Origin of the sequence: Nocardioides sp. HDW12B (assembly GCF_011299595.1) — a bacterium.
Taxonomy (GTDB): domain Bacteria; phylum Actinomycetota; class Actinomycetes; order Propionibacteriales; family Nocardioidaceae; genus Marmoricola_A.
Window position 1 is genome coordinate 3,026,568 of sequence record NZ_CP049867.1, and the last position, 115,343, is coordinate 3,141,910.

Annotated in this window: 100 protein-coding genes, 1 tRNA gene and 2 pseudogenes (1 of these 103 only partly in view); 37 read left to right on the top strand and 66 right to left on the bottom strand. The window is 70.0% G+C overall.

Going from position 1 to position 115,343, the window contains the following annotated elements; translation table 11 throughout:
• On the top strand, window positions 1–173 hold the end of the coding sequence (locus tag G7072_RS14080) for an MMPL family transporter (protein WP_166087403.1). 2,134 nt of this gene lie to the left of the window's left edge; only the last 173 of its 2,307 coding nucleotides appear in the window; the start codon falls outside the window, past its left edge; its stop codon occupies window positions 171–173.
• A gap of 24 nt (window positions 174–197) precedes the next feature.
• Here the strand turns inward: G7072_RS14080 and G7072_RS14085 are convergent, their stop codons facing one another.
• Entirely contained in the window at window positions 198–833 is a 636-nt protein-coding gene (locus G7072_RS14085; RefSeq protein ID WP_166087405.1) for a hypothetical protein, read from the bottom strand.
• Between the two features lie 165 nt (window positions 834–998).
• Here G7072_RS14085 and G7072_RS14090 point away from each other — a divergent pair, with 165 nt between their 5' ends.
• Window positions 999–1,235 (top strand): hypothetical protein, encoded by a 237-nt coding sequence (locus G7072_RS14090; RefSeq protein WP_166087408.1) that lies wholly within the window; start codon window positions 999–1,001, stop codon window positions 1,233–1,235.
• A 53-nt stretch (window positions 1,236–1,288) separates the two neighbouring features.
• On the opposite strand, the gene G7072_RS14095 is transcribed toward G7072_RS14090, so the two are convergent.
• The 6 genes from G7072_RS14095 to G7072_RS14120 all read right to left on the bottom strand — a co-directional run bounded on the left by G7072_RS14095 (window position 1,289) and on the right by G7072_RS14120 (window position 10,096).
• Window positions 1,289–1,621 (bottom strand): cupin domain-containing protein, encoded by a 333-nt coding sequence (locus G7072_RS14095; protein ID WP_166087410.1) that lies wholly within the window; start codon window positions 1,619–1,621, stop codon window positions 1,289–1,291.
• Between the two features lie 83 nt (window positions 1,622–1,704).
• Entirely contained in the window at window positions 1,705–2,421 is a 717-nt protein-coding gene (gene narI / locus G7072_RS14100; RefSeq protein ID WP_166087412.1) for a respiratory nitrate reductase subunit gamma, read from the bottom strand.
• A 2-nt stretch (window positions 2,422–2,423) separates the two neighbouring features.
• Window positions 2,424–3,185: a nitrate reductase molybdenum cofactor assembly chaperone gene (gene narJ, locus G7072_RS14105; protein WP_240916957.1), complete on the bottom strand. Its 762-nt coding sequence runs from the start codon at window positions 3,183–3,185 to the stop codon at window positions 2,424–2,426.
• Window positions 3,182–4,840, bottom strand: a complete 1,659-nt coding sequence (gene narH, locus G7072_RS14110; protein ID WP_166087415.1) for a nitrate reductase subunit beta — start codon at window positions 4,838–4,840, stop codon at window positions 3,182–3,184. The genes narJ and narH overlap by 4 nt, the downstream gene beginning before the upstream one ends.
• A 178-nt stretch (window positions 4,841–5,018) precedes the next feature.
• The gene (locus G7072_RS14115) at window positions 5,019–8,816 is read right to left on the bottom strand and encodes a nitrate reductase subunit alpha (RefSeq protein ID WP_166087417.1); all 3,798 of its coding nucleotides are present in this window, start codon (window positions 8,814–8,816) and stop codon (window positions 5,019–5,021) included.
• Complete coding sequence (locus tag G7072_RS14120; protein ID WP_206063132.1) at window positions 8,813–10,096, bottom strand: MFS transporter; 1,284 nt, start codon at window positions 10,094–10,096, stop codon at window positions 8,813–8,815. The genes G7072_RS14115 and G7072_RS14120 overlap by 4 nt, the downstream gene beginning before the upstream one ends.
• 234 nt (window positions 10,097–10,330) lie before the next feature.
• Between G7072_RS14120 and nhaA (G7072_RS14125) the strand changes: the two genes are divergently transcribed.
• Window positions 10,331–11,635: a Na+/H+ antiporter NhaA gene (gene nhaA, locus G7072_RS14125; protein ID WP_206063133.1), complete on the top strand. Its 1,305-nt coding sequence runs from the start codon at window positions 10,331–10,333 to the stop codon at window positions 11,633–11,635.
• A 21-nt stretch (window positions 11,636–11,656) separates the two neighbouring features.
• Here the strand turns inward: nhaA (G7072_RS14125) and G7072_RS14130 are convergent, their stop codons facing one another.
• From G7072_RS14130 to G7072_RS14160, 7 genes are read right to left on the bottom strand one after another with little or no spacing between them, the layout of a single operon-like run.
• The gene (locus tag G7072_RS14130; RefSeq protein ID WP_166087419.1) at window positions 11,657–12,493 is read right to left on the bottom strand and encodes a calcium-binding protein; all 837 of its coding nucleotides are present in this window, start codon (window positions 12,491–12,493) and stop codon (window positions 11,657–11,659) included.
• Between the two features lie 2 nt (window positions 12,494–12,495).
• Entirely contained in the window at window positions 12,496–14,214 is a 1,719-nt protein-coding gene (locus tag G7072_RS14135) for an L-lactate permease (RefSeq protein WP_166087422.1), read from the bottom strand.
• A 48-nt stretch (window positions 14,215–14,262) separates the two neighbouring features.
• Window positions 14,263–15,642, bottom strand: a complete 1,380-nt coding sequence (glcF, locus tag G7072_RS14140) for a glycolate oxidase subunit GlcF (RefSeq protein ID WP_240916958.1) — start codon at window positions 15,640–15,642, stop codon at window positions 14,263–14,265.
• 1 nt (window position 15,643) lies between these two features.
• On the bottom strand, window positions 15,644–16,912 hold the full coding sequence (locus tag G7072_RS14145; RefSeq protein WP_166087423.1) for an FAD-binding oxidoreductase: 1,269 nt from the start codon (window positions 16,910–16,912) through the stop codon (window positions 15,644–15,646).
• Window positions 16,912–18,408, bottom strand: coding sequence for an FAD-linked oxidase C-terminal domain-containing protein (locus G7072_RS14150; protein ID WP_166087426.1), 1,497 nt, complete (start codon window positions 18,406–18,408; stop codon window positions 16,912–16,914). The genes G7072_RS14145 and G7072_RS14150 overlap by 1 nt, the downstream gene beginning before the upstream one ends.
• Before the next feature lie 9 nt (window positions 18,409–18,417).
• Entirely contained in the window at window positions 18,418–18,846 is a 429-nt protein-coding gene (locus G7072_RS14155; RefSeq protein WP_166087428.1) for a heme-binding protein, read from the bottom strand.
• Complete coding sequence (locus G7072_RS14160) at window positions 18,843–21,014, bottom strand: malate synthase G (protein WP_166087430.1); 2,172 nt, start codon at window positions 21,012–21,014, stop codon at window positions 18,843–18,845. The genes G7072_RS14155 and G7072_RS14160 overlap by 4 nt, the downstream gene beginning before the upstream one ends.
• Window positions 21,015–21,146: 132 nt before the next feature.
• On the opposite strand from G7072_RS14160, the gene G7072_RS14165 reads away from it, so the two are divergent.
• A complete protein-coding gene (locus G7072_RS14165) occupies window positions 21,147–21,965 on the top strand; it encodes an IclR family transcriptional regulator (RefSeq protein ID WP_166087432.1) in 819 nt (272 codons plus the stop codon).
• Between the two features lie 756 nt (window positions 21,966–22,721).
• Here G7072_RS14165 and G7072_RS14170 read toward each other — a convergent pair.
• The 11 genes from G7072_RS14170 to G7072_RS14220 form a co-directional block, all read right to left on the bottom strand.
• The gene (locus G7072_RS14170) at window positions 22,722–23,777 is read right to left on the bottom strand and encodes a M4 family metallopeptidase (RefSeq protein WP_166087434.1); all 1,056 of its coding nucleotides are present in this window, start codon (window positions 23,775–23,777) and stop codon (window positions 22,722–22,724) included.
• A gap of 113 nt (window positions 23,778–23,890) precedes the next feature.
• Window positions 23,891–24,940, bottom strand: a complete 1,050-nt coding sequence (locus G7072_RS14175) for an LLM class flavin-dependent oxidoreductase (protein ID WP_166087437.1) — start codon at window positions 24,938–24,940, stop codon at window positions 23,891–23,893.
• Window positions 24,937–26,424, bottom strand: a complete 1,488-nt coding sequence (locus G7072_RS14180; protein ID WP_240916959.1) for an amino acid permease — start codon at window positions 26,422–26,424, stop codon at window positions 24,937–24,939. Before G7072_RS14180 ends, G7072_RS14175 begins: the two co-directional genes overlap by 4 nt.
• Entirely contained in the window at window positions 26,421–26,732 is a 312-nt protein-coding gene (locus G7072_RS14185) for a hypothetical protein (protein WP_166087438.1), read from the bottom strand. The genes G7072_RS14180 and G7072_RS14185 overlap by 4 nt, the downstream gene beginning before the upstream one ends.
• Window positions 26,729–28,240 carry an FAD-binding oxidoreductase gene (locus tag G7072_RS14190; protein ID WP_166087440.1) on the bottom strand — a complete coding sequence of 504 codons (1,512 nt, stop codon included), beginning with the start codon at window positions 28,238–28,240 and terminating at the stop codon, window positions 26,729–26,731. The genes G7072_RS14185 and G7072_RS14190 overlap by 4 nt, the downstream gene beginning before the upstream one ends.
• Window positions 28,237–29,598, bottom strand: a complete 1,362-nt coding sequence (locus G7072_RS14195; protein WP_206063135.1) for a (Fe-S)-binding protein — start codon at window positions 29,596–29,598, stop codon at window positions 28,237–28,239. Before G7072_RS14195 ends, G7072_RS14190 begins: the two co-directional genes overlap by 4 nt.
• A 212-nt stretch (window positions 29,599–29,810) precedes the next feature.
• Complete coding sequence (locus G7072_RS14200) at window positions 29,811–30,344, bottom strand: RNase H family protein (RefSeq protein ID WP_166087442.1); 534 nt, start codon at window positions 30,342–30,344, stop codon at window positions 29,811–29,813.
• 101 nt (window positions 30,345–30,445) lie between these two features.
• On the bottom strand, window positions 30,446–32,152 hold the full coding sequence (locus G7072_RS14205; RefSeq protein WP_166087446.1) for an alkaline phosphatase D family protein: 1,707 nt from the start codon (window positions 32,150–32,152) through the stop codon (window positions 30,446–30,448).
• A gap of 107 nt (window positions 32,153–32,259) precedes the next feature.
• Window positions 32,260–33,714 (bottom strand): MDR family MFS transporter, encoded by a 1,455-nt coding sequence (locus G7072_RS14210; RefSeq protein ID WP_240916960.1) that lies wholly within the window; start codon window positions 33,712–33,714, stop codon window positions 32,260–32,262.
• Window positions 33,715–33,886: 172 nt separating this feature from the next.
• Window positions 33,887–34,840: a succinylglutamate desuccinylase/aspartoacylase family protein gene (locus G7072_RS14215; RefSeq protein ID WP_166087448.1), complete on the bottom strand. Its 954-nt coding sequence runs from the start codon at window positions 34,838–34,840 to the stop codon at window positions 33,887–33,889.
• Complete coding sequence (locus G7072_RS14220) at window positions 34,840–35,313, bottom strand: ATP-dependent zinc protease (protein ID WP_166087450.1); 474 nt, start codon at window positions 35,311–35,313, stop codon at window positions 34,840–34,842. The genes G7072_RS14215 and G7072_RS14220 overlap by 1 nt, the downstream gene beginning before the upstream one ends.
• 27 nt (window positions 35,314–35,340) lie before the next feature.
• Here G7072_RS14220 and G7072_RS14225 point away from each other — a divergent pair.
• A pseudogene (locus tag G7072_RS14225) lies at window positions 35,341–36,198 on the top strand (RimK family alpha-L-glutamate ligase); the annotation flags it as partial.
• Between the two features lie 66 nt (window positions 36,199–36,264).
• A complete protein-coding gene (locus G7072_RS20265; RefSeq protein WP_346766232.1) occupies window positions 36,265–36,540 on the top strand; it encodes a TrkA C-terminal domain-containing protein in 276 nt (91 codons plus the stop codon).
• Window positions 36,541–36,549: 9 nt separating this feature from the next.
• Here G7072_RS20265 and G7072_RS14230 read toward each other — a convergent pair whose 3' ends face one another.
• The 4 genes from G7072_RS14230 to G7072_RS14245 form a co-directional block, all read right to left on the bottom strand.
• Window positions 36,550–37,221 carry a trimeric intracellular cation channel family protein gene (locus G7072_RS14230; RefSeq protein WP_240916961.1) on the bottom strand — a complete coding sequence of 224 codons (672 nt, stop codon included), beginning with the start codon at window positions 37,219–37,221 and terminating at the stop codon, window positions 36,550–36,552.
• A gap of 41 nt (window positions 37,222–37,262) precedes the next feature.
• Window positions 37,263–39,116: a Na+/H+ antiporter NhaA gene (gene nhaA / locus G7072_RS14235; protein WP_166087454.1), complete on the bottom strand. Its 1,854-nt coding sequence runs from the start codon at window positions 39,114–39,116 to the stop codon at window positions 37,263–37,265.
• 115 nt (window positions 39,117–39,231) lie between these two features.
• A complete protein-coding gene (locus G7072_RS14240; RefSeq protein ID WP_166087457.1) occupies window positions 39,232–40,626 on the bottom strand; it encodes an MFS transporter in 1,395 nt (464 codons plus the stop codon).
• A 99-nt stretch (window positions 40,627–40,725) separates the two neighbouring features.
• On the bottom strand, window positions 40,726–41,154 hold the full coding sequence (locus G7072_RS14245; protein WP_206063136.1) for a tetratricopeptide repeat protein: 429 nt from the start codon (window positions 41,152–41,154) through the stop codon (window positions 40,726–40,728).
• Between the two features lie 85 nt (window positions 41,155–41,239).
• Here G7072_RS14245 and G7072_RS14250 point away from each other — a divergent pair, with 85 nt between their 5' ends.
• From G7072_RS14250 to G7072_RS14275, 6 genes are all read left to right on the top strand, one after another.
• Window positions 41,240–42,706 (top strand): protein adenylyltransferase SelO, encoded by a 1,467-nt coding sequence (locus G7072_RS14250; RefSeq protein ID WP_166087459.1) that lies wholly within the window; start codon window positions 41,240–41,242, stop codon window positions 42,704–42,706.
• Window positions 42,707–42,812: 106 nt separating this feature from the next.
• Entirely contained in the window at window positions 42,813–43,826 is a 1,014-nt protein-coding gene (locus tag G7072_RS14255; RefSeq protein ID WP_166087461.1) for a sugar-binding domain-containing protein, read from the top strand.
• A 183-nt stretch (window positions 43,827–44,009) separates the two neighbouring features.
• Window positions 44,010–44,813: a nucleoside/nucleotide kinase family protein gene (locus G7072_RS14260; RefSeq protein WP_166087463.1), complete on the top strand. Its 804-nt coding sequence runs from the start codon at window positions 44,010–44,012 to the stop codon at window positions 44,811–44,813.
• Window positions 44,810–46,375, top strand: a complete 1,566-nt coding sequence (locus tag G7072_RS14265; RefSeq protein WP_277343372.1) for a PTS mannitol transporter subunit IICB — start codon at window positions 44,810–44,812, stop codon at window positions 46,373–46,375. Before G7072_RS14260 ends, G7072_RS14265 begins: the two co-directional genes overlap by 4 nt.
• On the top strand, window positions 46,365–47,693 hold the full coding sequence (locus tag G7072_RS14270; protein WP_166087465.1) for a zinc-binding dehydrogenase: 1,329 nt from the start codon (window positions 46,365–46,367) through the stop codon (window positions 47,691–47,693). Before G7072_RS14265 ends, G7072_RS14270 begins: the two co-directional genes overlap by 11 nt.
• Window positions 47,690–48,130 (top strand): PTS sugar transporter subunit IIA, encoded by a 441-nt coding sequence (locus G7072_RS14275; RefSeq protein ID WP_346766207.1) that lies wholly within the window; start codon window positions 47,690–47,692, stop codon window positions 48,128–48,130. The genes G7072_RS14270 and G7072_RS14275 overlap by 4 nt, the downstream gene beginning before the upstream one ends.
• A gap of 49 nt (window positions 48,131–48,179) precedes the next feature.
• On the opposite strand, the gene G7072_RS14280 is transcribed toward G7072_RS14275, so the two are convergent.
• Complete coding sequence (locus G7072_RS14280) at window positions 48,180–48,650, bottom strand: MarR family transcriptional regulator (RefSeq protein ID WP_166087468.1); 471 nt, start codon at window positions 48,648–48,650, stop codon at window positions 48,180–48,182.
• Between the two features lie 149 nt (window positions 48,651–48,799).
• On the opposite strand from G7072_RS14280, the gene G7072_RS14285 reads away from it, so the two are divergent.
• The 4 genes from G7072_RS14285 to G7072_RS14300 all read left to right on the top strand — a co-directional run bounded on the left by G7072_RS14285 (window position 48,800) and on the right by G7072_RS14300 (window position 53,228).
• Window positions 48,800–49,411, top strand: coding sequence for a tripartite tricarboxylate transporter TctB family protein (locus G7072_RS14285; RefSeq protein WP_166087470.1), 612 nt, complete (start codon window positions 48,800–48,802; stop codon window positions 49,409–49,411).
• A 96-nt stretch (window positions 49,412–49,507) separates the two neighbouring features.
• Window positions 49,508–51,076 (top strand): tripartite tricarboxylate transporter permease, encoded by a 1,569-nt coding sequence (locus G7072_RS14290; RefSeq protein WP_166087472.1) that lies wholly within the window; start codon window positions 49,508–49,510, stop codon window positions 51,074–51,076.
• On the top strand, window positions 51,069–52,061 hold the full coding sequence (locus tag G7072_RS14295) for a tripartite tricarboxylate transporter substrate binding protein (RefSeq protein ID WP_166087474.1): 993 nt from the start codon (window positions 51,069–51,071) through the stop codon (window positions 52,059–52,061). The genes G7072_RS14290 and G7072_RS14295 overlap by 8 nt, the downstream gene beginning before the upstream one ends.
• Window positions 52,062–52,082: 21 nt before the next feature.
• Window positions 52,083–53,228, top strand: a complete 1,146-nt coding sequence (locus tag G7072_RS14300) for an LLM class flavin-dependent oxidoreductase (protein WP_166087476.1) — start codon at window positions 52,083–52,085, stop codon at window positions 53,226–53,228.
• Window positions 53,229–53,262: 34 nt separating this feature from the next.
• Here the strand turns inward: G7072_RS14300 and G7072_RS14305 are convergent, their stop codons facing one another.
• Entirely contained in the window at window positions 53,263–54,387 is a 1,125-nt protein-coding gene (locus tag G7072_RS14305; RefSeq protein ID WP_166087478.1) for a crosslink repair DNA glycosylase YcaQ family protein, read from the bottom strand.
• 38 nt (window positions 54,388–54,425) lie between these two features.
• Window positions 54,426–55,076 (bottom strand): TetR/AcrR family transcriptional regulator, encoded by a 651-nt coding sequence (locus G7072_RS14310; RefSeq protein WP_166087480.1) that lies wholly within the window; start codon window positions 55,074–55,076, stop codon window positions 54,426–54,428.
• Between the two features lie 74 nt (window positions 55,077–55,150).
• Between G7072_RS14310 and G7072_RS14315 the strand changes: the two genes are divergently transcribed.
• Together G7072_RS14315 and G7072_RS14320 are read left to right on the top strand one after the other, a co-directional pair.
• Window positions 55,151–56,479, top strand: a complete 1,329-nt coding sequence (locus tag G7072_RS14315) for an FAD-dependent monooxygenase (RefSeq protein WP_166087482.1) — start codon at window positions 55,151–55,153, stop codon at window positions 56,477–56,479.
• A gap of 7 nt (window positions 56,480–56,486) precedes the next feature.
• Complete coding sequence (locus tag G7072_RS14320; protein ID WP_166087485.1) at window positions 56,487–57,209, top strand: hypothetical protein; 723 nt, start codon at window positions 56,487–56,489, stop codon at window positions 57,207–57,209.
• Here G7072_RS14320 and G7072_RS14325 read toward each other — a convergent pair.
• On the bottom strand, window positions 57,160–57,588 hold the full coding sequence (locus G7072_RS14325) for a VOC family protein (RefSeq protein ID WP_206063137.1): 429 nt from the start codon (window positions 57,586–57,588) through the stop codon (window positions 57,160–57,162). The two genes, G7072_RS14320 and G7072_RS14325, sit on opposite strands and share 50 nt — an antisense overlap.
• A gap of 306 nt (window positions 57,589–57,894) precedes the next feature.
• On the opposite strand from G7072_RS14325, the gene G7072_RS14330 reads away from it, so the two are divergent.
• The 3 genes from G7072_RS14330 (at window position 57,895) to G7072_RS14340 (ending at window position 61,337) form a co-directional block, all read left to right on the top strand.
• A complete protein-coding gene (locus G7072_RS14330) occupies window positions 57,895–59,619 on the top strand; it encodes a BCCT family transporter (protein ID WP_166087489.1) in 1,725 nt (574 codons plus the stop codon).
• A 65-nt stretch (window positions 59,620–59,684) separates the two neighbouring features.
• Window positions 59,685–60,908 (top strand): FAD-binding domain-containing protein, encoded by a 1,224-nt coding sequence (locus tag G7072_RS14335; protein ID WP_166087492.1) that lies wholly within the window; start codon window positions 59,685–59,687, stop codon window positions 60,906–60,908.
• Window positions 60,909–60,962: 54 nt separating this feature from the next.
• Window positions 60,963–61,337, top strand: coding sequence for a YccF domain-containing protein (locus tag G7072_RS14340; RefSeq protein ID WP_166087494.1), 375 nt, complete (start codon window positions 60,963–60,965; stop codon window positions 61,335–61,337).
• 94 nt (window positions 61,338–61,431) lie between these two features.
• Here G7072_RS14340 and G7072_RS14345 read toward each other — a convergent pair whose 3' ends face one another.
• A complete protein-coding gene (locus G7072_RS14345) occupies window positions 61,432–62,808 on the bottom strand; it encodes an LLM class flavin-dependent oxidoreductase (RefSeq protein ID WP_166087497.1) in 1,377 nt (458 codons plus the stop codon).
• 106 nt (window positions 62,809–62,914) lie between these two features.
• On the opposite strand from G7072_RS14345, the gene G7072_RS14350 reads away from it, so the two are divergent.
• Complete coding sequence (locus G7072_RS14350; protein WP_166087500.1) at window positions 62,915–64,285, top strand: MFS transporter; 1,371 nt, start codon at window positions 62,915–62,917, stop codon at window positions 64,283–64,285.
• 85 nt (window positions 64,286–64,370) lie between these two features.
• Here G7072_RS14350 and G7072_RS14355 read toward each other — a convergent pair whose 3' ends face one another.
• On the bottom strand, window positions 64,371–65,222 hold the full coding sequence (locus G7072_RS14355) for an SDR family oxidoreductase (protein WP_166087502.1): 852 nt from the start codon (window positions 65,220–65,222) through the stop codon (window positions 64,371–64,373).
• 118 nt (window positions 65,223–65,340) lie between these two features.
• Between G7072_RS14355 and G7072_RS14360 the strand changes: the two genes are divergently transcribed.
• Window positions 65,341–65,739: a helix-turn-helix domain-containing protein gene (locus G7072_RS14360; RefSeq protein ID WP_166090203.1), complete on the top strand. Its 399-nt coding sequence runs from the start codon at window positions 65,341–65,343 to the stop codon at window positions 65,737–65,739.
• An 89-nt stretch (window positions 65,740–65,828) separates the two neighbouring features.
• Here the strand turns inward: G7072_RS14360 and G7072_RS14365 are convergent, their stop codons facing one another.
• Together G7072_RS14365 and G7072_RS14370 are read right to left on the bottom strand one after the other, a co-directional pair.
• Window positions 65,829–66,911, bottom strand: a complete 1,083-nt coding sequence (locus G7072_RS14365; RefSeq protein ID WP_240916962.1) for an FAD-dependent oxidoreductase — start codon at window positions 66,909–66,911, stop codon at window positions 65,829–65,831.
• Between the two features lie 28 nt (window positions 66,912–66,939).
• Window positions 66,940–67,263 carry a cupin domain-containing protein gene (locus G7072_RS14370; protein ID WP_166090207.1) on the bottom strand — a complete coding sequence of 108 codons (324 nt, stop codon included), beginning with the start codon at window positions 67,261–67,263 and terminating at the stop codon, window positions 66,940–66,942.
• Between the two features lie 1,474 nt (window positions 67,264–68,737).
• Between G7072_RS14370 and G7072_RS14375 the strand changes: the two genes are divergently transcribed.
• Window positions 68,738–69,043: a hypothetical protein gene (locus G7072_RS14375; protein ID WP_166087504.1), complete on the top strand. Its 306-nt coding sequence runs from the start codon at window positions 68,738–68,740 to the stop codon at window positions 69,041–69,043.
• A gap of 50 nt (window positions 69,044–69,093) precedes the next feature.
• Here the strand turns inward: G7072_RS14375 and G7072_RS14380 are convergent, their stop codons facing one another.
• The 12 genes from G7072_RS14380 to grpE all read right to left on the bottom strand — a co-directional run bounded on the left by G7072_RS14380 (window position 69,094) and on the right by grpE (window position 86,137).
• Window positions 69,094–69,780, bottom strand: coding sequence for a hypothetical protein (locus tag G7072_RS14380; RefSeq protein ID WP_166087506.1), 687 nt, complete (start codon window positions 69,778–69,780; stop codon window positions 69,094–69,096).
• Window positions 69,781–69,800: 20 nt separating this feature from the next.
• Window positions 69,801–70,496, bottom strand: a complete 696-nt coding sequence (locus G7072_RS14385; RefSeq protein WP_166087509.1) for a DedA family protein — start codon at window positions 70,494–70,496, stop codon at window positions 69,801–69,803.
• Between the two features lie 38 nt (window positions 70,497–70,534).
• The gene (locus G7072_RS14390) at window positions 70,535–71,041 is read right to left on the bottom strand and encodes a vWA domain-containing protein (RefSeq protein ID WP_166087511.1); all 507 of its coding nucleotides are present in this window, start codon (window positions 71,039–71,041) and stop codon (window positions 70,535–70,537) included.
• 116 nt (window positions 71,042–71,157) lie between these two features.
• Entirely contained in the window at window positions 71,158–72,729 is a 1,572-nt protein-coding gene (locus G7072_RS14395; protein WP_166087513.1) for an Hsp70 family protein, read from the bottom strand.
• Window positions 72,720–73,259 (bottom strand): hypothetical protein, encoded by a 540-nt coding sequence (locus G7072_RS19810; RefSeq protein WP_206063138.1) that lies wholly within the window; start codon window positions 73,257–73,259, stop codon window positions 72,720–72,722. Before G7072_RS19810 ends, G7072_RS14395 begins: the two co-directional genes overlap by 10 nt.
• A complete protein-coding gene (locus G7072_RS14405) occupies window positions 73,256–74,890 on the bottom strand; it encodes a hypothetical protein (protein WP_166087515.1) in 1,635 nt (544 codons plus the stop codon). Before G7072_RS14405 ends, G7072_RS19810 begins: the two co-directional genes overlap by 4 nt.
• Before the next feature lie 2 nt (window positions 74,891–74,892).
• Window positions 74,893–77,265: a hypothetical protein gene (locus G7072_RS14410; RefSeq protein ID WP_166087517.1), complete on the bottom strand. Its 2,373-nt coding sequence runs from the start codon at window positions 77,263–77,265 to the stop codon at window positions 74,893–74,895.
• A gap of 1 nt (window position 77,266) precedes the next feature.
• On the bottom strand, window positions 77,267–78,445 hold the full coding sequence (locus tag G7072_RS14415; RefSeq protein ID WP_166087519.1) for a zinc ribbon domain-containing protein: 1,179 nt from the start codon (window positions 78,443–78,445) through the stop codon (window positions 77,267–77,269).
• The gene (locus G7072_RS14420; protein ID WP_166087521.1) at window positions 78,445–81,132 is read right to left on the bottom strand and encodes a fibronectin type III domain-containing protein; all 2,688 of its coding nucleotides are present in this window, start codon (window positions 81,130–81,132) and stop codon (window positions 78,445–78,447) included. Before G7072_RS14420 ends, G7072_RS14415 begins: the two co-directional genes overlap by 1 nt.
• Window positions 81,129–83,792, bottom strand: a complete 2,664-nt coding sequence (locus G7072_RS14425; protein WP_166087523.1) for an Hsp70 family protein — start codon at window positions 83,790–83,792, stop codon at window positions 81,129–81,131. The genes G7072_RS14420 and G7072_RS14425 overlap by 4 nt, the downstream gene beginning before the upstream one ends.
• Window positions 83,793–83,814: 22 nt before the next feature.
• Complete coding sequence (locus tag G7072_RS14430) at window positions 83,815–85,398, bottom strand: Hsp70 family protein (protein ID WP_166087525.1); 1,584 nt, start codon at window positions 85,396–85,398, stop codon at window positions 83,815–83,817.
• Window positions 85,391–86,137, bottom strand: a complete 747-nt coding sequence (gene grpE / locus G7072_RS14435) for a nucleotide exchange factor GrpE (RefSeq protein WP_166087528.1) — start codon at window positions 86,135–86,137, stop codon at window positions 85,391–85,393. Before grpE ends, G7072_RS14430 begins: the two co-directional genes overlap by 8 nt.
• A 549-nt stretch (window positions 86,138–86,686) precedes the next feature.
• Here grpE and G7072_RS14440 point away from each other — a divergent pair.
• The 8 genes and pseudogenes from G7072_RS14440 (at window position 86,687) to G7072_RS14475 (ending at window position 96,479) form a co-directional block, all read left to right on the top strand.
• Entirely contained in the window at window positions 86,687–88,147 is a 1,461-nt protein-coding gene (locus tag G7072_RS14440) for a type IV secretion system DNA-binding domain-containing protein (RefSeq protein ID WP_166087530.1), read from the top strand.
• A gap of 469 nt (window positions 88,148–88,616) precedes the next feature.
• Window positions 88,617–89,222: pseudogene (locus G7072_RS14445) on the top strand (leucine zipper domain-containing protein); the annotation flags it as partial.
• A gap of 345 nt (window positions 89,223–89,567) precedes the next feature.
• On the top strand, window positions 89,568–91,343 hold the full coding sequence (locus G7072_RS14450; RefSeq protein ID WP_206063140.1) for a DUF262 domain-containing protein: 1,776 nt from the start codon (window positions 89,568–89,570) through the stop codon (window positions 91,341–91,343).
• Window positions 91,340–93,640: a DUF262 domain-containing protein gene (locus tag G7072_RS14455; protein WP_166087534.1), complete on the top strand. Its 2,301-nt coding sequence runs from the start codon at window positions 91,340–91,342 to the stop codon at window positions 93,638–93,640. The genes G7072_RS14450 and G7072_RS14455 overlap by 4 nt, the downstream gene beginning before the upstream one ends.
• A gap of 81 nt (window positions 93,641–93,721) precedes the next feature.
• A complete protein-coding gene (locus G7072_RS14460; RefSeq protein WP_166087537.1) occupies window positions 93,722–94,150 on the top strand; it encodes a single-stranded DNA-binding protein in 429 nt (142 codons plus the stop codon).
• A gap of 13 nt (window positions 94,151–94,163) precedes the next feature.
• Entirely contained in the window at window positions 94,164–94,760 is a 597-nt protein-coding gene (locus tag G7072_RS14465) for a hypothetical protein (RefSeq protein ID WP_240916963.1), read from the top strand.
• 115 nt (window positions 94,761–94,875) lie between these two features.
• The gene (locus G7072_RS14470; protein ID WP_166087539.1) at window positions 94,876–95,172 is read left to right on the top strand and encodes a hypothetical protein; all 297 of its coding nucleotides are present in this window, start codon (window positions 94,876–94,878) and stop codon (window positions 95,170–95,172) included.
• Window positions 95,172–96,479, top strand: coding sequence for a hypothetical protein (locus G7072_RS14475; RefSeq protein ID WP_166087541.1), 1,308 nt, complete (start codon window positions 95,172–95,174; stop codon window positions 96,477–96,479). Before G7072_RS14470 ends, G7072_RS14475 begins: the two co-directional genes overlap by 1 nt.
• A 31-nt stretch (window positions 96,480–96,510) precedes the next feature.
• On the opposite strand, the gene G7072_RS19815 is transcribed toward G7072_RS14475, so the two are convergent.
• The 9 genes from G7072_RS19815 to G7072_RS14515 form a co-directional block, all read right to left on the bottom strand.
• On the bottom strand, window positions 96,511–96,678 hold the full coding sequence (locus tag G7072_RS19815) for a hypothetical protein (RefSeq protein ID WP_240916964.1): 168 nt from the start codon (window positions 96,676–96,678) through the stop codon (window positions 96,511–96,513).
• A 32-nt stretch (window positions 96,679–96,710) separates the two neighbouring features.
• A complete protein-coding gene (locus tag G7072_RS20075) occupies window positions 96,711–97,070 on the bottom strand; it encodes a tyrosine-type recombinase/integrase (RefSeq protein ID WP_240916965.1) in 360 nt (119 codons plus the stop codon).
• Between the two features lie 644 nt (window positions 97,071–97,714).
• Window positions 97,715–97,945 carry a helix-turn-helix domain-containing protein gene (locus G7072_RS14485; protein ID WP_166087543.1) on the bottom strand — a complete coding sequence of 77 codons (231 nt, stop codon included), beginning with the start codon at window positions 97,943–97,945 and terminating at the stop codon, window positions 97,715–97,717.
• Between the two features lie 179 nt (window positions 97,946–98,124).
• Window positions 98,125–98,201: transfer RNA gene (locus tag G7072_RS14490), tRNA-Met, on the bottom strand.
• Window positions 98,202–98,351: 150 nt separating this feature from the next.
• The gene (locus G7072_RS14495) at window positions 98,352–101,363 is read right to left on the bottom strand and encodes a UPF0182 family protein (protein WP_166087545.1); all 3,012 of its coding nucleotides are present in this window, start codon (window positions 101,361–101,363) and stop codon (window positions 98,352–98,354) included.
• Window positions 101,360–101,983, bottom strand: coding sequence for a PPA1309 family protein (locus tag G7072_RS14500; RefSeq protein WP_240916966.1), 624 nt, complete (start codon window positions 101,981–101,983; stop codon window positions 101,360–101,362). Before G7072_RS14500 ends, G7072_RS14495 begins: the two co-directional genes overlap by 4 nt.
• Window positions 101,980–103,038 carry a PDZ domain-containing protein gene (locus G7072_RS14505; RefSeq protein WP_166087547.1) on the bottom strand — a complete coding sequence of 353 codons (1,059 nt, stop codon included), beginning with the start codon at window positions 103,036–103,038 and terminating at the stop codon, window positions 101,980–101,982. Before G7072_RS14505 ends, G7072_RS14500 begins: the two co-directional genes overlap by 4 nt.
• Window positions 103,039–103,172: 134 nt before the next feature.
• Window positions 103,173–103,400: a hypothetical protein gene (locus G7072_RS14510; RefSeq protein WP_166083601.1), complete on the bottom strand. Its 228-nt coding sequence runs from the start codon at window positions 103,398–103,400 to the stop codon at window positions 103,173–103,175.
• Between the two features lie 45 nt (window positions 103,401–103,445).
• Window positions 103,446–103,913, bottom strand: coding sequence for a molybdenum cofactor biosynthesis protein MoaE (locus G7072_RS14515; RefSeq protein WP_166087549.1), 468 nt, complete (start codon window positions 103,911–103,913; stop codon window positions 103,446–103,448).
• A 52-nt stretch (window positions 103,914–103,965) separates the two neighbouring features.
• Between G7072_RS14515 and G7072_RS14520 the strand changes: the two genes are divergently transcribed.
• Both G7072_RS14520 and G7072_RS14525 read left to right on the top strand, forming a co-directional pair.
• Complete coding sequence (locus G7072_RS14520) at window positions 103,966–105,456, top strand: zinc-dependent metalloprotease (RefSeq protein WP_166087551.1); 1,491 nt, start codon at window positions 103,966–103,968, stop codon at window positions 105,454–105,456.
• A complete protein-coding gene (locus G7072_RS14525; RefSeq protein ID WP_166087553.1) occupies window positions 105,453–106,019 on the top strand; it encodes an NUDIX hydrolase in 567 nt (188 codons plus the stop codon). The genes G7072_RS14520 and G7072_RS14525 overlap by 4 nt, the downstream gene beginning before the upstream one ends.
• Here the strand turns inward: G7072_RS14525 and G7072_RS14530 are convergent.
• From G7072_RS14530 to G7072_RS14540, 3 genes are all read right to left on the bottom strand, one after another.
• Window positions 105,972–106,613 (bottom strand): M48 family metallopeptidase, encoded by a 642-nt coding sequence (locus G7072_RS14530; protein WP_346766208.1) that lies wholly within the window; start codon window positions 106,611–106,613, stop codon window positions 105,972–105,974. The genes G7072_RS14525 and G7072_RS14530 overlap by 48 nt on opposite strands.
• Window positions 106,614–106,659: 46 nt before the next feature.
• Window positions 106,660–107,706, bottom strand: coding sequence for a PHP domain-containing protein (locus tag G7072_RS14535; RefSeq protein ID WP_166087555.1), 1,047 nt, complete (start codon window positions 107,704–107,706; stop codon window positions 106,660–106,662).
• A 322-nt stretch (window positions 107,707–108,028) separates the two neighbouring features.
• Window positions 108,029–108,847, bottom strand: coding sequence for an enoyl-CoA hydratase-related protein (locus tag G7072_RS14540; RefSeq protein WP_166087557.1), 819 nt, complete (start codon window positions 108,845–108,847; stop codon window positions 108,029–108,031).
• 176 nt (window positions 108,848–109,023) lie between these two features.
• Here G7072_RS14540 and G7072_RS14545 point away from each other — a divergent pair, with 176 nt between their 5' ends.
• The 3 genes from G7072_RS14545 (at window position 109,024) to G7072_RS14555 (ending at window position 111,668) form a co-directional block, all read left to right on the top strand.
• Window positions 109,024–109,182, top strand: a complete 159-nt coding sequence (locus tag G7072_RS14545) for a DUF5679 domain-containing protein (RefSeq protein WP_166087559.1) — start codon at window positions 109,024–109,026, stop codon at window positions 109,180–109,182.
• A 136-nt stretch (window positions 109,183–109,318) separates the two neighbouring features.
• On the top strand, window positions 109,319–110,287 hold the full coding sequence (locus G7072_RS14550; protein ID WP_166087563.1) for a TOMM precursor leader peptide-binding protein: 969 nt from the start codon (window positions 109,319–109,321) through the stop codon (window positions 110,285–110,287).
• Between the two features lie 43 nt (window positions 110,288–110,330).
• Entirely contained in the window at window positions 110,331–111,668 is a 1,338-nt protein-coding gene (locus tag G7072_RS14555; protein ID WP_166087565.1) for an AarF/ABC1/UbiB kinase family protein, read from the top strand.
• Here G7072_RS14555 and G7072_RS14560 read toward each other — a convergent pair whose 3' ends face one another.
• The 5 genes from G7072_RS14560 to G7072_RS14580 all read right to left on the bottom strand — a co-directional run bounded on the left by G7072_RS14560 (window position 111,669) and on the right by G7072_RS14580 (window position 115,336).
• Window positions 111,669–111,842, bottom strand: a complete 174-nt coding sequence (locus tag G7072_RS14560) for a hypothetical protein (protein WP_166087567.1) — start codon at window positions 111,840–111,842, stop codon at window positions 111,669–111,671.
• A gap of 157 nt (window positions 111,843–111,999) precedes the next feature.
• Window positions 112,000–112,167 (bottom strand): hypothetical protein, encoded by a 168-nt coding sequence (locus tag G7072_RS14565; protein ID WP_166087569.1) that lies wholly within the window; start codon window positions 112,165–112,167, stop codon window positions 112,000–112,002.
• Between the two features lie 88 nt (window positions 112,168–112,255).
• Complete coding sequence (locus G7072_RS14570; protein WP_166087572.1) at window positions 112,256–112,543, bottom strand: WhiB family transcriptional regulator; 288 nt, start codon at window positions 112,541–112,543, stop codon at window positions 112,256–112,258.
• 110 nt (window positions 112,544–112,653) lie between these two features.
• Window positions 112,654–112,875, bottom strand: a complete 222-nt coding sequence (locus tag G7072_RS14575) for a hypothetical protein (protein WP_166087574.1) — start codon at window positions 112,873–112,875, stop codon at window positions 112,654–112,656.
• A 244-nt stretch (window positions 112,876–113,119) separates the two neighbouring features.
• Entirely contained in the window at window positions 113,120–115,336 is a 2,217-nt protein-coding gene (locus tag G7072_RS14580; protein ID WP_240916967.1) for an ATP-dependent helicase, read from the bottom strand.
• Window positions 115,337–115,343 lie beyond the last annotated feature (7 nt).

Sequence of the window (115,343 nt, forward strand, 5' to 3'; positions counted from 1 at the left end):
TGGTCCGCATGACGCTGATCCCGGCCCTGATGTACGTCCTGGGCGAGAAGGCCTGGTGGCTGCCCCGCTGGCTCGACCGCCTGCTGCCGGACGTGGACGTCGAGGGCGACTCGCTGCGCAAGCACATCGCCGCGCAGGCCGAGACCCGCGACCGCGAGCTCGTCGGCGCCTGAGGGCTCTCGGAGGGCGGTCCGAGGTCAGCGACCGGTGCGGGCGGCGAGAGCCGCCCGCATCTCGGTCGCGACCCGACGACCCCAGGCGTAGGCCCGCTCCTCCTCACCGGGCAGGAGCGGTCCAGGCGTCCCGGTGACGTAGAAGCTCTCGTGCTCGACGGTGCGGTAGCCGTGACGCCCGAGCTGCTTCAGCGCGGACGTCGCCGCCGAGCCGGGCAGGTGCCGCATCAGCTCGACGCGGGTGTCGAAGGTGGCCGCCATCGCGTCGCGGCTGCGCACCGGCAGGGTGCCGATCCACTCCCGCACCCCGGACATCACCGGCCCGGTCGCCCCCTGGCGTACGGCGTCCTCCCGCGTCGACTGGCGCGGGAGGGCGAAGGCGTGGGTGGGCGCGCCGACGAGCAGCATCCGCACCGACTGCGTCATCTCGGGCTCGACGCGGTTCGCCGCTGCGAGCGCCACCGAGGCGTCCCCCTCGAGCGCGGCCGCCACCCCCTCGGCGACCGCCATCGCGATCGTCCTGGTGTTGCCGAACGACGACTCGTGGACGACGAGCGCGGAGACGCGCCCCTCGGCTGCTCCGAGGTCGGCGAGGTCGAGGTCGGCGTAGACGGGGCCCTGCTGGACGGGCACCCGGAGCGGGTGGTTCGGGGTGGTCATGGGTGGGGTCCTCCGGTGACAGGCGACGGTCGGGCCACGGTCGGGCTTCGTCACCTCCACACTCCTCGCCTCGGGGACCCCTGGCTAGGGCTGCCCGTCAGCGGTACGGATGACTATGGTCAGACGACTGTCCGACAACGTGCCCGATCACAGGAAGGAGCTGCCGTGGAGCCCGGGACCGACCCCGACGACACCCGGAAGTCGGAGGACGCCGAGGCGCTCGTCGCCGACCTGCAGCGCTGGGAGGACTCCGGGGCGGTGTGGCGCGTCGTCCACCGCGCCCCCGGCGAGGTCACCGTCGCGCTGCTGCGCTGCGACGGCGGCGAGGAGGTGGGCCGGCTGAGCGGCGGCGGGTCGGCCTGGCTGGGCCTCCTCGAGGGCCGCGAGGGCAGCGACGACTGAACGGCGCCTCTGCGGCGACCGTGCCGTCGACGTGCGGCCACCGAAGGCCCGGCTCAGCGGCGCTTGGCCACCGTCAGCAGCACAACCGAGTCCTCGACGGCCTCGAGCGAGTGGCGCGCGTCGGGGATCGTGAGCAGGTCGCCCGGGGAGCCGTTCCAGCGGTCCTCCCCCGCGACGAGCGTGACGCGCCCGTGCAGCACCTGCAGGGTGGCCTCCCCCGGGCTCTCGTGCTCGTCGAGCTGCGACTCCCCGCGCAGCGCGATGACGGTCTGGCTGAGCGCGTGCTCGTGACCGCCGTACACGGTGTGGGCGCTGCGGCCGCTGGTCGCGTGGCGGGCCTTGTCGAGGTGGTGGCGCTGCAGGGCGGTGAGTGATTCCTTCTGCACGGGGAGCTCCTGGGTCGAGGTGACACCGATCGGGGTGAGGGCCGGGGTGAGGTTCGGGGGGCGGTGCGGTCGGGCGGGGGCGCTCAGCCCACGCGGTCCCACCCCCGCCGGGGGCGGTGGCTGCCGAGCCGGTCGTCGCGGCTGCGGTAGACGATGTAGGGCCGCGTCAGGTAGCCCAGCGGGGCGCTGAAGACGTGCACCAGCCGGGTGAAGGGCCACAGCGCGAAGAGGACCATCGCGGCCAGCCCGTGCAGCTGGAAGCCGATCGGTGCCGCCCCCATCAGCTCGGGATGCAGGGAGAAGCGGAAGATGCCGCGGAACCAGATCGACACCCCCTCGCGGTAGTCGTAGTGGCCGAACACGTTGGCGATCACGGTGTTGGCCAGCCCGAGGACGATCACGGTCGCCAGCACGGCGTACATCGCCTTGTCCATGCGGGTGGTGGCCGAGAAGACCGGCCCCACCGTGCGCCGGCGGTAGATCAGGATCGTCATGCCGACGACGGTGCCGAAGCCGGCCACGGCCCCGACCGAGACGGCGAGGACGTGGTAGAGCCCCTCGGAGACCCCGACGGCCTCGGTCCACGACTTCGGCACGCCGAGCCCCATCACGTGGCCGAGGAACACGGCCAGGATCCCGAAGTGGAACAGCGGGCTGCCCCAGCGCAGCAGCCGGTCCTCGTAGAGCTGCGAGGACCGGGTGGTCCAGCCGAACTTGTCGTAGCGGTAGCGCCACACGTGACCGACGACGAAGGTCGTCAGGCAGACGTAGGGCACGACCACCCACAGGAAGGTGTCCATCCTCAGCCCCCTGCCCGGAACGTCGGCATCGGCAGGAGGGTGGGTCCGCTCGGCCCCGGCGGGCCGGGCGGCGCCGGCCCCGGGTCGAAGCCGGGCGTCGCGTACGGCGTCAGCCCGACCTCCTCGGCCGGTGGGCCCTCGGCGGCCAGCCGTCGCACCGCCTCGACCTCTTCGCCGCGCAGGGGCGGGAAGGTGGCCGTCACGGCCTCGACCGCCCCCGCCCAGCGCGAGCCCTTCTCGGCCAGCGACATCCGGAGCAGCTCGAGACCGGCCCGGTGGTCGAGCAGCAGCTGGAGGCCCTGCTCCTGGTCGACGGTGGCGGCGTACTCCAGGACCACGGAGAGGTGGTCGGGCAGCTCGGCGCCGACCGGTGTGGTCTCGTCGACCGCGACGCCGGACGCCTGGTAGGCCTGCTTGAAGCGCAGCAGCGCGAGGCCGCGCTTGCGGGTGTCCCCGTGGGCGAAGTAGGTCAGGAAGAGGTTGTGGCGGCGCCGGCTGTCGAAGGTTTCGACGTAGTCGGCCTCGAGGTCGGGCAGCGGCAGCTCCGCGAGCGCGGTCGCGCTGCGGCGCAGCGGCTCGCCGACCGCCTCCGGCAGGGTCCGGCTCCCCTCCGCCACGAGAGCCAGGTGGTCGAGCAGGTGCTGGTCGGGGTAGCCCAGCAGCAGCGAGGCCGACTGCCAGGCGACGAGGCGCTGCTCGCGGGCCAGGTGCGAGCCCCGCTCCCCTGACGACCGGCGTGAGGCGCGCTCCCGGAGCCGGCTCACGGCTCGTCCGTCCCGTCCGAGCGCGGCGGGAACAGCCCGCCCGGGCTGCCCTTGCCGTCCCAGCTGAGCAGGTTGACCCGCGACCGCTTGTCCTCCGGCGACGCCAGGGTGTCGGACGTCTGGCGCTCCTGGAGCATCTGGAAGTTCTCCACCGCGATCGGGGTGAGCCCGCCCGAGCCCTCGCCGAAGATCTCCGGGTTTCCGCCGCCGTACTCCGAGACCGAGCACTCGGTGGCGATCTCCTCCAGCGAGTGGGCCTGCTCGGCGTGGGCAGTGGGGATGACGTAGCGCTCGTCGTACTTCGCGATCGCCAGCAGGCGGTACATGTCGTACATCTCCTCCTCGGTCATGCCGACCGCGGCGGGGATGGAGGGGTCCGCCTCCCGCCCGAGGTTGAGGTCGCGCATGTAGCACCGCATCGCGGCGAGCTTCTTCAGCACGCCGTCCACCGGCGCGACGTCGCCGGCGGTGAAGAGCTCGGCGAGGTACTCCACCGGGATCCGCAGCGCGTCGATGGCGGCGAAGAGGTTGCCGCTGTCCTCGGCGTCCTCACCGGTGTCGCGGACCACGTCGACGACCGGCGACAGCGGCGGGATGTACCAGACCATCGGCATCGTGCGGTACTCCGGGTGCAGCGGCAGGGCGACCTTGAACCGGTTGATCAACGCGTGGATCGGGGAGCGCTGCGCGGCCAGGACCCAGTCGCGCGGGATGCCGTCACGCTCGGCGGCGCGCACCACCTCGGGGTCGTTCGGGTCCAGCAGCACCGAGCGCTGCGCCTCGTAGAGGTCGTGCTCGTCGGGGGTGGACGCCGCCTCCTGGACCCGGTCGACGTCGTACAGGACGAGCCCGATGTAGCGCAGCCGACCGACGCAGGTCTCCGCGCACACCGTCGGCAGCCCGACCTCGACCCGCGGGAAGCAGAACGTGCACTTCTCGGCCTTGCCGGTGCGGTGGTTGAAGTAGACCTTCTTGTAGGGGCAGCCCGAGACGCACATCCGCCAGCCGCGGCAGCGGTCCTGGTCGACCAGCACGATGCCGTCCTCCGCGCGCTTGTAGATCGCGCCGCTGGGGCACGACGCCGCGCAGGACGGGTTGAGGCAGTGCTCGCAGATCCGCGGCAGGTAGAACATGAAGGTCTGCTCGAACTCGAACGTCACCTTGTCGGCGATCTTCGCGAGCATCGGGTCGAGCTTCTCCGTGGCCTTCGAACCACCCAGGTCGTCGTCCCAGTTCGACGACCACTCGATCTTCATGTCCTTGCCGGTCAGCAGCGACTTCGGCCGCGCCACCGGGGTGTGCTCCTGCGCGGGAGCGTCGGTCAGCGTGGCGTAGTCGTAGGTCCACGGCTCGTAGTAGTCGTGGATCGACGGCATCTTGGGGTTGGAGAAGATCGTGGCGAGCTTCTTCAGGCGCCCGCCCGCCTTCAGCTTCAGCCGACCGCGACGGTTCAGCTCCCAGCCGCCCTTCCACTCCTCCTGGTCCTCGTAGCGACGTGGGTAGCCCTGCCCGGGCCGCGTCTCCACGTTGTTGAACCAGACGTACTCCGTGCCGGTGCGGTTGGTCCACGCCTGCTTGCACGTGACCGAGCACGTGTGGCAGCCGATGCACTTGTCGAGGTTCATCACCATCGCCATCTGCGCCATGACCTTCATCAGCGGGTCACCTCGGTCGCCGTGGAGGTCGAGCCTGTCGAGACCATCAGTAGGTCACCTCTGTCCTGGCGGTCGAGCCTGTCGAGACCATCAGTAGGTCACCTCTGTCCTGGCGGTCGAGCCTGTCGAGACCATCAGTAGGGCACCTCTGTCCTGGCGGTCGAGCCTGTCGAGACCATCAGTAGGTCACCTCTTGCGAACGTCGGCGGATCACGGTGACCTCGTCGCGCTGGTTCCCGGTGGGACCGAGGTAGTTGAAGGCGAAGGCGAGCTGCGCGTAGCCGCCGATGAGGTGGCTGGGCTTGACCAGGATGCGGGTCAGCGAGTTGTGGATGCCGCCGCGCTTGCCGGAGGTCTCCGCGATCGGTACGTCGATCAGCCGGTCCTGGGCGTGGTGCATGTAGACCGTGCCCTCGGGCATCCGGTGCGAGACGATCGCGCGGGCCACCACGACGCCGTTGCGGTTGACCGCCTCGATCCAGTCGTTGTCCTCGATGCCGACCTTGGCGGCGTCGCGGTCGCTCATCCAGATCGTCTGGCCGCCGCGCGAGAGCGACAGCATGAACAGGTTGTCCTGGTACTCCGAGTGGATCGACCACTTGTTGTGCGGCGTCAGGTAACGCACCGTCACCCCCAGCTCGCCGGTGCTCCCGATGTCCGGCTCCCCGAAGAGGGCGCCCATGTTCAGCGGTGGTCGGTAGACCGGCAGCCCCTCCCCGAGCTCGCTCATCCAGTCGTGGTCGAGGTAGAAGTGCTGCCGCCCGGTGAGGGTGTGCCAGGGCTTGAGGCGCTCGACGTTGATCGTGAAGGGCGAGTAGCGGCGCCCCCCGGTCTCCGAGCCCGACCACTCCGGCGAGGTGATCACCGGCACCGGCGCGGCCTGGGTGTCGGCGAAGGTGATCTGCTTGCCCTCGTGCTCGGCGGCCAGGTCGTGCAGCAGCCGGCCGGTCCGCTTCTCCAGGGTCCTGAAGCCCTGCGTCGCGAGGTGGCCGTTGGTGGTGCCCGACAGCGCCAGGATCGCCTCGCAGGCGTGCACGTCGCGCACCAGCGAGGGTCGCCCGTCGCCGGCCCCGCCGCGGATCGCGCCGTTCTTCGCGCGCAGGTAGTCGATGGAGGCGGTGACGTCGTAGGTGACGCCCTTCGTCGTCGTCCCCAGCTTCTCCAGCAGTGGCCCGAGCGCCTGCATCTGCGCCCCGACGGCCGGGTAGTCGCGGGTGACCTCGACGATCTTCGGCATGGTCACGCCCGGGACCGGCGCGCACTCGCCGTGCTTCCAGTCGCGGACCACGCCGTGCGGGTTGGCCATCGCGTCCGGGGTGTCGTGCAGCAGCGGTACGGCGACCACGTCGGTGCGGGTGTCGAGCCGCCCGACGGCGAGCTCGCTGAACTTCGTGGCGATCGTCTGCCAGGCGTCCCAGTCGGTCCGGGTCTGCCAGGGCGGGGCGATGGCGGGGTTGAACGAGTGGATGAAGGGGTGCATGTCGGTGGTGTTGAGGTCGTGCTTCTCGTACCACGTGGCCGCCGGCAGCACGATGTCGGAGAAGATCGTCGTGCTGGTCTGGCGGAAGTCGAGGGTGAGCAGCAGGTCGAGCTTCCCCTCGGGCGCGGTCTCGTGCCAGTCCACCTCCTGCGGCCGGTGGGCCTCCCCTGCCTCGGTGGCGCGCAGCGAGCTGTCGGTGCCGAGCAGGTGCTTGAGGAAGTACTCGTTGCCCTTGCCCGACGAGCCCAGCAGGTTGGCTCGCCAGATCGCGAGGATGCGCGGGAAGTTCTCCGGCGCGTCGGGGTCCTCGGCCGCGAAGCGCAGGTCGCCGCTCTGCAGCTGCTCGACGACGTGCTCGGCGACCGGCGTGCCGGCGGCCGCGGCCTCGTCGGCGAGCTCGAGCGGGTTGCGGTCGAAGGTCGGGTAGGACGGCATCCAGCCCATCCGCGCGCTCTTGGCGATGACGTCGGCCGTGCTCAGCCCCGCCAGCTGCCCGGTGCCGGTGGCCGCCGCGACGGTGTCGGCGCCGAAGGTGTCGTAGCGGAACTGGTCGGTGTGGAGGTACCAGTAGGCGGTGTGGATCATCTGCCGCGGCGGACGGACCCAGTCGAGGCCGAAGGCGAGCTGGGCCCAGCCGGTGACCGGCCGGCACTTCTCCTGGCCGACGTAGTGCGCCCAGCCGCCGCCGTTGACGCCCTGGCAGCCCGTCAACGTCGTCAGGGCCAGGAAGCCGCGGTAGATCGTGTCGGAGTGGAACCAGTGGTTCGTCCCGGCCCCCATGAGGATCATCGAGCGGCCCTTCGACTCCTCGGCGTTGGCCGCGAACTCGCGCGCGATCCGGGCCGCGGCCGCCGCGGGCACGCCGGTGATCGCCTCCTGCCAGGCCGGGGTGTACGGCGCGGTGGCGTCGTCGTACCCGGTGGGCCAGTGGCCCGGCAGCCCGTCGCGGGCGACGCCGTACTGGGCGAGCATGAGGTCGAGGACGGTCGTCACCAGGTGGCCGTCGATGCGGCGCACCGGCACCCCGCGCGTCAGCGAGTCGGCGGTGCCGTCGACGTCGTCGAAGCGGGGCAGCTCGACGAGCGCGGAGTCGTGGGTGGTGCCGAGCAGGGTCAGCCGGGGGTCGACGCCGTCCAGGTCGAGGTTCCAGGACCCGACGCCGCTGTCGCCGAAGCGGTGGCCGAGCGCGCCGTTGGGCACCACCGGCTCGTCGCTGCGGGCGTCGACGACGACGGTCTTGAAGTGCGCGTTCTCGACGTGGCGGTGCGCGGCCAGGTCGGCCGCGGTCAGGAACTTGCCGGGCCGGTAGGTCGAGCCCCCGGTGGTCGAGCCCCCGGTGGTCGAGCCCCCGGTGGTCGAGCCCCCGGTGGTCGAGCCCCCGGTGGTCGAGCCCCCGGTGGTCGAGCCCCCGGTGGTCGAGCCTGTCGAGACCTCCACCTCGTCGAGCACCACGAGGTGGGGCAGGTCGGTGTACTTCTTCGTGTAGTCGGCGAAGTACGGCGTCGTCCGGTCGACGAAGAACTCCTTGAGCACGACGTGGCCCATCGACATGGCCAGCGCACCGTCGGTGCCCGGCGCGATCGCCAGCCACTCGTCGGCGAACTTCACGTTGTCGGCGTAGTCGGGCGCGACCACGACCACCTTCTGACCGCGGTAGCGCGCCTCGGTCATCCAGTGCGCGTCGGGGGTGCGCGTGACCGGCACGTTGGAGCCCCACATGACGAGGTAGCCGGCGTCCCACCAGTCCCCCGACTCCGGCACGTCGGTCTGGTCGCCGAACACCTGCGGGGAGGCGACGGGCAGGTCGGCGTACCAGTCGTAGAAGGAGAGCATCGAGCCGCCGACCAGCGAGGTGAAGCGGGCGCCGGAGGCGTGGGAGACCATCGACATGGCGGGGATCGGGGAGAAGCCGGCGACCCTGTCGGGGCCCCACGTCATGATCGTGTGGACGTAGGCGGCGGCGATCATCTCGGTCGCCTCGTCCCAGCTCGCCCGGACCAGGCCGCCCTTGCCGCGGGCGGCCTTGTAGGCCTTCGCGCGCTGGGGGTGGTCGACGACGTGGGCCCACGCCTTCACCGGGTCGCCGTCGTGCTGCGTCTTCGCCTCGCGGTACATCTGCAGCAGCACGCCGCGGACGTAGGGGTAGCGCACCCGGGTCGGCGAGTAGGTGTACCAGGAGAAGGCGGCGCCGCGCGGGCAGCCGCGGGGCTCGTACTCCGGGCTGTCGGGTCCCACCGACGGGTAGTCGGTCTGCTGGGTCTCCCAGGTGATGATCCCGTCCTTGACGTAGACCTTCCAGGAGCACGAGCCGGTGCAGTTCACCCCGTGCGTCGACCGCACCACTGTGTCGTGGCTCCACCGGTCGCGGTAGAAGTCGTCGGCCTCCCGTCCGCCCTGGTGGGTCAGCGTCCTCAGGTCCTCGGACACCGTGCCCTGGGTGAAGAACCGTCGGCTGCGCAGCAGCGCGTCGCCGACGCGGTCGGAGGGTGACGTCATGCGAGGACCTCTCGTCGGGTGGAGCCGAGCTCGGTGCGTCGTACGACGGTGAGGGTGAGGACCAGCGTCAGGGCGGCGGTGACCGACAGCAGCCACAGCCCGATGGCGTAGGAGTCGGTGCGGCCGTAGACGTAGCCCATGACGAGCGGGGGCACGAAGCCGCCGAGCCCGCCCGCGGCGCCGACCAGGCCGGTCACGCCGCCGACCCGCGACGGGTCGGTCACCTTGGCCACCAGCGCGAAGGTCGCGCCGCTGCCCGAGCCGAGGGCCGCGGCCATGGCCAGGAACGCCACCGTGCCGATGTGCTCGAGGAGCGGGTGGGTCGCGGCCACCCCGGCCCCCACGACGACCACGGCGTAGCCGGAGGCGAGGACGGGGACGGCACCGAAGCGGTCCGAGAGCCAGCCCCCGACCGGGCGCATCAGCACCGCCACCACCACGAAGCCGGCCATCCGGTTGGCGGCGTCCGCCGGGGTGAGGTCGTAGTCGGTCTTGAGGTAGGACGGCAGGTAGACCGAGAACGCGACGTAGCCGCCGAACGCGACGGCGTAGAGCAGGCAGGCCTGCCAGGTGATCGGCAGACGCGCGTTGGCCGACAGCCGGGCGGCCAGGGACGTCGTGGGGACGGAACGTCCCGGGGCGTCACGCAGGACCAGCCACGCCACCACGGCGTACACCGCCAGCGCGACGGCGGTGATGAGGAACGGAGCCTTCTCCCCCGCGTCGGTGAAGAGTCGGACCGTGGTCAGGGCGCTGACGGCGGTGCCGCCCATGCCCGCCCCGAAGATGCCGACCGCCAGGCCCCGACGCTCCGGGGGGAACCACGCGTTGACGAAGGGGACGCCGACGGCGAAGGCGGTGCCGCCGATCCCGAGGAAGAACCCGCCCACCAGGACGAGCGCGTAGGAGTCCAGCGCGAAGAAGGCGAGGAACAGGATCGGCACCGTGGTCGCCGCCGAGACGAGCGGGAACATCACGCGCCCGCCGAAGCGGTCGGTCAGCGCACCCACCAGGATGCGGCCGAGCGACCCCACCACCACCGGCACCGCGACCATCAGCGCGACGTCGGACTCGCTGAGGGCTCCGAGTGACCCGCTCTCGCGGAACAGCGGGCCCAGCGGGCTGAGCAGCGCCCAGGCCCAGAAGTTCACGGCGAAGCCGATCGTGGCCACCACGAGCATCACCCACGGGGAGCCGTGGGTCCCGGTGCCACCATCGCTGTGGGCAGCGGTGTCGGCGCCGTCGGACCTCGTGGTGCTGTGCTGTGTCGTCCGGGCCATCAGGTGCCCTTCCCGCGCAGTCGTCCCTCACCATGGCAGCAGCGGGTGTGCCCCGGCTACCTCTCGCGCCCCACCTTGTCGGTGCGGGGCAGCCGGGGTGAGGGCCGCTCGTCAACGACCCGAGTGACCAACGTCGTCCGCGGGGGTTGAGGCCACAACCTGTGGGAAGGTTGGTCGTGGTGCGCCGGGAAGTCTGGTCGGCAACGGATCCGTCGACCCTGGAGGTTCTCCCCCGTGTCCCGTGAGCAGCGCCACGCCCGCCGTACCTTCCTCGGACGGGGGTCCTGGGCCGAGACCGCCCGCATCGCCGAGGTGCTCCGCCAGGAGACCGTCGGAGGGGCGCTGCTGCTGCTCGGCACGGTGGTCGCCCTGGTGTGGATCAACTCCCCGGCCGGGGACTCCTACGTCGCGCTGCGCGACCTCACCGTCGGACCGTCGGCCCTGCACCTCGACCTCACGCTGGGCACCTGGGCGGCGGACGGGCTGCTGGCGGTCTTCTTCTTCGTCGTCGGCCTGGAGCTCAAGCGGGAGTTCGTGGCCGGCGACCTGCGCGACCCCAAGCGTGCCGCGCTGCCGATCCTGGCCGCGGTCGGCGGTGTGGTCGTGCCGGCGGTGGTCTACGCCCTGGTCACCTTCCGCACCGACGGGGCGCTGCAGGGCTGGGCCATCCCGACCGCCACCGACATCGCCTTCGCGCTCGCGGTGCTGGCCATCATCAGCACCCACCTGCCGAGCGGCATGCGGACCTTCCTGCTCACGCTGGCGGTGGTCGACGACCTGATCGCGGTCACGATCATCGCGGTGTTCTACACCTCCGACCTGGCGTTGCTGCCGCTGGCCGCGGCGCTGCTGCCGCTCGGGCTCTTCGCCCTCCTGGTCCAGAAGCGGGTCCGGTCCTGGTGGCTGCTGCTCCCGCTGGCGCTCGTCACGTGGGTGCTCATGCACGAGTCCGGCGTGCACGCCACCGTCGCGGGCGTGCTGCTCGGCTTCACGGTGCCGGTGATCCGCTCCCGGGCCGCGGGCGGCCCCGACGCCGGCCCGGGCCTGGCCGAGCACTTCGAGCACCGGATCCGCCCGTTGTCGGCCGGCGTCGCCGTCCCGGTCTTCGCGTTCTTCGCCGCCGGTGTCGAGATCGGCGGCCTCGAGGGCCTGGGCGACTCGCTGGCCGACCCGGTCGCGCTGGGCATCGTGCTGGCGCTGGTGCTCGGCAAGCCGATCGGCATCGTCGGCACGACGTACGTCGTCGCCCGCTTCACCCGGGCGAGCCTCGACGAGGAGCTGAGCTGGCTCGACGTGGTCGGGCTCGGCCTGCTCGCCGGCATCGGCTTCACCGTGTCGCTGCTGATCGGCGACCTGGCGTTCGGAGGCGGCGGCGACACCGACGACCACGTCAAGGTCGGCATCCTGCTCGGCTCGCTGGTCGCCGCCCTGCTCGCGAGCGTCCTCGTCAAGACCCGCGACCGGGTCTACCGCCGCATCTGGGAGGCCGAGAACGTCGACGACGACCAGGACGGCGTCCCCGACGTCTACCAGCGCTGAGGCGGCCCCGCTCGTGCTCGGTCAGCGGTGGAGGCGCTCGCAGTCGCGTCGGGTGTCCCCGCGCTCGGTCCAGGCGTGGTCGCGCCCGTCACCGCAGGAGATCGCGTCGGCCCCGTCGCCGCCGTAGAGGCGGTCCCGACCGGGCCCGCCGCCGACCTGGTCGCGGCCCGCGCCGCCGCGGACGACGTCGTCGTCCTCGACACCGACGAGCCGGTCACCACCGCGACCGCCCTTGATGACGTCGTCCCCGATGCCCGTGCGGATCCAGTCGCTGCCCCGGCCGCCGAAGACCCGGTCGACCCCGGTGTAGCCGTTGACGAAGTCGTCGCCGTCACCGAGGCGTACGACGTCGTGCCCGGCGTCGGCGAGCACCGAGAGGTTGTAGCGGGCCGGCAGCGAACGGGCGTCGACGAGGTCGTTGCCGAGCCGGGGCACGACGCCGAGCCGCATCGGGTGGCGCTTGGTGACGCGGTCGGAGACCCGGCAGAGCGCGCCGATGCCGACGCGGACCCGGACGCGCTCGCAGGAGCGCAGCCTCTCGCGCAGCTCGGCCGTGCCGGGGTCGACGATCCGCAGGCCGTTGCGGGTCTCGGTGATCCGCATCCGGCTGTGCTGGAGACCGGCGGTGACGAGGTAGCCCCGCCGGGTGCGCTCGATCTGCAGCCACCGCTGGGGAGCAGGAGCCTTCCGTGCCGCGGCGGGGGCGAGCGCGACCTGCGAGACGGCCGCGGAGGACGGGGCCGCGACGGGCGAGGCGCCGGCGGACACGGGCACGACCGTGCCCAGGACGAGGAGAAAGGCCGCCCCCGCCGCCGGGACGAGCCCGGCGGCGGTGGACGGCCTCAGCCGTGCCTTCACGATCAGGGCACCATCCAGGACAGGACCGGGGTGGCCTGCAGCGCGACGAGCGCGCACATGAACACCAGCAGCAGCAGGCTCCATCCCACGACCTTGCGGAAGATGTCGCCCTCCTTGCCGGCCATGCCGACCGCCGCCGCCGCGATGGCGAGGTTCTGCGGGCTGATCATCTTGCCGAGCACGCCGCCGGAGGTGTTGGCCGCCGCCATCAGGACGGGGTCGAGCCCGGCCTGCGCCGCGGTCTGCACCTGAAGGGCGCCGAAGAGCGCGTTGGCGGAGGTGTCCGAGCCGGTGACGGCCACGCCGAGCCAGCCGAGGATCGGCGAGAGGATCGCGAACGCCGTACCGGCACCGGCGAGCCACGCGCCCAGCGCCGCGGTCTGGCCCGAGAGGTTCATGACGTAGGCCAGGGCGAGCACCGCCATGACGGTGAGGATGGCCGACTTCAGCTCGACGTAGGTCTCGCCGTAGGTCTTGAGGGCGGTGCCCGGCGAGACCTTGAGGATCGCCGCGGTGATGATGCCGGCGAAGATCATGAGCGTGCCGGCGGCCGGGAACCAGTTGAAGTTGTAGATGGTGGCCACCGGGTCCCCGGACGGGTTGAGGATGTCCAGCCCCGGCCACGTGAAGGCGAAGGTCCACGGCTCGGCGGCGAAGAACTCCTTGACCGCCGGGATGTTGATGACGGAGAAGATCGCCACGATCACCAGGTAGGGCGCGTAGGCCTTGACGACGTCGGCCCGGCTGTCGGCGTGGGCCGGCTCGGTCTTGGTCGCGGTGGCACCCGGGCCACCGGCGCCACCAGGACGGCCGGCTCCGACCGCGCTGCCACCGGACTCACCGGCGGACTCGTCGGAGTCGCGCATGTCGGCCGCGGTGATGGTCTGCGACGGGCTCCACACCCGCACCAGCGCCACGATGGCGAGGGCGGAGACGAGGGCGGCGATGATGTCGGCCAGCGGGACCGAGATGTAGTTGGCCGCGATGAACTGGCCGATGCCGAAGGCGAGACCACCGACGATGGCCGGCAGCCAGGTCTGCTTGACGCCGCGCTTGCCGTCGACGACGAAGACCAGGACGAGCGGCACGAAGATCGCGAGGATCGGGGTCTGGCGACCGACCATGGCGCCGAGGTTCTCGACGGTGAGGCCCGGGTCGTCGTTCACGGTGGAGGTGACGGAGGCCAGCGTGACGATCGGGGTGGCCAGGGCGCCGTAGGCGACCGGGGCGGTGTTGGCGATCAGGGCCACCGCGGCGGCCTTGAGGGGCTGGAAGCCCAGCGCCATCAGCATCACGACCGTGATGGCGACGGGGGTGCCGAAGCCGGCCAGCGCCTCGAGCAGGGCTCCGAAGCAGAAGGCGATGATGATCGCCTGGATCCGCTGGTCGGGGCTGACCTTCTCGAAGGAGCGCCGCAGCACGTCGAAGTGGCCCGACTTCACCGTCAGGTTGTAGACCCAGATCGCGTTGATCACGATCCACAGGATCGGGAAGAAGCCGAACGCCGCACCCTCGGCCGTGGCCGAGAAGGTCTGGCTCACGGGCATGCCGAAGAGCACGATCGCGATGACGATCGACACCCCGAGCGAGATGAGTCCCGCCAGCCACGCCTTCATGCGGAGGCCGCCGAGGAGGATGAACAGGGTCAGCAGCGGTACGGCGGCACACAGCGCGCTGAGCGCGAGCGAGTCACCTACTGCCTCGGGATTCTGCTGGAACATGACGGCCTCTCGAGGATGCGGTCTTGACAGGGACGGTGCGTGATCTTGTCAGTTTGACGTGAAATTCGCGGCAGCCACGCCGCGGATCGAGGCGTCGAGCACCTCGACGGTGTGGGCCATCGACATCGGGTGACCCGACCGCTCGATCGCGGAGGTGACCTGCATGAGGCACCCCGGGTTGGCGGTGACCAGCACCTGCGCGCCGGTCTTCACGATGTTGGCGGCCTTGCGGTCGCCGAGCTGCTGGGCGGGCTCGGGGTTGATGATGTTGTAGATGCCGGCCGAGCCGCAGCAGATCTCCGCCTCGGGGATCTCCTTGAGCTCCAGCCCGGGGATGGCGCGCAGCAGGTCGCGCGGTTGCGCGCGGATGCCCTGGGCGTGACCGAGGTGGCAGGCGTCGTGGTAGGCCACGGTCATCTCGAGCGGGTGGCGCGGGGCCACGGGCCCGAGCTCGTGGAGGATCTCCGCGACGTCGCGGACCCGGTCGGCGAAGGCCTTCGCCTTGTCGGCGTACGTCGGGTCGTCGGCCAGCAGCTCGGCGTACTCCTTCATCGTCGACCCGCAGCCGGCCGAGTTGACGACGACGTACTCGACCCCGGAGGACTCGAAGGTGTCGATGAGCTTGCGGGCGAAGCCCTGGCCCTCCGGCTCACGGCCGTTGTGGACCGACAGCGCGCCGCAGCAGCCCTGCGACTTCGGGATGACGATGTCGCAGCCCTCGGCCTGGAGCACGCGCGCGGTGGCGGCGTTCACGCCGGGGAAGAAGGCGCCCTGCACGCAGCCGACGAGCATGCCCACGGTGGCGCGCCGCTCGCCGGTGGCCTCGATGCGCTCGGGCAGCGGGATCGGCTTGCCCAGCGGGGGCGCGAGACGCTCCATGGCGGCCAGCTGGGGCGCCATGCGGTCCAGCAGCCCGGTGCGGCGCATCGCCTTGTCGAGACCGGTCTTCTGCATCACGCGCAGCGGGCCGCGCATGACCTTGAGCCGCTTGGGATAGGGGAACAGCGAGAAGATCAGTCCGCGCAACGCCTTGTCGGGCGCGGTGCGGTCGTGGTTGCGCTCCACCTGGGCGCGGGTCTGCTCGATGAGGCGGTCGTACTGCACCCCGGACGGGCAGGCCGTCACGCAGGCCATGCAGCCCAGGCAGGCGTCGAAGTGGCCGACCATCTCGTCGGTCATCGGCTCGCCCTCGAGGCCCTCCTTCATGAGGTAGATCCGCCCACGCGGGGAGTCCATCTCCTCGCCCCACAGCAGGTAGGTGGGACAGGTGGGCAGGCAGAAGCCGCAGTGGACGCAGTCGCCGATGAGCGCGGCGTCCGGGGGGTGGTGCTCGTCGAAGGCGCCGCCCGGGGCGGGCATGCCGAGGTCGACGACCGCTCCGGTCTTGCCGAGCTCGTCGCCGTCGGGCCTGTCGTCGGTGCTGGTCATGTCAGATGCCTCCCACGAAGCGGCCCGGCGCGAGCCGGTGGTCGGGGTCGAACTGGTCCTTGACGCGGCGCATCAGGTCGAGCGCGGGGATCGGCCCCCACGCGTCGAGACCGGCCTTCACCTCGGCCGGTGCGTCGACGACGACGGCGGCCCCGCCGTGCCGGCCGCAGGTCTCGCGGACCCGCGTGAGCGCGGCCTGCGCCGCCTCGACGCCCGCGCCTGCCGGGAGGGCGGCGTAGGCCACCCCGACGCCGCCGGAGCCGCGGACGTGGAGCCCGGACTCGCGCGCGGCGGTGAGCACGTCACCGAGCCCGGACAGCGCGAAGGTCAGCTTGAACGCCGTCGCGCGCTCGTCGCCGCGGGCGTCCGTGTCCCAGGGGTACGTCGCACCGCCCGCGGGAGGCTCCTCGCGGGACGACACGTCGAGGGCACCCCGGGCGAGCACCGCCTCGATGGTGGTCGAGCGCCCGGCCACCCCGTCCTCGCGCCCCTCCAAGAGCACGTGGACGAGTCCCTCGCCGAAGGTGGGCCACTCCACCTCCACCGCGGCCGGGACGGCTTGGGAGTGCACCACCGCCTGCACGGCGTCGTGGACGCCGGTGGCGTCGGCGACGCGGGCGGTGACCCAGCGGCGCGTCTCCGGCAGCGGGTGCAGCCGGAAGACGGCCTCGGTCATGACGCCGAGGGTGCCGAAGGAGCCGATGAGCAGCTTGCCGAGGTCGTAGCCGGCGACGTTCTTGACCACGCGGCCGCCGGACTTGGCGACCACGCCGTCGGCACGCACGATCGTCAGGCCGATGAGCAGGTCGCGGGCGGTGCCGACCGCGACGCGTCGCGGGCCGCTGGTGTCGGCCGCCAGGGTGCCGCCGATGCTGGAGCCGGGCACGGTCTCGTCGAGGGCGAGGCGCTGGCCGCCCTCGGCCACCGTCTGCTGCAGGTCGGCGACGAGCGTGCCGGTCCGAGCGACGGTGATCAGGTCGCCGGCGGCGTGGTCGAGCACCTCGTCGAGGCCGCTGAGGTCGAGCAGCACGTCGGCGCTGCTCGGGGGCGTGCCCCACGACAGCTTGGTGCCGCGACCGCGCGGGACGACGCTCAGGCCGTGCGCCGCGGTGGCCTTCATGACCTCGGCGACCTGGGCGGTGTCGGCGGGACGGGCGACGAGGCCGGGCGTGACGCCGTCGACGGCGTCCGTCTCCGAGCCGTCGCGCACGTCGGCGCAGGCCGAGGCCACGGCCTCGCGGGCGGTCGGGGTGAGGGTCTCGGTCGTCATCAGAACGCGTCCGCCAGCCCGGCCTGCACCAGCGGGTGGGCCTCCTTGCGCTTGCCGGGGACCTCGCCGCACAGCCGGGGGGTCGGGAAGACCTTGCCGGGGTTGGAGATCGACTGGGGGTCGAAGGCGCAGCGAACCAGCTGCATGGTGTCGAGGTCCTCGTCGTTGTACATGCGCGGCATGTACTTCGACTTGTCCATGCCGACCCCGTGCTCGCCCGTGATGGACCCGCGGTGCTCGATGCACAGGTCGAGGATCGCGCCGCTGACCTTCTCGGCGGCCTCGGCGGCCCCCTCCTTGGCGTCGTCGAAGAGCACCAACGGGTGGAGGTTGCCGTCGCCGGCGTGGAAGACGTTGGCCACCCGGACCCCGGACTCCTCCGACAGCTCGGCGATGCGGTGCAGCACCTCCGGCAGCGCGGTGCGCGGGATGACGCCGTCCTGGACGATGTAGTCCGGGCTGATGCGTCCGACGGCGGCGAAGGCCGACTTGCGTCCGCGCCAGATCAGCGCCCGCTCGGCCGGGTCGACGGCGAGCCGCTGCTCGAAGGAGCCGTTCTCCCGGCAGAGGCGCTCGACCTCGACGTACTCCTGCTCGACCTCGACGGACGCGCCGTCGAGCTCGATGACGAGGACCGCGCCGGCGCCGTCGGGGTAGTTGCACTGCACCGCGGCCTCGGCGGCCTCGATGGCCAGCGCGTCCATCATCTCGATGGCGGCCGGGACGATGCCCGCGGCGATGATCGCCGAGGTGGCCGCGCCCGCCTGGTCGGTGGTCTCGAATCCGACGAGGATCGTGCGCACCTCCTCGGGCAGGCGGACCAGCCGGACCGTGGTGGAGGTGACGATGCCGAGCGTGCCCTCGGAGCCGACCACGGCGCCGAGCAGGTCGTAGCCGGGGCTGTCGGGCGCGAGCCCGCCCAGCGGCACCGTGTCCCCCTCGGCCGTGACGAAGTCCGCGCCGAGGACGTGGTTGGTGGTGAAGCCGTACTTCAGGCAGTGCGCGCCGCCGGAGTTCTCCGCGACGTTGCCGCCGATGGAGCAGATCTGCTGGCTCGACGGGTCGGGGGCGTAGTAGTAGCCCTCCGGGGTGGCCGCCTTGGTGACGTCGAGGTTGATGACGCCGGGCTCCACGACCGCACGCTGGTCGGCGCGCCGGATCTCGGTGATCGCCCGCATCCGCGAGGTCACCACGAGCACGCCCTCGGCGTGCGGCAGTGCGCCGCCCGACAGCCCGGTGCCCGAGCCGCGGGCGACGTAGGGCACGCCGTGCGCGGCGCACGCCCGGATGACGGTCGCCAGCTGGGCGGCGTCCTCGGGGATGACGACCAGGGCCGGGGTGACCCGGTAGTGGGCCAGCCCGTCGCACTCGTAGGTGCGCAGCCGGGTGCGGTCGGTGATGATGCCGGCCGCGGGGATCACCCCGCGCACGGCGTCGGTCACCGCGGCGATCTCCGGGGAGACCTCCACGCCCGTCGGCTCCTGCGTGGTCGTCATCGGGGCTCCTCAGTCCGCCTGGGCGGTGAGGCCGGCACCCTCGATGCCGGCCACGGCCGCAGCCTCGTCGTTGTCGCTCGTGTCGCCGGTCACGCCGACGGCGCCGAGCAGGTCGCCGCCCTCGTCGCGCACCAGCACCCCGCCGGGCACCGGCACGAGCGCCCCGCCGACGGCGGAGGTCACGGCGGCGATGAAGTAGGCCTGCTGCTCGGCGCGGCCCATGATCGAGCGCGAGCCCATGCCGAGCGAGAGCGCGCCATACGCCTTGCCGAAGCCGATCTCGAAGCGGCTCATCGACGCCCCGTCCTCGCGCTCGACGGCCACGACGTGGCCGCCCGAGTCGAGGACGACGACGGTCAGCGGCTTGAAGCCGGCCTGGCTGCCGTGCGCGCGGGCGCCGGCGATGATGCTGCGGGCGGTGTCCAGGGTGAGGCTCATGCGGACTGCTCCTTCTTCGACGCACGACGGCGGTGCAGGATCGGCTCGGTGTAGCCGCTGGGCTGGGTCAGGCCCTCGAAGACCAGGTCGTGCGCCGCGGCGAACGCCTGCCCGTCGAAGTCCGGCGCCATCGGGGTGTACGTCGAGTCGCCCGCGTTCTGCTCGTCGACGACCTTCGCCATGCGGCGCAGCGTCTCCTCGACCTGCTCCGACGTCACGACGCCGTGGTGCAGCCAGTTGGCGACGTGCTGGGCGGAGATCCGGCAGGTGGCGCGGTCCTCCATGAGGTTCTCACCGGTGATGTCGGGCACCTTGGAGCAGCCGATGCCCGCGTCGACCCAGCGGACGACGTAGCCGAGCAGGCTCTGGAGGTTGTTGTCGATCTCCTCCTGTCGGTCCTGCTCCGACCAGTCGTCGGGGTTGCCGAGCGGGATCTGCAGCAGGTCGTCGCGTTCGCGGCGGCGACCTCCGGCGGCGAGCTCCTCCTGGCGGGCGCGGACGTCGACCTGGTGGTAGTGCAGCGCGTGCACCGTGGCGGCGGTCGGCGAGGGCACCCAGGCGCAGCTGGCGCCGGACTGCGGGTGGCCGATCTTGGCCTCCAGCATGTCGGCGAGGCTGTCGGGCGCGGCCCACATGCCCTTGCCGATCTGGGCGCGGCCAAGCAGGCCGCACTCGAGGCCGATGTCGACGTTGAGGTCCTCGTAGGCCTTGATCCAGGTCTCGCCCTTCATGGCGGCCTTGCGGACCACCGGGCCGGCCTGCATCGAGGTGTGGATCTCGTCGCCGGTGCGGTCGAGGAAGCCGGTGTTGATGAACACCACGCGCTCGCGGGCCTCGTTGATGCAGGCCTTGAGGTTGAGCGTGGTGCGGCGCTCCTCGTCCATGATCCCGACCTTGATGGTCAGCCGCGGCAGGCCGAGCAGCTCCTCGACGCGGCCGAACAGCTCGACGGCGAAGGCCACCTCCTCGGGACCGTGCATCTTGGGCTTGACGACGTACATCGAGCCCTCGCGGGAGTTGGCCAGCTCGGCCTCGCCGCGCAGCGCCTTGAGGCTGCCGAGGCCGGTCATGATCGCGTCGAGGATGCCCTCGGGCACCTCGTTGCCGTCCTCGTCGCGCACGGCGCCGGTGGTCATGAGGTGACCGACCTGGCGGATGAAGAGCAGCGAGCGGCCCCGCAGGGTGACGTCCTCGCCCGTCGTCGTGGAGTAGACGCGGTCGGGGTTCATCGAGCGGGTGAAGGTCTTGCCGCCCTTGGTGACCTCCTCGGCGAGGGTGCCCTGCATGAGGTGCATCCAGTTGCGGTAGCCGAGGGCCTTGTCCTCGCCGTCGACGGCGGCGACCGAGTCCTCGAGGTCCATGATCGTGGAGACCGCGGACTCGAGCAGCAGGTCCTTGACGCCGGCCTTGTCGGTCTCGCCGATCTGGTCGGACGGGTCGATCTGGATCTCGACGTGCAGGCGGTGGTGGACCAGCAGCACGGCGTCGGGCGTCGCAGCCTCGCCGCGGAAGCCGACGAGCTGCGCCGGGTCGGCGAGCCGGACCGTGTCGTCGCCGACGGTCACCGCGAGGCCGTCGTCGTCGACGGTGTAGGCCGTGGCGTCGGCGTGCGAGCCCGAGGCGAGGGCGAAGTGCTCGTCGAGGAAGGCGCGCCCGCGGCGGATGACCTCGTCGCCACGGGTCTTGTTGTAGCCGTCGTCGCCGGGAGCCAGGTCGCCGTCGTGCGGGACGACGTCGGTGCCGTAGAGGGCGTCGTACAGCGAGCCCCAGCGGGCGTTGACCGCGTTGGTGGCGAATCGCGCGTTCAGCAGCGGCACGACGAGCTGCGGGCCGGCGATGGTGGCGACCTCGTCGTCGACGCCGGAGGTGGAGACCGCGACGTCGGCCGGCTCGTCGAGCAGGTAGCCGATCTCGCGCAGGAACGCGGTGTACTCCCCCGCGTCCGGCGTGCCGGGGTGCTCGCGGTGCCAGGTGTCGAGACGACCCTGGATGTCCTCGCGCTTGGCGAGGAGCTCGGCGTTGCGGGGCGCGAGATCGTTGATGACGGCGGCGACGCCGTCCCAGAACATCGCGGACTCGAGGCCCGTCCCGGGCAGTGCTTCCTCCTCCACGAACCGGTGAAGGGGGGCGGCGACGTCGAGTCCACCGGTCTGCACGCGCTCTGCCATGCCACTCCTTGCCGATCTTTCCGTATGGTGGAAAGATCACTCGTTGATAATGGAAACTAGGCAACGAGTACCCGAGGTGTCAACCATCACACCTCATGAGCAGGGCTTCTTCGACCACTTCGGGGGGATCCGATGACGACGGCAGAGCCGAACGAGCAGCCGGCCGGACGGACGGGCTCCGGCCCGGGCGCCCGCGAGGGCGGGGGCGGGGGCGTGCAGTCGGTGCACCGTGCCTTCGACCTGCTCGAGGTCGTGGTGGCGCGTGGCGGCTCGGCCACGATCGGCGAGATCGCCGCTGCGGCCGACGTCCCGCTGGCCACGGCGCACCGGCTGCTGCGCACGCTCGTGGAGCGCGGCTACATGCGTCAGTCGCCGGACCGTCGCTACGCGCTCGGGTTCCGGCTCGTGCCGCTGGGAGCGGCCGCCAGCTCGATGGCCGGCGCCGGCACCGAGCACCTGCTCAGCGGGCTGGTCGACGCGCTGGGCGAGACCGCCAACCTCGCCATGCTCGAGGGCTCGTCGGTCACCTACGTCGCCCAGGTGCCCGGGCGGCACTCGATGCGGATGTTCACCGAGGTCGGCCGCCGGGTGCAGCCCCACTGCACCGCGGTCGGCAAGGCGATGCTGGCCGAGGTCTCGGACGCCGAGGCCGCGGCGGTGCTGGGGCGGATCCGGCTCGCCCGCCACACGTCCGCGACCGTCACCGACCTCGACGCCGTGGTCGCCGGGCTGGCCGAGGTCCGACGGCTCGGCTACGCGATGGACGAGGGCGAGCAGGAGGTCGGGGTCCGCTGCGTGGCCGTCGCCGTGCCGCCCGCACCCGGGAGCACCCTGCGGCTGGCGGTGTCGGTCTCCGGGCCCGAGCCCCGGATGACCGACGACGTCGTCGCCCGCGCGGTGCCGCTGCTCCAACGGACCGCCGCCTCGTTGTCCCGCGCCATCGCCGGCTGACCCCCGGCGGTCGAGCAGACCCCCGCTGGTCGAGCAGACCCCGGTGGTCGATCTCGACAAGCTCGATCCAAGGAGCAGCGAGCGCCAGCGAGCGTCGTCGAGACCCGGTGAGCCAGGCAGGGACCTGACCCTCCAGGGTCACCAGGTCTCGACAACGGTTGCTACGCAACCCGCTCGACCACCGGGATGCGCTCGAGCACCCCATCCGGTGGTCGATCTCGACAAGCTCGATCCAAGGAGCAGCGAGCCCCAGCGAGCGTCGTCGAGACCCGGTGAGCCAGGCAGGGACCCCACCCCGGTGGTCGAGCAGCGAGCGCCAGCGAGCGTCGTCGAGACCGGTGAGCCAGACAGGGAGCCAACCCCGGTGGTCGAGCAGCGAGCGCCAGCGAGCGTCGTCGAGACCTCGCGAGCCAGGCGGGATCCCGACCACCCGGGGTCACCAGGTCTCGACAACGGTTGCTACGCAACCTGCTCGACCACCGGGATGCGCTCGAGCAACCCCATCCGGTGGTCGAGCAGCGAGCGCCAGCGAGCGTCGTCGAGACCTCGCGAGCCAGGCGGGATCCCGACCACCCGGGGTCACCAGGTCTCGACAACGGTTGCTACGCAACCTGCTCGACCACCGGGTGCGCGCGACCACCCGGGAGTCACCAGGTCTCGACAACGGTTGCTGCGCAACCTGCTCGACCACCGGGTGCGCGCGACCACCGGGCCTCACCCCTGCTCGACCACCGGGTGTGGTCGACCAGGGCGCCGTCAGACGCCGACGGCGTTCCAGGCTCCGCGGACGACCTGCGCCGCGCCCTTGGGCACGGCCCCTGCCTTGACGAGGATGCGGGCCGACTCCGCCACCTGGGTGGCGGCCTGCGCGAAGGTCGCCCGGGGGGCGAGGAAGTGCAGCGCGTGGTACCAGATCCGGCTGGTCAGCACGGTGTCTCCCATCTCGGTCGCGGCGAGGTAGAAGGCCCGGTTGGGGATGCCGGAGTTGATGTGCACCCCGCCGTTGTCGGCGGTGCCGGTGTAGCGGTCGGCGTAGTGCGCGGGCTGCGGGTCCTGGCCCAGGATCGGGTTGTCGTACGCCGTGCCCGGGTGGCGCATGGACCGCAGCGCCTCACCGAACAGGTCGGGGCCCATGATCTCGTCCCCGATCAGCCAGTCGGCCTCGGCCGGCGACTCCTTCGCCGCCCACTGCGTGATGGCGGTGCCGAACACGTCGGAGAAGTGCTCGTTGAGGGCGCCGGACTCGTCCTCGTAGACGAGCCCCGAGGTGAACTGGGTGACACCGTGCGCGAGCTCGTGGGCCACGACATCGAGGGACCGCGAGAAACCTGTGAAGATCACGCCGTCGCCATCCCCGAAGGTCATCTCGTCGCCGTCCCAGAACGCGTTGTTGTACGCCGTACCAAAATGCACGTTGAGCACGAGGTCGAGGCCGCGGTCGTCGATCGAGTTGCGGTTGAGGACCTTGCCGAAGAAGGCCCGCACGATCCCGGCGTTGTCGTAGGCGTTGATGACGTCGACGTCCTTGGTCTCGGGCGAGCCCTCGTAGCGGACCAGCGTCACCCGCTGGTCGGTGGTGCCCGCGCTGTCGTAGACCTCGCGCCGGCCGGTGCCGGTGGGGGCGGGCGCGAGCGCGGCCCCCGGCGCGGGTGCGGCCGCCGGGCCGGCGGCGGCGGCGTCGCGTCTCTCCCGGGCGGCGTCGGACAGAGCCGACTGGCTGGTGTCGGCGGCAGCGCCGCCGGCGTTCCTGCTCACCTCCGACTGCACGTAGGGCGGCACGAAGTAGCAACGGGCGTCGTGGTTCACGGACATGGCCCCTCCAAAGGCTCGTGAGAAGTTCAGTTCACTCCTCAGGAGCCCCTGGCGGCAGGAGGTGATACCCAGCTGACTGGTCCACCCGGGTCAGCGGGTGGACCGTCAGATGCTCAGGCGAAGGCGGGCATCACCCGGTCGTGGATCAGCTGGAGCTGGGTGTCGACGTCCGGGACGCCCTCGATCTCGCGGCCCATGAGGGCCTTGACCAGGGACGCGTCGGTGATGGCCAGGATCATGTGGTTCACCCCGGCGGCCGCGATCTGGGTCTGCATCTTCTCGACGCACTCCTCCGGCGTGCCGGCCACCGACAGCCGCTCGGCGAGGTCGGGGGTGGTGAGCTCGATGCCCTTGGCCATGTCGCCGGCCCCGATGGCCTCGATGATGGGCGCGACCTCCTCGGGCTCGACGCCGTTGCGCCGCAGCTGGTCGTGGGGCATCGACGAGGCGTAGAGGCCGACCATGCTGCGGGCGGCGTCCTTGGCCTTCGCCGAGTCCTCGGCCACGGAGAAGACGATCCACGCCCCCAGGTCGAGGTCCTGCACGTTCTTGCCCGCACGCTCGGCGCCGATGGTGCAGTGCTCGATCATGTAGTCGTAGGCCTCGCGGGTGTAGCTGAGCGCGTGGTGGCAGCCGTCGGAGAACTCCGCGGACACCTGGAACGACTTGGGCCCCTTCATCGCGCCCATCTTCACGGGCAGCCGCTCCTGCACCGGGCGCGCGAAGGTGAAGAGCCCGGTGTAGTTGAAGAACTCGCCCTCGTGGGTGATGACGCCGTCGTCGAGCAGGGTGCGGATGACCTCGACGCCCTCCTTCACCCGCGACAGGGGCTTGGTCTTCGACCAGTCGATGCCGTACTGCGCCAGCAGACCGAAGTTGCCGCTGGAGAGCACCACCTCGGCGCGACCGCCGGTCAGCTCGTCGAGCGTCGCCGCCGCCTGCGCGATGAGGGTCGGCTCGCGCAGCACCACGCCGGAGACGCTGGGCCCCATCCGGATCTGGCTGGTGTCGGCCGCGGCCGCGGCGAAGAGCAGCCACAGGTCCTTGTGCCAGGTCTCGTCGGCGGCGTACACCGCGTGGAAGCCGAGCTCGTCGGCCTTCCTGATCGACGCCAACGACTCCGTGAGGGGGTAGTCGGGGAGCATCACGTAGCTGAACTTCATCGTTCCTCCTTGGTGGGGATGGCGTCGCCGGACGTCGCCTCGCTGCGCAGGTAGGGCTTGGCGACGAGCATGTAGACCAGGCCGACCCCGATGCCGACGAGGGCGGAGAGGGCCACGACCCAGTTGTCGTACCAGGGCACGTCGGGGGTCCGCGGCCAGGCCACGTTGATCATCGTGAGCACGCCGTAGGCGAGCGCGGCGACCGTGACCGGCAGCCCCCAGACCCCGAGCGTGAACGGACCCGACGGCACCCAGCCCTTGAGTCGGGCGCGCAGCGCGGCGAGCACGACCATCTGGAAGGCGAGGTAGATGCCGAGGATCGCGAAGGACACGATCGAGGTCAGCGCCTTGGTCGACACCACCGAGCCGAGAACGACGACGGCGGGCACGCTGGCGGCCACGATCATCGCGTACGGCGGCACGTGGCGGACCCGGTCGAAGTGGCGCAGCAGGTGCGAGGCGAAGATCATGTCGTCGCGCGCGTAGGAGTACATCAGCCGGCTGGCGGCGGCCATGAGGCTCAGCGTGCAGGACAGGAACGAGATCATCACGACGACAAGGACGAGCTTGGTGCCGACGGTGCCGAAGACGTCGTTGAGGATCGTCATCACCGGGTCGGGGTCCTCGCCGTTGATGATGGCGCCGAAGTCCTTGACCGCCAGCAGCAGCGACAGGCAGACCAGGGTCGAGGCCGCGCCGCCGATGTAGATCGTCAGCCGCATCGCCTTGGGGATCTCGCGGGTCGGGTCGGGCACCTCCTCGGCGACGTCGCCGCACGCCTCGAAGCCGTAGTACTGGTAAACGCCGATGATGGCGGCGGCGAAGAACGCCGCGAGGTAGCCGCCCCCCTCGCCCGTCACGCCCTGGGTGTCGAAGAGGATCGAGAGGTCCTGGTTGCGCTCGGTCAGCAGCAGCCAGCCGCCGACGGCCAACGCCCCCAGCAGCTCGCCGGTGAAGCCGACGACCGCGGCGAAGGCCAGCACCCGGGTGCCGAGCATGTTCAGGGCCAGCGCGACCGCGAGCATGATGAGCGCGCACACGATCGTCGACCCGGTGCCGGCGGTGAAGCCGAGCAGCGCGGCGAGGTAGGGACCGGCACCGTAGACCACGCTGGCGATGGTGACCAGCAGCGCGAGGATGTAGACCCAGCCCGTCATCCAGGCCCAGCGTCTCCCCCACAGCCGGCGGGCCCAGGGGTAGACCCCGCCGGCGACCGGGTACTGCGAGACGACCTCGCCGAAGACCAGCGCCACGAGGAACTGGCCGACGCCGACGATCACGAGCCACCAGATCATCGGCGGCCCGCCGGCGACGATCGCGATGCCGAAGAGCGTGTACGTCGCCACCACGGGCGAGAGGTAGGTGAAGCCGAGCGAGAAGTTCGCCCACATGCTCATCTCACGGCGGAACTCCGAGGTGTAGCCGAGCGCTTCGAGCCGGGCGCTCTCGTCGTCGTGCGCCGGAGGCGTGTCGGCCCGGCTCACCGGTCGGCCCCGTCCGTGCCGGCGCCCTCGGCGTCGACCTCGGCCAGCAGCTCCGAGCCCGTGACCACCGTGTGGGCGAAGTGCCGGTGCATCCACTCCAGGTGGTCGCCCCGGCTGTTCATGATCCGCAGGCTGTCCCAGTTGGGGAACTGCTGCTGCAGCACCCAGCGCTCCATCAGGCGCGGGTCGACCTCGTAGACGTGCTCGTGGGTCGTGATCGCCACGTCGGAGACGCGCTGCGGCTCGGGCGGGGTGACCTGCTCGGCGTACCTGTAGCCGATGGGGGTGCGGTCGTGCGCGTCGCTCATGCGTGGGGTCCCGTCTCGTAGGCGCGGTCGAGCAGGTACTTCCCGGGATTCATGATGTTGTTCGGGTCGAGGGTGCGCTTGAGGTCGAGCATGACGTCGAAGCCGCGACCGAGCTCCTGCGGCACGAGGTCGACCTCGCCCTCCCGGCAGGAGCCGTGACACGCGCTGATCGAGCCGTTGTGGGCCAGCGCGACGGCAGCGATGTCGCGCTTGGCCTTCACCCACATCTCCCAGGCACGGTCGTCGAGCTGCTGCTCCCAGATGCCGACGTCGATCTCGGTCAGGTAGTCCACGCCGGTGCTGCCGGAGGTGTAGGTGAACATCCCCCAGTCGTCGAAGACGTCGGTGCGGCGCCGCAGGTCGGCGACGATCTCGTGCCAGGCCCTCGAGACCGACGGCAGGTTGGTGTAGTTGACCGCGGCGTCCTCGCAGTGCCAGCTCATCGGCACGACCTGGCCGGCCTTGGTGCGCCCGTGCAGCGGTGTGGCGTAGCGGTCGTGGCGCGCGGCCCAGTCGCCCTCGGAGATCTCGTCACCGAGGTAGCGGGCGCCGTGATCCTTGGCGATGCGGAACAGTCGCTTGCCGGCCGGGCGGACCTCGTCCTCGTAGCCGTACATGACGGCGCAGACGAGGGCTCGTACGTCGTTGGGTTGCGGGATGTAGGCCTCGTCGTCGCGGCGGAGGTAGGCGACCTTCCACTCGTCGAAGAGCACCGCCCCGGCGAAGGTGGCGACCCCGGCGCGGGCGAGAGCGCCGACGCAGCGGTAGGCGTCGTCGTAGTTGTCGAAGGCCCAGAACGGCGAGAGCTCCGCCTCGGGCTTGGGGAAGAGCTTGAGCGTGGCCTCGGTGGCGATGCCGAGGGTGCCCTGGTGGCCCATGAAGAGGTGCTTGAGCTGGTAGCCGCTCGACGACTTGCTGATCTTGTGGCCGATGCCGTCACCGACGTGCATGACCTCGCCGGTGGGCAGCACGTGGTCGAAGCTGAGGACGAGGTCGCGGCTGTGGCCGTAGCGCGAGCCGATCAGCGACCAGCCGCTGGTGCCGATCCGGCCGCCCACCAGGGAGCACGGGTACGACGCCGGGTCGTCGGGGTAGAACAGGTCGTGCTTGGCCAGCTGCTCGTTGAGCTTGAGCATGCTGATGCCGGTGCCGACGGTGACGGTGCGGTTCTCCAGGTCGAGCTCCTTGACCTGGTTCATCCGCTTGACGTCGACGACGATGCCGCCGCGCAGCGGGACGGCTCCGTCGGTCAGGCCGGTGCCGCCGTCGCGCGGCACCACCGGGACCCGCAGCTCGTTGGCGATGCGCACGACGCCGGCCACCTGCTCGGTGCTGGTGGGCAGCACCGCGAGGTCGGGCAGCCGCTCGCTCCAGCGGTGCACCGGGAAGGGCGCCGGCACGCGGGCGCGGTTGTAGCGATCGGTCTTCGAGGTCAGGATCTGGTCGTCGGCCAGCACGGTGCGCAGCGCGGTGACGAGCTCGTCGAGCGCCTCCACGGTGACGGTCATCGCGCCGACCCGTTCGCCGAGCCGTTCGTCGTACCGCCGACCTCGATGCCGAGGGACGCGGCGAGCAGCTCGTGGATGTCGACGACGTCGATGTCGACCGCCTCGCCGGCCGCGCTGAGCGGTCGCTCCGACCAGGGGCAGGCGCTGACGAGGGTGTCCACCTCGAGGGCGGCCGCCTTCTCCAGCCGGCTGGCCGAGATGGCCGCGGTGAGCTCCGGCTTCTCGACCGGGAGACCACCGCCGCCGCCGGAGCAGTAGGACCACTGGGTCACCCGGTCGACGTCGGAGAAGTCGAGGCCGGGGATCGACCGCAGGATCTCGCGCGGCTCCTTCCAGACGCCCTTGCGCTTGTTGAGCCGACAGGGGTCGTGGTAGGTGATCGCCCGCTCGACCGGCACCGACGGGGTCAGCCGTCCCTCGCGGATGAGCTCGGCGAAGAGCTCCACGACGAGCACGACCTCGAGGTCGAACTCCTCGCCGAAGTACTTCGGGTAGTCCTCGGTGAAGGAGATGTAGTCGTGCGGGTCGAGCACGAGGATGCGCTTGGTGCCGGTGGAGCGCCAGTTGTCCAGGTTGTGCCGGGCGAACCGCTGGGCCTGGTCGACGTACCCCATCTCGGCGGCGGGGCCGCCGCAGCACCACTGCTCGCCCATCAGGCCGAACTCGTAGCCGGCCAGCTGGAGGATCTGCGCGACCGCGCGCGGCACCGAGGTCCGGTAGTAGGCCGCCTCGCAGTCGACGAAGAGAACCGACTCGCCGCCGATCGGGATGTCCAGGCCGGCCGACCAGTCGCGGACGTTCTCCTGCTTGATCGGGATCTCCCCGAGCACGGGCTCGTGGGTCTTGTCGTCGGTGCGCGCGTTCCAGGTCTTCCAGGCGGGCTGGTGGATGCCGCTCTCCACGGCGAAGGCGCGGACCGCCTTGACCACGTCGACCGTGCGGGTGCGGAAGCGGTAGAAGTCGCCGGTGAAGAGCGTGTTGGGGCAGCGCAGCTCGCACGCCCCGCATTGGGTGCAGTTGACGTAGTCGCCGGCCACCTCCTCGATGCTCAGCTCGCCCTTGTCCATCGCGACGACGTTGGCGTGGAAGGCCGTCGGGGTCCACGACTCGTTGCGCGTGACCTGCATGACCGGGCAGACCTCGCGGCAGAACTTGTGGCCGCTCGAGAAGCAGTTGTACGACGCGTTGCGCCACTCCTCGGTGAACTCCTCCGTCGGGGTCGGGTCGTGCTTGACCTCGGGGTCCCGGGCGATCTCGTCGCCGAACTGCGCCAGCTCGTCGGGGTTGTCCCGCATGCCCGGGGTGAAGGGCACCGAGACCGGGTCGGGTGCACCGGGCGGACGATCGAGCTGGGTCATGCGCGCCTCCTGCCGAGCGAGTGATGCAGGTCACAGGCTTGGCAAGATACGGGTCCGCCGCACAGCGCCACAAGGTCCTGGTCTCAGCCTGATACGGAGGTCGCCGAGGATCACCGTCGATGTGCGTGGGCCCCGCCGCACCCGGCCCCTCGTCATACGCCTGGACGGTTCTGGGGCCCCGAAACCGTCCAGGCGTATGACGGAGCGGCGGGTCAGAGCCCGCTGAAGAGGTCGGCGTCGTCGTACACGCGCTTGGGCTGCTCGACGACCGCGGTGGTCACCGCGCCCTCGAAGCCCGGTCCGGGCGCCGGTGCGGACCCGCCCTTCCAGGACGTCGCCGCTGCGTTCGCCAGCTTGTCGGCGGCCTCGTTCAGCGGGTGCCCGGAGTGGCCCTTGACCCAGGCGAACTTCACGCGTCGGCCGGCCATCGCCGCGTCCAGCGCCTGCATGATCTCGACGTTGAGGACGGGCTGCCCGTCGCCCTTCTTCCACCCGCGGCGCTTCCAGCCGGCCATCCATTTGGTCACCGAGTTGATGACGTAGGTCGAGTCGCAGTAGACGAGCAGGTCGTCGTCGAGGTGCGCCGTCTGCTGCAGCAGGTCGAGGACGGCCGTCAGCTCGGCCTTGTTGTTGGTGCCGTGCGCCCATCCCCCGGCCGCCCAGCAGGCGTCGTCGACGTACCAGCCCCAGCCGGCCGGGCCGGGGTTGCCGAGGGCGGAGCCGTCCGCGGCGGCGATAATCGTCACGGGAGGCGATCCTGCCACCCCGCGAGCGCCTCCCCGGACACCGACCCGGGTCGGGACCGGGCCCAGGGATCCGAGGTCGGGACCGGGGTCAGGATCCGAGGTCAGGCCAGCGGCGTCGTGGTGCTCTCGACCTGCTGGGACCCCGACCGCGTGAGCCAGGAGGCGGTCCGGTGGGCGGCGCTGTCGCGCCGACGCTTGTCGGCGAGCACGAAGTAGTCCATCTGGGCCCGCTCGCGGTCCACGTCGAGCACGGAGTAGCCGTGGTCGTCGAAGTTGAGGTACTTCACGTGACGGTTGTTGGCCTGCAGCGTGGCCTCGATCGCCAGCGTCGCGGTCCGCGGCGGCGCCCCGGTCTCCTCGTCGATGTTGCTCGAGGTGACCGACGTGCAGACCATCTCGACCGCGACGCTCCTCGTGGCCGGGTAGGTGCCCGTGTCCAGGGGCAGGTCATTGGCCCACGCCGAGTGGATGTCGCCCGTGAGGAAGACCGTGTCGGTGATGCCGTTGTCGTCGAGGTGCGCGATCAGCTCGCGACGGTCGGCGGTGTAGCCGTCCCACTGGTCGAGGTTGAGCGGCACGCCGTCGGCAGGCCCCTCACCGGTCACCGCGTTGATCGCCTCCACGGCGTCGCGGGGCAGCTGGGCGAAGGACAGCGGCGCGATCATCACCGAGTTGCCGATGAGCTTCCACTGCGCGTGGTCGCGCAGCAGCGAGTCCTTGAGCCAGGCCATCTGGCGGTTGCCGGTGATGGTGCGGTCGGGGTCGTCGGCCTCGTCCTGGATCTGCGGCAGGGGGAACGGGGCCGCGGTGGTCACCATCTCGTCGCGGTAGCTGCGCAGGTCGAGCAGGTTGAGGTCGGCCAGGGTGCCCCACGTCAGCCGTCGGAAGAGCCGGGTGCCGTCACCGGTCGCGGCGGTGCCGCTCAGACGCACCGGCATCCACTCGTCGTACACGCGCTGGGCGCGGGCCTTGCGCTTCAGGTAGTCGCCCTCGTCGGGCTGGTGGTTCTCCGCGCCGGCGCGCCAGCTGTCGTTGGTGACCTCGTGATCGTCCCAGGTGACGATGAAGGGGTAACGCCCGTGCAGCCGCTGCAGGTCGGGGTCGGTCTTGTACTGCGCGTGCCGCCGGCGGTAGTCGGCGAGGCTGACGATCTCGCGGGCGGGCACGTGCGGGCGCACGTCGTCGTCGCCGTTGCCGCCCTCGTAGAGGTAGTCGCCGAGGTGCAGCACCGCGTCGAGGTCGTCCCGGTCGGCGAGGTGGCGGTAGGCGGCGAAGAACCCGTCGGTGAGCTGCGAGCAGGACACGACGCCGAGGCGCAGACGGTCGGGGGCGGCCGACGCGGCCGGAGCGGTGCGGGTGCGGCCGACCGGGCTGGTGACGCCGTCGAGCCGGAAGCGGTAGAAGTACCAGCGACCCGGGGCCAGACGGTCGGCGTCGACCTTCACGGTGTGGTCGCGCTTCGGACCGGTGGCGACCCGACCACGACGGACGACGCGGCTGAAGTCGCGGTCCTCCGCGACCTCCCACACGACCTCGACCCGCGGCCCCACGCCCGAGCCGGGCGTCGCCGCGGCGCGCGGGGTGACCCGTGTCCACAGCACCACCGCGGTCGGCAACGGGTCACCGGAGGCGACGCCGTGGCGGAACACCCGCTCGGACGCGGTGGTGGTGGCACGAGCGGCGGTCGACAGCGAGGCAGCCGCGGCCACGCTGGCGCCGGCCGCGAGGAGCCCCCGGCGAGGGATCCGCGGCCCTGCGGGCACGGCGGTCTCAGCGGGCTCGGTGGGTGTCTCGGCGCGCGGCGTCATGCCCCATCAACGGCCGAGTCGACGTCGGGTGACGGTCGGCGGGCCGGCGGCGCTGCTTGTGCGGTGGGTTGTGACGGCCTGACCGTCACGATCCACCGCACAAGGCGTCAGGCCGGGGCCGCCACCGGCTCAGCCGCCGCGTCCACCCCCGGCTGCGTCGGCACGCGCGAGGGCAGCAGCACCGCGAAGACGACCGCGAGCAGGGCGATCCCGGCCGCGGCCGTGAAGGCGGTCTGCATGCCGCCCACGAACGCCGCGTCCGGGGACGCCCCCTCGGTGGCAAGGTCGGCCGCCCGCGACGACAGCACGGTGATGGCCACCGCGGTCCCGACGGCGGCGGCGACCTGCTGGGCGGTGCCGAGCAGCGAGCTGCCGTGGGAGTACAGGTGCGCCGGCAGGGCGCCGAGCCCCAGCGTGAACGCCGGGGTGAACGTCGCGGCCAGGCTGACCATGAGGAGCAGGTGCGCCCCCACGATCACGGCGTACGGCGTGGTCTCGCCGACCCGGCTCATGACGACCAGCGCGGCCACGATGCCCACGGAACCCGGCACCACCAGCGGGCGACCGCCGAAGCGGTCGAACGCGCATCCCACACTGGGGCCGAGCAGGCCCATCGCGATGCCGCCCGGCGCGACCATGAGGCCGGTCTGCAGCGGCGAGAGGCCGCGGACGTCCTGGAGGTAGAGCGGCAGCAGGATCATCGCGCCGAGCATGGCCAGGAACGACACGGCCTGCAGCGACAGGCTCAGCGTGAAGGTGCGGTGGGCCAGCGTGCGCAGGTCGAGCAGCGGGGCGTCACGCTTCTGCAGGCTGCGCTGGCGCAGCGCGAACAGACCGATGAGCACCAGCCCGGCCGCGACCAGCGCGACGGGCGGCACCGCGCTCGCGGCGCCCTCGCCGAGCCCGGAGAGGCCGTAGACGAGCCCGCCGAAGCCGAGCCCGGCCAGCACCACGCTGAGCCAGTCGATCGCGCCCGGCTTGGTCTCGCCCACGTTCTTCAGCCGTCGCAGGGCGAGCACGGTGATGACCGCCGCGACCGGCAGCACGAGACCGAACAGCCAGCGCCACGACGTCCACTGCAGGACGATCCCCGAGATGGTCGGGCCGAGAGCGGGGGCCACCGAGATCGCCAGGGTGACGTTGCCCATGACACGTCCGCGGTCGTGCTCGGGCACCACGGTCATCAGCGTGGTCATCAGCAGCGGCACCATGACCGCCGTACCGGCCGCCTGGACGACGCGACCGCTGACCAGGAGCCAGAAGACCGGTGCCAGCGCCGAGACCAGCGTGCCGGTCATGAAGGTCGCCATCGCGACCGTGAACGCGGTGCGGGTCGTGACCCGCTGCAGGAACCAGCCGGTCACGGGGATGACGGTGGCCATCGTCAGCATGAACGCCGTCGACAGCCACTGGGCGTCGCGGGCGGTGACGTCGAACTCGACCATCAGCCGCGGGATCGCGTTGACCATGATCGTCTCGTTGAGGATCACGATGAAGGTCGCCAGCACCAGCCACCGCAGCACGGCGTACGGCGAGGGGGTGGTCGGCGTGGGTGCGCGCACGGCGGAGCTCCTGGTGCAGGGCAGGCCGGGGTCGCCGGCAGCATGAGGATCGGGTGGAGGATCAGGTGGTCGGAGTGGGACCAGAGGGCTCAACACCACCGACCCCTGAAGGATTCCAGCCGGCCGTCGCGAGATCCAGCCGATTTCCGGCAGCCCGGCCCGGCGGGGCGGGCTACTCGACCTCGGCGATGTGGACCACGGCGTCGCCCGAATTCACCAGCGGCGCCTCGGTGCGCCCGACCACGATCCCGGGCCGGTCGGCGTGGACGAGCCGGACCCGCTTGCCGAAGGAGTCGAAGAGCCCGCCGAGGCGGCCGCCCTTCTCCACGCGCTCCCCGAGGTCGACCTCGAGGTGCAGCATGCCGGTGCCGCGGGCGCGGACCCACCCGCTGCGCCACGACACCGCGCTCGGCGCGGGCGGCTCCTCCGCGAGCGGCTCGACCATCTCCATCGCGGCGAGCACGCGGCGCACCCCGCGCACGCCGGCGTCGATCGCCCACTGGTCCATCCGCCAGGCCTCGCCGGCCTCGTAGAGCAGCACCTTGGCGCCCCGCTCCCGGGCGGCCGAGCGCAGCGAGCCGTCGCGCAGCTTGGCGTGCATCATCACCGGTGCCGCGAAGGCGGCGGCCAGCTCGCGGGTGCGCGGGTCCTCGAGGTCGGTGCGGATCTGCGGCAGGTTGGACCGGCGGTCCGAGCCGGTGTGCAGGTCGATGCCGACCTCGCACTTGTCGATGATCTCGGTGGTCATGAGGTGGGCGATGCGGCCGGCGAGCGACCCGCGCGCCGAGCCGGGGAACGACCGGTTGAGGTCGCGCCGGTCGGGCAGGTAGCGACTGCCGTTCATGAAGCCCAGCACGTTGACGATGGGCACCGCGATGAGCGTGCCGCGCAGCGTCTTCGGGTCGAGGTCGGCCAGCACCTGCCGCACCACCTCGACGCCGACGGCCTCGTCGCCGTGGATGGCGGCGTCGATCCAGACCGTCGGCCCGTCCTCGCGCCCGTGCACCACCCGCACCGGCAGGTCGACGTCGGCGCCGGTGACCAGCCGCGTGATCGGCAGCGAGAGGGCCTGGTGGCGCCCGGGGCGGACACGGACGGAGCCGATCTCGAAGGAGGGTCGTGCCATCAACGACCCCGGTTGCGCCGACGTACGGCGAGCCGCGGCCGGCCACCGACGTACGAGCGGCTCGGGTCGACGGCGAAGCCCTGCGCGAGGGCCTCCCGGCCGATCAGCATGCGGAACCCCATCTCGTCACGGCGACTCAGCGTCACCTCGGCCGGGGTCACGATGCCCATCAGCGTGACGTCCATGCACACCACGAGGCGTTCCTCGCTGTGGCCGGAGGAGCTGCGCACCTCGCGGCGGTCGAGCACCGGCAGCGACACCTCCACGGCGTCCTCGTCGGAGCCCTGCCAGGGGTGGACCGAGAAACGCACCCAGGGCGCGCCCTCCTGCTCGGTCTCGGTGATGTCGAAGGCGTGGATGGCCGAGGTCCGGGCCCCGGTGTCGAGCTTGGCCTTGATCCACGTCACGCCCACGTCGGGGAGGGATACCCACTCCCGCCAGCCCGCGACGGTGTAGGAATTGTCGTCGGCCACCTGTCCCCTTCCCTGGTCTGAGGAACGATGAAGCTCGCGATCCTGTCCCGTGCACCCCGGTCGTACAGTACGCAGCGGTTGCGGACCGCGGCGCTCGACCGCGGGCACCAGGTCAAGGTGCTCAACACCCTGCGCTTCGGCATCGACCTGTCCGAGGACGAGCCCGACCTGCAGTACCGCGGCAAGAGGCTCTCGCACTACGACGCGATCCTGCCGCGGATCGGCAACTCGATCACCTACTTCGGCACCGCGGTGGTCCGCCAGTTCGAGCAGATGGACGTCTACACGCCCAACACCTCCAACGGCATCGCCAACTCGCGCGACAAGCTGCGCGCCACCCAGATCCTGTCGCGCCACGGCATCGGCATGCCGGCCACCACCTTCGTGCGCGACCGCGCGGACGTGATCCCCGCCATCGAGCGGGTCGGCGGGGCGCCGGTCGTCATCAAGCTGCTCGAGGGCACGCAGGGCATCGGCGTCATCCTGGCGCCCGAGCTCAACGTCGCCGAGGCCATCATCGAGACACTGCAGAGCACGAAGCAGAACGTGCTGATCCAGCGGTTCGTCAAGGAGAGCAAGGGCCGCGACATCCGCGCCCTGGTGGTCGGCGACCGCGTCGTCGCGGCCATGCGTCGGGTGGCCCAGGGCGACGAGTTCCGCTCCAACGTCCACCGCGGCGGGTCCGTGGAGCGCGTCGAGCTCGACCCGGAGTACGAGCGTGCCGCCGTCCGAGCCGCCCAGATCATGGGCCTGCGGGTCGCCGGCGTCGACATGCTCGAGGGCCTCGAGGGCCCGCTGGTGATGGAGGTCAACTCCTCCCCCGGCCTCGAGGGCATCGAGACCGCCACCAAGCTCGACGTCGCGGGCGCGATCATCGACCACATCGACAACCAGGTCGCCTTCCCCGAGATCGACGTGCGGCAGCGGCTGACGGTCTCCACCGGCTACGGCGTGGCCGAGATCCACGTGCAGCACGCCGCCGAGCTGGTCGGCCGGTCGCTGGGCCAGAGCGGGCTGCGGGACCGCGACATCACCGTGCTCACGCTGCAGCGCGGCACCCACGTCATCCCCAACCCCTACGACCGCCACGTGCTCGAGGCCGGGGACCGGCTGCTGTGCTTCGGCAACCTCGAGGAGATGCGCTCGATGATCCCGAGCCGGCGCAAGCGCGGCCGCAAGGTCAAGCGGCTCCCGAAGGACCCGATCCACGACGCGCCCGCCACCTGAGCGGGTGGGTCAGGGACCGCTGCGGGGCACCGGCGCCCGCCACCGGCGGCGTACGGCGAGCAGGCGCACGCCGCTGATCAGGGCGACGCACCCCCACGCCACGGCCTCCTGGGTGAGGCCGGAGTCGTAGGCGGCCGCGTAGAACGCCGCTCCCACCAGGGCCGGGATCGCGTAGAGCTCCTGGTCGGTCAGCACGCGCGGCACCTCCCCGGTGAGCAGGTCACGGATGATCCCGCCGCCGACCGCGGTCAGCAGCCCGACGACGACGGCCGGCAGGGGCTCGATCCCGAGCTGCAGCGCCTTGAGCGTGCCCGCCACGGCGAAGAGCCCCAGGCCGAGCCCGTCGAGGACCGTGACGATCCGCCCGATGCGGCCCAGCCGCGGGTGGAAGACGAAGGTGAGCACCCCCGCCGCCAGCGCCGCGGTGAGCAGCCGCCAGTCCGAGACGCCGACGGGGGGCACCGCCCCGATGAGCACGTCGCGCAGGATCCCGCCGCCGAGCCCGGCGGCGAAGGCGACCACGAGCACCCCGACGATGTCGAAGCGCTTGCGCACCGCGGCCAGGCCCCCGGAGAGGGCGAAGACGAACACCCCGACGAGGTCGAGACCGACGAGCGGCCACGCCCCGACGGGGTCGGCGAGCGGGACCTCGGCGAGGATCACGCTCACGGTCGGGGGCACGGCCACCCATCCTAGGTGCCCGACGGGGGCACCGGCCGCGGTCACCGACCGGCCAGCGCCTCCGCCAGGCTCTCGGCGTCGTGCGGGCCGGTGTGGCGACGGCCGTTGACGAAGAACGTCGGCGTGCCCCGCGCGCCGCTGGCCTCCGCGCTGGCCACGTCGGCGCGGATGCGGGCGTCGAGCTCGTCGTCCTCGAGGTCGCGGACGAACTGCTCGGTGTCGAGGTCGAGCTGACCGGCGTAGCCGACGAGGTCCTCGACCTCGAGCTCGTCCTGGTGGGCGAAGAGCAGGTCGTGCATGGCCCAGAAGGCCTCCTGCCGGTCGGCGGCCAGGGCGCCGCGCGCGGCGAGCTCGGCGTGCTGGTGGACGTCGGTCAGCGGCAGGTGGCGGAAGACGTAGCGCAGGTCGTCGCCGAGGCGGTGGCGCAGCTCGCGCGCGAGGTCGGTGGCCTTCGCGCAGAACGGGCACTCGAAGTCGGCGTACTCCACGAGCGTCAGCGGGGCGTCGACCGGGCCGCGGACGTGGTCGACGCCCGGGTCGACGTCACGGTCGAGGAAGCGCGGCAGGTCGGCGTCGCCCTCCCCACGCAGCACGCGGCCGGCCTGGAACAGCAACCACCCCAAGCCCGAGGCGAGCACCGCGGACAGCAGCACCGCGACGGTGGCCTGGTCCTGGAGGGCGGGGTCGTCGAAGGCGAGGCCGGTGATGAGCAGCGAGACGGTGAACCCGATGCCCGACAGCGCCGCGCCGCCGGCCACGTGGCCGGTCTCGACGCCCTGCGGCAGCCGCCCGAGGCCCAGCCGCGCCCCCGCGAGCACGGCGATCGTGATGCCGACGGGCTTGCCCAGCACCAGCCCGGCCACCACGCCCCAGGTCACCGGCGAGGTGAGCGCGTCGCCGAGGACGCCGCCCCGCAGGTCCACGCCGGCGTTGGCCAGCGCAAACAGCGGCACCACGACGTAGCTCGTCCACGAGTGCAGCACCGTCTGGAGCCGCTCGTTGACCGAGATCGACTGGGCCACCCCGCGGACCGCGGACCGTCCCAACGAGGGCACCGGCGACTGGCGGAAGGCGCGCATCCGCTGCGCCGCGCCCTCGACGACGTCCTTGCGCGGGTCGTGGGCGGCGATCAGCAGGCCGCCGACCATCCCTGCGATGGAGCTGTGCAGCCCCGAGTTGACGGTCGCCAGCCACAGCACCAGCACGAGCACGACGTACGGCGACGCGCGCCACACCCGCGAGCGGTCGAGCACGGCCAGCGCGACGAGGGTGGCGAGCGCGACCGCGAGCCACCCGAGCGAGACCTCGTCGGAGTAGACCGCGCCGATCACGGTGACCGCGACGATGTCGTCGATGACGGTCAGCGTCAGCAGGAAGATCCGCAGCTGCGTGGAGAACGTCGGCCCCAGCACCGCGAGGGCGCCCAGCATGAAGGCGGTGTCGGTGCCGATGACGATGCCCCACCCGTCGGCGGCCTCGCCGGACGGGTTGAGGGCGAGGTAGACCAGCGCGGGGACGGCCATGCCGGCCAGCCCGGCCGCGAGCGGCAGCCGGACCCGGCGCCGGTCGGTGAGCTCGCCAACCGACAGCTCGCGTCGCACCTCGAGGCCGACGACGAAGAAGAAGACCGCCATGAGGCCGTCGTTGACCCAGTGGTGCAGGTCCATCGCCAGCACGGCGTCGCCGACCTGGACGGCCGCCTCGGTCGCCCACAGCGACTCGTAGGCGTCGGACCACGGTGAGTTCGCCCACGCCAGCCCGAGGAGGGCAGCGGCCAGCAGCACGCCGGCGCTGCCCGACTCGGTGGCGAGGAAGCTGCGCAGCGGGGCCGACAGCTGTCCGGCGAGTCCGGTCCTGCTGCCCGCGGTCTCGTCACGGTCCTGGCGCACCTGCATGGCCGCACAACCGCGCGGCCCGCCCGTGTGTTCCCGCCCGTGTGTTCCCGCTCGCGTGTTCCCGCCCGCGCACCCGCGCCCTCCCGGCCCCCCGAGGTCCTCCCCGGCACCCTGCTCAGGCGCGGCGGGCGACCAGCGTGGCCGCGACGCCGAGCACCACGGTGCACGCCAGCGCGGCGGTGAAGGCGTCCCGGTCGGCGGCGGTGCCGACGGCGGCGAAGACGATGCCGACCACGGCGACGGCCGTGGCGGCGCCGAGGCTGTCGGCGATGGTCAGCGCGGCCGAGTGCCGGCCGTGCTGCTCGCGCGGGCTGAGGGTGAGCACGGCCGCCGTGGTCCGGGGGTAGGCCGTGCCCATGCCGGTCGCGGTCAGGAACCACCCGGCCACGACCACGGCCGCGGGCAGCCCGAGGGCGACCGACAGGACGACGGTCGCAACGCCGCACATCTCGACCGCCGAGCCGATGCGCAGCGCGGTGGCGTCGGGCAGCCGCTCCCCGAGACGCCCCTGGACGTGGGAGGCGGCGGCCCACCCGAGCGTGGCGGCGGTCAGGACGAGCCCGCTGCGACTGACGCTGACGTCGTACTGCTCCTGCAGGAGGTAGGGCAGGAAGACCTCGCAGGCGAAGAAGGTGGCGCCGATGAGGCCGCGGGTGGCGACCACGGCCGGCAGGCCCGGGGCCGCGCGCAGGGTGCTGACGGGCAGCAGCGGGCGGACGGCGAGGGCAGCGGCGACGAGCGCGGCACCGGCCAGCGCGACTGCGGGCAGTCCGTCGAGCCCGCCGGTGAGGTTGAGCGCCACCACCGCGGCGGCGACGCCGACAGCGAGGAGCACCCGCCGCGCGCCCTCGCGCCGACCACCGGGCACCACCGCGACCGCGGCGGGGTCGTCACGGTGGTCGGGGTCGACGGGCGCCAGGGACCGCAGCCCCGGCACGAGCAGCGTGACCGCGCCGAGGGCGATGCCGACGACGCCCAGGAACACCCAGCGCCACCCGACGCCCTCCGCGACCGTGCCGGCGAGGAAGGGCCCGACCAGGCCGGGCAGCACCCAGGCCGCCGCCAGCAGCCCGAGCATGCGGGGCCGGTCGACGGGGGCGTAGACCCGACCGACCAGCACGTAGAGCGCGACGCTCAGGCCTCCGCCGCCCAGGCCCTGGAGGAAGCGGCCGGCGACCAGGGCGGTCACCTCCTGGGCGGTGCCGCACACCACGAGCCCGAGCGCGAAGACGCCCACGGCGCTCAGCAGCGGGCGGGCCGGGCCGGCGCGGTCCACCCAGAGCCCGGTCAGCACCATGCCGACGACGCTCGCGCCGAGCGTGGCCGAGAAGGCGACGGCGTACCAGTCCTCGGCGTCGAGGTCCGCGGTCACGACCGGCATGACGGTCGCCACCGCGAGCGCCTCGAAGGCGGCGAGGAAGACGAGCGCGACGGCGCCCACCGTGGTGCCGCGGTAGCCGGGGGTCAGCAGCGACGTGGTTGCGGTGCGCGCGGTCGTCTGCTGGGTCACGCCCCCGACACTAGGACCTCAACCATGCTCGAGGTCCAGCCGGTTTCCGGCGGCGCCCACGACCCCGTCACCGCGGCGCGAGCAGGGACGGAGATCCGCTCAGCCCCTCCGACCCTCGAGCCGCGTCGCGACGCGGCGGACGGCGGCCTCGTGGACCGGGTCGCCGCTCATCACCGCGGCCAGCCGCAGGTGCGGCAGCGCGCTCGCCAGGTCGTCGCGACGCTCGAGGGTGCGACCCAGCGCGTGGTGGGCCCAGTCGTCGCTCGGGTCGTCCTCGACCAGGCTGCGCAGCTCCGCCTCCGCCTTCGCGAGCTGGGCGCGGATCATGAACGCCCAGGCGCGCAGCGAGCGCAGGCCGCGGTTGGCGGGCTCCTCGGCCAGCGCGGGCTCGAGGACCTCGAGGGCCTCGACGGGGGCGCGGCGGGCGAGCAGGTCGTGCGCCACGCGGTACGCCGACTCCGGTGCGCGCTGACCGGGGAGGACCACCGGCGGGACGTCGATCGCGGGCAGGTCGTGGAAGTCGTTCACCTCCGCTGCAACGTCGGGACCGGGGCGGGTGTTCCCACGCGTGAGGGGCCGGACGCCGTCACCCGGCCGCGCGTAGCCTCGACAGGTGAGCAGCCACGCCTTCGCGGTCAGCGTCCCCCTCGACGACGTCTTCGCGCGGAGCCTGCCCGAGCTCGGCGTGCCGCACGAGGCGCAGGAGGCCCCTGACCCGCAGCTGCTGGTTCTCAACGAGCCGCTGGCCGCCGAGCTGGGCCTCGACCCGGCGGCGCTGCGCGAGCCCGAGGGCGTCCGCTTCCTCATCGGTCGCTCCGTCCCCGAGGGCGCGCACCCGGTGGCCCAGGCCTACGCCGGGCACCAGTTCGGCGGCTACTCCCCACGCCTCGGCGACGGCCGTGCCCTGCTGCTGGGCGAGCTGCGCGGCCCCGACGGCGCCCTGCGCGACGTGCACCTCAAGGGCTCCGGGCGCACCCCCTTCTCCCGCGGCGGCGACGGCCAGGCCGCGCTCGCCCCGATGCTGCGCGAGTACGTCGTCAGCGAGGCGATGCACGCGCTCGGCGTCCCGACCACCCGCTCGTTGGCGGTGGTGGCGACCGGACGTGGGGTGCAGCGCGAGGAGGTGCTGCCCGGCGCCGTGCTGACGCGGGTCGCGCGCAGCCACCTGCGGGTCGGCACCTTCCAGTACGTCCGTGCCCTGGGCGACGACGACCTGCTGCGCCGGCTGGTCGACCACGCGATCGGGCGGCACCACCCCGGCGCGGCCGAGGACGAGCGCCCGGCGCTGGCGCTGTTCCGCGGCGTGGTCGCGGCCCAGGCGAGCCTGGTGGCGCAGTGGATGCTGGTCGGCTTCGTCCACGGCGTCATGAACACCGACAACGTGACGATCTCCGGCGAGACCATCGACTACGGCCCCTGCGCGTTCATGGACGCCTTCGACCCGGCTGCGCTGTTCAGCTCCATCGACCACGGCGGGCGCTACGCCTACGGCAACCAGCCGGTCGTCGCGGAGTGGAACCTCGCGCGCTTCGCCGAGACGCTGCTGCCGCTGATCGACGACGACCAGGACAAGGCGGTCGAGCTGGCCGTCGAGGCCCTCGGCGGCTTCCGCACCGCCTACAGCCGGGCCTGGCTGGACGGGATGCGGGCCAAGCTGGGGCTGCCTGACGGGCTGGCCGACGACGTCGTGCAGCCGCTGGCCGAGGACCTGCTCGCGCTGATGCAGCCCTCGCCGGTCGACCACACCTCGTTCTACCGGGCGCTGGCGGAGCAGGGACGCGGCGACGGCACCCCGGCCCGCGACCTGTTCCTCGACCTCGCCGGCTTCGACGCCTGGGCCGAGCGGTGGGCGGCGGCCGGCCCGGACCCCGACGCCATGGACCGCGTCAACCCGGTCTACGTGCCGCGCAACCACCTCGTCGAGGAGGCCCTCGAGGCCGCCACCTCCGGGGACCTCGCCCCGCTGGGCCGGCTCCTCGAGGCGGTGACGCAGCCCTTCGTCGTACGGGAGGGGATGGAGCGGTACGCCGAGCCCGCGCCGGCCGACTTCGGGCGCTACCGCACCTTCTGCGGCACCTGAGGCACCTGAGGCACCAGGACGGCTGACCCGACCAGCACTCCGGCGATCGCCCTCACCCGCACCCGGGAGCGGCCGGCCCGTAGGCTCGTGGCCGACGAGTGCGTGCGTGCCAGGCAGAGAGCGGGGTGAGGTCGTGGAGGACGCCGAGTGGAGCCAGCTCGCGGACCTGGCCCGTCGCTTCTACCTCGAGGACGAGTCGAAGACCGATCTGGCGACCCGCTTCTCGATCTCGCGCTTCCGCGTCGCCCGGATGCTGCAGCAGGCGCGCGAGCAGGGGGTCGTCACCATCCGGGTCCACGACCGCGCCCCGGACCGCGCACAGATGTCGCAGGCCCTCGCCGAGCACCTGGCGCTGCGGGAGTGCACGGTCGTGCCGGCCGAGGACTCCGAGGAGGCCACCCGGCGCGTGCTCGCCCGCGCCGCGGCCGGACAGCTGGCGCGCCACGTGCGCGACGGCGACCTGGTGGGCCTCTCGTGGGGTCGCACCCTCGTCGCCCTGGCCGAGGAGGTCGACCTCCTCCCCCCGTGCACCCTCGTGCAGCTGACCGGCACCGTCGGCACGGACATCACCAAGTCGCCGATCGAGCTGGTCCGCCGCATCGCCCACCGCTCGGGCGCCGAGACCGTGGGACTGTTCTGCCCGCTCTTCGCCTCGACCCCCGCGGTGGCCTCCTCGTGGCGCGCCGACCCGGCGATCGCGCGGGTGCTGGCCCTGCACGGCGACCTGCACCACGCCGTCCTCTCCCTCGGGTCCTGGGACCCCCCGATCACCCAGCTGCAGCCCTACCTCACCGCCGACGACCGCGCCGAGCTCGACGACCAGGGCGCCTGCGCGGAGCTGGCCGGGATCTTCCTGCGCGCCGACGGCACCCCGGTCACGGGCACCCTCGACGAGCGACGGGTCTCGGTGAGCGTCGACCAGCTCGCCCGCGCGCCGCGCGTCCTCGCCGTGGCCGGTGGCGTGGAGAAGGCCCCGGCGATCGCCTCGGCCGCCCGCTCGGGGCTGCTGACCTCGCTGGTGACCGACGACCGCACCGCCCTGGCCCTGCTCCGCGGGCCCGAGGTCACGAGCCCGGTGCTGCGCCTGCACCGCGAGCTGCCCGCCGCCGCTGCGCACTGAGACCGGCTCCGGTTCCGGCTCCGTCAGACCCAGCCCCGGCGCCGTCGCGTCCCGGGCCGTCCGTCCGTCCGCCCCGGCAACGTGTCCTTCGTTCGGGGGAAAGGGGTTGACGCCTGCGCTCACCTGAGCGTTACTTGATCATATGAGCGCATGACGCTCGGATGAGCAGGTGAGGTGATGACCGTGCCCGAGACCGATGCCCGCGCCGCGGCCGCACGCCCGACGGCGCGTCGGAGCGTGATCGTCGACGGCGTGCCCGTCGAGGCCGACGTCGACCCCGACCTGCTCCGCGACGTGCTGCTGCTGGCCCTGGAGCGCGTCGCCGCCCGTCCGCGACGCCACCGCCGTGCGTTCGCGCTGCTCGTCGCGCCGCCCGGTGCCGGCAAGTCGACCCTCGCAGCGGTCATCGGCGAGGAGGCCGCCGCCCGCGGCCTGGCCCTCGACGTCCTCGGCCTCGACGGCTACCACCACAGCAACGACTACCTGGCCGACCACCCGGCCGACCCCGACGACACCTCCCCCGACGCCGCCCCGCTGAGCTCGATCAAGGGGGCGCCGGCCACGTTCGACGTCGTCGCCCTGGTGCGCGACCTGGCCGCGGCCCGCAACGACAGCGACGGCGCGGCGTCCTGGCCGGTCTACGACCGGCGCACCCACGAGGTCTCCCCCGAGCGCCGACCGCTCACCGCGGACCTGGCGCTGCTCGAGGGCACCTGGTTGCTGCTCGACGAGCCGGGCTGGCGCGACGTCGCGTCGGCCGCCGACCTCGTGGTGTTCGTCGACGCCGACCCGTCCGACCTCGCCGAGCGACTCGTCGCCCGCAAGGTGCGCGGCGGTCTCAGCCGCTCCGAGGCCGAGGCCTTCCACGCCCGCAGCGACCACCCCAACGTCATCCGCGTCCTGGCCGACAGCGACCGGACCCGTGTCGACGTGCTTCTGCGACTGCACGCCGACGGCAGCCTCACCCACCAAGGAGGACACCAGTGAGCACCCCGACGAGCGAGCGCCCGAGCGCTCAGAGCGGCGCCGACGCGCCCGACCGCACGAGCCCGCCGCCGGGAGGCACGACCCGGCGCTCGCACCGCGCGCGCGTGCAGGCCTTCGGCGGCTTCCTCACCGCGATGGTGATCCCCAACGTGGGCGCCTTCATCGCGTGGGGGCTGCTGACGGCACTGTTCATCCCGACCGGCTGGCTGCCCAACGCCGACCTGGCCAAGCCGATCGAGCCGATGATCCTGTACCTGCTGCCGCTGCTGCTCGCCTACACCGGAGGGCGCCTGGTCCACGGCCAGCGCGGCGCGGTGGCCGGCATGCTCGGCACCATCGGGCTCATCGTCGGCGCCGACATCCCGATGTTCCTCGGCGCCATGATCATGGGACCGCTGAGCGCGTGGCTGATCATGAAGATCGACGGCGTGCTCGAGAAGCGCATCCGGTCGGGCTTCGAGATGGTGGTCAACAACTTCACGCTCGGGTTCCTCGGGCTCGGGCTGATCATCGCCTCGTACAAGGCGATCGGCCCGCTCATCAGCGCGCTGAACTCGGTGCTGCTCGACGCCATCAACGCGCTCGTCGACACCGGCGCGCTGCCGCTGCTGTCGATCCTCAACGAGCCGGCGAAGGTGCTGTTCCTCAACAACGTGATCGACCAGGGGCTCTACTACCCCCTCGGCCTGCAGGCAGCAGCCGACGACGGCAAGTCGATCTTCTTCATGGTCGCCTCGAACCCCGGGCCGGGCCTCGGCCTGCTGGTCGCCTTCTGGCTCTTCGGCGGGAGTCGCACGGTGCGCGACAGCGCCCCGGGGGCCATGATCATCCACTTCCTCGGCGGCATCCACGAGATCTACTTCCCGTACGTGCTCATGAAGCCGCTGACCATCCTCGGCATGATCGCCGGCGGCATGTCCGGGATCGCCACCTTCATGGTCTTCGACGCCGGTCTCACGGCCGGGCCCAGCCCGGGCTCGATCTTCTCCTACCTCGCGCTGACGCCCCCGGGCAACCACCTCGGCGTCGTCGCGGGCGTCCTGTCCGGCGGGCTCGTCAGCTTCGTCGTCACCTCGGTGATCCTCAAGGTCACCGGTGGCGCGGGCGACGACGAGGACCTGCAGTCCTTCGCCGACCAGTCGAGCGCGATGAAGGCCGAGGGTCAGTACGTCGCCGGTGGCGCCTCCGCTCCGACGTCACGCCGTGAGGGTGGCGCGACGGCGACCCTCACCCGGGAGCAGGTCGGCACCGTGGTGTTCGCCTGCGACGCCGGCATGGGCAGCAGCGCCATGGGCGCCAGCGCCTTCCGCACCAAGGTCCGCAACGCCGGCCGCGACGACCTCACCGTCGTGCACGCCGCCATCGAGGCCATCCCGGCCGAGGCCGACCTCGTCGTGGTCCACCGCGACCTCGCCGACCGCGCCCGCTCCGCCCGCCCCGACGTCGAGCTGGTGACGATCAGCAGCTTCCTGGGCGACCCGGCGCTGGACCGGCTCCAGGCCCGGTTGACCACCGACGACAGCCGCACCGAGAACGACGGAGGTACCACCGATGAAGGCTGAGACGGTCGCTGAGACGGTCGCTGAGAAGATCACCGCCAGAGCCGCACGCATCCACGGCCGAGGGCAGGTCGCGGTCGGCGAGGTCGAGCTCCCCGCCCTCGGCGCGCGGGAGCTGCTCCTCGAGGTCGTGAGCAGCAGCATGTGCCTGTCGACGTACAAGGCGATGTCGCTCGGCTCCGACCACAAGCGCGTGCCCGACGACATCGAGGACGTCCCGGTGATCACGGGCCACGAGTTCGCCGGGGTCCTGCGCCAGGTCGGCAGCGGCCTGGGCGACGACTTCGCGGTGGGTCAGCACGTGGCCGTGCTGCCGACGATGATGCTCCCGAGCGGCGACAGCCCGGGCTACAGCTATCCCTTCTACGGCGGCGACACGACGTACACCGTCATCCCCGAGGTGGCCGTCGACAAGGGCTGCGTGCTGCCCTACGACGGCGACTACTTCGCCAACGCGTCGCTGGCCGAGCCGATGTCGTGCATCATCGGCGCCTTCCACGCCAGCTACCACACGCGTCCGCTGGTCTGGGAGCACGACATGGGCCTGAAGCGCGAGGGCTCCCTGGCGCTGCTCGGGTGCGGCGGTGCGATGGGCATCGGGGCGCTCGACTACGCCCTGCACGGGCCGTTCGGGAGCCGGACGGTCGTCGCCGTCGACGTCAGCCGCGAGCGGCTCGACCGCCTGCGCGACCTCTTCCCGCCGGAGAAGGCGGCGCAGGAGGGCGTGCGGCTGGAGTACGTCGACGCCTCGCAGGTCGACGCCGGTGAGGCGCTGCGCGAGATCCACCCCGAGGGGTACGACGACGTCGTCGTCTTCGCCGCGCACCGCGAGCTCGTCGAGACCGGCGACGCCGTGCTCGGCCACGACGGTTGCCTGAACTTCTTCGCCGGACCGACCGATAAGGAGTTCACCGCCGGGCTGAACCTCTACAACCTCCACTACGAGGCCACGCACGCGGTCGGCACGTCCGGGGGCGGCCGCGCGGACATGGAGGAGAGCCTGCGGCTGTCGGCCGAGGGCCGCATCGACCCCTCGACGATGGTCACCCACGTCGGCGGTCTGCAGGCGGTCCCGGGGGCGCTGCAGGGCCTGCCCGACTTCACGGGCGGCAAGATCCTCGCCTACCCGCACGTCGACCTCCCCCTCACCGCGATCGCGGACCTGGGGTCGCTGGCCGCGGAGGACGACCGCTTCGGCGAGCTCGCCCGGCTGGTCTCCGCCACCGACGGGATCTGGAACAAGCAGGCCGAGGTCTACCTCCGCGAGCACTTCGACGCGCAGCGGGCACACGGGAACCGGGCCGCCGGAGGTGCGTCGTGACCGCGGCCGACGTCGCCGACCTGCTGCCCGACGAGGCCGTGGTGCTCGCGGGGCGAGCGGGCTCGCGCGATGAGGCGATCGAGGAGGCCGGCCGGCTGCTCGTGGGCGTCGGCGCCGTCGAGTCGTCGTACGTCGACGCGATGCTCGAGCGAGAGCAGTCGGTGTCGACGGCGATGGGCGCCGGGCTGGCGATCCCGCACGGCACCAACGAGGCCAAGGGCTCGATCCACCGCACCGCGCTGTCCTTCGTGCGCCACGCGGCGCCCGTCGACTGGAGCGGACATCCGGTCGAGTTCGTCGTGGGCGTCGCCGGGGTCGGCGACGACCATCTCGAGCTGCTCGGGAAGCTGGCCGAGGTCTTCACCGACCCCGACCAGGTCGACCGGCTGCGCGCCGCGACGTCCGCCGAGGAGGTCCGCGCCGCCCTCGGCGGCTGAGCCACCGCGCGGTCACCGCGAGCTCGCTCGCACGGCCCGTGCCTGAGGCTCAGAACCTCATGCGCCGCTCGGGGTCGAGCTCGTCGAGCAGCGCGTCTCCGATGGCGGTGAGCTGAGCGAGCTGCTCGCGGCTCAGCGGGTCGACGACGGTGCGGCGCACCGTGGCCACGTGTCCGGGGGCGGCGGCGACGATCGCCTCCCACCCGACCTCGGTCAGGGTGGCGTCGGCGCCGCGTCCGTCCTCCGCGCTCGCGGCGCGCTCCACGAGCCCGCGCGCCTCCATCCGTCGCACGACGTGGGAGAGCCGGGGCGCCGTGGCGTTGGTGCGGCGGGCCAGGGACGTCATCCGCAGCGTGCGCCCGGGGGCCTCCGACAGCATGGCCAGCACGAAGTACTCGAAGTGGGTCAGACCCGAGTCGCGGCGCAGCTGGGCGTCGAGCACGCCCGGCAGCAGCTCGACGACGGCGATGAGGCGCAACCACGCGTCGCGCTGCTCCTCGTCGAGCCAGGGTCCGTCCACAGGGGCCAGGGTAGCGGGGTAGTTGACGAGACAAGCACTCCCCCGCTCGCGCGGTGACAGGTTCTCGCGGCCCTACCCTCGGGAGTCATTGTCATCTATCTTGGTGCATTAACTTGCTTTTGGTCCGCTTCCGTCGTCATCATCGACGTATGGCCCTGTCCCAGCTGCTTCGGCGTGCCGACACCGACCCGGAGCCCGACGTCCGTCGGGAGCCGCTGGTCGTGCGCGTGGCTCCGGAGCTCGTCACCCTGGCCCTGGTCGCCGTGCTGTGGCCGGCCACGGTCTCCCTGGACAGCGCCGCCGGCGGACCCGGCCCGGCCTTCTTCCCCCAGGTGCTGCTGGCAGTCCTGGCCCTCGCGTCCGTCGGGGGCCTCGTCGTCGAGGCGAGGCGCTCGCGCGGGGGCGCCGCGCCGGCGACCGCCGTCTCCGAGGTGCCCGGACCGGGCGACCCCGGCCTCGGCTCGGAGGACGAGGGCGAGGAGACCGACCTGCGGCGCGCGCTGCAGGCCGCGGGCCTCGTGCTCGGCTACGTGGCGGCAATCGCGGTCATGGGCTGGGTGCTGGCCTCGACGCTGTTCGCGCTGGTCTTCCTGTGGCTGTCCGGCCACAGGAAGCCGTGGGCGTTGCTGGGTGTCGCACTCGTGGCACCCCAGGTGCTCGCCTACCTGTTCGTGAAGATCGTCTACATCGCGCTGCCCACCGGCGTCGGCGTCTTCGACACCGTGACCGTCTTCCTCTACCGGGTGTTCGGCATCTACTGACCGCGCCCTGACCCACCCGCCCGACACCCCTGACCGACCCGACCGCCCCGTCGACGCGGCGGCAGCCTCGATCCTTCCCCCCAGGAGTCACTCGCGATGGAGACCCTCTCGGGCGTCCTGGACGCCTTCGCGTCCTTCGACGCCGGCCTCTGGGCCATCCTGCTGCTCGGCGTCGTCGCCGGCCTCCTGGTCGGCGTCCTGCCGGGCCTCACCTTCGTCATGGGTGTGCTGCTTCTCCTGCCGCTGACCTACGGCATGGAGGCCGGCAGTGCCGTCGCCCTCATGCTCGCGGTGTACGTCGCAGGCACCTACGGCGGCGCCATCACCTCGATCCTGCTCCACGTGCCCGGGGAGCCGAACCACGTGCCGCTGCTCTGGGACGGCCACACCATGGCCCGCCAGGGCCGTGCCGCCGAGGCACTCGGGTGGGCGGCCGTCTCGGCGCTGGCCGGCGGCCTCGTGTCGTGGGTGGTCCTCGCCTTCGTCTCCGAGCCGATCTCACGGCTCGCGCTCAACCTGGGCCAGCCGGAGTACTTCCTGGTCGTCCTCATCGGCCTCACCAGTGTCCTCGTCCTGACCGACGACTCCGTGCGCCGCTCCCTGATGGCGCTGGTGGTCGGCATGCTCATCGCGACCGTCGGCGTGGACGACGTCTACGGCTCGGTGCGGTTCAGCTTCGGCAGCGACCTGCTGCGCGACGGCATCGACTACCTGCCGATCATGATCGGCGTCTACGCCGTGACCCACGTGCTCGTGCGCTACGGCGCCCGGTTCGTCGCCGAGACCGACAGCCAGCCCACCCGGGTGCGGACCGTCGTCCCGGGCCCGCGCAAGATCTGGCGCCACCGCGGCAGCCTCACCCGCGGGGTCACGCTGGGATCGCTCATCGGCACCGTGCCCGGCGCCGGGGCGACCGTCGCCTCGTTCCTGGCCTACGGCGTCGAGCGGCAGTTCAGCCGGGACCGGGCCACCCTCGGGCGCGGCAACCCCGACGGCGTCATCGCCCCGCAGGCGGCGTCCACGGCCACCGTCGGCGGCGCGTTCGTACCGATGCTGGTGCTCGGCATCCCCGGCAGCGCCGCCACCGCGGTCATCCTCGGCGCCCTGCTGCTGCACGACGTCCAGCCCGGCCCGCAGATCTTCTCCACCCAGCCCGAGCTCGTCTACACGATCATCGCGGCCCTGCTGGTCAGCGTGCTGCTGATGTTCGTGCTCGGGCTGCTGACGGCCGGTCCGATGGTGCGGCTGCTGCGCGTCCCCGAGGCGTACGTCGCGGTGCTGATCGTGCTCTTCGCCTACATCGGCGCCTTCGCCATCCGCAACACGCTCTCCGACGTGTGGATCATGGCGGGCTTCGCCGTCCTCGGCCTGCTGCTGCAACGGTTCGGCTTCCCCCTCGCACCACTCGTGCTGGGCGCCATCCTCGGTCCGCTCGCCGAGCGCTACTTCACGACGACCATGATCTCGACCGACAACGACCCGTCGGTCTTCCTCACGCGCCCCGTCTCGGTGGTGCTCGTCGTGGTCTGGCTCGCGCTGATCGCCTTCCTGACGTTCCGCGCGACCCGCAGGACCCCCGACCACCCGGGGCCGACCCCGGGCGACCAGCCGGGCGACACACCCGGCACCGACCCCCACCCCTCCCAGGAGAAGACACGTGCCTGACCACTCCCGCAGAACCGTCGCGCTGACAGCCGCCCTGGGCCTCTCACTGTCCCTGGTCGGCTGCGGCCTCGTCGACGACTCCGGAGGGGGCAGCGGCGGCGGGGTGTTCGAGCGTCCGGTGGAGCTCGTCGCCCCGTTCGGCCCCGGCGGCGGCTCCGACCAGGTAGCACGCGCGATGGCCCAGGCCATGGCCGAGCCCCTCGACACCGACGTCCCGGTCGTCAACGTGCCGGGGGCGACCGGCAGCACCGGAATGACCGAGATGCTGTCCAGCCGCCCGGGCGAGTCGATGGCGGTGCTGATCCAGGACACCCTCGCCACGGTGTCGGCCGGCGGTGCTGCCTTCGAGACCGACGAGCTGCGCGCGGTGTGCCGCGTGCAGTCCATGCCCTCGGCGCTGATGGTCAGCAAGGACACCTTCAAGAACTGGGACGAGCTGCTGGCCGAGGCCAAGGACGCCGCCAAGCCCCTGACGGTCGCGACCGTGGGTTCCGGCAGCGTCGACGACGTGGTCCTGGGGGCGGTCGAGGACGTGCACGGCGCGTCGTTCCGCGCGGTGCCCTACTCCGAGCCGACCGAGCGCTACACGGCGCTGCTCAGCGGAGAGGTCGACGTCCTCTACGAACAGCTCGGCGACGTGCGCCAGTACCTCGACTCCGGCGACTTCGTCCCCGTGGTGCTGCTGAGCGAGGAGCCCGTGGAGGGCTTCGACGACGTCCCGCTGGCCACCGACGTCGACCTCCCACCGGAGGTCGTGCTGCCGCAGTTCCGCGGCCTGGTGGTCGACGCCGACACCAGCGACGAGATCGTCGACGCCCTGGCCTCGGCCTGCGAGGAGGGCGTCGGCACCGACGACATGTCGACGTTCCAGGAGCAGGTGTACGCCGACAGCGACAGCTACCTGGGGCCCGACGACTTCCAGACCTTCCTGGAGGACCAGGAAGCCCTGATCGCCGAGCAGCTCGACGCCTACGGCGTCGGCTGAGCCTGAGAGAGGAACAGACCGATGGATCTCACCATGCACTGGTTCCTGCCCACCACCGGCGACGGTCGCAGCCTCGTCGGAGGTGGCCAGGGCGTCCCGCAGCAGGGCACCGTGGTCGGCTCCGACGCCGCGGGCGTCGGCACGGCCTCGCAGTACCGGCCGCCGGACCTCGACTACCTCGCCACCGTCGCGAAGGCCGCCGACCGGCTCGGCTTCAGCGGCGTCCTCACCCCGACCGGCACGTTCTGCGAGGACGCCTGGGTGCTCACCGCGGCGCTGATCCCCGAGACGACGCGCCTGACGTTCCTGGTCGCACTGCGGCCCGGTCTCATCTCGCCGACGCTCGCGGCGCAGATGGCGTCGACCTTCCAGCGGCTCTCGAACGGCCGCGTCGCGCTCAACGTGGTGACCGGTGGTGAGCCGACCGAGCAGAAGAGGTTCGGCGACCACCTGTCGCACGACCAGCGCTACGCGCGCACCGACGAGTTCCTGGCCGTCGTGCGCGGCGCCTGGGGCGAGCAGCCCTTCGACCTCGCGGGCGAGCACTACGACGTGGTCGGCGCCCGGACCCGGGAGGCCCCCGACCCCGCGCCGTCGATCTACTTCGGCGGCTCCTCCCCGGCGGCCGGCCCGGTGGCGGCGCGTCACAGCGACGTCTACCTGACGTGGGGCGAGCCCCCGGCGCAGGTGGCGGAGAAGGTGCAGTGGATCCGCGGCCTGGCCGAGGAGCAGGGCCGCAAGGTGCGCTTCGGCATCCGCCTGCACACGATCGCCCGGGACTCCTCCGAGGAGGCCTGGCGGCACGCGAGCCGTCTGCTCGAGGCGCTCGACCCCGCCGACGTCGAGAAGGCCCAGCAGGCGATGGCAGCCAGCGAGTCGGTCGGTCAGCAGCGGATGAGTGCGCTGCGCGCCCAGTCCGGTGGCGGCGGGCACGAGCTCGAGATCGCCCCGAACCTCTGGGCGGGCGTCGGCCTCGTGCGCGGAGGCGCCGGCACCGCCCTCGTCGGCAGCCACGAGGAGATCGCCGACCGGATCGAGGAGTACGCCGAGGCCGGCATCGAGGAGTTCATCTTCTCGGGCTACCCGCACCTCGAGGAGGCGCACTGGTTCGGTGAGGGCGTCATGCCGGTGCTGCGCAGCCGCGGCCGGCTGGCCCAGCTCCTCTGATCCGAGACGCACCCCAGCACGGATCCCGGACGGATCAGGTCGACCGGCGCAGGCTCAGCTCGCGCCCCAGCAGGCTGCCGAGCCGGTCGACCTCCTCCGCCAACGCCGTGTCCGGGCACGGGCCCGCACCACGCCAGGCCACGACGACCTCGTCGTCGGCCCGGGTCCACGTGCCGGCCACGACCCCGTCGACCACCACGAGGTCGGACTTGCGGGTGACGGAGTCGCGCAGGTCGGGCGGTGTGACGTGGGGGTCGGCGGTGCCCGGCCCCATCACCCACTGGTCGTGGCCGGGGAGCAGCCGCACGGCACCGGTCGGCGCGGCCCCCAGGAGCGGCTCCACGTCTTCGGCGACGACGAGGGCCGTCGTCCCCTCGACGTCGACCCGCGCCAGTGCCTCGTCCAGCTCGGCGAGCCAGCCGTCGATCCGCCTGCGCCCGGCGCTGAGCCCGCTGCCGAACCAGTGGTGGACGTGGTCGGTGGTCGCCGGGCCGTAGGTGCGCAGGTAGGCCGCGACCGCTCGCGGGCCAGCGACGTCGAGCTCGGGGATCCCTCCCCACCGAGGGTTGTCGTCGAGCCGTTGGAAGGTCGTCCGCCCGTCCCGCGACGGGCCGATGCTCATGTCGCCCTGCCAGGTCAGCGCCTTGACGAGCGCCCAGCCGTCGGCGTCGAGGATCGGCTTCAGGTGGCGGTAGCGAGGGTCGAGAGCGAGCGCGTCGGCGAGCTCACCGAGCGTCAGGGGCCCCTCCGCCAGCGCCGAGCGGACCGCCGCGCGGAAGTCGGGCCAGGCCTCGGCGGTGAGGCCGTAGTGCTCCACCCAGCTCCTGCGCTCCCACTGCCGTCCGGCCGCCCGCAGCGCGAGGACGTCACCGCCCTCCTCGGGGGCCAGGTAGTGCACGGCCCCGCGGAACGCGAAGGCCTTGACCACCGCCCCCTCGACGAGGGCCTGCCGCAGCTCGCCTGCCTCCGACGCACGACGGCGCGTCCGTACGGCGAGCTCGGCCCGGGACTCGTCCATCGAGAGCACCGCCCCGAGCCGCCGGACGACCCCGGCCGGCGACTCGTCGCCGACCGGCTCGAGCAGGTGCCGCTGCAGCCGCCACGCCAGCGCCTGCGGCCAGGTGACAGAGACGGAGGCGGAGACGTCGATCGGACTCATGGACCCACGGTGCCACCGGTTCCGGACGCCTGACGTCCTCAACCCGCGGTCGGCGGCAGGAAGGACGCCGCTGCCAGACGGGCCACCCACGCGGCGTACTCGTCGTCGCTCCAGCCGTCGTCGAGGACCAGCCGGCGGTAGCCGAGCGGGTCCATGAGGAGCGAGGCCATCGCCGCTGCCCGGTCCACGCCGATGTCCTCACGGAGGGCGCCGAGACCGTGCAGCTGCTCGGCGAAGCCGCGCGCCCCGGCCAGCCGGTTGCGCTCGGAGACCGCGTGGAGCGCAGCAGCCTCGTCGTCGACGTCGGCGGCCGCGGTGAGGACGGGGTGGAGCAGCGCGAGGCGGGCGGCGATGCCGGTCACCATGTGCCCCCACAGCACCACCACGCGTCGCGGGTCGGTCTCCTCCACGAGCTCCCGGATCACCGGCCGGTCCTCGAGCGCCACCGGCTCGTCGTCCCCGGTCAGCGCCCAGTCGATGGCCAGCTTGAGCAGCCCGACCTTGCCGCCCACCGAGTTGAAGACCGTCTTGCGGCTCACGCCCGCCCCCGCGGCGATGGCGTCGACCGTGGTGCCGGCGAAGCCGCGCTCGATGAACAGGGCGGATCCTGCCTCCACGATCGCCCGGCGCGTGGCGCGCGCCTGCCCCGCGCGCAGCGAGGACCGGTACGGACGGGTCGCCTCTGGCACTTGACAGCCTCTCACAATCAGGGTGACTCTCGACGTAATGAATACGTCACCAGTGTAACCGAGAGAAGGCCGTCATGCGCGTGCTCGTCGTGGGCTCCGGACCGACCGGGATCGTCCTGGGTGCCGCCCTGGGACGTCGCGGCCACCACGTCGTCTCCGTGGACCGCGACGCCGGCCCGACGGTGGACGGGTGGCACCGGCGCGGCGTCATGCAGTTCGTCCACGCCCACAACTTCCGACCGCAGGTCACCCAGCTGCTGGCCCGCGAGTGGCCCACGGCGTACGACGCGTGGCGGGACCTGGGCGCGGAGCCGATCGCCTCCGGTCACCCCGGCGCCGACCCGGCCCGGCTCGGCATGCTCTCGCGCCGGGAGACCCTGGAGCGCGCACTGCGGCTGGCGGCCGAGCGGGACGCGCTGCTCGAGCTGCGCGTCGGGCACGTCGACGGGCTGCTCGAGGACCGCGGACGCGTCCGGGGCGCGCTCGTCGACGGCGTCGCCGTCGAGGCCGACCTCGTGGTGGACGCCTCCGGGCGCGCCGGCCGGATCGGCTCCCGCGCCCGCGACCACCGGGTCCCCGACGACCTCGGAGGGCCGTGCGGCCTGGCGTACGTCGACCGCACCTACCGGCTGCGTGACGGCGCCGAGCCCGGCCCGATGAACACCCCGATGGGCTTCATCGGCGAGCTCCGCGGCTACCAGTGCCTGGTCTTCCTCCACGAGCTCGGCCACTTCTCCGTCGTCGTGGTCCGACCCACCGCTGACCCGGAGCTGGCGGCCCTGCGCGACCTCACGACCTACGAGGCGGCGTGCGCCGCGGTCCCGGTCCTCGCCGCGTGGACCGACCCCGGGCGGTCCCGCCCGACGTCGGGCGTCCTCGTCGGTGGGGCGCTGCGCAACGTCTACCGGAGCCAGCAGGTCCGCGAGGGCCTGGTGACCGTGGGCGACGCGGTCGCCACGACGACGCCGACGCGCGGCCGCGGCGTGGCCATGGCCTGCCTGCAGATCGAGGCGCTGCTGGGTCTCCTGGACGGGGGCGCTGACCCGCGCACGGTGGCCGGCCCCTTCGACGCGTGGTGCGCGGAGAACATCCGGCCGTGGGTCGCCGACCACATCGCCATCGACGGCGGGATGGAGCGGCGCTGGCAGGGCGAGGACATCGACCTCGACGCTCCGCTGACCTCCGACCTCGTCGCGGACGCCGTGCAGGCGGAGCCGCGGATCGGGCCGTACGCCGGCGGCTACTTCGCCATGACCGCCCTCCCCTCCACCCTGGCGCCCGCCGAGCCCCTCGCCCGTGCGGTCTACGAGCGGGGCTGGCGGCCTCCCCTCACCGAGGGGCCCAGCCGCGACGAGCTGGTGGCGATCATCGGGCGGACGTCCCTCGCCACGGCCGGTCGGTGAGGTCGCCGTGAGCACGACGGTCGCGCCGTCCGAGACCACCGGCGGCACCGCCACCGCGGCGCGGCTGACGCTGCTCGCCGCCACGCTCGGCGCCACCGCCGTGGTCGTCGGCGCCGGCGGCCTGCTGTGGCCCGAGCCTGCGGGAGGCGGCGACACCTACGCCTTCGCCGACGTCGCGCCGATCCGGGACCGGTGGTGGGGTCTCCTCGGAGGACTCGCGGTCGTCGGCGTGGTCAACGTGACCCTGCAGGCGCTGGCGACGATGCTCCTCGTCCGCGAGCGGGGCAGCACCTGGGCGACCGCCGGTGCCGTCCTGATGTGGGTCGGGATCGCGTCCCAGGCGGTGGGGGTCGCCGGGTGGGCGTCGGCCTACTACTACCCGACGGACCCCGGCCTGGAGCCGGGTCTCGGCGAGGCCGTCGTGGAGGCGGCGAACCAGGACCCGGGCCACCTGTTCGCCTTCCTGGTCCCCGGTGCGCTCCTGGTCGTGCTGGGCACCGTCCTGCAGAGCATGGGGCTGCTCCGGGCCCGCACCGTCCCGCGGTGGGTGCCCGTCGCGCTGCTCATGACGGTGCTCACCCTCGTCGTCCCCGGCAGCGGAGCGCTCGGACTCGTCACGAGCGTGCCGATGGCGGCCGGAGCCGTCGGACTGGCGGTGCACCTCTGGCCGGGAGAGCGCGTCAGCCGGGGTCGCCGTACGCGAGCGGGCGACCGCCGTAGCGCACGGTGATGAGCTCGAGGAAGTTGCCGTCGGGGTCGCGGAAGTAGAGCCCGCGCCCGCCGTCGTCGTGGTTGACCTCACCGACACGGGTGGCCGACGAGTCGGCGTAGTAGTCGATGCCGCGGTCCACCAGCCGTGCCAGGACGGTGTCGAAGCGCGTCTCCTCGACGTGGAACGCGTAGTGCTGGGCGTGCACGGGGGCGGTGTCCCAGCCACCGAAGGCCAGGGTGACGTCGTTGCCGAGGTCGACACAGGCGAAGGGCGGCTCGGTGCGCACCGGCCCCAGGTCGAGCAGCTCGGCGTACCACCGGGCCGAGCGCTCCTTGTCCGTGCTCGGGACGATGGTGTGGTCGAACCTGACATGCCGCTGCCCATGGCTCCTCCTCACGGGTGGGCCGTCCGGCCCACCCGGTTCCATGCTCCACGTCCGGCGGGGCGTCGTCCTCGCGCACAAGGCCCGACCGACCGTGCCGGAGGTCCCCCCGGGGCTCCCGCTGCCGCGTGCATCCGGGGCACCCGGGGCCCCGTCCCTCCCGGCCGCGGCAACGCGCGGCAGGTAACGCAAGCATCACGAACGCACACGCTCCGGGCGTTCGTGCTGGACCGGGCGTGCCGAAGGGACGATGATCGACGCCGGGTCACGAGCCGACGACGGCCGACGCCGCGCTCGACCCTTCGAGACAAGGGGAACGAGATGACGGACGTCGCTTCGCACGAGACCGAGGGCTCGCCTCCCGGACCACCGCAGGACCAGAAGGCCGGCAGACCGGTCGACCGCACCGTGTTCGGCGTGGCCGCCGTCGCCGTCACCGCCTTCGTGCTCTGGGGCGCGATCGACCCCACCGCCATGGGCGAGACGACGGACTCGACCCTGACCTGGCTCGAGAAGAGCTTCGGCTGGCTGTTCGTGCTCACCACGGCGTTGTTCGTGCTCTTCTCCGCCTACCTGGCGCTGAGCCGCTACGGCAACATCCGGCTCGGCCCGGACGACTCGACGCCGGAGTTCAGCACGTTCTCGTGGGTGTCGATGATGTTCGCCACCGGCATGGGCATCGGTCTCATCTTCTGGGGCGTCGCCGAGCCGCTGACGCACCTCAACACCCCGCCGCTGGGCGAGGGCGAGCCCGGCACCCCCGAGACCGCCCGGGTCGCGATGGAGTACACCTTCTTCCACTGGGGCCTGCACCCGTGGTCGATCTACGCCGTCATCGGACTGGCGATCGCCTACTTCGCCTACCGCAAGCAGGCGGGCAACCTGATCTCCGGCGCCTTCCGGCCCCTGATCGGCGACGCCGCGGGACGCGCCCCGGGCAAGGCGATCGACTCCGTCGCGATCATCGCCACCCTCTTCGGGTCGGCGACCTCGCTGGGCCTCGGCGCCCTGCAGATCACCGGCGGCCTCGACAACATCTTCGACGGCTCGGGCAAGAGCGTGGTGCTCGCGCTCGCCGTCATCTGGGTGCTCACCGCCTGCTTCGTGCTGTCCGCGGTGACCGGCATCGAGAAGGGCGTGCAGTTCCTGTCCAACGCCAACGCCGTCGGCGCCGTGATCCTGGTGCTGTTCCTCTTCGTGGTCGGGCCGACCGTCTTCATCCTCAGCACCTTCACCGAGGGCGTCGGTGCCTACCTCACGCAGCTGCCGACTATGAGCGGTCGCACGGGCGCCTTCGACGACGCCGCCTCGTCCTGGCTCAACGACTGGACGATCTTCTACTGGGCCTGGTGGGTGTCCTGGACGCCGTTCGTCGGCATGTTCATCGCGCGCATCTCCAAGGGCCGCACGATCCGCCAGTTCGTGGGCTACGTCATCGTCGTGCCGAGCCTGGTGTCCTTCGTGTGGTTCTCGATCATGGGCGGCGCGGCCTTCGACCTGCAGCTCAACAAGGGCGTCGACCTGGGCAAGGCCCTCGAGGACGAGGGCACCGAGAGCATCCTGTTCACCGTGCTGGGCGAGTACCCGCTGGCCTCCATCACCGTCGTGCTCGCCATCGTCCTCATCGCGGTCTTCTTCATCACCGGCGCCGACTCCGCATCGATCGTCATGGGCATGCTCAGCCAGCACGGCGAGGAGGAGCCCCGACGCAACCTGGTCATCTTCTGGGGCGTCGCCCAGGGCGCGGTGGCCTCGGTGCTCCTGTGGTCGGGGGGAGACAACCTCAGATCCGGGCTGCAAGCGCTGCAGAACCTCGTGATCATCGTCGGCGGCGCCTTCATGCTCGTGATCATCGCGATGTGCGTCTCGCTGATGAAGTCGCTGCGGGCCGAGCCTTACGAGTCCACGCTGCCCTCGCGGGTGCGCAAGGCCGTGCTCTACGTGCAGGACCGGAACCAGGAGTCGCAGCACGCAGTCGCGCTGACGGCCCTCGGCGCCGACCACGAGGAGGTCAACGGGAGGGGCGAGGGCCCGACGTCGCGGTGACGACGGCGCCTCGTCGCCCGTGGTGACGCCGGGGGCGGCTGGGGATCGGCTGGCACAGTGAGGTGGTGCCCACGCTCCCCCCGCTACCGGACGTCGACGACACCGAGGCTGTGGTGGCGTGGGTCGCCGAGCACCTCGGCCACCTGACCCTCGAGGGTGCGAGCGGGGTCCGACCCGGAGGTCACCGGGGCGGGCAGGCGGCGGCTGACGCCGCGCTCGCCACGCTCGACGTCGCCGGCTACGCACGCTCGCGCTCGACGGTGCTGCCGGAGGGACGCCGCGGCGCGAGCCGGCTGTCGCCGTACGTCCGGCACGGGCTGCTGAGCCTGCCGGAGGTCTGGGACGCGGTGTCCGACGCGCCATCGGGCGACAAGCGGAAGTTCCGCGACGAGCTGATGTGGCAGGAGTACGCGCGTCACGTCTACGCCCGCGTCGGGACCGGGACCCGCCGGCCGCTGCGCTACGAGCCGCCCCACCCCGCGTCCCCGCCGGCCTGGGACGACGACATGGCCTGCACGTCGTGGGTGCAGGGCGAGCTCGAGGGCAACGGCTGGCTGGTGAACCAGACCCGCATGTGGTGGGCCGGGCACTGGACGGTGCGGCACGGTCGCGACTGGCGCGACGGCGAGGACGGCTTCTTCCGCCACCTGCTCGACGGCTCGCGCGCGGCCAACCGGCTGGGTTGGCAGTGGACGGTCGGGGCGGGCACCGGCAAGCCCTACGGCTTCAGCCGCTGGCAGGTCGAGAAGCGCGCACCCCAGTTGTGCCGCTCCTGCCCGCTGAAGGACGCCTGCCCCATCCAGGACTGGCCCGACGCCGAGCGCGGCCCACGCGTTGAGGACGGGCCCCTGACCTCCCCCGCCGAGGGGGCGACGGCTGCCGGTCCGGACACCCCCGTCATCGAGGGGACGCCGGAGGCCGTGTGGCTGACCGCCGAGTCGCTCGGCGACGGCGACCCGGCGCTCGAGGCGCACCCGGGCCTGCCCGTCGTCTTCGTGTACGACGAGCCGCTGCTCGCCTCGCTGCGCCTGTCCGGCAAGCGGCTGGTGTTCCTCGCCGAGTCGCTCGCCGACCTGGCCGGGCGGCGGGAGGTCGAGGTCCGGCTGGGGCGAGTGGCCGACGAGCTGGCAGGCACTCCGGTCGCGACGACGTTCGCGCCGGTGCCCGGATTCGCGTCGCGCTCGGCGTCCGTCGACGTGGCCGCCCTGCACCCCTGGCCGTGGCTGGCCCGCCCGGGCACCCAGCGGCTCACGTCGTACAGCGCCTGGCGCAAGGGCGTCCGCCGCTAGCGAGGCGCCCGGCCCGGCCATGGCGCGCCGCACGGCAGCACGTAGGTTCACCGGGTGCGCTTCCTCCTCAACGTCATCTGGCTCGTCTTCTCGGGCTTCTGGCTCTTCCTCGCCTACCTCGTGCTGGGCGCGCTGGTGTGCCTCACGATCATCGGCATCCCTTTCGGCATCGCGGCGTTCCGCATCGCGAGCTACGCACTGTGGCCCTTCGGTCGTGACGTCGTACGTCGCGGGGACCACGGCGCTGCGTCGACCGTGGGCAACGTCCTGTGGTTCCTGCTGGCCGGGCTGTGGCTCGCGATCGGCCACGCGGTCTCGGGAGTCGTGCTCTGCCTCACCCTCATCGGCATTCCGCTGGGCCTGGCGAACTTCAAGATGATCCCGATCTCGCTGTCGCCGCTCGGCCGGCAGATCGTGCCGTCGCGCTGACCAGGCCGACCGGTTGCTCAGCGTCGCCGCCGCTCCCTGACCGCGGCGCGGGCACGACGGTCGCTCGTCCGCTGCTCCGACGGACCGCCGACACTCAGACGCTCACCCGCGAGCGGTACGCCGCGGCGGGGTGCCGCTCGGGCAGGCGGTCGGACCCGCTGAGGCGTGAGCGCAGGGTCTCCCCCGCGACGTACTCCCGGCGGGCGAGCCCGCGTGCCTGGAGCTCGGGCACGACGTGGTCGACGAACACCTCGAAGCTCTGCGGGAGCGTCCAGTTCATGACGTTGATGCCGTCGATGCCGCGCTGCTGCCACGCGGCGAGCGCGTCGGCGATCTGCTCCGGGGTGCCGACGACGCGACCGCGGAGCCGGGCGGAGAGCCGAGCCAGGTCGGCGATGGTGGGCTCCCGGTCGCCGTCGAGCTCGCGCAGCCACTGCAGGTGGCTCTGCAGTCCCTCGGTGCGCACCTGCGACAGCGGGGTGTCGGGGTCGAGCTGCGCGCCGGTGTCGGGGTCGAAGCCGAGGTTGGAGTGGAGCAGGAAGCCGTCGGCCGAGAGGTAGGAGTCGATCTCGGCCTCCAGGCGCCGCGCCTCCTCCTCGGTCGATCCGACCACGAAGCTGAGGCCCAGGAAGAAGGAGATGTCGTCGGCCCGACGGCCCGCCTCGACGGCCAGACGGCGGGTGTCGGCCACCAGCTCCTCGGTCTTCTCCGGTGTCGAGGACAGCAGGAACTGCGCCTCCGCGTGCCGGGCGGCGAACCGGCGACCGACCGGCGAGGACCCCGCCTGGAACAGCACCGGGGTGCGCTGTGGGGTGGGGGCGGACAGGTGCGGCCCGGCCACCCGGTAGCGCTCGCCCACGTGGTCGATGCGCCGGATCCCGCGGGGGTCGGCGTACACCCCGGAGGCCTTGTCGCGCAGGAGCGCGTCGTCGTCCCACGAGCCCTCCCAGAGCTGGTAGACGACCTCGAGGTACTCCTCGGCCCAGCGGTAGCGCTCGTCGTGCGCGAGGAGCCGGTCCGCGCCGAAGTTGCGGGCAGCGCCCTCGAGGCTGCTGGTGACGACGTTCCAGCCGATCCGGCCGCGGGTCACGGCGTCGAGGGTGGACATCCGGCGGGCGAACTCGAAGGGGTGGGCCTGGATCACCGAGCTGGTGACGGCGAAGCCGAGGTGCTCGGTGCTGATCGCGAGCGCGGGCACCAGCACAGACGGGTCGTGGTTGGGGAACTGCAGCCCCTCGCGCGCGTTGACCGCGAAGTCGCCGCCGGCGGGACCGTAGAGGCCGACCACGTCGGCGAAGAACATCGTGTCGAAGCGACCGCGCTCCAGGGTGCGGGCCAGGTCGATCCACATCGACACGTCGTCGAACTCGCTCTGCCGGGCGGCCGGGTGGCGCCACAGCCCGTGCTGGATGTGCGAGTTCGTGTTCATCACGAACGCTGCGAGGCGCAGCGGTCGGGGTTCGCGGGTCATCACGCCTCCGTCGTCGTGTGTCGGACGTCTCAAATAACACTATCTCCACTGAATTTGTATAGTTTATCGCCGCGACGCACCCCCTGTCGAAAGGACCCCCTCGCCGATGACCTCCGCGACCCTGGACCAGAGCCCACCCGCTCCCACCCCGCCGGCGACCCGGCAGCGCCACCGACGCGTGCTGACCGCCGCCTTCGTCGGCACCACCGTCGAGTACTACGACTTCTACCTCTACGCCACCGCGGCGGCCCTCGTCTTCGGCCCGACGTTCTTCCCCAACGTCTCCCCCGTGGTCGGCCTCATCGCCTCCTTCGCGACGTACGGCGTGGGCTTCGTGGCCCGCCCGGTCGGAGGGCTCGTCGCCGGCCACCTCGGTGACCGGATCGGCCGCAAGAAGCTGCTCGTGGCCTCGTTGCTGCTCATGGGCGTGGCGTCCACGGCGATCGGCCTGCTGCCGTCGTACGACAGCATCGGCATCACCGCCGTCGTCGGCCTGGCGACCCTGCGCATGCTCCAGGGCATCGCCGCCGGCGCCGAGTGGGGCGGCTCCGCCCTGCTGTCGGTCGAGCACGCTCCCGCTCATCGTCGCGGCCTCTACGGCAGCTTCACCCAGATGGGCTCGGCCGGCGGCCTGCTGCTCGCCACCGGCGTCTTCTACTCCGTGCGCACCATCATGGGCGAGGAGGCGTTCCTCGCCGGCGGCTGGCGGATCCCCTTCCTGCTCAGCGCGATCCTGGTCGTCGTGGGCCTCGTGATCCGGCTGCGGCTCGAGGACGCCCCGGAGTTCGTCGCCGTCGCCGAGGAGGGCCGCATCGAGAAGCTCCCGGTGATGACCGTGCTGCGCCACCACCGCCGAGCGGTGGCCACCACGGCCGGCCTCCGGCTCGTCCAGCCGGCGCTGTTCTCGATCCTGACGACCTACATCCTCAGCTACCTCGCCGACCAGCGCGGAGACTCCGGACCGGCGCTGAAGTCCGTGCTGATCGTCTCGGCCCTCAGCCTCGCCTCGACCCCGCTGTGGGGCATGGTCTCCGACCGCGTCGGCCGGCGCCCCCTGGCGATCGCCAGCTCGGTGGGCATCGCGGTCTTCATCTGGCCGTTCTTCGCGTTCCTCGACCACGGACCGCTGCTCCTGCTGCCCGTCGTCGTCTTCCTGGGCATGAACATCCTTCACGACTCGATCTACGGGCCGCAGGCCGCGTGGTTCGCCGAGCAGTTCCCCACCGAGATCCGCTACACCGGGGTCTCCCTGGGCTACCAGCTCGGCAGCATCGTGTCGGTCGGGCTGACCCCGCTGCTCGCGGTCTGGCTGGTCTCGGTGGGCGACGGCTCGCCGTGGCTGCTCTGCCTCTACGTCAACCTGCTCGCGGTGCTGTCGGTCGCGGCGGCCCTCGTGGCGCGCGACGGCTCCCGCTCCGCAGCCGCGGCACACCGGGCCGGCGTCCCCGACCGGAAGCTCACGGTCGAGGCCACCTGAGCGGATCCCGCCGTGCCGGGTGTGCGATGAGCACGTCGGCACCGCCCGCGAGGGCCGGCACGGCTGGGCCCGGCCCTCACGGGGGTCAGCGGACGGCGTCGAGCACGGCCTGCTTGGCCGAGGTCGGGGTGCGCCCGAGCAGCTCGCCCAGGTGGCCGCTGGTGACGTGCAGGTCGCCCGCCCGGACCCGGCTGTCGACGTCGGCGAAGACCGCAGCGGCGGGGCCGAGGCCGGCGCCCTCGAGGATGCCGCGCAGGGTCGCCTCGTCGACGTCGGTGTAGGTGATCTGCTGGCCGAGCGCGTCGGAGAACAGCGACGCGAGCTCGGACATGGTGACGGCCTCGCCGCCGAGCTCGTAGACCTTGCCCTCGTGGCCGTCGGCGCTGGCCACGACGGCCGCCGCCTCGGCGTACTCGCTGCGCGGGGCGATCGACACGAGGCCGTCGCCGGCCGCGCCGACCATGCCGTGCTCGAGGTAGGTCGGGGCCTGGGCGGAGTAGTTCTCGACGTACCAGGCGTTGCGCAGCAGCGTGACCGGCAGGCCGGACGCGGCGAGCAGCTCCTCGGTCTCGCGGTGCTCCTGCGCGAGCAGCATCGGTGTGCTGTCGGCCTTCGGGATCGAGGTGTAGACGACGCGCGCGACGCCGGCCTGCACGGCTGCGTCGACGACGTTGCGGTGCTGCGGCGTACGACGCCCGACCGCGCTGCTCGAGACGAGGACGAGCACGTCGCCCGAGCCGAGCGCGGGCGCGATGGTGGCGGGGTCCTCGAAGTCGACGGCGGCGGTGCGGACGCCGCGCTCGGCGAGGTCGGCGACCTTGTCGAGCGAGCGTCCGGTGGCGGTGATGGTCTCGGCGGGCACGCGGCGGTCGAGGAGGTGCTCGACGACGAGGTGGCCGAGGTGGCCGGTGGCTCCGGTGACGACGATCTGGCTCATGGGGTGCTCCTACGGGTGAGGCTCTGCGGGCTGTCACCGGTCCGAACCACGGCGTACGCTGGACACTTCCCATCGGAGAGCAGCCACTTCAAAGTGCTGTAGGCACCTGGAGGTGACCATGCAGGTCAGCGGCCTGAACGACGCACGCGCCACCGCACGCTTCGCCCCCGACCCGTTCACCGCCGCCTGTCCGTCGCGCACGGTGCTCGACCGGATCGGTGACAAGTGGACGGTGCTGGTCATCTCGTCGCTCACCGACGGCCCGCAGCGATTCGGCGAGCTCGCGCGGCGCATCGACGGCGTGAGCCAGAAGATGCTGACCCAGACCCTGCGGGGCCTCGAGCGCGACGGGCTGGTCACGCGAACCATCTACGCCGAGGTGCCGCCGCGCGTGGACTACGAGCTCACCGACCGCGGCCGGACGCTCATCGCCCCACTTCAGGCGCTCATCTCCTGGGCCGAGAAGCACGTGCCCGACATCGAGCGTGACCGCGCGGCCTACGACGCCCGCGGGTGAGATCGGGCGCGTTGCAGCACGTCGGAGCGCAGTCCTCCAGGCGCAGCCCCAGGCCTCACTCGTCGTACCGCCGTGACCGGAGAGTCGCGCTAGGCGACCCGGGTGTCGTCGCGCAGCTGCCGCTGCACGGCCAGGGCAGCAGCACGCCCGGCGCGGTTGCCGCCGATGGTGCTCGCTGACGGGCCGTAGCCGACCAGCTGCACCCGCGGGTCGTCGGCCGCCGTGGTGGCGCTCTGGACGTCGGTCGAGGAGGTGAGCAGGCGGATGCCGCCGTGCGGGGTGCGCAGCCCGAGCGGCGCCAGGTGGCCCACGGCGGGGCGGAACCCGGTCGCCCACAGGATGACGTCGACGGTCTCGGACGACCCGTCGGCCCAGCGCACCCCGTGCGGCTCGATCCGCGCGAACATCGGGCGACGGTCGTAGGCGCCCCGGCGCGCGGCCTCCTGCTCCTGCTCACGCAGCGCGATGCCGGTCACCGAGACCACCGACCGCGGCGGCAGCCCGTCGCGCACCCGGTCGGCGACCAGGCCGATCGCGGCGCGGCCGTCGAACTCCCCGGAGGAGAAGTCCCGCCACACCGGCTCGCTGCGCGTCACCCAGACGGTGTCGGTGACGAGCGCGATCTCGCCGAGCAGCTGCACCGCGCTCGCTCCTCCGCCGACCACCAGCACCCGCTTGCCGCGGAAGTGCTCGGCACCCGGGTAGTCGACGGTGTGCAGCTGCTCGCCGCGGAACGTCTCCTGCCCCGGGTAGTGCGGCACGAACGGCCGGCTCCACGTGCCGGTGGCGTTGACCACGGTCCGGGTCGTCCAGGCGCGCCCCCCCGCACGTACGACGAGCAGGTCGCCGTCGTCCTCGACGGCGGTCACCCGGACCGGGCGCACGACCGGAAGGTCGTGGCGCCGCTCGTAGTCGCCGAACCAGCGGGGGATGACCACGTTGGCCCGTTCCCCGCCGCGCCCCGGAGCGGGGCCGTCCGGCAGGTCGGCGACGCCGTGGACGTCGTCCATCGTCAACGAGTCCCACCGGTGCTGCCACGCTCCACCGGGACCCTGCTCCGCGTCGAGGACCACGTGGTCCAGCCCGAGCCGGGACAGGTGGTACGACGTCGACAGACCCGCCTGCCCGGCGCCGACGACCACGGCGTCGAGGGGATCGGTGGAGGCGCTCACGTCCGCCTCAACGCGCGCGACGACCCGGTTATGCCGCGACGTAGAGCTTGCGCAGGCGCTCGGTCAGCTCCCACCGCGTGCGGTCACCCTCGTAGAGGCGGACCACGACACCAGGTCCCAGGTCGATGACGCTGCCGTCCTCGAACGTGACCGTGCCGCGACCGGCCAGCACGAGGAACACCTCGTCGGCCTCGACGTCGTCGTCCGTGCCCGGGCCGGCGTCCCACAGGCCGATCTCGCTCCGCCCCAGCTCGGCCAGCGTCGCGACCGCGGTCTGCAACGGCTCGGAGCCTCCGTCGGGCGTCGTGGGCGCCGCGAGCCCATCACGGGCGATCAGGCGCACCTCGGCCATCGACGTCACGAAGGGCAGCCTAGGGCCGGCTCGCTCGAGCCGCGCAGGTGCGGGTCCACCGTCTCGCGACGCCACGAGCCCGAGCGGAGGCTCACGCCACCAACTGCGGCAGACAAGCAACAGGGCCTGACCTGCGTCTGCGCAGATCAGGCCCTGTTCGTTGTAGCGGGGGCAGGATTTGAACCTGCGACCTCTGGAGTCACACAGGGCGATTCCGAGTGCTACCTAACGTTGCGGGAAACAGCCGAATCGCTTGTGTTGACGCGGTGTTCGCTGTCTCGAACGATCCCGATCGTCCCCGATCCGGGCCGGCTTAGGCCGACAGATTCCGGAGGGTAAGAGGAGGGCGATCAAGTCCAGCTGCGGCCGGCACCGCTATGTTGCCATGGACAAACCGCCATATACGCTTTCGGGACAAGCGGATAGTGTGCTGCAGTCGATTCGACCGTGGAGTCATCACGGCAGACGAACTTAAGGTCGCCCCCCGTGAAGGTTGACAGTGCCCTACTTCCAGTAAGCGCCGTGCCGCGAGCAAAGACCTCCGGTGCTGTTGCACTTACTACAAGTGAGTCGGTCGCCGAGAATCGACTGTCCCGGCTTGTTCTTGCAGTTCGGACATACCGTTATCGTCGTCCCGCACTTGCGACATTGTTCCGCAGCCATGCACCACGCCCCCTAAATTCAGCCATGCCTCACGCACGCCTATTGCGAGCGACCCTATCCACATCGAAGCCGTCCCGCGCGGTTTCGAGCACCTGTCAGCTCTCCCCCGCCTCTAGCGCTGCATGTTGACTAGAGTGAGTCCGCACTCCGAAGGATGTGGTTCGGCGATGACCTGGCGGACGAAGTTCCTGGCTGTCCCCACAGCCCAACTGCAACAGGATGAAGAGGTGAGCCCTACCGCCAAGGCGACCCCTGAGCAGATGCGGGCCCATATGGCCCAAGTCCCGGCCGTCTACAACAGGATCGGAGCCGGGGCGCGTGCTGAGGACTTCCAACGGATGCGCGCTAGTGGCGATCCGCAGACTCGCGCCGTAGGCGACGCCTACCATCATCTGTTCTCGCCAGCCGGCGTTGACCACCGGCTCGAAGCCGAGATCGTCGAGGGCAAGGGCCTGGTGGTGACGCGAGGGCGCCACCGCGTTGAGGCCGCCCGCGAGATTGGGCTCCCCTACGTCCCAGTCCACGTTCGCGCAGCCGACGAGCGAACCCTGGATGCCGCCACACGAAGCTTGGAGGACCAACTGCAACCGACTGCTCCTGATGCGGTGATCGCGCAACAACAATTGAACGCCGAACACCGTGAAGCACGGTCAGCGACAGTGGAGCGAACCGGGCCGCAACCTACAGTGAGTGCGAGCGGCACCGACCGGGCATCGCGCGCAATGGACGCCCCGTCCGCTACCTCTCAGACAGGTCCGTCGAGAGGTCCCGGTCGTTCCTAGGCGGTCCGAGAACCGCTAACCTCAGACTCGTGAACGCTGCCTGGGAGTACGCGGTCCTTCGCGTCTATTCGCACTTCCCCGATCCCAACACGGGGGAAGAGTTGTGGGCTCTCCAGACTCGCGGCGAAATCGAGCACGGGAAGGTTTCCACCGACGAGTTGGAGTTGTTCAACGAGCTTGGGCGGGCTGGCTGGCGCGTACGGTTTCGTGGTGCCGGGTCGGGTGTACCTGACTCCAAGCTTCTAGACCGACATGTTCGGGAGTCATCTGCAGGCCGAGTCATCGGCACGGAGGAATGGCTCTTGGAGCGCAAGCTGGACGAGCCGCGGGCGTGACCTGACCCCTTGCAACCGAGGTCGCCACCCAGGTCGCCGTACCGAGAGAGTCAGCGCCGGAGGTCACTCCTGATCTCGTCGAGCGCAAGGCCGAGCGACTTGCCAGCCTGCTCGAAGGACCGGTTGGACGTCGCGCTGAACTGCTTGACCACGAGGAGTTGCAGCAACCTCGTCTCCCGGTCAGAAGTCTGAGCCTTGTTGTGGAAGCAGGTGTAGAAGATCGAGCCTTCGCCGTATTTGGCGTACGCCATGATCGGGTTACCTGCTTGCTGGCTGCCCTTCGCTGCCGTGAGCAGAGACTCGGCCTTGCCGCGCCGCAGAACAGCCCAAGCCCCCATGTCGAACTCGACATCGATCCGACCCCCGAGAACGTCCTTGAGCTCGGGGTCAATGACTTCCGCACTCACTTGTCCACGAGAACCCGAGCGTCCGCCAAAGTCGAAAACGCCCGGAAACGCCTGGGCGATCAATGTGTCGGCATGGTCGGAGGCATAAAGGCACCCACCACTCCGAACGAACTCCGCGAGGCCGCGCGGATCAACCTGGTCCGGCGTGCCACAGTTCACGAAGAGAAGAGAGCACTCGAACGAGCCATCGAATGGCTCGAACTCAACGCCCATCGAGGTGAGAATCTCCCCGATGTTGTCGTTGCCCGGTCGCGTGACGAAGACCTTCTGATGGCCAAGACGTGAAAGGTGTGGACCTGGTGGGAACTCGGTAACTCCCGTTGAGTCCATGACCCTGCGCCGCCATCGACTCATGCCGCGTCGGCTTCTTGGACTCGCTGCCTCCGGTGGCGGCGCTCGATGAGAAACTGCGCAAGGACGGCAGCGCCGAATAACACAGCTCCGAGGAGTGCCAGCACAGCCCCGACAACCGGTGACCCATCCTCGCTGCGCAGTGAGGAGCTCGCCATCGCGTAGATGCTGATGTAAGTGGCGGACCAGAGGATGCACGACGGAGCAGCCCAAGCCACAAAGCGACGGAACGGAAAGGCGTGGACCCCCACCACAAATGGCGTGACCGTTCGGAGGACTGGGATGAAGCGCGATGTAAGGATCCAGGGCCCGCCACGACGCTCCACCATTCGTCCAACAGGACCAATGCGCTGCTCACCAGCTCGCCGTCGCAACCAGCGGCGCCGATGCAGGGTTGGACCGACCCATCGGCCAAGCCAATAGCCGGTGACTTCCCCGATGAACGCTCCAAGCGACACCAGAACGCCAAGCAGGAATCCTTCCCGCGGACTTTGGACCGCCGCCGAGGCGACCAACATGACGGTATCGCCGGGGACGAGCAGACCGGTGATGACGTTTGTCTCGAACATTGCGGCTGTGCCAGCCAGCAGCGCCCGGGCGGTCGGGTCGACAGTTTGAACCTTGTCAATCAGCTCGCTAACGGAGCCCCCGAAGTTCTGCAGCAAGTCCCATACGCCGTCCCAGAATCCCGTCATGCTCTCGCCTTCCTCATCGCGAGTGCCATTACTTCCCGTTAACCTTTGCGTATGAGGCCCTGCGCCATCGACGCAATCGAGTCCGCGAGGTTCTCCGACGTGGCGGTGCGCGCAGCCGCGGTCTCCGTGGATATGGAGGCGAGCTCTTGTGCGCTGCCTTCACCGAGGCCGCACGTCAAGATCCGGATGTTGTCGTTGATGAGTTCCGCTGCTTTCGACTCAGCGGTATGACGGTTTCCGAGGTCACCGTCTCCGAAGATCGCCACCACGCGGTCGCCTACATCGAGCGCCATCAACTGCCGATGTGCAAGCGTCAGAAATGGGACAGCATCGTTGCCGCCTGACGCAACAGCGCGCGAGAGAAGGGAGTGCGCTGGCTTCGGGCTGGAGTCCGGTGGCGTATCGCCCTCGACACCGTGGTGCCACAGGATCACGCCAACTTGGTATCCCGCGTCAACCGCCTCGTCGATAAAGCGCTTGCACCCCTTCACTGCCTTGAAAATTCGGTCGCCTTGCATCGAGCCACTGACGTCGAGCGCCAACACCACTGCGCCTCCGAACCGTGAGCGCAAGCGCTGAAAGTGCGGGCCGACGGGATACTCAGTTACCCCGTCGGAGCTGAACGACTTGCGAGTCCATCCTGCTGCCATCGCTGCTCCGCCTACCGATCCAACGTGAGGCCACTGACGACCTGATGCTGCTCGGCGACCTCGGCGTCATCGAGGACTCCGTGAATGAACGCCTCTACTTCGAGTTTGGTCTTCGCCGTGCCCTCGGCCGATTCGACGGTCATACGCCCGTCCAGGTCGACCGACACGAACAAGGTGAGGGGGCTTCCTGCCGCGCGCGGCGGGATACCGACAATCTCCCCCTCCAAGACGATTCGGTTGTCGGCGGGCTCCTTGGATGTCACCGCACCACCCTGCTCGTATAGCTGGATGCGTGCCCGATCCTGCTCGTTTACGATGGTCGCTACGACATGTTCCTTGTGGTTGATGGGCAACGGCGTGTTGGCCGGCACGAAGTGGTGAACGTACGGCTCCTCTCGCCAAGGCTCATGACTTGAATGGATGAGGATGCCGATCGACCGCGGCAGCACCGGAGTGATCCGGGCGAGCGGCCCTGGGAGTCCGGGCCGAGAATCAGCGACTCCCCCACTCTGCGCGACAAGCTGCGCGGCCAAGATCGCGGCCCCCCGTGCGACTGCCTTGTCAGGGTCGGTGAGCCGGACGGGAAGACCTAAGCGCTCCCCCAGCGACTTACGAATCATCGGCATCCTGGTCGACCCTCCGACCAAGAGCACCTGTCCAGCGGCTGGCGAGCCCAAGACGGCAGCCGACTCGATCACGCGCGTCACGGTGTCAAGGCATCGGACCATCAGGTCCCTTGACGCTTCCTCGAAGGCAGCTCGATCGAGCCTCAGCTCGATGGCCCGGCCTTGGAACCGAATGCGCTCCGTCACGCTGTCGCGTCCCGTGAGTTGGCGCTTGATGCGCTCCGATGCCGCTTCGACGGTGCCCATCACGTCCTCGTCGTAGCGCAGATCGTCAGCGTTCGACAGCTTGTCCACTTCCGCCCACAGGAGGTCTTGGATTCGGCTATCCCAATCCAGTCCGCCGAGCCTCGTTTCACCATCCACTGCCCAGACACGGGGCGCGCCTTTGTGCATACCGACGACAGCAACGTCGAAGGTGCCGCCACCCAGGTCGAAGACAAGAGAGGTGACGTCTGGTTCGTTTGCCAAGCCGTAGGCGTAGGCGGCCGCAACGGGCTCCGCAAGGAGTTCAAGGCACTTCAGCCCCCCGATCTCTGCCGCCGCGTGGGTAGCCTCCTTCTCCGCCACGCCGAAGTAGGCCGGGACGGTGATGACGGCGGCGAGGTCATCCAACGGCACGGCAAGGGCCCGAGATGCATCCATGGCCAGGTGCCGCAGGATGACGCCGGAGATGCCTTCGGGCGTGTAACGCTGGCCGTGGAACTCCAGGGGAAACTCGCTACCCATCTGACGCTTGATTCCCGTCACGACGTTCTCAGGGTCGCGCGCAAGCATCCGCTTGGCTTCCTCCCCGACGAGTGCTCGTTCGCCGACCGCGAAATGCACGACTGAAGGAGTCAACTCCCCGCCGTCGGAGGATTCAACGATGGTCTCGCTGCCGTCACGGTCCCGATGGATCACGCAGGAGTACGTCGTCCCCAGGTCAATCCCGATGCTTCTCAGGTCGGTCACCGGCATCTCGGCAGTCCGTCGGTGTTCGTGGGAACGTAGGCATCGGAGATGTAACCGAGTCCAACGATGTGGTCCCACCGCCTAGAAGGCCCGTATGGTCCGTTGCTCACACGGTCTCCGTTCTCGACTTTGCAATCGGCCTTGACCCAACTTCCCTTATCAAGGACCTTCACCACCTTCGCATCAACAGAAGGGGCGACACGCACATTAATGTTGGCCGAAACCCTGATTCTCTTAGTCGAGCCCGAGTCGTTGCCGCCCCCGCCGCGGTTCTCGCCGCCTCCGCTGTAGTTGTTGCCATCTCCGCTGTAGTTGTCGCCGCCTTCGTCCATCGCCCACGGCCACGGGATGACATTGGACACCCGTTGCTGAACGTCAAGGACGTTGGTCTTTGACGTATCCCAGATCCGAACAGCACGGTTGTCCGCCAACGCCCACGTGAGCAACGCGGCCGCTGCGGCCGCAACGATGACGAAGTGCATGAGGGTCCACGCTGTACGAAAAGTCCAATAGATCAGTGGGATGCCGTTCTTCATGCCGCTCCCTCCGCAACAGGCACGGGCGCCGCGCGCGGGATCACGCTCAGTCGCGAGTCGGTCGTCTTCAGTGCCCAATCGAGGACTCGTACAGGGTGAAGGGGATTGTGCCCGTCTCGCGTGCCGTAGGAGTCAACCGCGAAGTACTCGACCCGCTTGAAGTCCTGGTCGACTCTACGAATGAAGCCGTCTGCTCCACTACGGCGCAGCCACGACTTGATCGTTGCGCTGTCTGATGGATCGAGCGAACCGAGGCCCGGGAGCCTCTGCAGCACATCGAGCTTGGTCAAGACGATCGCCAAGCTCTTGGAGCCGAGCCGCACGTCTTCAGCACGTAAGCGGTCCACGACGCTTGCATAGGAGTCCTCTGGGTCGCCCTGTGCGATAGGGACTACCCCTCCCATGTTCGCCACTCGCAGTTGCTCAGTCACCTGGGGAAGCGCGAGCGGATCGAGCATGAAGAGAAGTACGTCGGCTGTGTCGATGTACCCAAGGCCCTGTGACCGCTCCCAGTCGACGAAATTCTCGCCTGCAGCGTCCATCAACTGAATTTCAAGTTCCCGGCCTTTCAGTGAAAGGATGAGGGGGACTCCTTCTGGCCGATCTTCCCATGCGGTCTTCGCGACGCGCTGGCCAGATGTGACCGCGGTGGCGGCGGCCTTGAGGAAGGTCTCGGCCACTGGGGAAATGGGTGCGAGGGAACCCGACAGTGCCTCAATGCGGCTTTGAAGTTCCACCACCCCGCTGGACAAGAACTGCGTCTTCCCTGCCCCCACAGCACCGATGACAGGGACAGGCAGCACACGTCTCGTGCCGCTGCCCTTTGGCACGTCCTGGAGGCAAAAGGGGCAGACCGTGTCGAGATGCTTCGCGGCCCCTCCGACCGTCGCAGGGATGCTCGTGCCACAGCCGCACCGCCGGCGGATGATCCCCAGTGGACCGGGCCTCACGTCGTGGTGGATCGTTGAGCAAGAGGCACCGATGCATCGGTAGCTCGGCGACGTCGTGACTCGATAGCACTTGGCACACCTCAGCGTCGCCTTGCGCCGGCGTCGGATCAGTCGGTCGTAGGAGCGATAAGTGAGCACCCCGCCTTGTTGGATGATGTAGACGAACCCGCCGAGAAGGCGCATGACGACGTACCACACCGACGTCGAGATCCAGGCGCCGATCGCGAAACCCGCGAAGGGTGGCAATAGAACGGCAAGCCACGCTGGCTTCGGGTCTTGATCGAAGAGCCACGAAAACGCCCCGTTAACTGTGCGCTTCCTTTGAGTCAGGACCGCGTTAGCGTCGCGTTTCGCCTGGTGTGGGTTGTAGATCGGCCATGCACGATCCCAACCGAAGTGCTTGGCCTGTCCCTTCGGTGCATCACCTAGCACCTTTCCTGCCACGACGGCTTCCGGGGTGGCGATCTCGGGTTCCTCCGCTGCTTTGCCGCGCAGCACTCGAGCAGGCAGTACGACGCCCGCTAGGGCGCCGATGGCAATGCCCGCCGCGAATGCCGCGATCCAGAACACGAGAACCCATGCGAAGACTCGCGCTAGAGCGGCAGCCACTACCCAGAGGGCAAATCCAATGGCAGCGATCGCTGCCATGATCATCAGAAACCAACCCGCGAGTTCTTCCATCGCTATTCCCCCTTGTTCCGGCGGAACGGCCCGCCCAGCCTGCGCTTGCCCCCGTACGGACTAGCTTGGTGCCGCACGTACTTGTCCATCTCGCTCTTCAGATGCGGTTGCATCCTCGCCGTCGCCACCAGCTCTGGCTTGGCTAAGAAGATCTCCGCAAGTGCGTCCTCCGCTGCTGCCGCCACTCGCTCATCTGGATCGGTGCGAAGGCTGAGGCCGTGGTCGATGGCACGCATAACATGTTTGGTCGCTGCCAGATCGAGGATCGACGTACGGATCGCTTCTGGTCCCCACGGGTCAGCGGCCCGTAGCAGCTTCTCGACCTCCTCGGAGTTCGAGGAGTTGAGCAGCAGCCAGCCGACATCGGAGAGGAGGAATGGTGTCAGTCGTCCCAAGTAGGGAAGGCATGTGGCCATCCGAGCCGCCGATCGCATCGACACTTCGTCACGGGCTCGTCTGAACGATGTACGTGCCCGGGAGTATTCGTCCGCAAAGGCTGCCAACTCGGTGTCCGTAGATCGGCGCAGGCTATCCATCAGTGAGTGCCAGTCGCCCGATTCCGGGCTGTTGTCCGCCGTGGGGTCGCTATCGAGGACAACTCGGATGGTCGCCTTCAGAGTCGCCGCCATGTCGACCGGGAGACCGTGATGCTTGATCCAGGTTCCCCACAGGCGAGCGTGCTTCGGCACGCTTGACCCGGCGAGCGCAACCCGCCACGCCTCACCCGGGATGCGGGTTGTAAGCCCCACCTTCTCGTCGCGGTCATCCACCGGGATGCGCGCGAGGTGGGCGGCCTTCAACCAGCCGTGCAGGCTGTCGTCGTCGGTATGGGAACCAATGAAGTCCCAATCGCCACGGAGCAAGAGCGTCAACGTCGCCTCGTTGCCTCCCTGCAAGGAGGCGACGAGGCTCTGGACGACGGCCGCCAGAACTGCGTGACCAGCCACCCAGTTTCGCCATGACGTGTTCCCGAGTGTCGGCTCCGTCACCCAGGCATCGGCGAGTCGCTGGACTGCACTGGCGAGTGACTGCTCAGCGACTGGCGCGGCAATCACCCGAGCGGCGGAGAACAATTCGGACAGCGCGTCAGCGGGCGCTGAGTTCATCAGTTCCCCGACAAATGCGCTCGCTGCTGTCCGCGATTCGGTGGAATCCCAGCGCACCGAGGCATGTGAACCGGCGAGCTCGCGTGCGAACGGCTCGATGCTTGTGGGTGCGTCAGTCAGTGCCTCCAAAGTGGGCACGAGCATTCCCGAGGCGAGTTCGTCGATGTCCAGGTCGTGTGCCTTCCGGATCGCGCGGCCGGCGAGGACGAACTCTTGGGCGTTGGCCGGTCCGTAGCCGAAGGTCGCTTCGCAGAGCTCCTCGGCGTAGAGAGCGAGGTCGTCTCGCAGGCCTGCGCTAGCCAACTGCTCTGTGGCCGCCATGCTTGCCTGCCAGGCGGACTGGCCAGGGATCGCGGCTTCCGGCAGTCCCACGACCCGTGCAGCGTCATTGGCGAGGTCGGCGCCAAGGCTTGACTCCCAGCGGCGGGCGATCTCGATCGCGTTGAGCGCATCATCAGCGCCCTGTTCCAAGAACCACGATGCCCGCACACGTGCGGAATCGCTCGGCTTGATGCTGGGAAGTGAACGGCTGCTCAGATCGAGCACATTCGCCGCACTCAGTTCATAATGACCGAAGTTCGGACTCACCCCGACGAGCGTCGCATCAGCACGCCAAGGATCGTCAACCAGTGCCCTGAACTGAAGCAGACGGGCTGCATCAGCATCGACGAAGAGTGTCCCCAATGCGATCCACTGCATCACCACGTCCAGGTCGTCGTGGATGAGGACCAGCTTCTTGGGCTCGGCGTCCACCGCTGCGTCGATCATTGTCAGGAAGTGCGGCAGAACCGTCGCTGCCCACTCGTCCGCGGTAACTAGCGCTTTGAGAGTCGCAAGCTCGAACTCAGGCTTGATCTCCAGCGGAGTGACCCACGGCTCTGATGTAGAGCTTGGGGCCTTCTCCAAGGTCCACTCGGTCGCGCCGTACAACTGCGCCGGGCGGTAGGGAACGAAGTCATCTGGGTCTGACGTGACGATCGCCTGGGTGATCTGGTTACCAGGCCGGCCGCTGTTGGTGTCGCCAGTGGACTTCCCGCGCGACAGGTAGAACCGACCTTCTTGCACCACGTAAGCACAGGTTCCCGGGTGACCAAGGGGATCGCGCTCGAGCGCCCAAGAAGGCACGACGCGGTGGAGAAGGCTCTCCCGAATCTTCTGCTGGTCAACGCCAGTAATACCTCTCGAAACGGACTGGAAGTTGAAGCCATCCACGCCGTCGATGGCTTCACTGGCGACAACATCGGTGTAGGTCGCTACCTCGAATGCCACGTCAGGCTCCCGTCGACGGGATAAAGCCTCTGGTTGCCATCAGCCACAGCAGGGGCTCAGCGACTCGGTGGGGCAGCAGCCCTCGGCTGTTGACGCGGCGTGAACGGTAGTCCGGTTCGGCGCCCAGCGCAGAGGAGCCGAAGAGCCTGTAGGTCTTGTAATTATGCTCCAGTTTGCGAATCAAGCCCGCGCCACCCCACTGCTCGACGAGCGAACCAACGTGGTCATGAACCGTCTGGGACTCCGACTCGTCGAAGATCGGCCTCGATGATGAAGGCTGTCGAAGTGGGTGGTCGGACGGAATCTGGTCGAAGAATGCGTCGATCTTCGAGATGACGACCGCGATCGGCTGCTTCACCTTCTTGTTGCGCTTGACGCCCTTGGCAGTGCGCAGAACCATCGTGATTGCATCCAGCACCGCCTCGGGGCCAGTGTCTGGGACGTCGGCCCCCTTCGTCTTGGCTCGCTCCCGATTGGCAGGGAAGCCGAAGGGGTCGAGCAAGAGGATCACTCCAGACGTTGCACCGAGGTAGACCTGGCTCAACGCCCTGTCGGGCGTCGCAAAATCCTCACCCGCGTTGTCATAGAACGAAAAGACTGTCGAAGCGGCACGCGAGATCCCCATCGGCCCCTTACGGTTGTAGCGCCAGGCGTAGACGGCAGGAGCCTTCTTCGCTCCGCCGCTGGAATCGGTCTGTGCGGGGAGAACGCCATCAGACTTCAGCATGAGCTCGCGGTTCACACGGAGGTCGCGCGCTAGTCCAGCCTTGCCACCTGGAGCGTCGATGGTCGCATCGAATCGGTCTGCGACACTCGACTGGAGTTCTGTGTCGAGTTGGGAAAGCAACACCGTCTTGCCCGAGTCACGCACTCCTACAAGCCCGAGGAGCGCCGAGTCAGATCCATACTCTGCTGGCAACAGAGAGTGGCACTCGGGGCACATCGGCGGCCCTGGGTCCGCACCACAACTCCGGCATTGCGCGGATGCCGATCCGATCGGCGAGATCACGGGCCAGTAGGCGTCGGAGTCGTTGAAGTGCTGCTGGCGAGACGGGTCAACCTTCTTCTCGCAGGGAGACTTGCCCGCCGCGTGGCGGCCCGAACAGCGGTATGCCAACTTTCGAGGGTTGATCTCGGTGTAGCAATACGGACACGGAGCCGTTGAGTTGAAGATCGCCATTATTGGCCTCGCATCTGACTTGTCGGGGGGTCCTCGACTCGGACTCCACTGCTTGGCTCTGGGAAAACCCGCACCCAGAACGGGGCGACGACCTTGCCCAAGTCCAGGCTGAAACTGCTGCGACCGGAGGAGAGGTCGACAACACGGCGGTCGACGACTGTGCCGTCCGAAGCGGCGTTGGGCATGAATTTGGCCTCTTTGAGGACCGTCAGCAGCTCGGCTGTTCCCCGGAAGTGCGGCGACTCAACTGTGACCGCGACCGTTCCCTTCCCCCCGAACTTGGATCGCTTGACGGAGAGCGCGTACCTGACCGCAGGAGCAACCCCGCTCACGGGGACGGAAATGGGGGCAGACACCCACTCCTGGGAGCCCGCTCTCACCACCGTTGCGAGCGTCACCTCCCCTGCAACCTCAGATGCCGACAGCCGCACGCCGCCGTCGTCGTTGTAGGAGGTTCGGGACACCCGCCGGGTGCTCCGTCGGGTTCCCACCTGCCAGCCGACCTCGACCATGTAGTCACCCTTCGGCCATTCCCACGAGAGGCGGAGCTCGTCCCCGAACCTCTCGGACGTTGGCTTCAGGACCGAAGGCGCCGATCCCGCCACCTGCGGCGTGCCGACAAGTCCGCCGTCGCCATCGAGAGTGATCGGGACGAGGAGGCTGACGTCGGGGAGGGCATCGAACTCCCTGACGGTCTCGCCGCTTCGGCCGCTGCCCGGTCGAAGGGTCAATCGTCGCCCAGACAGGTTCGTCAGCTCAGCGCTGGTGATGCGAGTCGTTGGGGTGACATGAGCTGTAATCGGAAGCGCCCACAGCTCAACGGTGTAGCCGACAACAGACGACCAGCTCGCCTTGTGGCCAGCCAGGGCAGCCTCGACCCGAAGGTCGTCCACGGGCCGAATGGACCCGCGCGGCGTGGCATCAAGTTCGACTGCGGCAGACTCGCGCCTTTCGCCGCCGACAAGAAGATAAACAGCCTTCGCCGAGAATCGGTACTTCGTACCAGTCGTCAGGCCGCCAACGGCCAACTGCCCAGGCGTGGCCGGGCGGTGTTCCTTCCGGGTGCCGTCCGGCGCCGTCTCCGTTACGACGACTCCGGCTGCTTCCGGAGGCGTTGCCCAGGACAGCGATACGTCCGTCGTGCCTGGAGAGGCAGCGAAGTCATACGGCGCGGGAAGGACAACCGAAGTCGCGGTTGCCGGGTCGGAGTAGGACGAGCCGTCGCGGGTAGCAAACACCGAGTATCGAACCAACACGCCGATCGGCGCCTTGTCATCGCGGAACCGAGGCTGACTCAAAACGCTCGCAAGAACTTCCCCATCGGTGTGATTGGCGGGCACCGACGACTGAGTTCTCACGACGGAGTATCGGATCAAGTCGCCGCCATCAGCCGACCACGCCACCTCCAGGGCTCGGCCATCGATCCGCAACGAGAGGTTCGCCGGGGGAGGCGGCGGCAGGACGTCCCTCTTTGCACGCAGCCCGTCGTCCTGCGTATCAATCTGAAGCGCATCGCTTAGTGCCCTGGCCGCGGCACCAAAGTCCCTCTTCTTGACCGCCACCTCGTATTCGGCGACGAGCTTGGACTTCCTAGCTTCAACTCCGTCCACCTTCAACTTGGCCTGGGCCCACTCAGTGGCGTCATCCCCAGCTTGAGGTTCCAGGAAGTCCAACAGGCGCCGAGCTTCGCCGAGGTCACCCTCGGCCAGAAGATCAGCAACATCGGCCAGGCTTTGCGCTTGAGTGGACGCGGACAACTTCGCGACAAGTCTGCTTGCGTCGATCGACCGGACCCCGCGTTTGACGAGCTCCGCGCGAACTGCGACCTTCGGCAGTCCGCGACGCAGGAGATCTTCGGTCGCATCGGCGATGGCTGCCAGCGTCAACGAGTGAATGTCGAACGCCGACTTGAGGTCAGTCAGTGCACCGAGAGCGTTCTGGGCCGCTTGGCGAGCGCGCTCCTCGACCTGCGCCTCCTGCTGCTGGAGGCGCTGCTTGGCCGCTGCTACGTCGGCTGGCTCCAACCTGCGCGCTGGGCTGCCGAAGGTCAGTTCTTCGATGACTGCAATGTCGGTCGGCTGCTCCGGTCGGAGCACCACGTCAACGATCGTTCTAAACTCCGGGAACTCGGTCACCTTCCGGATAGCGGGAGGCAGCGCCACCTTCGGTATCTCGAAATCAGGACGAACCTCGACCCCTTGCTCGGCGAGCGCGGCCGCGAGGTCAGTCTCCGGAAGGTCGGCCAGACCCATACCGGCAGCGATCTCAGAGAGCTGTTCCGGCGTCACGACGTCAAGGGGATGCTCCTCCGCAACCGTGTGTGCGAACTCGGCGAGTTGGCCCTTCAGCGCCTGGCCACGAGATGACGCCAGACCTGCCCAGAAACCCGGGTCGCCAACCTTGTCCTTGCCGAACAGGTCAAGCAGCTTCTTCAGCAGTCCGGCCGACGGCAGATTCTTCTGCTTATTGTACGTCATCTCTAGGCTCTTGAAATGCGCGGACAACTCAGTCGCCCCCATGCCGGGCTCTACCGCGAACAACTCCGAGGCATTGAGCCGAGCAGCCGCCGACACTCCACCTGCGCCCTGCACGTCACGAATGACCTGCTGGAGCACATCAAGGCGCGCCTTGTCCTTAGCCAGCGGGACCAAGACCGAGTTCTTGTACTTCGCAGCATCGAAACTCATTCGTCCCGCGCCTCCCGAAAATGCTCCTCACAGCAAGAGCAACCACCTGAGCTGTGGTCTTCGTGGAGCAGGGCGCCGTAGATAGCAGCCCCTTGGGCGGCTGCCACTTCGAAGTCGGTGTTCACCGGGTTCCACCCGAGCTGCTCCCGGAGTGCCGTGTCGATCATCGGCATCTTGGAGGACCCACCAACTAGCAAGACTCGGTCGACCTTCAGCTCCGGAACCTTCGCCTCAGCGGCCGATACGACACGCTGGGAGATTTCAAGCGTCTGGGCCACCAAGTGCTGGGTCGCCGCCTCAAACTCCGCCCGGGTGACCGCGACCTGCTCGTCCCTGTCGTAATAGCGGCACCGGACCGTTGCAATCTCGCGCCTAGTCAGAGACTTCTTGACGTCCTCAGCCTGGCCGATCAACTCGATCTCGAACTCAGCATCAAGGCGAGGGTTCTCGTCCCCAAAACCCGCCTGAGCGACGAACTTGTCGGCGATCAACTGCGCCAAGGCCTCGTCCCAATCTGCGCCACCAAACCTGAGGTTGCCGTCAATCGCAACGATCTCGATCGCCGCGGGCGAGGCTTGAAGCACGGTTACATCGAAGGACATACCTCCAAGGTCGAAGACGAGTATCGTCTCGGGGCTCTCGCCGAGCCCGACCGAAAGAAGAGCAGCGACAGGCTCGGTGACCAGCCCGACGACTTCAAGGCCCGCGATCTGCCCTGCCTGCTTGGTCGCTTCCTTCTCCTGAATGCCAAAGTAGGCGGGAACGGTGATGACGACCTTGCTAACCTCCTGGCCGAGTTCCGACGTGGCGTCAGTCGTGACAGCCTTTAGGATTAGTGCGGAGATGGCCTCGGGCGTGTACTCCTGGCCCCTGAACTCCTGCGGGTACAAGGTCCCCATATGCCGCCTGATCAGCGAGCAGGAATTGTCCGGGTCCGACAACTGCACACGCTTTGCCTCAGCGCCCACCACCGCGTCGTTGGCCCCCTCGAAATACACCACCGACGGGGTTGTGAAGCTGCCCTCGAAGTTCGGGAGGCCCTCTGCTTGACCAAGGTCGTTCATCCGCGCGACAGCCGCGTGAGTTGACCCCAAGTGGACTCCGAAGACCGGGGACCTCGCTGTATTCGTTGAAGATTTCGACATGCTCGCCACCGCCGCCGGGCTTACAGCGGCGCTGTTGTCCTCAAGGACGCTCACATTCGCCTCGACGCTACTGAGTCGACCATTGAAAGGGTCCCGAGCGGCGAGGCGCATGACACCCTCCGCGCTCACGGAAAGTGAGATCTCTACGGCCGACGCTGCAGGCACGGGCGGAAGGTCAAGACTTGTCTCGCCGAGGAGAGTGTTGTCCTCCAGATCGTCTGATTCCACCTCGCCGCCCTGCTCATACAGGGCGACGGAGATGGAAGTCTGACCATCCACAACCGTCTGCATCGTCACCGTGGCCTCGGCTGGCAGTGGGGAGTTCGCCGGCAGCAGGAAGAGGACGCGGGGCGATACGTCCGCGCCATCGACGCGGACACCGAGGGACCGCGAAAGCACGGCCGAGACTTCAATCTCGCCCGAGCGCGCATCCGGCGAACTGACAGACTGAAACGCAGCCGTGTCCACACTCCGGTCCTCGATAAACCGGGAAATCTGGCTTGCAACTGATTCAAGTGAACCGCGGATTGCTCCAAGCTCCGACAGATCGCCATTAATTGACACGGTGCCGTGGAGTTCGTCAGCGTCAGACAGTTTGGCAACGATTCGCGCGGCGTCGCCCGGATGAACGCCTCGGCTCACCAACCCTTCGACTACAAGAAGCCGGGGCAATCCGCCCCCTAGAGCGCCCCTAGCCAATTCGACCACCGAAGCGAGCACGAACTCCCTGGTTTCAACGGACGTACGCAATTCAGACATCGCAGCAAGCGCGCTCTGGGCCGCGAGCGCCGCATCACGGGGAACACCGGACTGCTGTCGGAGGAACTTGTTGCGCGCTTCGCCGAACTCATCCGGCGGGATAGCGCGATTGTTCTCACAGAGATGAACCGGGTCCAATACTTCGACGTCGATCGCTGGCCTCGGCCAGGTCACTAGGTCCACAAGCGTTCTGAACTCAGGGAACGTGGTCACTCTGCGAACAGATGAGGGGATCGTCACCCTCGGTAGTTCGAAGTCAGACCAGACTTCGACTTCACATTCGACGAGCGCCGCCGCAAGCTCGCTAGCCGGCGACCCTTGGACGGTTGCCCACCGCTGGACTTGTGCCGGAGACATGACCTTCAGCGGATACTCCTGCGCAACCGCGCGCGCGAACTCGGCGAGCTGGTTCTTCAGCGCTTGGCGCCGTAAGGACGCCAGACTCGCCCAGAACCCCGGGTCGCAGACTTTGTCGTTTCCAAACAGAGCGAGAAGCTTCTTCAGCAGTCCAGCCGAGGGAAGGTTCTTCTGCTTGTTGTACGTCATCCCAAGGCTCTTGAGATGCGCGGCCAGCTCAGGTGCCCCCAGGCCGGGCTCTACGGCAAACAACTCCGAGACATTGAGCCTCGCCGCCGCTGATGCTCCACCTGCGCCCTGCACCTCACGGATGACCTGCTGGAGCACCTCAAGCCGAGCCTTGTCCTTAGCCAGTGGGACTAGAACCGAGTTCTTGTACTTCGCAGCATCGAACGCCATTTCCTCCCCCCAGCCAGACTCGTCAGGAACGGAGCGAGATGCCGGAGACTTGTACGGTTGCTTGCGCGACCTCTTCCTCGCTGAGGACAGAGACCTGCGCTTCAACGTCGATCGTCTGGCCGCCGGTGGGGTCGTACGCCGTAACCCGGGCGAGCCCTTCAGCGGTGACGACCAAGGTGATGTCGATCGGCGATCCCTTGGGAAGAGACGGGATGGGAAGCGTCTTCTCCTGGAGAAGGTCGTTGTCGTTCGGGTTCTCCGACTCGCGCTCGCCGCCCTGCTCGTAGAGCGCGATGGCAACCGAAGTCTGGTTGTCGACGACCGTGCCTGCGCGAATGGGATCGGGCGTTGCCGGGATCGTGTCGTTAGCGTGGAGCAGGAACGAGATGTAGAGGTCGTCGCTTTCCTTCCGCTGGAATCTGACGCCGAGCGCGCGCGAGAGGACGTTGGTGACGTTAAGGGTCTTGGACCCTCCGAGGAAGTACTTTTCCTCGGCGTCGGCGGCGACCGGAACATCTGCCCCATCCGTCGAGAGAACCTCATCAACGGCTGCCTGACCGTAGATGGCCGCTCCCTTCGCCACGGCGAGGTCGAAGTCGGTGTTGGCGGGGCTCCAGCCGAGTTGCTCCCGAAGGGCCATGTCGATCATGGGCATCTTGGAAGACCCACCAACCAAGAGAACTCGGTCCACCTTCAGCCCCGGAGCCTTCGCCTCAGCGGCCGCCACGACTCGCTGGGAGATCTCAAGCGTCTGGGCCACCAGGTGCTTGGTCGCCGCCTCGAACTCCGCCCGAGTGACCGCGATCTGCTCATCCTTGTCCTGGAAACGGCAACGGACGGTGGCGTTCTCACGCTTGGTGAGGGACTTCTTCGTGTCCTCCGCCTGGCTCAGCAGCTCAATCTCAAACTCAGCATCAAGGCGAGGGTTCTCGTCCCCCAAGCCGGCCTGCGCCACGAACTTGTCGGCGATCAACTGCGCCAGAGCCTCGTCCCAATCCGCGCCACCAAGCGTCTTGTTGCCGTCAATCGCGATGACCTCGACTCGGCCCGCCTCTGCTCGCATGATGGTCGTGTCGAAGGTGCCGCCGCCGAGGTCGTAGACGAGGATCGTCTCGGGCTGTTCACCGCGGATGCCGAGAGATAGGGCTGCTGCAACCGGCTCCGTCACGATCCCGACGACTTCAAGGCCAGCGATCTGCCCCGCCTGTTTGGTCGACTCCTTCTCTTGGATGCCGAAGTAGGCCGGGACAGTGATGACGACCTTGCTGACTTCCTCGCCCAACTCGCTATTCGCTGTCTTGACGAGCTCCTTGAGGATCAACGCGGAGATGCTCTCCGGCGTGTACTCCTGACCCCTGAACTCCTGTGGGTAAGCGGTCCCCATGTAGCGCTTGATCAGCGAGCAGGCGTTGTCCGGATCGGACAACTGCACACGTTTAGCCTCAGCTCCGACGACAGCGTTGTTGTCGCCCTCGAAGTAGACGACCGATGGCGTCGTGGGGTTGCTGTCGAAGTTGAGAAGGACTTCGGCCTGACCGAGGTCATTGATTCGAGCGATCGCCGAGTAGGTCGTACCCAGGTCGATTCCATACACACTGTCACTCACCGGGGTCTCCTTCGCCGGGCTCGCTTGTGGGACTGCTCGTAGGGGGCTCGTCGTTTGCGATTGGTTGCGGCGGTTCGTATCGGTAGACACTCACCTGCGCTGGCAGGAGGACGCGGGGAGCACCGACGTACGTGAAACCTTGACGCAAGACTCGCTGCACGCGCTTATCCAGGTCCGGGTCATCGGTCGGGACGATCCGTGACGCATGATGCTTTCTGGAGTCGAACTCGACCTCGGGGACAGCTCCGACCGACTCGAGGTCGACGAGGCCGAGCGCTTCCTCGATGGCAACCGCGAAGAAACTGAAGTCCTTCTCCGCCGACTCCCCCCGCTCCTTGGCTCCCTCGGAAGCCTCAGTGGCTTGAGCATGAAGCCCGGCGAACCTCTGAAAGACCGGTTTGAGCAGGGCCTGCACCTGATCGCCCTGCAACTGCTCGATCCGGTTCTGCATCTGCCGAATGATCTGCTCGTAGTTCTCGGCGCGAGCGTGAAATGCCTGAGACTGCGCCTCAACGCGCAGGAGCGCAGAAGTCAGCTCGTCAAAGGCCGGGCCGACCGAAGGCCCATCGGGCGATACGACCTCGTCGTCCGTACCTGTGTCATCCGCCAAATCGGGCAATTTGCGCGAGTTGCTGACAACAGCCGCCTCGGGGTTCGATCCTGATGGGTCACCGACTACATCAGCGTGGCCCGGGTCGCCGACTCCCGCCTCCCCATCGTCCGATTCGTCTTGGGGCATGCCAGACGCGCCCACGGTCGATTCCCCCAATGCAACCCCCCACTGCACGCCCGACGGATTTCCGTTTAGGGACTTGAATATGGCGCCTCTCTCAGAGCAGGCTCCCGTAGCATATCCACATCTGAGGCTCACGAGGCAGGGGGACGCGATGGTTGAGAGTCGAGAGGGGGCAGAACCGGGCCTTCAGCGCGCCAAGCGCTGGCTTACGAACGCTCGAGTGACGACCAGCGTCGCTGTCAACGTTGCGAACCCCCTCGCTGGGCCGGTTGTGGATCAATTCCACGGCGCGTCGGCGCGCCCGGCAGCCGATGTGACCCAGCAACTCGCGAAGGAAGCGCAACGGGATTGGGCGCAGCACGAAATGGCTCGCCGAGCGCGTACCGCGGGAGATGTGCCCACGCCGGCAGAGGAGACGTCGCGCCAGCCGACCCGTAAGCGCTAGGTGGCCGGTAGCCGCCGCAGCGAGAACAAGTATTGGAGTGCGTGTTGGGCATTGGCTGGCAGGTGACCCGCGGCCTGTTCGCTGCCAGCAACTCGGCGAGTCGCCAGATGGCGAACACCGCTGCGGCGAACGCTGCGATGCGTCGGGCCAACAGGGGACGCCGGGCAGTGCGTCGTGGGTTCATCGGTCCGTGGGATCCGATTCCCGCCGGGGCGCAGGATTTCCTGGACTACTCAGGGGTAGCTACACCTAACGACATTCAATGGCAGAGGTGGGCATTCCCGCTTGGGCGCTACGTCTTGCCCAAGGCAGGTCGCAGGGGCGAGGGGTTCCAGACCAACGACGAGTTTGGGCTTTCGCCAGAGACTGCGAATAGGCACACGGTCGTCTACGCACCAGCGGGCAGCGGAAAGACGACCTCCGTCATCGCTCCGTGGATCTACTCGGCCATGGCACAGGGATACCTCGTGGTTGCTCTCGACCTCAAGGGCAACGGCGACCTCATGTCAATCATTCAGCAGTACGCGGGCTCTCAGACTCCCCTTCCGGACGTCGCGATCTCAAGTTTCAATTACAGCGACCCGATCCACTCCGTCTCCTGGAACTGGATTCGAGAGCTCGCCGGAAATGACACTGCCCTCGATGCGGCAACTCAGGCGCTCGTGGGGCGCGGCGACGACAGTGGGCAGAACCGAATCTTCTGGCTTCGCGACCTCAAGTGGATGCGTGGGCTTCTTGAGTACGCCAGCACGAGCGACCACAACTGGACAGTTGAGACGCTGCTTCGGCTGCTCGATGATCATCCGCGGCTGGCTCGCTACATCACCAACACGGCGCCGGATCGGGTGAGGTCGCGATTGACGGACCTCGTTTACCTCCCCGAGACCGAGTACTACGAGAAGGCTCAGTTCCTCACCACTTACTTAGAGGTACTCAACACTCCCGGCTTTAACCGAGTAACAGCACGTCGCGAGCTGAAGATGCAAGACGTGGCTAGCGAACCGGGGCTCCTGCTCATCACGGCCCCTCTGGCTGACGGCAAGATGTCGGAGGCAGTCTCAGGCCTGTTCCTGTCGCAGTTCATCTCGGCCCAACTCAAGAAGTTCAACACCGGCTCGCGCCCGGTGCTGCTCGTACTGGACGAGGCCCCCAGACTCCAGGAGCGCTTGGATCTCCCCCAACTCATGGCCACGTCCCGGAGTTCCGGGCTCAGCGTCCTGCTCGCGCTCCAAGAGATCACTGACTTCAAGGAGAAGGATCGAGACACTATTCTCTCGAACTGCGTCACGCACATCCTGCTCCCCGGTGCCGGCGCCCCCACAACTGAGTACTTCGCGAAGAGGCTCGGCATGAGGACCGTTGCCCGGCAGACACAATCAATGAACTACTCACGCCACGAGGGACAGACGTTTCAGTCAGGCGTTCAAAACGCCGAGGTGCCCGTGCTCGGTAGAGCGGAGATGACGACACCGCCGGGAGGGCCGTACTCGGCAGTCGTTCACTGCCACGAATTGACCCACAAGCCGATTTTGGTGGACCTGACCCGTTATGACCTGATGAAGTCCTGAGCGTAGCCGCTCAGCCTCGCTTTCGCTCACGCGCGCGCGAGGGTTCCGAAGTGGCGGCTATCGCCGTTCGTCCCAGCGCCCGCTGGATCCGCTCGGATTTCGCCGACGACGGGTTCTGCACCGTGCCCGAAGTGGCGGTCCGGCCCAGCGCGCGCCTGGCCTGATCGCTTACTTGCCTCGCAGGCTCAGGCGGGTTGCGCCCGAACTCAGGGGCGGTCTCAGGGTTCATGTCTGACGGCTTGAACTCCATTTTGCCCGCCCTCCATCCGGTCCTGTCGGTCGCCACACTACGATCAGCATTGATTCTTACACCGCCCACAGCAAGGCTCTTCAGAGGCCGAGGTCGCGGCTGGTCGTATGCGCTAGCTGTACTCGGCAGGCACGTTGGTGACGGCGCGGGTCTTGTGAATGAGGAGAACCTCCCGGCTTAGTGGAGATGTCTGACGTCTTCACCAACCAGGAGGTCCTCGTGGCCCACGCTAATGCCCGTCTGAATCTGCATGGTCGTCGTCTGCTCGTCGCTCGAGTGATCGACGACGGTCGACCGGTCGCTCACGTCGCCAAGGAACTTGGTGTCTCCCGCCAGTATGCGCATCGCTGGGTCGCACGGTTCCGCGCGGAGGGAGAGGCCGGTCTGCTCGAGCGGTCCTCACGTCCGCGCAGCTGCCCACGGCGCACCGCCGCCGAGGTCGAGCAGCGCGTTGTGCAGTTGCGTCATGACCAGCGCAGAGGACAAGACTGGCTCGGAGCAGAGCTGGGGGTGCCGCCCAGGACCGTCTCGGCGATCTTGCGCCGCCACCAGGTGCCTTATCTGCGCGAGTGCGACCCGCTGACCGGCGAGGTCATCCGGGCCTCGAAGACCACCGCGGTCCGCTACGAACGCGACCGTCCCGGCGAGCTCGTCCATGTCGACGTCAAGAAAGTCGGCCGGATCCCCGACGGCGGTGGGTGGCGCGCTCACGGCCGCTCCGAAAAAGTCCGAGGTCGCGGCATCGGCTACGACTTCGTTCACTCGATGGTCGATGACCACTCCCGGCTGGCCTACTCCGAGATCCACCCCGACGAGAAGACGGCAATGCTCAACCTGCTGGTTCGCAAGCATCCCAAGGTCGCCGCCGTCTACCCGACCGACGTCCGTGCGGCGCTCGGGGCCGGCACGTTCACCCCTGGCCAGTTCGACTGGGTCTTCATCGACACTGCGGTCGAACTGACGGCCGAGCAGCGCGCCCAAGTAGAGCGAATCGCCCGACTCGCTGTCATTGTCGTCGACGGGGACGACTGGGCCCTTCGCGATGTTTCGAAGGACCCGGTGGAGCGCATCCGCACTGAGTCCGCTGCGATGAGGGCCGCGTCATGACCTCCGAGCCCTTCTTCCAAGTACTCGGCAGGAACGTCGGACCGGTTCACTAGAGTCTTTCAGGTGAACGAGGCGACGCGTGAGGCGATCCTTGAGCCGAAGATCGTTGGAGGGATCTCTGAAAACTTCTTCGTGCCCGGATACCAGCGCGGCTATCGCTGGGGTCGTACGGAAGTCCGGAATCTCCTCAAGGACATCTGGGAGAGCCGCGAGCGGCCCTACTACCTGCAGCCGATCGTGGTTCAGGAGCTGGGCGACGAGTTTGAGCTCGTCGATGGCCAGCAGCGGCTTACGACCCTGTTTCTGATCTTGCAGTACATGCTGAACGAAGGGCTGAAGAAGACAGGCGCCAACTACAGCATTCGCTACGAGACGCGACCGGGCAGTGCAAAGTATCTTGAACGACCTGACCCTGCACGTAGCCAGGAGAACATCGACTTCTTCCACATTCACGAGGCCTATCAGGCGATTCACGATTGGTTCACTAAAGAGCGCAAGGATGATGACCTTCAGACCGTAGCGGATGAGCTCCGAATCGCGCTCTTTCGACAGGTTAGGGTTATCTGGTACCTGGCACCGCGTGGCGAGGTGGATGCGACCAAGTTGTTCACGCGGCTGAACGTCGGACGCATTGCACTGACCGACGCCGAACTCGTCAAGGCACTCCTCCTGTCAGAAATACGAAAGTTGTCGTCCGATACGGATCTGTCGTTAGAGACGGCGGTCGAGTGGGACATGATCGAGCGGGAGCTGCGCGACCCTGAGAGATGGGCGTTCATCACTGGGAAGTCGGAGGAGGAGCCGACGCACATAAGTCTTTTATTCGACACTTTGGCCGACCAGGTTTCGGACGACTTCCGCGCCAAGACCGGGAAGACACCCGAGGATCGAAGGCCCCTGCGCGGGCGCGAGCGTCCCCCATTCCACACGTTCGAGACGCTACGCAAGCAGATTGCGAGTGATCCCCTGGGCTTTTGGCGCCAGGTGGTGGATCTGCACTCCCTCGTCATGGGATGGCACCATAACCGCGATCTTTACCACAAGATCGGCTACCTCGTGGCAGAGAGGGTGTCGACCCTTGCGGGCCTCGTTCCGGTGGCTGCGGAGCGGCCGAAGTCTGCCTTTGAATCCGAGCTCGACAATTTGATTCGGGGGCATCTGAGCCTGACGGAGAACTTGCTGCGCGAACTTTCCTTTCGAAGCTCGAAGACGAGTCGGGTGCTTCTCCTAATGAACGTGGAGACTATTCGTCAAAGAAAGCACTCAACTGAGCGATACTCCTTCAAGGAACACGCGTCGGGGCGGTGGTCACTTGAGCATCTCCACGCACAGAACGCGCAAGAGCTTCCGCGTAGTTCAGACGTTTGGGAAAAGTGGCTGCGGTTGGCCCATCGCGCCGTGAAGGGGATCAGCATCTCGGGCGCAGGTCAACACGCTAACCTTCTTGCTCGCGTGGAGAAGGTGCTCGAGAACCTCCCGGTCAAAGGTGCTCAGTTCGATGCGCTGGAACGCGAGTTGACTTCTGTGCTCTCCGAAGGCAGCGGTTTCACCGCTGTGGACATCGACTCCATCGCCAACCTCGCTCTGCTCGACGGTGGGGACAACAGCGCGCTGAGCAACTCCGTCTTTGCCGTGAAGCGAAACGAGATCCTCGACCGTGACCGAGAAGGTTCTTACATCCCGGTCTGTACCCGAAATGTATTCCTCAAGTACTACTCTCCCGGCGCAGAGCACCAGGCGGACTTCTGGAGCATCGACGACCGCAGGCATTACCTCAACGCGATGGTCGAGGTGCTGCGGAAGGGACGCTTCCTGGTCTCAGAGGATGGTGCCGAATGAAGGGCTATCTGACCTCCTTCGCTCGGCTCTTCGAGGAGCGTCCCGAGGGCGCACCCGTTGTCGAGAGGATCAAGATCCCCTTGATTCAGCGCGACTACGCCCAGGGTCGCCCTGGCCCAGTCGTCGAGGAGATTCGCACCAATTTCTTGGAGGTGCTCCTCAATGCTGTCGCCGGCGTCGAGCCAACTGGGCTTGACTTCGTCTACGGCAAAGTCGACCAGGGAACCTTTCAGCCCCTCGACGGGCAACAGCGCCTCACTACGTTGTTCCTACTCCACTGGTACCTAGCGTCACGCGCGGAACAGCTCGATCCGGGAGCGCCTTGGACCCGCTTCTCCTACGCCACTCGCGTCAGCGCGCGCCGATTTTGCAGTCGACTCGTAAAACATGCCCTCCCGCTCCTGCCTCCCGAGAAGCCGCCGTCCGAATGGATCGTCGATCAGTCTTGGTACCTGCACGTCTGGCGCGACGACCCGACGATCCAGTCGATGCTCGAGATGGTTGACGCCATCGAGCGAGAACTCCTGCGACTGCATCCAACCCTCGATCCACGCGTTGCCTGGGACCTGCTTACCAGCGCGAAGCCCCTGGCCATCTCGTTCTACCTACTTCCTCTCGACGACATGGAGTCCGAAGAGGACCTCTACATCAAGATGAACTCGCGCGGGAAGCCGCTGACCTCCTTTGAGACATTCAAGGCCCTCTTCGAGAAAGACATCACGCACTCGCCTTGGGTTGACGATCTGGGGCGCAAGCGCTCCGTTTCGTTCGCGCACAGGATCGACGGTTCATGGTCCGACCTCTTCTGGAAGTTCCACGGAGGCGACAACCTCGTTGATGACGAGTTCGTCCGATACATGGACTTCGTCACGCAAATCTGCGAACTTCGCGAGGACCGCGTCGTCAAAGGGCGTCTCGGCGACCGCGCACGCCAGGTCTTCGGCGAGGGGAACATGCGCGCGGAGGATCACCTCGACTTCCTTTTCGCCGCCTTTGACTGTTGGCGCGATGCCGACCACATTGCGCAAGTATTCGATGATCTGTTCGGGCATTTCAGCCCGGGGGAGGATGGCTACGACCCGAAGAAGGTCATTCTCTTCACGGGCGCCGGCTCGAATCTGTTCGAGCTCTGCATCCGTCACTTCAACAGTCAGGCAAGCCGCAACCCGAACTTCACTCTCCAGCAGACCTTGCTGCTCTATGCCGTGCTGCTCCATCTAATCGAGCGCACCGACGACTTTCCCCGCCGCCTCCGTATCGTCCGGAACCTGGTGTCTGCACCGGGAGACGAGATCCGTGGCGACAGGATGCCAGGTCTGGTCCGCGACGTCGAGGTCCTGGTTCGCACCGGGGACCTCGACGAAGTCACTCGGTTCAGTGCCAACCAAGTCGCTGACGAGTTGAGGAAGCGCAATCACATCGCCCTGGACCCTGGACTTGCACCCACCGTGTTCCGTCTCGAAGATCACGAGCTCCTCCGCGGAACCCTCACAGCGTTCGAGGTGGACGCCGAGGAGTTCAACGCAAGAGCGCTGGCCTTCGAGAACGCCTTCACCAAGCGAAGCTCCTGGCCCCATCTGACGGGAGCCCTACTCGCTGTGGGCGACTACCAGCGCACGCACCCGAAGACCTCCGATTGGCAGTTCGGCACCGTATCGGCAACCAACGAGGGTTCCTGGCGCTACCTCCTCGCCGAGGGCGATCTGGCAAGTCTCAGCAGCATCCGCTCAGTGCTCGCGAGCTTCCTGGACGGCTTCGTGGCATCGGGGACCAACCTGGAGTCGTACTGCGACTCCTTGGTCAAAGACGCGATCGCATCGCATGAGGCAGCGCGAAAGCGCGACTGGCGCTACTACCTCCTGAAGCACGAGTCCCTGCGCTCCGGCCGGCCCGGCATCTATCGAGGCGATCCCGGCTACTCCATGATCATGATGCGCGAAACGCAGGGAAGCCGGATCAACCGCGACCCGATCCTGCTCGGCGTGTGGGAGTTGGCGGACCCTGGCGATCGAGTCAAGGACCCGTGGTTCTCAGGGGACGCTTCCGCTCCACGCTGGCTGGAACTGATTCAGAGCGGCACCGGCATCCGAAGCGTGAGCAGGGGGTTCGAACTCCGTCCCCCACAGATTGAAGGGCTCGAGGAGTCGTTCCTCACCATCTGCAACAGTCACGGCGACATCGAGAGCACCGATGACGGGCTCCTTCTCAAGATTCCCCAGGAGGCTGGCATCGACAAGACGGATCGTGTCGTCGTCGGTGCTTCATTCCTACAGGAGCTGCTCGCAGTCGGCCTGTAGCGGCGTACGCCGGAGTCCCGTGCACACCTGACTCCTGAGAGCGGTTGCCAGCCGAGGCACCGCCCGAGCTCAGGAGTCAGCATGACAATTCCCATCCAGATGAGCCTGCACGGGTTCATCGCCGCTGCACCGCAGATCAACTTCACGAGCAAGGGCGCTGCCCGCTTCTATGCCCGCGTCGGCGTCGAGCGCTACCGCAAGGAGGCCGACGGCAGCTTCACCAAGCTGGAGCCGACCTTCCACGACCTCGTCGCCTACGCCAAGACCGCCGAGCGGGCCCACGCCAAGTTCAAGGTCGGCGACAACTTCGTCGCCTCGGGCTACATCAACGAATACAAGATCGACCGCAACGGTCAGACGCAGGCCCGCGAGGAGTTCGTCGCTCGCAGGATCGGGCACGACCTCGCGCGCACGAGGTACGACGTCGACCGCACGCCGTCACGTCAGCCGGACCCGCCCGGCGCAGACCTGCCGACGGCCAAGGAGCCGGCCCAGGTCGTCGCTCTCTGAAGGCGGGGTGACGATGACCACCGACAGCGAGCAGGCCGCCCAGTTCGCGTCGATGGAGCCGGACGACTGCATGGCCGGTGCCGTCCACCCGAGCGGCAGTCCCGTCCTTTCCGGGGCTGTCGACTCGAATGAGGAGGAGGCACTTCACCCGATCAACTGGAACCTGCTCACCGCCGACGAGGCCGAGGCTGAGTGGCTCGACCTCAACGCGTGGGTGCACTGGCTGCGCGCGACGTACGGCTTGCCGCCGACGGTGATCCCGCCGTTCTGGCACCGGCATGACGAGCTGGTCTGGGAGCTCTCGGCGCTGCACATGCACTGGCTCAACGCCTACGACCAGGACGGCAGCCCCTCCGCACCGCTGGCGTGGCATCGCGACTTCGCTGACGCCCGCAATCGCCTGCGGGAGTGGGTGTCGACTTGCGGCACGAAGCTCGATCGCAACCGCCCCACCCGGCTCACCACCTGGCCAGGTGAAGAGCCAGCCGAGCCCGGCGTCGAGGTCGCGATCGAGCACCGGGAAGCCGACTTCTGCGCCTACGTCATGGAAGACGTGGCCGCCCGGCAACGTATCGAAGACCGCGCTCGAGCGGTCGCCGGAGCCTCCTGACCCTGCACAAACCGTCCAACCACCGTTCCGTCCAGATCGCCGGCAACACGACCCCGGCCATTCGACCGGTCGGCCACACGGTGAATGACCAGCCCATCACGCGGAAGGAACCGCCATGTTGCTCGCCCACGCTGTCACTCTGGCCGGGGCCCGCTCCTACCTCGCAGCTCTCGCCGACCAGGCTCTGACGTTCGACGCCTCCGTCGAGTACGAGCGCGTCCTGCTCCAGGTCGACTTCCTACACGGGGACTTCATCCCCGGTATCGCCCGCGTTCCCGCCTACGGCCGCGACGTCCTCTTCGACGTCGCCTACGCCGCCATCGAGGAGCTGGCCGCACACGGCGTCGACCTGTTCTCCGTCGAACTGCTGCTCGACATGCTGGAGATGGCCTGGGCGAAGGACTTGCCCTGATGTACGGCGAGAACAGCGGCCACCTGCGCCACGCCCTCGGCGTTCTCGCCCGCGAGCACCGCATCCAGCAACGACTCGGTGGCAAGGGCACCCACACTCTCCCTGAGACCACGACCGTCGAGGAACGAGAGGAACTGGGCAAACAGATCCGCCGCTACCGGCAGTGCGTCCTGACCTGGAGCCTCCAAGCCGCGGATGCCGCTAACCCGCGCATCCACCTCGAGGGCACCACCGGACGATCCCGTGGCCCTGCCGAACACCTGCGGTACCGACTCACCGAAGCACTCTCCGCGTCCAGCGCCGAGCTCGCCCACGGCGACGAACTCGTCACCAAACAGCCGTTTGCGACCGTCGAATCCTGGCGACAAGCCGCCCGCGCCGCCGCACTGGGTGAACACGACCTCGCCGGCGGGGCCGGACCCGGCGGGCTCAGCGAGCAGCAGCGCATGACCGTCCTCAAGGACGCCGCCGACATCGTGCGTGGCCTGGTCGCGCTCGACCGCCGGTACGAAGGGGTGCCCGGATGGGAAAGGCTCCTCAACCAGGGGCGGCTCGGCCGTGCGGCCGAGGCGTGTGCCGCGATCGCCGGATGCGATGAAGCTGACTACACCGTCGACCAGCTCGGCTGGCAACCCATACCCCGACCGGTGGACGGCCCGGCCATGCCCGGCCTGGCCGGAGTGATTCAGGCGCAGTACAACCTGCTGCTCCACCTCATCGAACTCCCCGACGCACGCAGTCTGCGCGTGGTCATGGACTCTCAACGCGTCGTCGCACATGAAGCCGCCACACGCATTGGTGACGTCGAGCCTGAGCTTGCCGCGAGGTGGATCACCCGCAGGCAGACCTACAGCAAGCTCGTCCAGAAGACGCGTGACCTTGGCGGCATTCTCGGCAAACCGGACGCAGCTAACCAAGGCGCCATCGCCGCGGGTCGCGCCGAGAAGCTCGGCCGCGAGTCGCTGACCGACACCACGCAGTTGCGACAGCTCGACCGCATCTTCAGCCACATCGACGAACGGGTCTGCGCCGCGGTCGAGCACGGCATCAAGGAACGCCTCTACTTCCTGCGAGTTCCGTTCCCTCGCGTGGACGATCGCAGCCCCGGGATGGTGAAAGGTCTGCGGCACCGCTACGTGCCCATCACCTCACCCGTCCAGACCGACGTGCTCAGCATTGTGCGCCACGAACTCCGGCCGGCTCCGATCAAGCCGGCCACGCCCAGGGGTGCCGCGCGGAGCCGCCTCGACTTCGAAGCTGCGCTCCGGCACCGCCCGGGCGACCCTCACCCACCGATGGCGATTTGATCAGGCGCCAGCGAGCGAGCTGGGGGTCTACTCATCCGACGTCATCGCCGAGCTCCTTCGGCGCGAGCGCTTCCAGAATCTCGGCGGTCACGGGGTTCACCTTCTCATCGGGCTCGATGTAGTGCTGCTTGGTGATCTCCGAGGAAGTGTGACCGAGCATCTCGGCAGCGAGGTCAGCACCGCCCGCACGGTCAATCACGGTGGCGACTGTCCGTCGGAACGAGTGCGGCGTCACCCCCTGATGCCGGCTTCGTCGAGCACGGCGCGCAGTCGCCGGCGCACGTTGTTGGTCGTCAGCGGCGTGTGGTTTCGGCTGAAGAAGACCAGGTGCTCAGGCTCTTCTCCCGCGATCAGCACCAGTCGCTGGCGGAGCACCTCAGCAGCGAAGGACGGCACGGAAACTGTCCGGGTCGACTTCTGCGACTTGGGGTGGTGCTGACGATGGGTGGGCTTGCCGTTCGGGGACACGACGGTTCCGCAGATGCGCACCGTCGCCGGGGTAACGGTGACATCGACGTCGCACTTTCGGATCGCGAGCACCTCGCCGATGCGCGCCGAGGTCCCGAGCATGACCTCGATGATCTGCTCCACTGCCCGTCCGGTTTGGGGCCAGCGAGTCCGGACGCACGCCTCCACGACCGGACCGCGCTACGGATGGCCTCCACTTGCTCGACGGTCAGGGCCATCGCGGTAGTCGGTGGCTTTCGGAGACGTGCGGTGTCGCGCACCGGGTTCTTGGCGATGGCCTCGTAACGCACCGCCAGCCCCAACGCGAGGCTCAGCACGGTCCGCGCCTGCTTGGCCGTGCTGTAGCTCTTTGTGGTCGCCAGTGTCTTGATGAACTGGTCGACTCGGCTCACCGTGATCTCTCTCAGGGAGAAGTGCTCGAAGGCCGGCAGGACAAGCTGACGCATGTTGCGCTCGTAGAGAGCGCGCGTGCTCGGAGCGAGCTTGCCTTCCAGGTCGAGGTCGCCGAGCCAGACGTCGACCAGGCGGCCGAACGAGCTGTCCGGGCCGAGTTCGCCGATCCCTCGCGCCGAACCCCTCCGGTTGGCGAGCTTCTCCTTCAGGCGGTGCTCGGCCAGCTTCCTGGTGGAGTCGCTGGCCTCGACTCTGCGGACCTGGCCGTCGTGGTCGCGGAAACGGACGCGCGCGCGAACGGTGCCGTTCGGCATGTTGGTGAACTCGATTGCGCCGAAGGTCCCGATCGGGGTGCGAGGTCTAGCCACGGCACGTCACCTCTTCTCCGCGGAGCGACCGGGCGCAGTCTCGCGCTGGTTCTCGATCCAGTCGCGGACGTCGGAGACGGCGAACTTCAGGTGGCGACCCATCCGGATGCAGACCGGACCGCGTCCGGTCTGGCGCCATTCGTAGATCGTCTTGATCGGCACGCCGAGGTACTCGGCGAGCTCGTCGATGCTCAGGAGCGGGTCGAGCCCACTCAACGGGTTGGTGTCGGTCCTCATGCACGTCAGGTGCATGCTCCACACCGGACGGTTCGGCAATGTTTGGAGGGAGTAGGGAGCAGCCGGAGCGCGGAGCGCCGGGGACACCTACGAGATAGTGAAAACGGAGGGTTTCCGGAGGGAGGTTCAAGTCTCAAATGCTTTCTGGCCCGGGATTCGCACTGAATCCCGGGCCAGATTGGTAGCGGGGGCAGGATTTGAACCTGCGACCTCTGGGTTATGAGCCCAGCGAGCTACCGAGCTGCTCCACCCCGCGTCGGTAGACCAAACGTTACTAGGGCCAGCGCCAGGCTCCAAATCGAGCCGTCGTGAGGCTGGACACGGCACCGGCCCGCCGCGACCGCGCGGGTGCACGGTCGTCGACGGGCCGGGGTGTCGACGGGCTCGACCACCCTGGTCGTGGCGACTACTCCTCCTCGGAGGCCGCCTGGGCCTGCTTGACGAGTTCCTCGGCCTGCTCGGTGAGCTCCGCGTAGCGCACGGTGTCGCCGTCGGTCAGGGCCTGGTCGGCCTCGGCGAAGGTGTCGACGGCCTGCTGGAGCAGGTCGAGGACCTCCGGCGACAACGTGCCGGTGCCGCCGCTGTCCTCGCCGCCACCGTCACCGGTGTCAGTGCCACCTCCGGTGTCCGAGCCGTCCTCGTCGTTGCCGCCCGTGTCCTCCTCGGTCAGCTCACCGGACTCGAGCACGTCGTTCAACGCCTCGGTCAGCGTGGTGCCGAAGCCGGCGTTGCGGCCGAAGGAGGCCAGCACGAACTGCAGCACCGGGTACGAACCCTCACCGGTCTCCTGCAGCGCGTAGACCGGCTGCACGTAGAGCAGACCACCGCCCACCGGCAACGTCAGCAGGTTGCCGTCGAGGATCTGGGAGTTCTGCTTGATCGGCAGCAGCGCGTCCTGGATGTTCGCGTCGGCAGAGAACGTGTTCGCGATCTGCGACGGGCCCTGCACCTGGGTGGTGTCGGGCAGGCGCAAGATGCGGAACTGGCCGTAGTTCTCGTCCCGCGCGTCGGAGTTCACCGCCACGAACGAGGCGAGGTTCTGCCGGTTCGTCGGGGTGAAGACGCTGGTGAGCGAGAAGACCGGGTCCTCGACCGGTAGGTCGGCGGTGTCCGTGGCGTCCTCGCTGGTGGCGTCCTCCTCGGTCGCGGGAGCCGGAGGCATCTGCACCGAGAGCCGGTACGGCGGCTGCATCTTCACGGTCTCGGCCGGGTCCTCGGGCACCTGCCAGCGGTCGGTGCCGCGGTAGAACTCCTGAGCCGCGGTGACGTGGTACTGCGCCAGCATGTAGCGCTGGGTCTTGAACATGTCCTCGGGGTAGCGCAGGTGCGCGGCCAGCTCGTCGGAGATGTTCTCCCGCGGGGTGACGGCGTCGGGGAAGACCGCCTTCCACGCGTCGAGGATCGGGTCCTCCTCCCACTCGTAGAGGACGACCTCGCCGGTGTAGGCGTCGACGGTGGCCTTGACCGAGTTGCGGATGTAGTTGATCTGGTCGGTCGGCAGCGTGACGTACGACGTCGAGCTGGTCAGCGCGTCGCTGGTCATCTCCTGGAACGACTCGCGCTCGGCGTTCGGGAAGCGGTCGGTCGTGGTGTAGCCGTCGAGGATCCACTGGACGCGCCCGTCGACCACGGCCGGGTAGGGGTCGCCGTCGACGGTCAGCCACGGCGCCACCTTCTCCACCCGCTCGCGGGGCGTGCGCTCGTAGAGCACCTGCGAGCCCGAGTTCACCCGGTTCGACAGCAGGAAGTTGGGCTCGCCGAACTTCAGCGCGTAGAGCACCTTGTTGACGAAGCCGCCCACCGGCACTCCGGTGCCCTTCTCGGTGTCGAACGTCGTGTTGCCACGCTCGCCCGAGGCCTCCTCGGGGATGTCGAGCTCGACGTCCGGGTCGCCGTCCTCGGCCTTGCCGACCACGGAGTACTCCGGGCTCTTCTCGCCGAAGTAGATGCGGGGCTCGTAGCCCTGGTCGGTCAGGTCGGACAGCTCACCGCGCGGAGGCAGGTCCTCCTCGGCCCACGGCGGCTCGTCCGGGTTCGACGGGGTGCCGCCGTCGGCGGTCCGGTTGTTGCCGAACGCCGCCACCAGCCCGTAGCCGTGGGTGTAGACGGTGTGCTCGTTGGCCCAGTTGCGCTGGTCGTCGACCAGGCCGTCCTGGTCGAGCTCGCGCACGCCCATCACGAGGTCGCGGGTCTCGCCGTTGATCTCGTAGCGGTCGACGTCGAGCACCGGCGCGACCGAGTAGTAGCCACGCACCTGCTGCAGCTGCTCGAACGCGGCGCTGGTGCGGGCCGGGTCGATCAGCCGGATGCCGGGCAGCGAGTCGGCGCTCTTGCGCAGCTGGTCCTTGGTCACCGAGACGGTGGCGTCGTACTGCTGCTCGGCCACGTCGTCGATGTTGTACGCCGCGCGCGTCGCCTCGATGTTCGCGGCCAGGAACCGCTCCTCCTTGTCCGGCTCGGACGGCTTGACCTGGAACTGCCACACGATGCCGGGCCACACCGCACCCAGCAGCACCGCGGAGAGCACGAGCAGGCCGAGGCCGGCGCCGGGCAGCAGCCAGGTGCGGCGGAAGACGTTGGCGAAGAACAGCAGCGCGCAGATGAGCGCGATGAACATCAGGATGTTCTTCGACGGCAGGATCGCGTTGAAGGCGGTGTAGTTGACGCCGGTGAAGCGCCGTCCCTGGTCGGTGGTGAGGTCGAAGCGGTCGAGCCAGTAGTCGACGGCCTTGAAGAGCACGAAGAGACCCAGCAGCACCGAGAACTGCACCTGCGCGGCACCGGAGACCTTGTCGGTGCGCGACTGCAGGGCGATGCCGCCGAAGAGGTAGTGCACGACGATCGCGGCGACCAGGCCGAGCACCACGGTCATCATCGCGAAGTTGACGACGTAGTGCAGCCACGGCAGGTCGAAGACGAAGAAACCTATGTCACGGTCGAAGTACGGGTCCTCGGCGCCGAAGTCGCCGCCGTTGCGCCACAGCAGGAAGGAGCGCCACTGTCCGGCGGCCGAGCCGCCGGCGACGAGCGCCAGCAGGCCGGCGACGGCGATGACCACCCACGCGCGCAGCGGCTCGACGACCTCGCGGTAGCGCTCGAGGTTGGCCTCCGACGGCATCGCGCGGAACGGCGGCCGGTGCCGGAAGGCCAGGACCACGTTGGCGGCCACGAAGCCGCCCATGACCAGGCCGAAGCCGATGAACAGCAGCACCCGGGTGGTCAGCACGGTCGTGAAGACGTCACCGAACCCGACGCTGTTGAACCACAGCCGGTCGGTCCACAGCCCGGTGAAGGCGGAGAGGACGAAGAACCCGACCACGAGCACCACGGCGGTGATGCCGAGGGCGCGGGAGCGCTGCGGGCGCGGGGGCGGCGCCGTACGCCGGGGAGGGGTCGGATCGTCGAAGAGGCCGCTCACTGTGTGTCAACTCCGTCTGTCGAAACGTCGGCCAGTGTGGCCTGCAACAACTGTAGGAGGGCCGGCACAAGGTCCGGCCCCTCGATCACCGCGACGTCGTCGTCGTGCTCGCGCAGCCGCAGTGCGCAGAAGGTGGTGCCGGCCCGGGTCGCACCGGCCACCATCCGCACCTCCTGGCGGTCGGGGTGGGCGGCCGCGACCTCGGCCGCCTCGGCCGGGTCCTCGGGGAGGTCCTCGGCCCCGGGGGGCAGCACCAGGCGCTCCACGACGACCGCGGTGCCGTGCACCTCGTCGGGCCACATCACCTGGTGGAGCAGGTCCTCCAGGGGCGTGTCGGCCGGCAGCTCGTCCTGCTCGATCGGGGTCAGGCTGCCGGTCAGGTCGGCGTCGGGGTCGACCCCGATGGTGTCGGCCAGACCGGGCTCGTTGGCCAGCAGGTCGGCGGTGTGGACGAGCGCGAAGAGTCGCGCCGGCTGGTCCCAGCCCGCACCCGCGGCGTGCTTCTCGATCTCCAGCACTGCCCCGCGCAGGGCCAGGTCGACGGCCGGCGTCAGCGTCTCGGGCCCGGTCGTGGGCTCGGTCGGGTCCGGGGACAGGACGGGATCGGTCGGGTCGCTCATGCGGTGCACCTCGGCAGCTCGGCGTCAGGGTCGTCTCGGTAGGTCTCCAGCGCCTTCACGGCGCTGCTCATCGTGTCGGCTCGTACGAGCCGGATCTCGCTGTCGTCGACGTCGGCCTCGAGCGCCTCGCCGCAGTTGTCGGGGGGCACGAGGAACAGCTCGGCCCCGGTCGCCTCGGCGCCAGAGATCTTCTGCTGGATGCCACCGATCGGGCCCACCGAGCCGTCGGCAGCGATGGTGCCGGTGCCGGCCACGTCCGCGCCGCCGGTCAACGAGCCCTTCGTCAGGGTGTCGTAGACGGCCAGCGAGAAGATCAGCCCGGCGCTCGGCCCACCGATGCTGTCGCTGATGCCGATGCGGACGTCGAAGGGGAAGTCGTAGCCGGTGCCCACGAGGATCCCGAGCATCGCCCGGTCCGGGTCGTCGGGAGCCGCCACCGTGGTGACCTCGAAGGAGCGGGTGCGCCCGCCTCGGCGTACCTCTCCGGTGACGGTGTCGCCCGGCTCGGCGCGTCCCACGGTGCGGAACACCTGGCGCACGTCGGTGACCGGGTCGCCCTCGAGGGAGACGATGCGGTCGCGCGGCTCGAGCTCGCCGTCGGAGGGGCCGTCGGGGGTGATCCCGGAGACCTCGGCGAACCTCGGCAGGTCGAAGCCGAGCTCCGCCAGGGCCGCGGCCACCGCGGTGTCCTGGCTGTTGACCATCTGCGCCGCGGACTCGGCCTGCTCGTCCTCGGCCGTCGTGTCGTCGGGGTAGACCGCCTCGTAGGGCAGCACCGCGGTGTCGCGCGCGAACCACCCGCCGAGCGCCCCCAGCAGGTTGAATGCCCGCTCGGGCTGGGTCACCAGGACGGTCGTCAGCCGAAGGCTCCCGTCCGTCGGGAAGGTGCGCCGTCCCTCGACCTCCACGACCGGCTCGCCCTCGCGGGTGCCGAGCACGTCGACGGTCGGGCCGGGCGACTCCCGGACGTAGGGCACGGACACGGCCGCGACGGTGATCCCCAGCACGAGCACCAGACCTGCGGCGACCAGCGTCGCGAGGGTGTGGCGCGTCATGCCCTCACCCTCTCATCACGCCCAACGCGCGGGCCCGGACGGTGGGCCGGACGGTCGGTTCGGCCGCTGGTCGAGCCGGCCGCTGGTCGAGCCTGTCGCTGGTCGAGCCTGTCGCTGGTCGAGCCCGTCGAGACCTACCGCGACGAGGGACGGACGGCGATGCCGGTGCTGCGGTCGGGCTTCGCGACCGGGCGGGGCTTGCCGGCGGCCGGGTGCTCACGTGCCATGGCGGCGGCGAACTTCTCGTAGGCCTCCTCGGAGCGGCCGCGCGGCTCGCGCTGCGGACGTCCGGCCCAGGTCGCCCACAGCATGGCGAGCACGAGCACGCCGCCCGCGGGCGCCAGCCACCAGAGGATCTCCACCCCGTCAGGCTAGGGCGCCACGACGGCCATGGACGGGAGGCACGCTCACGGCGTGCCGACCCACTCCTCGCCGCCGTCGGAGAAGACCTGGTGCTTCCAGATCGGCACGGTGGCCTTCAGGTCGTCGATGAGGTCGCGGGAGGCGTCGAAGGCCTGGCCGCGGTGGGGTGCGGCGGCCGCCACGACGACGGCGGCGTCGCCGATGGCGAGTCGCCCGACCCGGTGGACGGCCGCGACGGCCGTGACCGAGTGGCGCTGCGCGACCGCCTCGACCACCTCGCGGAGCCGGTCGAGGGCCGAGGGGTGGGCCGAGTAGTCGAGGTGGTCCACCGCCTGGTCGCCGTCGTGGTTGCGCACGTTGCCCACGAACAGCGTCACGCCGCCGGCGGCGTCGTCCTCGACCGCTGCGAGCACCTCGGCGACGTCCAGCGCGGTCTCGCGGATGTCGACGAGGCGTACGACGGCGCCCGCCTCGGTGGGCGAGGGAGGCGGTGCCGGGGCGTGGGGCTCCATGGGGTGAGCCTAGGGCGGAGCGCCGCGACGGAGCACGAGTACCGTGGGAACCATGGTGAACGACCCCGCTCCTCGCCCCGGTGACGACGACAACGACCCGTCGGGAGAGCCTCAGAACCCCTTCAAGGGCACGCCCTTCGAGCAGCTCTTCTCCGCCTTCGGCGGTGCGGGCGCCGGGGGCGCGGGCGGTGGGGCCGGCATCCCAGGCTTCGGAGCCTTCGGGACGCCCGGCGCCGGCGGCATGCCGGACCTCTCCGCGCTGCTGGGCCAGATGCAGCAGCTGCTGCAGCCCCACGACGGCGCGGTCAACTGGAACCTCGCGCAGGACCTCGCCCGCCGCGGCGTCGCCGACTCGCCCGACCCGTCGGTCGGCGCCGCCGAGACCGCCCGCATCGCCGACGCGCTGCAGCTGGCCGACGTGTGGCTCGACGCCGTGACGGACCTGCCCAGCGGGGTCACCTCCGCCGCGGGCTGGAGCCGTGCGGAGTGGATCGAGCAGACCCTGCCGGTCTGGAAGAAGCTCGTGGAGCCGGTTGCCGAGCACGTGGTCGCCGCCATGGGCAACGCCCTGCCCGCCGAGGCGAAGGCCATGGCCGGGCCCCTGATCGGGCTGCTCGGACAAGCCGGGAGCGCCATGTTCGGCAGCCAGGTCGGTCAGGCGCTGGCCGGTCTCGCCGCCGAGGTGCTGAGCTCCTCCGACATCGGCCTGCCGCTGGCGCCCGTGGGGAAGGCCGCGCTGCTGCCGACCAACATCACCGCTTTCGCCGACGGGCTCGACGTGCCCGCCGACGACGTCCGTCTCTACCTCGCCATCCGCGAGGCGGCCCACCAGCGGCTGTTCGCCCACGTGCCGTGGCTCAACGCGCACCTGCTCGCCGCCGTCGAGGACTTCGGGCGCGGCACCACCATCGACGTGGCCGGCATGGAGTCGAAGATGTCCGGGCTCGACCCCACCAACCCCGCCGCCATCCAGGAGGCGCTGGCCGGTGGCCTCTTCGAGCCCGAGAAGACCCCCACCCAGCAGGCCGCGCTGGTGCGCCTCGAGACGATCCTGGCGCTGGTCGAGGGCTGGGTCGACGAGGTCGTCAGCCAGGCCACCGTCGACCGCATGCCCAACGCGGCCAAGCTGCAGGAGATCGTCCGCCGCCGGCGCGCTGCCGGCGGCCCCGCCGAGGACGCCTTCGCCGCGCTCGTCGGGCTCGAGATGCGGCCCCGTCGGCTCCGCGACGCCGCCACGCTGTGGGGCAGCCTCCGCTCGCGCCGCGGTGCGGAGGCCCGGGACGCCATCTGGGCCCACCCCGACCTGCTGCCCACCGCGAGCGACCTCGACGACCCGTTGGGCTTCGGCGAGAACCCCGAGCTCGAGGAGGCCGCCAACTCCTTCGACGACGACTTCGACGCCGCGCTGGCCGAGCTCCTCGACGAGGAGGGCGGTCGCGGCAAGCGCGACGACACCGACGGCACCGACGGCACCGACGGGTCGGGCGGTGCGGACGGCTCAGGCGAGGACCCCGGTCCGGGCGACGCCCCGCGACCCGCGTGAGCGCAGCCGGCGACGCGCACCCGCGCGCCCTGGCGCTGCTGCGCGCTTGGACACCGCCCGACGCGGACCAGGAGCGTCTCCGCGCCGAGTACGTCGACCTCCTCGCCCGGCGCACCGACGGCCTCGACCGGTCCTGCCACCCCGACCACCTGACGGCGAGCACGCTGGTCGTCTCCCCCGACGGCGGCCAGGTGCTGCTGACGTTGCACGCCAAGGCGGGCGAGTGGTTCCAGCTCGGCGGGCACGTCGAGCCCCGCGACCGTGACCTCGCGGCGGCGGCGCTGCGCGAGGCCACCGAGGAGTCGGGACTGACCGAGCTGGGCCAGGTCGACCTCGACCCGGTCCCGGTCCAGCTCGACGTCCACGAGGTGCCGTTCTGCGGCGGCCCGGGGACGCGCCACCTCGACGTGCGGTTCGTGGCGGTCGCCGACCCCGCGGCCGAGACCGCCGTCAGCGGCGAGTCGTCCGACGTGCGGTGGTGGCCGGCCGACGACCTGCCGAGCGACGAGGCGTCGCTAGAAGAGCTGGTCCGGCTCGCCCGGGTCCGGCTCCGTCAGCTCTGACGGCCCTGACGGCCCTGACGGCCCTGACGGCCCTGACGGCTCCTCGCCCGTCTCCGGGGCCGGCCAGCGCTGCGCGTGGGCGTAGCCCTCGAGGTAGCCCTTCGCCTTCTCGGCCTTGGGGTGCCGATCGGCCAGCTCCCAGAACGCGGCGCTGTGGTCGGCGACGAGCAGGTGGGCCAGCTCGTGCAGCAGCACGCAGTCGACGACGTACGCGGGCATGCCCTGCAGACGCGACGAGAGCCGGATGGTGCCGTCGGCCGGGGTGCAGGAGCCCCAGCGCTGCTGCTGGTTGTCGACCCAGCGGACGCTGGTGGGGCGGGCGCGACCTCCGAGGTGCTCGCGCGAGAGCAGCCGGGCGCGCTCGGCGAGCTCCTCGTCGCCGGGACGGCGGCGGCGGTCCTGCTTCTCGAGACGCGCGATCATGGTGGTGACCCACTCACGCTCCTCGGCGCGGCTGAGACGCGCCGGCACCAGGACCACGACGGAGCCGTCCTCCTGGCGGTAGGCCGAGACCGTCCGGCGCCGCTTCGCGCTGCGCCGGACCTCGACGGAGACCCCGTCGACGTCGTACCCGACCGTGTCCATGCCCTTCATGGTCGCACCCTAGGCAGCGCCGCCGACACGATGACGCGCCCGTGGCTCACGCCCGCTTGGCGGCCCAGGCGAGGAGCTCGTCGAGCGGCCAGGTGGTGACGACGCGCTCCAGCGGCACGCCCAGCGCGGCCACCCGGGCGGCGCCGTGGTCGAGGAAGTCGAGCTGTCCCGGCGCGTGGGCGTCGGAGTCCACGGAGAACACGCAGCCGATCTCGACGGCGAGCGCGAGCAGGTCGTCGGGCGGGTCCTGCCGCTCGGGCCGGCTGTTGATCTCGACCGCGACGTCGTGGTCGCGGCAGGCGGTGAAGACAGCCTCGGCGTCGAACTCGCTCTGCGGCCGGGTGCCCCGTCCGCCGGTGACCAGCCGGCCGGTGCAGTGCCCGAGCACGTTGGTGCGCGGGTTGCGGACCGCGCCCAGCATGCGGCGGGTCATCGGGCCGCGCTCCATGCGCAGCTTGCTGTGGACCGAGGCGACGACGACGTCGAGGCGACCGAGCAGCTCCTCGGTCTGGTCCAGCCCGCCGTCGTCGAGGATGTCGACCTCGATGCCGCGCAGCACGCGCGTCCGCTCCCCCTGCGCGCTGAGGTGGCCGTTGACGGCCTCGAGCACGTCGAGCTGCCTGGTCAGCCGCGCGGCGCTCAGGCCGTTGGCGACCTTGAGCCGGGGCGAGTGGTCGGTCAGGGCGACGTACTCGTGGCCGAGCTCGACCGCGGTCATCACCATCTCCTCGATGGGCGAGCCACCGTCGGACCAGTCGGAGTGGGTGTGCAGGTCGCCCCGCAGGGCGGCGCGTACCTCGGCGCCGCCCGGTGCCAGTGGGCCGGCCCCGGTCTCCAGGTCCGCGAGGTACGTCGAGGTCTGCCCGGCCAGCGTCTCCACCACGACCGCCTCGGTCGCCTTGCCGATCCCCTCGATCTCGCGGAGCGACCCGGCGTCGGCGCGCCGCCGCAGCTCGTCGGCGTCGAGGCCGAGCAGCGCGGCAGCGGCGCGACGGAAGGCCTTGACCTTGAACGTCTCGGCCTGCCGGCGCTCGAGCAGGAAGGCGATCCGACGCAGCGCGGCGACCGGGTCACCGGGAGGAAGCGGCTGCACGCGTCACCTTTTTTCCCTCCACATGCCCGGATCGACCGTCGGTGCAGGTCACGCGGGCGAGTCGTCTGCAGCCCGGGCGTGTCCTCCCCACCATTCTGCACGGGTCCGCCCGGCGCGTTCCACAGGCCTCCGCGTGTCCTCCACACGTTCTCCACAGGGTTATCCACAGAGGTGGAAAGTCAGGCGTTGACGGCGGCGCCGCCCCTGCCTAGGTTCGACGCAGACGAGGCCCCCGGCCGACTCGGCCCGTCACGGGCAAGGGGAAGGCACGTGACGAATCGAGCAGGGCGGGGGCCTCGACGTCTGTCCCGACGCTCGTCGCTCAGCGCCCGGTGAACTCCGGCGCCCGACGCTCGCCGGCCGCCCGCACCCCCTCCTGGAGGTCCTCGGTGGCCAGGGTCGTGGCCTGCGCCAGCGACTCCCACTCCAGGGCGGAGGCGAGGTCGGCGTGCCCGCCGTCGCGCAGCGCCACCGTGGTCAGCCGGCTGGCGACCGGCGCCGTGCCGGCGACCTGGCGCGCCGTGGCCAGCACCTCGTCGAGGAAGGTCGCGTCGGGGACGACCCGGGACACCAGCCCGATCCGGTGCGCCTCCTCGGCGTCCACGGAGCGCCCGGTGAGCAGCAGGTCACGGGCGTGCGCCGGACCCACGACCTCCGGCAGCGTGTGGGTGGCGGCCATCCCGGGGTGCATGCCGAGCCTGACGAAGGGCACCGACATCCGGGCCGACGCCGCGGCGTAGCGCAGGTCGCACGCCAGGGCGAGGCAGAGCCCGGCGCCCACCGCGGGCCCGTTGAGCGCGGCGATCGTCGGCACCTGGATCTCACGCACGGAGAGCCAGGCCCGGTAGAAGGCCAGCATCCGGGCCCGCAGCTCGTGGACGGCGGCGTCGGGGTCGCCGGCGATCCAGCGGGGGTCACCGCCCGAGCAGAAGGCGCTGCCGGCGCCGGTCACGACCACGACCCGCACCTCGGGGTCGCGCGCGAGGCCGGCCATGGTCGCGGCCCACGCGGCGGTCATCGGCGCCGACATGGCGTTGCGCTGGGCGGGGTTGTCGAGCGTCACCAGCACCACGCCGTCGTCGGGCCGGTCGACGCGCAGGTGGGTGGGGTCGTCAGGGAGTCGGTCCGGGGAGGCGTCCATGGCCCGGATGCTAGCCGCGGCGCGCCGAGGGCTCCCGGGGTCGCCGGTGCGCGGTTCGGGCGCCCGCTGGGCGTAGGGTCGCAACCGGCCGTCAGCGCGGCACCGGCGGGTGTTCCCGAGACTGCTCGCCGCGAGGAAACGGACCCGGCGTGGTCCACAACGAGAGAGGGTCCGTCATGGCAGAGACCTGGAGCGGCGAGTTCTACTGCGTCAAGTGCAAGGAGAAGCGCCAGGCCGACGGCGAGGTCAAGGTCAACGAGAAGGGCACGCGGATGGCCAAGGCCGTCTGCCCCGTGTGCAGCACGAACCTGAACCGCATCCTCGGCAAGGCCTGATCCCCCGGGAGGCCCCGAGAGCTGACGGGCGGGACCGACGGGTCCCGCCCGCGCCGCTCGCTCGCCGCCGGGCCGGTTTCCCTCCACCTGTGGAGAGCCCGGAGCGTCACGGCACCGCCCGCGGCAGGGTGCCGGCATGCACCCACTCCTGCTCCCCGGCACGCACGTCCTGCGACGGCCCGACGGGGTCTTCCAGCTCGGGCTCGCCCCCACCGAGGCGGTCCGCCTCGAGCACGAGGACGCGGGCGGACGACTCGCCCCGGTCGACGGCAGTCCCGGTCTCGCCGAGTCGCCGGCCCTGACCGCCCGGCTCGTCGCGCAGCACGCGGCGGCCGCCGACGACGCCCACCTGCGCCGCGCGCTGGCGCCCGACCGGCCCGAGAACCGGTGGCAGCGCCACACCATGGCCTCGCTCTTCCGCGACGCCCCCGCGCTGATGGCGGCCCGGGTCGACGAGCGCGGCACGAAGCGGATCCGCGTCCGGGGGTTCGGCCACCCGCTCGACGAGACCCTGCGCACCGACCTGCTCGACCTCCTGCGGCGCGCCTCGCTGACCCCTCACGGCCCCCGACCCAGCGGCCCGCCGGCCCGGCACGCGCTCCCCACCGAGCCCGTCCACGTGCTGCTGGGCGTGGGTGAGCCCAGCCGGAGCCTGGTCGACCCGCTGCTGCGCGAGGCGGTGCCCCACCTCGTCGTCCGGCTGAGCGAGGGCGCCGCGCTGGTGGGACCGTTCGTGCTGCCCGGGCTGAGCCCCTGCCTGCGCTGCCTCGACGCCCACGTCAGCGAGGACGACCCCGCCTGGACCCTGCTGGTCGAGCAGTACTCCCGGGCGGCCCGCCGCGGCGACCGGGCCGACGGCGTGCCGGAGCCCGTCGACGCCGTCCTCGCCGCGCTGGCGGTCGCCTGGGCCGCGCGCGAGGTCGCGACGTACGCCGAGGGTGGGACGCCGGAGACCCTGGGCGCGACCGTGCGGCTGAGCCCGCGCACGGGCGCGACCACCACCCGGCGCTGGGAGGCCCATCCCCACTGCGGCTGCGCGTGGCGGACCCAGGCGTCCGACGTGCCCGCGCCGCCCCGGGGGGACGACGCGCGACCGGCTCGTTGAACGGTGTTCATCATCTGCCCACCCCCGGGGCAGAATGGCTCCCATGGCCGACCTCCCGCGCAGAGCCGTCACCCGCACGGCCCGCTTGGCCGGTCTCCCCCTCGGGTACGCCGGACGCACGGCCGTCGGCATGGGCAAGCGTCTGGGCGGCGCCCCGGCCGAGGCCGTGCTGACCGAGGTCCAGCAGCGCACCGCCGAACAGCTCTTCCGCACGCTCGGCGACCTCAAGGGCGGGGCCATGAAGTTCGGCCAGGCCCTGTCGATCTTCGAGGGCGCCCTGCCGGAGGAGGTCGCGGCCCCCTACCGCGAGCAGCTGACCAAGCTGCAGGACTCCGCTCCCCCGATGTCGAAGGCGGTCGTGCACCAGCAGCTGGTGCGCGAGCTCGGCGCGGGCTGGAAGCGCAGCATCGTCGAGTTCGACGAGGAGCCCGCCGCGGCCGCCTCGATCGGGCAGGTCCACCGGGGGCGGTGGAAGGACGGCACCGACGTCGCCATCAAGCTGCAGTACCCCGGTGCCGAGCAGGCCCTGCTCTCGGACCTCAAGCAGATCACGCGGCTGGCCCGCACCTTCGGCGGGCTCTTCCCCGGCATCGACGTCCGCGCACTCGCCGAGGAGCTGCGCGACCGGGTCGCCGAGGAGCTCGACTACGCCCTGGAGGCGGAGGCGCAGCAGGTCTTCCACGACGCCCTGCGCGACGACCCGCACTTCGTGGTCCCGCGCCCGATCGCGCACGGCAAGCGGGTCATCGTCAGCGAGTGGATGCCCGGCTCCTCCTCGCTGGCCAAGGTCATCGCCGACGGCACGCAGGAGGAGCGCGACCACTGGGGCGGGCTCTACGCACGCTTCATGTTCGAGGGCCCCGCCCGCACCGGGCTGCTCCACGCCGACCCCCACCCGGGCAACTTCCGTGTGGTGCCCGACCCCGACGGCGGGGCGCCCCGGCTCGGCGTGCTGGACTACGGCGCCGTGGCGCGACTGCCCGAGGGCACGCTGCCCCGCACGCTCGGGCGGCTCATGCGGATCTCGCTGTCCGACGACTACGACGCGATGCTGGCCTTCCTGCGCGACGAGGGCTTCATCAAGCCCCACATCCGGGTGCGGGCCGGTGACCTCGGCGCCTACCTCGGCCCGTTCACCGAGCCGGCCCAGACCGAGACCTTCCGGTTCTCGCGCGACTACATGCGAGCCCAGCTCGTGCGGCTGCAGGACCTCTCGCAGCCGGAGAACCAGGTCGCCTTCCGGCTGAACCTGCCGCCGGAGTACCTCCTCATCCACCGCACCTTCACCGGCGCCGTCGGGGTGCTGTGCCAGCTCGAGGCCGAGGTCGGGTTCCGCCGGGTGCTCGAGGAGTCGATGCCGGGGTTCACCGACCCGGTCTGATCACCAGTGCTCGCGGTCGAGCTTCCCCTCCATCGACCGCAGGTGGGCTCGGGTGCAGGTGTCGCAGTAGCGCAGCACCCGTCCGCGCTCGGTCGAGACCGTCCAGGTCACCGGGGGCACGCCCTCGGGAGCCGCCACGCCGCAGTGGTCGCACGTCGCACCTGCCTCGCTCACCGTTCCACCGTAGACCGCGCGCTGCCCGGTCCGGCGTCCCTCGCAGCGGACGAGGAGGAAAAAGAGAACCGGCCCTGACGATCTCCTCGAGGGAGTCGTCAGGGCCGGTCGGGTGCGACAGGCCGGTCGCCCGGGGGGCAATCCGGTCCGATCGAGGTCACAGGCTCCTCGCGACAGCGACGCGAGCCATGGCCGCGGCGCGCTCCGCGCGACGCGACAGCCGGCGGGCGGTCGTTGCCTGGCGGCCGCGCCGTGCGGCGCGGGCCTCACCCATGCGCTCGGCCATGTAGGCCTGCTGCATCTGCTCGGTGGCGTAGTAGTTCATCTCACTGCTCTTTCTCGAGGTGGTGCCGGATGGTGCGGACAGGTGGTGCGGTGGTGCGGGTGGTGCGGTGGTGCGGTGGTGCGGGTGGTCAGGCGGCGACGGGGTTCTTGCGGGGCCGGCCACGGGGCCGCTTGCGCGGGACGACCACGCCCTGCACGAGCAGCTGGCCTCCCCACACCCCCCAGGGCTCCCGACGCTCGATGGCGCTGGCCAGGCAGGCCTCCCGGACGGGGCACCCGCCGCAAAGGGCCTTCGCCAGCTCCACGTCGCTGGGCGACTCGGCGAAGAAGAGCTCCGGGTCCTCGCGGTGGCACGGCAGCTGCTCCTCGTCGACGCCCACGCTGGGTCTCAGCGCGTCGAGGACGGTGGTACTCATCTCATTTCCTCCTGGTGTGACTTCTTCTTTGGTGGTGACCAAACAGAAAGGCCGCGGATCCCGGGTGTCGGGTTCCGCGGCCTGGAGGCTGCCGAGTGGGAGGTGTACTCCTACGTCGGTGGTCTCCAGGCAGGGGTGCCCGGGAAGGTGGCGCCGGCGGTGACGATCCGATCGCGCGAGACGGCGCCCTCGACGAGAGCGGTCTCCTGCAGACGCACGTCACCCGTGACACGGAGCTGGGCGTCGGGCGACACGAGGTGCCACGCGCCGTCAGCGCAGAAACCGGACATGGCAAAGCCGTCCTTCGTCTGGGAGTTCGAGTAGCTGATCATCAGGGGCACCTCCTCTCGGGCCTCGTCGGCGTCGTTGGTCCGGGACGGACCGGGCCGGGTTCTCACCCGACGAGACATCACGGTACTCACGGCGTCCCCGAGACCGCAAACGATTTATTGCCGGTTTTCTCAGAAACTTTTTCTCGGGCCCTGCGACCCGAGCCGTTGGTCCTCCGGCGCATGGCCCGATCGGGCGGACGGCCGGGGGTCCAGCAGGGTCCGGCTGGGTCCGGCAGGGTCCGAGTCAGTCGAGCGTGGGCTGGTCGTCGTCCGCGGTGACGGTGCCGCCCGCCACCAGGGTGAGCACGGCGTCGCCGTACTTCTCGAGCTTGGAGGCCCCGATGCCGTTGATGGCCAGCATCGCCTGGGCGCTGCCGGGCTGCACCTCGGCGATCGCCTGCAGGGTCAGGTCGGTGAAGACGACGTACGCCGGCACGGAGTCGGCCTTGGCGGTCTCGGCCCGCCACGCGCGCAACCGCTCGAAGAGCGCCTCGTCGTAGCTGGACTCGCACCCCTCGTGCCGACCGATGCGGCGCTCGGCCACCGACGTCAGGGCCGCACCGCAGACGCGGCAGACGCTGCGCGCCTTGCCCTTGCCCGCCTTGCCACGGCTCGGTCCGCGGGCGGCGCGGACCGCGTCGGAGGGTGACTCGGGGCGCAGGCCGTCGAGGAAGCGGGAGGGCTTGCGGCTGGCCCGACCGCCGGGGTTGCGGGCCAGGGCCCACGACATCACCAGGTCGCGCCGGGCGCGGGTCATGCCGACGTAGAGCAGCCGGCGCTCCTCCTCCACCGAGGCCGGGGAGTCCAGCGACGCCGAGTAGGGCAGGGTGCCGTCGACGAGGCCGGCGAGGAAGACGGCGTCCCACTCCAGGCCCTTGGCGGCGTGCAGGGTGGCGACGGTGACGCCGTCGGCGGCGGGGGCGTGCTGCTCGGCCGCGCGCCGGTCGAGGTCGGCGACGAAGTCGCTGACGGTGACCGAGCCGGGACCTCCCGGCGCGGCCGCGACGAACGATGCTGCCTGGTCGACGATGGCCTGCAGCGACTCCCAGCGGTCGCGGACGTTGCCGCGCGAGGTGGGCGCGTCACGGGCCCAGCCCATGCCGGCCAGCACGTCGCTCACCAGACCCACCACGCCGGCGTCGGCGGCGTCGACGACGGTGGCGGCGCTCTCGGTGCGGTCGGCTGCGGCACGCGCCGACCCGCGCAGCAGCGTGACGGCCTGGCGGACCTCGGGCCGGGCGAAGAAGCGGTCACCGCCGCGGACGACGTAGGGGACGCCGCGGGACGCGAGCGCCTCCTCGAACGCCTCGGACTGGGCGTTGATGCGGAAGAGGACGGCGATCTCGCCGGGCGCCGTGCCGGCGTCGACCAGCGAGCGGATCTGTGCCGCCGTCGACTCCGCCTCCTCGACCTCGTCCGCGTGCTCGTGGAACTGCAGGGCGGGACCGGAGGGCCGCTGGGCGCGCAGCTGCACCGACCGGGTGCCGCTGCCGGCCAGCAGCCGGTTGGCACCCTCCACGACCTCCGGGGTGGAGCGGTAGTTGCGGACCAGCTCGATGCTGGTGGTGCCGCGGTAGCGCCGCGGGAGGTCGAGCAGGTGGTGCGAGCTGGCTCCCGCGAAGGTGTAGATGGTCTGAGCCGGGTCGCCGACCACGCACAGGTCGTCGCGACCGCCCAGCCACAGGTCGAGCAGCGCCGCCTGGATGGGGCTGACGTCCTGGTACTCGTCGACGACGAAGTGGTGGTACTGCCGGCGCACCTCGGCCGCGACCCGCTCGTCCTCGGCCAGGATGGCCGCGGCGCACAGCAGCACGTCCTCGAGGTCGATGCGGTCGGCCTCGCGCTTGACCTCCTCGTAGGAGGCGAACACGGCGGCGACCGTGCGGGCGTCGAGGTTGCTGACCTCGCGGCCGCGGGCCGACGCCACGGCCGGGTAGTCGTCGGGGCGGACGTTGCTGACCTTGCTCCACTCGATCTCCGAGGCCAGGTCGCGCAGGGTCGCCTGCTCGATGCGCAGCCGGTTGCGACGCGCGGCACCAGCCACGAAGGGCAGCTTGGAGTCCATGACGGGCGGCAGCGGGCCGCCGTACACCTTGGGCCAGAAGTAGCGCGCCTGGCGCAGCGCGGCGGAGTGGAACGTGCGTGCCTGCACCCCGGAGGCCCCCAGGCGCTGCAGGCGTGAGCGCATCTCGCCCGCCGCCCGGACGGTGAAGGTCACCGCCAGCACCTGCTGGGGGTTGTAGACACCGGTCGCCACGCCGTAGGCGATGCGGTGGGTCAGCGCCCGGGTCTTGCCCGTGCCGGCGCCGGCCAGCACCCGCACCGGTCCGCGCAGGGCGAGGGCCACCTCCCGCTGCTCGGGGTCCAGTCCCGCCAGCAGCGCCTCCGGGTCGCCGCCGACGCGGGGCGCGTCACCCGCCCCCGAACCGGCAAGCGAAGGTGACGTGGACGACATCGGCATGGTGGAA

Bases quoted from the DNA above. Each gene is read 5' to 3' on its own strand.
- G7072_RS14085 (WP_166087405.1), bottom strand. From the start codon at position 833: ATGACCACCCCGAACCACCCGCTCCGGGTGCCCGTCCAGCAGGGCCCC.
- narI (WP_166087412.1), bottom strand. From the start codon at position 2,421: ATGGACACCTTCCTGTGGGTGGTCGTGCCCTACGTCTGCCTGACGACC.
- narH (WP_166087415.1), bottom strand. From the start codon at position 4,840: ATGAAGGTCATGGCGCAGATGGCGATGGTGATGAACCTCGACAAGTGC.
- G7072_RS14115 (WP_166087417.1), bottom strand. From the start codon at position 8,816: ATGACGTCACCCTCCGACCGCGTCGGCGACGCGCTGCTGCGCAGCCGA.
- G7072_RS14120 (WP_206063132.1), bottom strand. From the start codon at position 10,096: ATGGCCCGGACGACACAGCACAGCACCACGAGGTCCGACGGCGCCGAC.
- G7072_RS14135 (WP_166087422.1), bottom strand. From the start codon at position 14,214: ATGTTCCAGCAGAATCCCGAGGCAGTAGGTGACTCGCTCGCGCTCAGC.
- glcF (WP_240916958.1), bottom strand. From the start codon at position 15,642: ATGACCAGCACCGACGACAGGCCCGACGGCGACGAGCTCGGCAAGACC.
- G7072_RS14145 (WP_166087423.1), bottom strand. From the start codon at position 16,912: ATGACGACCGAGACCCTCACCCCGACCGCCCGCGAGGCCGTGGCCTCG.
- G7072_RS14150 (WP_166087426.1), bottom strand. From the start codon at position 18,408: ATGACGACCACGCAGGAGCCGACGGGCGTGGAGGTCTCCCCGGAGATC.
- G7072_RS14155 (WP_166087428.1), bottom strand. From the start codon at position 18,846: ATGAGCCTCACCCTGGACACCGCCCGCAGCATCATCGCCGGCGCCCGC.
- G7072_RS14160 (WP_166087430.1), bottom strand. From the start codon at position 21,014: ATGGCAGAGCGCGTGCAGACCGGTGGACTCGACGTCGCCGCCCCCCTT.
- G7072_RS14165 (WP_166087432.1), top strand. From the start codon at position 21,147: ATGACGACGGCAGAGCCGAACGAGCAGCCGGCCGGACGGACGGGCTCC.
- G7072_RS14170 (WP_166087434.1), bottom strand. From the start codon at position 23,777: ATGTCCGTGAACCACGACGCCCGTTGCTACTTCGTGCCGCCCTACGTG.
- G7072_RS14175 (WP_166087437.1), bottom strand. From the start codon at position 24,940: ATGAAGTTCAGCTACGTGATGCTCCCCGACTACCCCCTCACGGAGTCG.
- G7072_RS14185 (WP_166087438.1), bottom strand. From the start codon at position 26,732: ATGAGCGACGCGCACGACCGCACCCCCATCGGCTACAGGTACGCCGAG.
- G7072_RS14190 (WP_166087440.1), bottom strand. From the start codon at position 28,240: ATGACCGTCACCGTGGAGGCGCTCGACGAGCTCGTCACCGCGCTGCGC.
- G7072_RS14195 (WP_206063135.1), bottom strand. From the start codon at position 29,598: ATGACCCAGCTCGATCGTCCGCCCGGTGCACCCGACCCGGTCTCGGTG.
- G7072_RS14205 (WP_166087446.1), bottom strand. From the start codon at position 32,152: ATGACGCCGCGCGCCGAGACACCCACCGAGCCCGCTGAGACCGCCGTG.
- G7072_RS14215 (WP_166087448.1), bottom strand. From the start codon at position 34,840: ATGGCACGACCCTCCTTCGAGATCGGCTCCGTCCGTGTCCGCCCCGGG.
- nhaA (WP_166087454.1), bottom strand. From the start codon at position 39,116: ATGCAGGTGCGCCAGGACCGTGACGAGACCGCGGGCAGCAGGACCGGA.
- G7072_RS14270 (WP_166087465.1), top strand. From the start codon at position 46,365: ATGAAGGCTGAGACGGTCGCTGAGACGGTCGCTGAGAAGATCACCGCC.
- G7072_RS14285 (WP_166087470.1), top strand. From the start codon at position 48,800: ATGGCCCTGTCCCAGCTGCTTCGGCGTGCCGACACCGACCCGGAGCCC.
- G7072_RS14290 (WP_166087472.1), top strand. From the start codon at position 49,508: ATGGAGACCCTCTCGGGCGTCCTGGACGCCTTCGCGTCCTTCGACGCC.
- G7072_RS14300 (WP_166087476.1), top strand. From the start codon at position 52,083: ATGGATCTCACCATGCACTGGTTCCTGCCCACCACCGGCGACGGTCGC.
- G7072_RS14305 (WP_166087478.1), bottom strand. From the start codon at position 54,387: ATGAGTCCGATCGACGTCTCCGCCTCCGTCTCTGTCACCTGGCCGCAG.
- G7072_RS14315 (WP_166087482.1), top strand. From the start codon at position 55,151: ATGCGCGTGCTCGTCGTGGGCTCCGGACCGACCGGGATCGTCCTGGGT.
- G7072_RS14330 (WP_166087489.1), top strand. From the start codon at position 57,895: ATGACGGACGTCGCTTCGCACGAGACCGAGGGCTCGCCTCCCGGACCA.
- G7072_RS14345 (WP_166087497.1), bottom strand. From the start codon at position 62,808: ATGACCCGCGAACCCCGACCGCTGCGCCTCGCAGCGTTCGTGATGAAC.
- G7072_RS14350 (WP_166087500.1), top strand. From the start codon at position 62,915: ATGACCTCCGCGACCCTGGACCAGAGCCCACCCGCTCCCACCCCGCCG.
- G7072_RS14355 (WP_166087502.1), bottom strand. From the start codon at position 65,222: ATGAGCCAGATCGTCGTCACCGGAGCCACCGGCCACCTCGGCCACCTC.
- G7072_RS14360 (WP_166090203.1), top strand. From the start codon at position 65,341: ATGCAGGTCAGCGGCCTGAACGACGCACGCGCCACCGCACGCTTCGCC.
- G7072_RS14370 (WP_166090207.1), bottom strand. From the start codon at position 67,263: ATGGCCGAGGTGCGCCTGATCGCCCGTGATGGGCTCGCGGCGCCCACG.
- G7072_RS14380 (WP_166087506.1), bottom strand. From the start codon at position 69,780: ATGGACTCAACGGGAGTTACCGAGTTCCCACCAGGTCCACACCTTTCA.
- G7072_RS14385 (WP_166087509.1), bottom strand. From the start codon at position 70,496: ATGACGGGATTCTGGGACGGCGTATGGGACTTGCTGCAGAACTTCGGG.
- G7072_RS14395 (WP_166087513.1), bottom strand. From the start codon at position 72,729: ATGCCGGTGACCGACCTGAGAAGCATCGGGATTGACCTGGGGACGACG.
- G7072_RS19810 (WP_206063138.1), bottom strand. From the start codon at position 73,259: ATGAAGAACGGCATCCCACTGATCTATTGGACTTTTCGTACAGCGTGG.
- G7072_RS14405 (WP_166087515.1), bottom strand. From the start codon at position 74,890: ATGGAAGAACTCGCGGGTTGGTTTCTGATGATCATGGCAGCGATCGCT.
- G7072_RS14415 (WP_166087519.1), bottom strand. From the start codon at position 78,445: ATGGCGATCTTCAACTCAACGGCTCCGTGTCCGTATTGCTACACCGAG.
- G7072_RS14420 (WP_166087521.1), bottom strand. From the start codon at position 81,132: ATGAGTTTCGATGCTGCGAAGTACAAGAACTCGGTCTTGGTCCCGCTG.
- G7072_RS14425 (WP_166087523.1), bottom strand. From the start codon at position 83,792: ATGGCGTTCGATGCTGCGAAGTACAAGAACTCGGTTCTAGTCCCACTG.
- grpE (WP_166087528.1), bottom strand. From the start codon at position 86,137: ATGCCCCAAGACGAATCGGACGATGGGGAGGCGGGAGTCGGCGACCCG.
- G7072_RS14440 (WP_166087530.1), top strand. From the start codon at position 86,687: ATGGCGAACACCGCTGCGGCGAACGCTGCGATGCGTCGGGCCAACAGG.
- G7072_RS14455 (WP_166087534.1), top strand. From the start codon at position 91,340: ATGAAGGGCTATCTGACCTCCTTCGCTCGGCTCTTCGAGGAGCGTCCC.
- G7072_RS14460 (WP_166087537.1), top strand. From the start codon at position 93,722: ATGACAATTCCCATCCAGATGAGCCTGCACGGGTTCATCGCCGCTGCA.
- G7072_RS14465 (WP_240916963.1), top strand. From the start codon at position 94,164: ATGACCACCGACAGCGAGCAGGCCGCCCAGTTCGCGTCGATGGAGCCG.
- G7072_RS14470 (WP_166087539.1), top strand. From the start codon at position 94,876: ATGTTGCTCGCCCACGCTGTCACTCTGGCCGGGGCCCGCTCCTACCTC.
- G7072_RS14475 (WP_166087541.1), top strand. From the start codon at position 95,172: ATGTACGGCGAGAACAGCGGCCACCTGCGCCACGCCCTCGGCGTTCTC.
- G7072_RS14485 (WP_166087543.1), bottom strand. From the start codon at position 97,945: ATGAGGACCGACACCAACCCGTTGAGTGGGCTCGACCCGCTCCTGAGC.
- G7072_RS14500 (WP_240916966.1), bottom strand. From the start codon at position 101,983: ATGAGCGACCCGACCGATCCCGTCCTGTCCCCGGACCCGACCGAGCCC.
- G7072_RS14505 (WP_166087547.1), bottom strand. From the start codon at position 103,038: ATGACGCGCCACACCCTCGCGACGCTGGTCGCCGCAGGTCTGGTGCTC.
- G7072_RS14515 (WP_166087549.1), bottom strand. From the start codon at position 103,913: ATGGAGCCCCACGCCCCGGCACCGCCTCCCTCGCCCACCGAGGCGGGC.
- G7072_RS14520 (WP_166087551.1), top strand. From the start codon at position 103,966: ATGGTGAACGACCCCGCTCCTCGCCCCGGTGACGACGACAACGACCCG.
- G7072_RS14530 (WP_346766208.1), bottom strand. From the start codon at position 106,613: ATGAAGGGCATGGACACGGTCGGGTACGACGTCGACGGGGTCTCCGTC.
- G7072_RS14540 (WP_166087557.1), bottom strand. From the start codon at position 108,847: ATGGACGCCTCCCCGGACCGACTCCCTGACGACCCCACCCACCTGCGC.
- G7072_RS14545 (WP_166087559.1), top strand. From the start codon at position 109,024: ATGGCAGAGACCTGGAGCGGCGAGTTCTACTGCGTCAAGTGCAAGGAG.
- G7072_RS14550 (WP_166087563.1), top strand. From the start codon at position 109,319: ATGCACCCACTCCTGCTCCCCGGCACGCACGTCCTGCGACGGCCCGAC.
- G7072_RS14555 (WP_166087565.1), top strand. From the start codon at position 110,331: ATGGCCGACCTCCCGCGCAGAGCCGTCACCCGCACGGCCCGCTTGGCC.
- G7072_RS14565 (WP_166087569.1), bottom strand. From the start codon at position 112,167: ATGAACTACTACGCCACCGAGCAGATGCAGCAGGCCTACATGGCCGAG.
- G7072_RS14570 (WP_166087572.1), bottom strand. From the start codon at position 112,543: ATGAGTACCACCGTCCTCGACGCGCTGAGACCCAGCGTGGGCGTCGAC.
- G7072_RS14575 (WP_166087574.1), bottom strand. From the start codon at position 112,875: ATGATCAGCTACTCGAACTCCCAGACGAAGGACGGCTTTGCCATGTCC.
- G7072_RS14580 (WP_240916967.1), bottom strand. From the start codon at position 115,336: ATGCCGATGTCGTCCACGTCACCTTCGCTTGCCGGTTCGGGGGCGGGT.